This window comes from Hyunsoonleella sp. 2307UL5-6 (assembly GCF_047345485.1).
GTDB lineage: Bacteria > Bacteroidota > Bacteroidia > Flavobacteriales > Flavobacteriaceae > Jejuia.
This window is the reverse complement of sequence record NZ_JBLFEN010000006.1, coordinates 1-115,343: the sequence shown is the minus strand read 5'-3', so window position 1 is coordinate 115,343 and position 115,343 is coordinate 1. Positions and strand designations below refer to the sequence as shown.

The window sequence follows — 115,343 nt, the reverse complement described above, 5'->3', positions numbered from 1 at the left end:
ATAATACTATTACTGACAAAAAAGAACGTGCTAAAATATTTGGACAATACGACCATGTGCGTATTTACGGTATTGATTATTTTGATATGCTTCGAGACGTAGGTTTTAAGGTTACCGAAGTTGACTATACAGCTATGCTTTCCGCGGATGTGATAAAAAAATATTGTTTGGCAAAAGGTGAAATCATTCCTGTAGTTTATAAATAAAAAAAGTTGCTTTAATATAATATTAGAGCAACTTCTTTATAATTAAATGATCAATAGCTATTTATAAGACACTTTTTTTATCGATAAGTCACAATTATCTTTATCATCTATTCTGGAAAGCCATTTAATGTTAAAGTTTCTAACTCATTATTATCATTTTCAAAAATCAAAAAAGCTTTAAGTTTTATGTTGTTTTCTAAAAAGGGTTTAACGCCATCAAGTCCCATAGCCTGAAAAGCAGTAGCATACCCATCGGCAGTCATACAATCTTCAGCTATTACAGACACACTTAAAATATTTGTCTTTGTAGGATAGCCAGTTTTTGTATTAATAATATGCGCATACTTATTACCATCTTCATCAACTTTAAATTTTCGATAAGTCCCTGATGTTGCCATAGCTTCATCTTTCAAACTTATAGCTTTAAAAACCGATTGATCTCCATCAAATCTTGGCTCATCTAAACCTACGCGCCATGGTTTATCTTTTTCTTTGTTTTTACCCTTAACACGAATTTCACCCCCAATTTCTATTAAATAATTACTAATATTTTTATTCTCTAAAAATTGAGCAATAACATCAACACCGTAGCCTTTAGCTATAGCATTAAATTCTAAATATGCATTTGGTTGTTTTACTATCTTTTTATCTATCAACGTCACTTTATTAAACCCGACTGATGTCATCAAATTTTCAATTGTAACACTATCTGTAATAAATTTATTCTTATTTGCTCCAAAATTCCAAGCATTGACCACATCACCTATAGTGGGATCAAAAAAACCATTTGTCCTTTTAAAAATTTCTTTTGATTTTAAAAATACATTTTCAAAGTGTTTGTCAATTACTACATCTTCATTTCTATTTATTTTTGAAATATCAGAGTCAGAAATATATGTAGATAATGATGTGTTAATTACAGCAAATAAGCTGTCAAATTGATTTGTATAATCTACTTCAGAACTATAAATAGCCTTGTACGATGTACCAAAAACCACCCCTGATAACTTTATATTTTCAAGTTCTTTTGTACTTTGTTTTTGTTCTGTCTTACATGACATAACAAAAGTGAAGATCGAAACGTAATAGAAAAATCTTTTCATTTAATTTAAATTTGAATCTATATATTGGATTCCGTTGTACTCAATTAAATAGTCTTCATTTAAATATAACGGTAAATCCTCTCCATTGGGGTTACCTAAACCAACTCCAGCATACAAGACTTTAGCCTCTTTCTCAAAAGCATGTTTTTTAAAAGATTCCATCCAAACAATATCGTAATTATTAGGGTTTTCTGGTAAAACAACTGCACGAACTACCACAAAAAAATACTGACTGTTTTTATCTATACAAACAAACTGTGGGTGCTTTTTCAACTTACTATTTATAGCAACAAACTCAAAACCGCGTTGCTCTAAATCTTCTCCAACATGGTTCATTGCAAGGTTATGTAATTCTTGTTTAGAAAGTGGTTTACTCATATTGCAAAAATACTATAAATGCTTATAAAACTTTAGTATTACTTTATATTATCAAAAATTTTGATGCTGTAAGATAGGTCTTAAATTTGAGGGATCGTATACATAAACATTGTTATAATATAGAAAACAAAATCTCTTTATTTAAACCTTACAAACTTAGAATCATAAAACGTATAGTTAGACACTGGTATAACAGCATCCTTTTGTAAATGATACCATGGAGAAATATTATGGTCTTCTAAATTTTTAACCAAATGCACACTTTGGGCTGGAGTATTACCTTGGAAGAGTAAAAATAATTTATCGCCTTGGGTATTTACAACTTCATCACAAATCATTACAATGTGTCCTGGTGATCCACCAATAATAAGCATATCTCCAATTTTAAGATTTTTAACGTTATTAATCTTGGGAAGCTCGTGATAAAGAGACAAGGTTCCAGAATAGGTATAAATTAAATTTAAATACTTGTAAAAATTTGCTTTTGAATTGTTTTTAGAAGCCATTTTATGAAATGTAACTTTATTACCTTTAATTTTTGGCCTGTATCCTTCAGCATATTTTGTCCAAGAGCAATAATGACCTGAGGTAAAATTAAAACCTATCTCATGTTTTCTATTACTATCCCACAAGTATTCACTTCGTACCCGTATTAAAGCATCGGCGCATTGTTGCAAGCCATTTTTTGGTACAGGAACATCTAAAATTCCAATATGACCTTGTTGCCAAAAGTACTCGGAGTTATCGTAGTTTATGATTTTGGTGCCAGAAGGTTTTAATTTATAATTTCTTAGATAGTCTTGAAATGAACCTTTTGCATAGGCTACTCTTTTATAGCCTTTAGGAACATTAACTCTAGATTTTATGGTTAAACTATCCCTATTTAAAAGACTAGAGGGTTTTACAACAGATACTATTGCATTTGGTGTGGTTTTAATTGGTTGATATATGTAAACTAGTGCACCAACTATGACGGTAAAAAGAACGAAAAACAAAACTCTCTTCATACTAAAAACAACGATTTAAAAGTTAACTTTCGTATGATACTAGAAAATTTTAAAATTAATTTAATAGCTAAATTTAAAAAAATTAGTAACTTGAAGTAAAAAATTTGTTTTATGAAAACTTCACCACGACTAGAAGCTGCTATACAAAAACTATATACTGCTTTTCATAACAATACACTTTACCCTGAATGTTGCCAGCAGTGTGCAGTAGGTAATATTTTAGACAATACGGATAGCTGGAAACATTTATCCGACAGCCATGGAAGCTTAGTGCTAAATTACGTTGGTAAGGTGCATCAAAACTTAGGTAGAACATTTAACGGATATACACCGTTAGAATTACTTAAAATTGAGCATACATTTTTAAAAGCTTGTGGGTTTCAAGTGCCCTTACATTATGAAAACAGTAAACCAGACAACTCTACTGATAAAAACATCCTTTTTGAGGGTTTAGCGGCAGTTATTGAATTTATCTGTGAATTAGATGGTGTGAAAAATATAATGGATTATACGAGATTATTTGAAGTTGAAAATGAAAAACCTAAATATCAACTCGTATAATTTAAATTAAGTTCAAACATAAAAAAACCAACTCTAATTGAGTTGGTTTTTATTTTATATCATTCTGAAGTTTAACCTCCAAAGTCATCGAATCTAATATGCTCATCTGGGATACCAAAATCTTCACCCATTTTTTGAACAGCCTTATTCATTAACGGTGGCCCACAAAAATATAATTCTATATCTTCTGGCGACTCATGCTTGCTTAAATAATTATCTATTACACAATTATGAATAAACCCTACAAAACCGTCTCCTGACGCATCAATATCCTCTTTTACTTTCCAATTATCTTCTTCCATTGGTTCAGATAACGCCAAATAGAATTTAAAGTTTGGAAACTCTTTTTCTAATTGTTCAAAATGATCCAAATAGAATAACTCACGTTTAGAGCGTCCACCATACCAATATGTTACTTTTCTTCCTGTTTTTAAAGTTTTGAATAAGTGGTATAGGTGAGAACGCATTGGTGCCATTCCTGCACCACCACCTACGTAAAGCATTTCACTTTCAGACTCGTTGATAAAAAATTCACCGTAAGGTCCTGAAATAGTTACTTTATCGCCTGGTTTTTGCGCAAATATATATGATGATGCTACACCTGGGTTTACATCCATCCAACAGTTTTTAGAACGATCCCATGGTGGCGTTGCAATACGAACATTTAGCATGATCTCACGACCCTCTGCTGGATAAGACGCCATAGAATAGGCTCTTTCAACAGTTTCACCGTTCTTCATAATTAATGGCCATAAACCAAATTTATCCCACTCTGCCTGAAATTTATCAGGAGTATCGTGTTCCTCTGGATGTGCTGTAATGTCTATATCTTGATACTTAATTTCACACTCAGGAATTTCGATTTGAATATACCCACCAGCTTTATATCCCATATCTTCTGGGATTTCAACTACAAATTCTTTAATAAAAGAGGCTACGTTATAATTTCTAACAACGGTAGCTTCCCATTTTTTAATACCAAAAACCTCTTCAGGTATGGTAATATTCATATCTTGTTTTACTTTAACTTGGCAAGCTAATCGTGCACCATGTTTCAGCTCTTTTCTTGAGAAATGAGGTGTTTCAGTAGGCAACGCTTCACCACCGCCTTCTAAGACATGACATTCACATTGAATACATGTTCCGCCACCTCCACAAGCAGATGGTAAGAAGATTTTGTTCCCTCCAAGTGTAGACAACAATGTACCACCCGATGCTACTTCAATTTCTTTTTCACCATTAATCGTAATCTTTACTGGACCCGATGGTGATAATTTTTGCTTTACAAATAGAAGTAAAGCCACTAGTAACAACGTAATCACTAAAAAAGCTGTTACTGTTGCTAATACTGTTCCTAACGTTCCTGCTGCTAATATCATGTTACTTATTTATTAATATGTTGTTAGCTACTACTTTATCCTTAGAGGTATTCTCTATCACTTCTGTTTCAACAACCTTATCTTCTTTAGCTGCTTCTTCATCACCGCCTGTTAACATGCCACCAAAACTCATAAAACCAATTGCCATTAAACCTGTAATTATAAAGGTAATACCTAAGCCTCTTAATGCAGGTGGTACACTTGAGTATCTAATTTTTTCTCTAATAGCTGCTATAGCTAAAATTGCTAAAAACCAACCAATACCTGAACCTATTCCATAGGTAGTAGCTAGCCCAAGAGTTGCTATTTCGCGAGATTGCATAAATAACGAACCACCTAAAATTGCACAATTAACAGCAATAAGTGGTAAAAATATACCTAGTGAGTTGTATAATGATGGTGAGAACTTCTCTACTACAATTTCAACTAACTGTACCATGGTTGCAATTGTTGCAATAAACATGATAAAGGATAAAAAGCTTAAATCGAAGTCTATATATTCTGGACCTAACCAAGTTAAGGCTCCAGGTTGTAATAAATATTGATCTAATAGCCAGTTTAAAGGCACTGTTATAGCTAATACAAAAATTACAGCTGCACCTAATCCAACTGCTGTACTTACTTTTTTAGATACTGCTAGGTAAGAACACATACCTAAAAAGGTTGCGAATACCATGTTATCTATAAATATCGATTTAAAAAATAATTCTACGTGTTCCATATCTCTTAATCTTCTACTAATGATTTATTTCTTGTACGTTGTACCCAAATAATAATTCCTACAACAATTAATGCCATTGGTGATAAAAGCATAAATCCGTTATTTTCATAACCTATAGCGTATAATCCTGTTTTTTCTATAGGATCTCCTAATACTGGAATACCTAATAAGGTTCCAGAACCTAGAAGCTCTCTAAAGAAGCCTACCATAATCAATATTACTGCATATCCTAAAGCGTTTCCTATACCATCTAAAAACGATCGCCATGGGCCATTACCTAATGCAAATGCCTCGAAGCGCCCCATAATTATACAATTAGTAATAATAAGTCCAACGAATACTGATAAAGTTTTACTCAATTCGTAGGCAAAAGCTTTTAGTACTAAATCTACAATAATTACTAAGGTTGCTACAACAATAAGTTGTGCTATAATTCTAATTTTTGAAGGAATAATGTTTCTCATTAAAGAGATAACAACATTACCTACGCCCATTACAAATAATACTGAAACTGACATTACAATAGATGCTTCTAACTCTGCAGTAATTGCCAATGCTGAACATATACCTAAAACCTGAATAGTGATAGGGTTATTATCAGCTAATGGATCAGTAATTAACTTCGTGTCTTTTTTTGAAAGTAATCCCATAGTTTTTAGTTACCTTTTAAATTATCAAAATAGGGCTTATATAGTTTCAAGTCGCTTTTAATCATGGCTGAAACTCCGTCGCCTGTAATTGTAGCTCCCGCTATGGCATCTACTTCATTATCCATTTTATCATTATTCTTTGGATCTGCATTTCCTTTTGCAACGGTAATACCTTTAAAAGCTCCATTTTCAGTGAGTAAATGTTCACCATAAAAATCATCCATAAAATAACGTTGCTTAATATTAGCACCAAGTCCAGGCGTTTCACCCTTATGGTCAAAATAAGCACCTTGCACTACCATATTCTCATCCATTGCTATGTAACCCCAAATGGCGTCCCAAAGACCTTTTCCATAAATGGGAGCTACATAAACCATTTTTCCTTTGGCGTTTTTACCAATAAATAACGGTAATTTTCTAGATTCACCACTTTTAGCATTACTTTTTTGCTTTTTAATATCAATCAAATATGGCTCTTGCTTGGTTTCATTAAAATACTCATCGCGAGTTTGATTTTTTATAACCTTGCCATCTGCATCAATTGTTATTACAATTTGATCGTTTATATTATTGGTGAATGCCTCTGGCGCTTTATCTGTTGAAATAAAAACTGCACTCGTTTCGTCATTATCATTAATACCCATAGCATATAGGATATTTTGTTGTTTCTCTAGTCTTTGATTTTCACTAATTTGTGGTTTAAGTGATGACGCTAAATAAGCCAACAAAGACCCAACAACCAATACCATACCTATTGCAAATATGATAGTATATGAATTTTTATCTGTTCTTTTTTCCATAATTAAGCAGTTTTAACTTTTAAACGCTTCATTCGTTTTTTCACATTACCTTGAACCACGTAATGATCAATAGTTGGTGCAAATACATTCATTAATAATATTGCTAAAAACACACCTTCTGGATAAGCTGGATTAAATACGCGAATCATAATAGAGATAAATCCTATTAAAAAACCATAAATCCATTTCCCTTTATTGGTTTGCGATGCCGTAACAGGATCTGTTGCCATATATACAGCGCCAAATAAAATACTACCAATTATTAAATGTTGCCAAAACGGCACACTCATTAATCCATAAAATTTACTTGATTCACCAATCCAACCCGCATCTACAACACCGTTAAATATTAGTCCCATTACTAATGCGCCTATTAGTGTGGATACAATAATTCTCCAGCTTCCAATTTTCGTAAAAATTAAGAATAACGCACCAATTATGATTAGGAATTTTGAAGTTTCTCCTACAGAACCAGGAATAATACCCCAAAACATATCCCAATAATCATAAACTACAGAATTATTTTGAGCGTATGACCCCAATATAGTTTCACCAGAAATAGCATCTAAGTTAGCGCCATCAGCAATCATTTGGTCTCTTTCTACAGCACCATGAACCCAAACTTTATCTCCAGACATCCAAGTTGGATATGCAAAGAATAAAAATGCTCTAATAGTTAATGCTGGATTAAGAATATTCATTCCTGTACCACCAAACACTTCTTTACCAATCACTACTCCAAAAATTACTGCTACTGCAAGCATCCATAATGGAATATCTACAGGTACAATAAGAGGCACTAACATTCCTGTTACTAAGTAACCCTCCTCTACTTCATGACCTTTAATAATAGCAAAAACAAATTCTACCGCTAAACCAACACCATAAGACACGACTACAAGTGGTAACACCTGCCATAATCCTACAATTAAGTTATCTAGTGTCCAGAATGAAGCTCCTAAAAAACCTTCTGCACTTTCTATTTCTCCTAAAGCTAAGTAGTGTTGATATCCTGCATTGTACATACCAAATATTAAACATGGCACTAAAGCCATAATCACAGTATTCATTGTACGTTTTAAATCGTCAGCAACCTTAATGTGTGTACCACCATGAGTGGTTTCATTAGGCAAGTATAAAAATGTATGAATTGCATTAAACGCAGGTATCCATTTTTTATCTTTATTTTTTTCCTTAAACTGATGTAAATTTTCTTTTAAACCCATCTTGTAATATTTTTCATTTCACTTGGTTAAATGAATAAAATGTTATTTTTGATTTCGTTACTCAATGAATAATTATCCAATTTCTTTAAGCATTAAATCTAAACCTTCTCTTATTATTTTTTGATGTGGTTGTTTAGACACACAAACAAATTCTGTTAAGGCAAAATCTTCAGGAGCAACTTCATACATACCTAAAGCTTCCATTTCATCTAAATCTTGATACATACATGCTTTTAAAATTTGCATTGGGTATATATCTAAAGGAAATACTTTCTCAAAAGTTCCCGTAGTTACAAAAGCACGATGTTCTCCATTTGTATTGGTATTTAAATCGTAAGCCTTTTTAGGATTTAGCCATGAAAACGTTAATGCTCTTGATGTAGAAATCTTATTAAATACTGGCTTGTTCCATCCAAAAAATTCATAATCGTCTCCTTCTGGAATAATAGTGATTACATTGCTATAATAATCCAAATACCCATCTGGTTTTATTTCTTTTCCACTTAACACGTTGCCAGAAATAATTCTAGCATTAGCATCTTTTTCAAGACCTTTATCATAAATCATAGTAGCTACTTCACTACCTAATTTAGTTTTAAAATAACGAGGTGCTTTTACTTCAGAACCTGCTAAAGCCACAATACGCTCAGCATTAAAATTACCTGTTAAAAGAAGTTCTCCAATAATTACTAAATCTTGGGCATTAACAGTCCAAACTGTCTCTCCTTTGTTTATTGGGTCTACTTTATTAATTAGAGTTCCAACATTTCCTGCCGGATGAGGACCAGATACTTTATGCACAGAAACACCAGACAAACCGGCTAATGGAGAGTTAGCACTTTCACCAACCGATACATGAACTTGCCCTTCTGTTAATTTACCAAGTGCTAATACTGCCGCTTGTAACTCAGCTTCTTTTCCTTGTAGCACATAATCTAAATCTGCTGCTAATGGTGCACTTGCGTATCCCGAAATAAAAATAGCTTTAGGCGCTTTTTCTGGATTTGCAATAACATCGTAAGGTCTTTGCTTTACAAATGGCCACAGTCCGCTTGCTAATAAATGTGCTTTAACCGCTTCTGGTTTTGCAACATCGACATCAAACTTACCATTGTCTTGGAAAACCTGTGTTTTATCAGCTTGAATTTTTATTTCTAAAATTTTACGTTTGGCACCACGAGCAATCTCTATAATTTCACCAGAAACTGGAGAAACAAATTTGATGTTTTCGTTAGATTTGTCATAAAACACAGGTTCTCCTGCTTTTACTTTTGTGCCAACTTTAGAAATTAATTTAGGAATTACGCCGTGAAAATCTTCAGGTCTTAAAACATAAAAATTGCTCAATACCGCTGTCTCAGTGGTTTTTTCAGCTAAACCTTTAAGTTTTATATCTAGACCTTTCTTAATGCGAATGTCGTTTGACATATTTTCTTTTGTTGAAATTAGTTGTCTAAAAAATCGGTGCAAAAATACGAACTAAAAAACAGTTACCACAAAAAATTAATAGAAATTTACAAGTATTAACGCTTGTAAAGCTTTCGGCATCAATTTTGTTTATCTTTACAAAAATGATTTATATGCACTATAAGTTTTCTTTTTTTATCGGGATATTTTGTATTTGTTTACATCTGCAAGCTCAGGTAAACGAAGTTAATCCTCCAGAATATATCAAATCCATTACATTTAAAAGTACAAACAGTAATTTAGGCGAATTACCTATTTTAAAACTAGGAGAAACATTTTATCTAGAATTTGATGCTTTAGTGGCTAACGAACCTGACTTTTATTATAAGATAGAACACTATGATTACGATTGGACAGAATCTGTTTTAGTTCGAACAGAATTCCTGTTAGGTGTTGATAATTTTAGAATACAAGACTATCGTAACTCTTTTAATACTTTTGAGATGTATTCTCACTATAAACTAACGGTGCCCAATGCGCAAACTCGAGCATTAACAGTTTCTGGCAATTACCTTATTTCTATATTTGACAGAGATGACGAATTGGTGTTTTCAAGAAAACTTATGGTTTATGAAGATATTGTAACTCCTGGTATTAGCATTAAACGCTCTCGCGATGTTCAAACCATCGATTATATGCAAACTGTAGATATTGAGATATCCACAAATTCCCAAATTAATAATCCGCTTCAAACTATAAAAACACTTATCATTCAAAATAGAAATTTAAATACAGCCATAACAGATGTAAAACCCCAATACACTATTGGTAATAAGCTAATATATCGTTATGTAAACGAAACTGCTTTCCCTGGCGGAAACGAGTATTTATTTTTTGAAACCAAAGATGTAAGAGCAGCCTCTATGGGTGTGCAGTATATAGAATTAAAAGATATTTATCATAGTTATTTATTTACCAATATATCTAGAGCAGAACTACCATACACCTACAACCCTGATATTAATGGGCAATTTAAAATTACCGCTATAGATCGAGAAGATCTAGATGTAGAAGCCGATTATGTTAATGTTCACTTTTCATTACAATATCCAGAATTATTAAATGGTGAAACTATTTATGTATATGGTAATTTTAATAACTATGCTTTAGAAGATTATAATAGAATGGACTATTATCCCGAAGGCAGAATTTACAAAGGACACTTTAAACTTAAACAAGGGTTTTACAACTATAAATATGTTGTTGCAAATGCTGATGGCACTTTAGATGAAGGACGTATAAGCGGTAACTTCTGGCAAACCGAAAACAACTATAAAGTACTCGTTTATTACCGTGATTTGGGCGCTAGATACGACAGAATTGTAGGCTTCAACGAAATTTCATCGGTAAATATTACCAATTAGTCTGTATTTAACGCTTTTTTAAAGATTCAACATTTAAAAATCCTTATTTTAGCGCTTTAAAAGTATTGTATATCAATCCTTAACATGGTGCAACAAGTAACAAAAGGCATAAAAATTTCGGTAGAAACCACCTTCGAAGGCTCGTTTTATAAAAACTATAAAATACAGTACGCCTTTGGCTATACTATTACTATAGAAAACCAAAGCAAGGACTCTGTACAATTGTATGCACGACACTGGGAAATTTCAGATGCTTTAAACCATGTAGAAACCGTAAATGGTGAAGGCGTTATAGGGCAAAAACCTGTATTAAAACCAGGCGAATCTCACACCTATACATCTGGCTGTTTGCTCACATCCCCGTTTGGCGCAATGCAAGGCCACTACAATATGGTAAATTTTACTACCACCAAAAAATTTCAAGTTACTATCCCCACGTTTAGATTAAGCGCACCTTTTGCTATAAACTAGGGCGCATACTTACCTGCGGTATCTCAGGCAGGTAAAGCTCATAGGATTAAATCGGGCTTTTCAATATATATTTCTGTTTTGCGTAGTAACCTAGAACTTGTTTTAAATCTCATCTTTTAAAGTACTAATAGTTTTTTACATCTTTCGTCTACTAATGCACGTATAGAAGATATCGCTACTATCTCTGACACATAAGAAAATTAAACTTTACTACCAAAATTTCGTATTTTTATGTATAAATATGCTTATCAATGCTACAAACAAAACAAATAAACTTTTATAAAAAATGGAGGTTAGTAAGAAAAAACAAAGTTAAATTTATTGCAAAACACAGTTTACTACTCTGGGCACTTCCGTTTGCTGTAATAATGCGATATTTAAATTTGCAGATAATAGATTTACATTTTCAATAACAATTATTAAAGTTTTTAGTTTATGCTTTATAATTAGTGCAATAATAGGCATAATTGCAGAACGCAATAACTTTAATAAGCACGAAAAAAATTTAAAGAATTAAAACGCAACAAACTTATTTAATTAAGTATTCTATCAAATCTAAAAACTGCGTCATTCTGTTTCACATGAAAAAATTTACAGTTAGAGTAGTGCACAAACTCATAAGGTAAATCGTAATTAAAAGTAACATTATCAACCTTAAAAAGTGCGTTACAGTCAATATTCCCATAAGGAGAAATTCTTCTAAATCGATATTCATCTGCATTTTCAGTAGTATATAACTCAAACCAAGCACCAGCAGCAATGCCGCTTAACCATTGTGCATGTTCAACCTTTACAGTATTATGTTTTGGCTCTAAAGTCCCAACAAAATTAGGTTTGTGGTTTGGTAATTTATCTAAAAAGTAACGTAAATTTTCACTTTTTTGAGACCCTTTAAACTCTGAAATAATACCTGCTTCAGATACTTCATATACATAGTTTTCAGTATCCGCAAGCAATACATTACCCACTGTACTTGGTGTAAACCATTTAGAATTTATTAAATCTTTCTTAACTTTAGCGTCTGTTACCGCAGCAATTAAACTATCAGTTACAAAACGTGCACAATTACAAGCCTGTTTTGCAAAGGCTGCGTACCTTATAAAATGTTTATGCTGCATATCTGTAATGTAAGCCCTAGCTTTTTTATAATCTATAGCATTACAAACTGAAGCTACCAATTTACCTTCACCATGCGTCAATTTAGGGCGGGTTGCTAAAAACTCTAAAATATCGTTAATATTTGTAATAGTATCATGTTTAATTTTGGCTACCAAAGGAAAATCTAATTCGTTATCAGTATCCTTACCACGAACTCTACCATTGGGCTCTGGTGTGATGTAACGTCCAAAATCATGATACTCTAAAACACCAGTAGACTTATCAATTAAAACTAACGCTGCATGACCTGCACGTAAATAGTTTTTTTTACCTATACCTATAAATCGTAATAATGGAGAATACCACTCCTCAGCAACCATAACAGTAGTTGATGGATATGCCAAGGTTAAAATAATACCTGAATTAGCCATTAACGGGTTGCGAAATTTTAAAGGTTTTAGAAGTTTGCTCGCCTTTTAAAATGTTTTCATAGCGCATCTCTGTTACCTCAGCACTTTTTTCTATTTGGGTTACACTTGTAGTTTTCACATAACCTCTATCCATAATAACACCGTAATCTACATTACCACGTCCTGCTGTTTTATGAAATTTTAGTAATGACTCACTATCAAGTGCTTGTTGAGATTTAAAATCTTCAAACCATTGTTTCCTTTCAGTTCTCATAGTAGCATCATACAAGGTTGAAGACGACCAAATTTTTGGCTCTAAAGGTAATTCTGTAAAATGTTTTTGGTGACCATCCCAAACTAATTCGAAAAACTTTAAACCATTATTCCAATCAGCAATAACGATTGTAAATGGCTCAATATCATTAAAATCAAAAGTAGTAATAGTTGCAACAATAGCATCAGCACTCATAAATTGTTTTGCTACCACACCTCTACTTAATCGGTATAATGGTTTACGCTCGTGTTTTTCAAAACCGCCATTTAATACACAAATTACACGCTTTTTCTCACTTATACCTATCCAAGTACCTCCAGACAATTCATCTTTTGGAAACAACACTTGGGTTGCATCTACCGTATAAAACTCTGGAGTTATAGATATCCGATTTGGAGCTTCGTCACGGTTAGATGTTAAAATAAAATCAGTATTCCCTTTAGGAATAATAGTTACAGTACACATAAAATAATAGTCTCTTACGGGAGTGCCAACTTACAAAAAATAAATAAAATCTAAACCAACCTAACCCAGATAAAATCATAATTAAAAGCGCATGCATTTATAAAATTTAACGCGATTTTAAGGGTTATGCGTAACACTTTGTAATTTAATAATTCTTAAATTTGCAGCTAATTCACTGATAATTTTTTAACAAAAACAAGAAAATCATGGGAAAAGGCTTTTTTAATGTTCCAATAGCAGTTAACGAACCTGTTAAATCTTATGCGCCTGGATCTCCAGAACGTGATGCTGTTTTGAATACTTATAAGACAATGTTTAACAGTAAAGTTGAGGTACCTCTATATATTAACGGAGAAAACATAACCACTGGTAACACAAAAACCATGTCGCCACCCCACGATCATAAACATATTGTTGGCACGTACCACTTAGCAGAGCAAAATCATATTGATGATGCCATTACGACAGCGCTAGAAGCAAGAAAAACATGGAGCCAAATGCCATGGGAACAACGTGCAGGAATTTTTTTAAAAGCGGCGGAACTTATTGCTGGCCCATACCGCGCAAAAATTAATGCAGCTACCATGATTGCGCAATCTAAAACTATTCATCAAGCAGAAATTGATGCTGCTTGTGAGTTTATAGATTTCTTACGTTTTAATGTTCAGTTTATGACAGATATTTATATGGAACAACCAGAAAGCACAAGTGATGCCTGGAACCGTATAGAATATAGGCCACTAGAAGGATTTACATATGCTGTAACACCTTTTAATTTTACTGCTATTGCTGGAAACTTACCAGCTTGTATGGCACTTATGGGAAATGTTGTGGTTTGGAAACCTAGTGATAGCCAAGTATATTCTGCAAAAGTAATTATGGATGTATTTGAGGAAGCAGGTGTGCCTCCAGGTGTTATTAACGTTGTTTTTGGAGATCCTGTGATGATTACCAATACGGTATTGGCTAGTCCAGATTTCTCAGGATTACACTTTACAGGTTCTACTCATATTTTTAAAGAACTTTGGAAACAAATAGGAAACAATATACATAACTATAAAACCTATCCTAGAATTGTTGGAGAAACTGGTGGTAAAGATTTTATAGTTGCACATAATTCGGCTAACCCAAAACAAGTAGCTACTGCAATTGCTCGTGGTGCTTTTGAATTTCAAGGTCAGAAATGTAGTGCTGCATCCAGAGCTTATATTGCAAAAAGTATTTGGAGTGATGTAAAAAAATATGTCGTAGAAGATGTTAACTCTTTTAAAATGGGGACTCCAGATGATATGAGTAATTTTATTACTGCTGTAATACATGAAGGCTCGTTTGATAAATTATCAAAATATATTGATAAAGCCAAAGCAGATACAGATGTTGAAGTACTAGTTGGTGGTGGCTACGATAAAGGTAAAGGCTATTTTATAGAACCTACAATTTTAGTAACTACAAATCCAAAATACACAACAATGTGTACTGAGTTATTTGGACCAGTAATCACAATTTATGTTTACGAAGACAATGCCTATACACAAACTTTAAAACTAGTGGATGAAACTAGTGAGTATGCATTAACTGGGGCAATATTGGCAAAAGACAGATATGCCGTTACACAAGCTACGGAAGCATTACAAAATGCTGCTGGAAATTTTTATATAAATGACAAACCTACTGGTGCTGTTGTTGGCCAACAACCTTTTGGTGGTGCAAGAGCATCTGGAACAAATGATAAAGCGGGTAGCGCTCAAAACTTATTACGCTGGGTATCGCCAAGAATGATAAAGGAAACTTTTGTAACACCAACAGATTATCGTTATCCGTTTTTAGGAGAATAATATAGTTAAAAAAAGCAAGGGTGGTTTTGTTATTACAAAACCACCCTTTTTTATTGAGAACTAAAAAATTAAATGCTTTTATAGCATTAAACTTATTTATTTTTTTAGCTCTAATTTTTCGGCAAAATAATCACAAAAATCTTTCATCGTTGCTGTCATTTTTTCGTCTTGAGTAGCGCGGTTAAATGTATTTGCCATGGCTACTAAAGTTTGATGAAAAAATATTTTCATATCATCAACAGGCATGTCTTTAGTCCATAAATCTATACGTAGCATTTCTTTAGTTTTATCATCCCAAACCGAAAGCATCATAGCCTTAGCTTCTGCATTTAATATACCGCCATCATCAGCTGTCCAAAATAATTTTTCAGGTACTCGGTTTTCATCTAATTCAACATTCAACTCAATTTTAGATTGTATTGTATTTGCCATTATCTACGTGGTTTAAACTTAGAGTTATTAAAAATATCTTCTGGTGTTGTTCTTAACATATCCTTTAAAGACACATTATTATTTTTCATGTAAGCGCGCACAATTTGCCATCCCATATATTGCCCTATTCGTCCTGGAGAATCTGTATCTATTTCTTCTAAATAAAATTTACTAAAAGGTGCAGGATTTATAAATCTACTTGGTAATTTGGTATCTGTACTGTATAACAATTCTCTTTCAACAAAATAGCGCCAAATATATTCTTCGTTAGCCAAAGCCCAATCTAATTCTTGGGTACTATACGCTATACGTTGCGCTTCATTTTTATTAGGCAGCATTAGATCTTTAAGATAAAGTTGCTTTCCAAAATAAATCATTTCATCTAAAAGTGTTTTGCGTTGAGGTTGGTAAATAAAATTTTTAGCATATTCTGCAGCCATATCTACAACTATTTGCGCCTCATCAAAATCGTTTCGAATAAATTTTTGAATGCCTTCATAAAAATAATGATCTTTACCTAAATAAGTGTCTATGGCAATTATAGCAATTGTATCTGTAACAATTACTTTATTTCTATAATCAACTGAAGATGTTGTTGTAATTATGCGAGGCGGACTAAACTCAGGAAAATAATATTTTAGATGATTAAATAAAGACTCTATTTCAACTTCAACTGAATTAAAGTTTTGGTATTTCACTCCTACTTCTCGAATTAACTCTCTGTTTAAGGTATCTTTAATTTTAGCTATCCAAAAAGAATCTTTGAAGTGTTGTGGAAACATAAAAGGATAAGCTTTTTTTAATTTTGGTAAGTCGCTTGCTGTTGCACTTCCAAAAAATTGATCGAAACGTTCTACCGAAATATCAATATTGCGCTCAGCTATTGCTTTCTCAAGTGCAGTTTCTTTTTTACATGATATTATAAGAAGCAAACCAAAAAGTGATAACAACAAATTTTTCATGAAAATCTAAACGCTATAAATTTTTATAAATTGGGAGTATGGGTTATTTTTGTATACAAAGGTACTATTCTCTTATTTAATTTAACGTGTTATGCAAACAGAAAAAGTTGTAGATTATATTGTAAAATGGCTAAAGGATTATGCGCTTAATGCTGGTGTAAATGGTTTTGTAGTTGGTGTTTCTGGAGGTATAGACTCTGCCGTAACCTCAACTTTAGTTGCCAAAACTGGCTTAAACGTTTTATGTGTAGAAATGCCAATACATCAAGCTAAAAGCCACGTGTCTCGAGCCTATGAACATATTGCACAACTTAAAAGTCGTTTTAAAAATGTTGAGGATACTCGTGCAGATTTAACTCCAGTTTTTGAAGAATTTAAAACGGAAGTGGATTTAAATGGAGCACAAGCCACAGTTGACATGGCTTTAGCAAATACTAGAGCACGCTTACGCATGACTACTTTGTATTATTATGCAGGCTTGAAAGGATTATTGGTAGCAGGAACTGGTAACAAAGTTGAAGATTTTGGTGTCGGTTTTTATACCAAATACGGAGATGGCGGAGTAGATTTAAGTCCTATTGCAGATTTATTAAAGTCTGAAGTGTATCAAATTGGTAAATTTTTAAAGGTTCCAGAATCTATTATTGACGCAGCACCAAGTGATGGATTATTTGGAGATGCTAGGAGCGATGAAGACCAAATAGGGGCGTCTTACCCTGAGTTAGAATGGGCTATGAAAATGGACGATGAAGGCAAAAATGAAAATGACTTTTCTAATCGAGAAAAAGAAGTATTTATAATCTACAAACGTTATAACAATGCTAACAAGCATAAGATGATTCCTATTCCAATTTGCGAAATTCCTAATAATTTACTGTAAGTGCTGTAATATCAATAATTTTTTTACTACTTTTGAACATCTGGGAATATTCCCTGTGCTATTACTATGATTCTCTCAAAAACAAAATCGTCATAGTAAACAAAACCCTAAGATTATGATTAAATTATTGATAGCGGACCCTCATCCTATTATCAGGAAAGGACTTGAGCATTTATTTTCCGCTTCTTCTGACATTGAAATTGTTGGTAGTGTAAACAACGGTGAAGAAGTTTTAGAATTTCTTAACAAAGAAAATGTTGATGTATTACTTTCTGAAATTGATTTACCAAAACTGAATGGATTAACAGTTTTGAGACACTTAAAATCTGATTTTCCTGATGTTAAGGCATTAATGTTTAGTGCACAACCAGAAAATGTGTATGGCTTTAACTCTATTAAAGCTGGTGCTGCTGGTTACATTTCTAAAAATGAAAATGTAATTACAGTAAACGAGGCTGTTACTAAAGTATACAATGGAGGTATTCATTTAAGTAATGAGTTAACTCAAGAGTTAGCTTTTGGTAGTAGAGTAAACAAAAATGGAACATTCTTTAAGAAACTTTCTACAAGAGAAACTGAAGTTTTAAAACTTCTAGCTATTGGTAAGAAAAATAAAGAAGTTTCTAAAGAATTAAACATTAATGAAAAAACAGTAAGTACTTACAAAGCACGCTTAATGAAAAAACTAAAAGTTGATAATATGGTTGACTTAGTAAATCAAGCAAAATTTTTAGACTTATAGTACTCGGTTTAATTTTCTAGATAATAACATTTTTAAACTAGAATAATCTTTTACCTCTTCGAGCACAGATTTGTTAATTTCAGATTTGTGCTCGATTGTTTTTTGTTGAAACTCTATTACCTTTTGTTCAATTAAAAAACAGCGTAAACTTAAAATAGTTTCTCCTACTAATTGAGCAACAGATTGACTTTTTTCTTTTGGAAAAATGTTCTTTCGCTGCCAATCGCTTAAGCTATACCGCTCATCTTCCATTAAAATATTGGTAATTTCGTTTGCAGTATCTCCATCAACTGTATTAATAAAATTACTAAGTTCAAATTCTGTACTTTGATTTAACTTATCAATAATTGTATAGTATAAATCTTTAAACTGTGGATTAGAGAACTCCATCTCATCTTCTTGAAGATCTAAATAAATTTTCTCAAATACTTTTGCTTGTTGAATAACGGGTTCTAAAATCAACTCGCCTTTTTCGGTCTCTTTTAAAACCAAATCTTCAAAATCTTCTACTTTGTTACCATAAAGTAATAATACTTCAATGATTTTACGTTCTAGAAGGTATTGTACATCAACTTTTTTAACAGGTTGCTGGTGTTTTATAACCTCAAAACTTTTTTGTTCTTGCTTAAATTTTTTAGTATCCTCCTTGAGTTCTTTTTGATTTATTTGTGCTAAGGTTGAAAATAAAACCTCTTCACTTATATCCATAATGCGAGCACATTCCTGAATGTAGATTTCCTTTTTTATAGTATCAGGAATTTTAGAAATACTATTTACAATATCCCTAATGGTCTCCGCTTTTTTTATAGGATCATTCTTAGAATCTTCATATAACATGGAAGCTTTAAACTGAATAAAATCTTTTGCATTTTCTTCAAGATACAATGTTAGCTCTTCTAGTGTATTTTGTTTAGCAAAACTATCAGGATCTTCGCCTTCTGGGAATGTACAGACTTTAACATTCATACCCTGTTCCAAAATTAAATCTATACCACGAACCGATGCACGCATTCCTGCTGCATCACCATCAAAAAGTACCGTAATATTTTTTGTAAGACGATTGATTAATCGTATTTGATCTGAAGTTAGCGCTGTTCCAGAAGAGGATACTACATTCTTTATTCCTGTTTGATACAACTGTATCACATCGGTATAGCCTTCAACCAAATAGCAATTATCTTGTTTTGCTATACTTTGTTTTGCACTATAAATACCATACAACACTTTACTTTTATGGTAAATATCACTTTCGGGAGAGTTTAAATATTTTGCTGCTTTTTTATCTGTTACCAAAATACGCCCACCGTAACCTAATACACGCCCACTCATACTTCGTATAGGAAACATCACCCTCCCTTTAAAACGATCAAAGTGTTTATCTCCTTTAACAATAGTAAGTCCGGTTTTTTCTAAAAACTCTAATTTATAACCCTTTTTTAGTGCTTCAGTTGTAAAGGCCTGCCATTCGTTTAGAGAGTATCCTAAATCAAACGCCTTAATAGTCTCATCAGTAAATCCACGTTCTTTAAAGTAACTTAATCCTATAGATTTTCCTTGGTCGGTTTTATGCAATATTTTTTTAAAATAGGTATTGGCAAACTCACTCACTAAGTATAAGCTTTCACGCTCATTAGCAGCTTCTTTTTGTTCATTAGTTTGCTCTGTCTCTTCTATTTCAATATTATACTTTTTAGCAAGATATTTTATAGCTTCTGGATAGGTAAAATGTTCATGCTCCATTAAAAAAGCTACAACATTGCCTCCTTTGCCCGTACTAAAATCTTTCCAAATTTGCTTTACGGGTGATACCATAAAACTAGGAGTACGCTCATCACTAAAAGGACTTAACCCTTTATAATTACTTCCTGATTTTTTTAATTGCACAAAATCGCCAATAACCTCCTCTACTCGGGCGGTTTCAAAAACTTGATCAATAGAATGTGCTGCAATCAAAGTGAAAAAAATATTGGAGATGTAAATGTACTATTAAAGTATTGATTTTTGAAATTTGATGCAAAAAGATAAATAAGCGTTTTGACAACTAATAGTTGTAAGTAATTTTTAACTACTACGTATAAGCAATATAAAAAAAAGAGATACTATAAAACGCATAGTATCTCTTTTACAATTATTATAACATAAAATTATTTTTTCCAAATATTTTCCATCTCTTCTAGAGTCTTTGCTTTAGTTTCTGGAACATACTTAAGGATAAACAAGGTTGCTAACACACTCATTATACCGTAAACCCAATATGCAAAACCATGATTAAATTGTTCTGTTAAATACGAATTATCATTCATCATTGGGAATGTTAAAGATACTAAGTAGTTAGATATCCATTGTGCTGCAACAGCTATTGCTAATGCTTTACCTCTAATTTTATTTGGAAAAATTTCTGAAAGTAATACCCAAGTTACAGGTCCCCAACTCATCGCAAAACTCGCTACATATAACATCATTGCAAATAAAGCGGCATAACCAGAACCATCAGCATAAAACACGAATCCTAAAGAAAACATGGCCACTGCCATTCCTAAAGCACCAATAATCATTAAAGGTTTTCTACCGTATTTATCTACAGTTTTAACAGCTATAATTGTAAATAAAAAATTTACAATACCCACAATAATAGTCATTAATAATGCACTATCTGTTCCAGATGAAATTGTTTTAAATATTTCTGGCGCATAATACAACACAACATTTATACCTACAAATTGCTGGAAAATAGATAGTAATACACCTATAACAATAACCAACCATCCAAAAGATAACAAACTACCAGAAGCTGATGTAGCAGTCATAGACGCTTTAATCTCTTCCAATATTTCGGCTGCTCGTGTTTTTCCATTAACTTTTTCTAGCACCTCTAAGGCCTCTTCTGGCTTGTCCTTTAACATTAAAGAACGTGGCGTATCTGGTACAGTAAATAGCAATAAAAGAAATAATCCTGCAGGTATAATTTCTGAAGCAAACATCCATCTCCAACCAATAGCATTTAGCCATTCATCTGATCCACCTCCTTTTGAAATAAAATAATTTACAAAATAAACCACCATAAAACCACCAACAATAGCCAACTGGTTATACGATACCAATTTACCGCGTTTATCAGCGGGTGCAATTTCTGCAATATAAAGTGGTGATAGCATAGATGCCAAACCTACACCTATACCGCCGATAATTCTATATACAATAAATACACTAGAAAGTGTATGATCGCCTTCACCGATAGTAGTGATTAACATTTCTGGCATTGCAGAACCCAAAGCAGAAATTAAAAACAGAATAGCTGCTAGAACTAAACCTTTTTTTCTACCTAACTTCTTACTTACCAAACCACCAAATGCACCACCAATAATACACCCAATTAAAGCACTGGCAACTAAAAAACCTTTAAACGCATTTGCTGCATTTTCAGATAACTGTTTTGGTATAACAAAAAACGAATCTAGAGATCCAACGGTTCCAGATATTACGCCTGTATCGTACCCAAACAACAGTCCGCCTAAAGTAGCTACTAAAGTGAGTTTTAAAAGGTATTTTGAATGTGATGCTTCCATGAGTCTTATTTATTAGTTGTTCTCAAATGTAGAGAATATTAATTTAGAGTTTAAATATACTGGTTTATTATATTTTCAAATAATTCTTGTTTACCGCTTTTTAATGGTAATTCCCCATTCTCTTGAGCTATTTTATAAAGGTCATTAAAATCTAATTTACCGTTTTCAAAAGCCTTACCGTTTCCAGCATCAAATGAAGCATAACGCTCAGTTCTTAGTTTGTCATAAGCTGAAGATGTTATAATTTTATCCGCTGTGAGTAATGCTCTAGCAAATGTATCTGCACCACCAATGTGTGCTAAAAAGATATCTTCTAAATCTGTTGAGTTTCTTCTTATTTTTGCATCAAAATTAACACCACCACCTTGTAAGCCTCCTGCTTTTAGGAACACCAACATAGCCTCTGTAGTTTCTTGAATATTATTTGGAAACTGGTCTGTATCCCAACCGTTTTGGTAATCGCCACGATTAGCATCTATACTTCCTAACATACCTGCTTTTGCAGAAACTTCTAACTCGTGCTGGAAAGTGTGTTGTGCTAAAGTAGCGTGGTTTACCTCAATATTCATTTTAAAATCTTTATCTAAACCATAGTTTTGAAGAAAACCAATAGCAGTTGCAGCATCAAAATCGTATTGGTGCTTCATAGGCTCCATAGGCTTAGGCTCTATAAAAAACGTACCTTTAAACCCTTGACCTCTAGCATAATCTCTAGCCATGGTTAACAATTGTGCCATATGGTCTAACTCACGCCCCATATCTGTGTTTAATAAAGACATATAACCTTCGCGACCACCCCAGAATACATAATTTTCGCCGTCTAGTGCTATGGTAGCATCTAGAGCTAATTTTATTTGTGCACCTGCTCTTGCTACTACATCAAACTCTGGGTTTGTAGAAGCACCATTCATATATCTTGGGTTAGAAAAACAGTTAGCTGTTCCCCAAAGTAATTTAACACCAGACTCTGCTTTTTTACCTTTTAAATACTCGGTAATACCTGCAAGTCTTTTTTCAGATTCTGCTAGAGTAGCACCTTCTGCTACTAAATCGTAATCATGAAAACAGAAATAATCAAAGCCCATTTTTGTGATAAATTCAAATGCTGCATCTGCTTTATCTTTTGCGGCTTGCATAGGGTCGTTAGCTTGGTCCCACTCAAAATTTTGTGTTCCTGGGCCAAACGGATCTGCACCTTGTCCGCAGAATGTATGCCAATACGCTACCGCAAATCTAAAATGCTCGCGCATGGTTTTTCCAGCTACCACTTGCTCTGGGTTGTAGTATTTAAACGCTAAAGGATTGTCTGATGCCGCACCTTCAAATTTAATATCGCCTATACCTTTAAAATATTCTTTGTTTCCTAAAATTGCCATTTTTTTATTGTTTATGTGTTGATTTGTTTATTTGTATTTCTTGTATTTAATTTTTCGTTCTAAGGTTTCTTAAGCGTTAGGGATCGAACGGCATGTGGAGCTCCCGACCAACTTAGGGGTAACCTGCCTGCAATACTGCAGGTAGGCAGGCGCCCAAATTTTATGTATTTAAAATAGTACCTAAAGCGGCTTTCCAGTTTTCGTAGGCCTTTAAATACGGTGCTTTATTACCTAAAGGTTTATACGTCATAACGTGGTCATTTGCCGTAATGTTGTCTCCAAATTTCTTAAAATCGCCATCGGTTAATCCTGCGGCACGCGCTGCACCTATAGCACCTGTTGTGTTGTAAATTTCTATTTCGTGGCCAATTAATGTAGCAACGGTGTTTGAGAAAATCTCTGATCTAAACAAATTATCGTTACCGGCACGTATCACATTTATTTCGGCATTATCTGCCTTTAAAATATCCATACCATACACAAATGAGAACGCAATACCTTCTAGCGCAGCGCGACATAAATGCCCCTCGCTATGTGTATTTAAATTTAAATTTGAAATGTGTGTACCCACAACTTTGTTATTAAACATACGCTCTGCACCATTACCAAACGGTATAACACATACGCCTTCTGCACCTACGGGTACAACCTCTGCTTTTTGATTCATAGCTTCGTACGAATTTGAGGCTAGATTGTCTTTTAACCAACGGTACTGTATACCAGCGCCGTTTATGCAAAGTAGTTTTCCTAAAGTTGCATTTTGTTTCGTGTAATTTACATGTGCAAAATGATTGATTCTTGAGGATTCCTTTGATTTTAAAACATTAGTTACCGCATATACTACACCCGATGTACCACCTGTTGCAGCAACTTCGCCATGGTTAAAAACGTTTAAAGACAGAGCGTTATTAGGTTGGTCTCCAGCACGATACGTTACAGGTATACCAAGTGGTAAGGCTGTAGCCTTTGCGCCTGTTTCGTTAACGTTACCTTGTGCGGTAAAATTTTCTACTATATCTGGAGTTAAATCTGTATCTATATCATAATGCTCCAACAACCAATTGGCTACTGTGTCGGCTTTATAATCCCAAAGCATCCCTTCAGACAAACCGTTTTTTGTTGTATTAATTTTACCCGTTAGCTTCATAGCAATAAAGTCTCCCGGAAGCATATATTTATCAATTTTACTATAAATCTCAGGTTCGTTATCGCGCACCCATTTTAATTTAGAGGCTGTAAAATTCCCCGGAGAATTAAGCAATTTTTCCATGCATTGGTTTTCTCCTAAAGCATCAAAAGCATCATTACCAATTTGTACCGCGCGACTATCGCACCATATAATTGAATTACGTAATGGTTCGCCTGCTGCATCTACAACTACAAGTCCATGCATTTGGTAAGAGATACCAATAGCTTCAATCTTCGAAGCCTCTATATTTGCTTCTTTTATGGCGCGTTTTGTAGCAATACAAACATAATTCCACCACATATTAGGATCTTGCTCTGCCCAGTTTTGTTGTGGCGCTACAATTTCCATTTCGTTGGTTGGTTCATTAAGCGTTACCACATTTGTTCCTGTGTTTGCATCTACAATTGATACTTTTACAGAGGAACTTCCCAAATCATATCCTATATAATACACGTGTTTGAATTTTAAAAAAAGTTGAATTGTGAAAGTTAAAAAAACACCTATTGTTTTTTCATAAAACAGAAAAATAACAGCTACATTTTTACGAAAAATTTAAGTAGTCAAATTAATTGATTTTTTTGTTAAGTCACACATTTTTTAGCGACAAATTCTTTTAGATGTTTATATTTACATTAAAAATTTATAATGCAAAAAACATACTACGACCCTGCAGACCTAAGAAAGTTTGGAAAAATCACAGAATGGAGTGAGGAATTAGGCAATAAATTCTTTGAATACTACGGTAAAGTTTTTGAGGAAGGCGCTTTAACTGCTCGCGAAAAATCGCTAATAGCTCTAGCTGTAGCACATACCGAACATTGCCCTTATTGTATAGATGCTTACACTAAAGATGGTTTACAACGTGGCGTAACCAAAGAAGAAATGATGGAAGCCATACACGTAGGTGCTGCCATAAAAAGCGGTGCAACCTTAGTGCACGGTGTACAAATGATGAATAAAGTAAATAAATTAGACGGGTAGTTTTTTTTGGGCGTTACCACAAGGGTCGGGCTTTACGTTACAAGTCCTCGCTCCTTCGTCGCTGTGGGCTTTCCACTGCAATCCCTAACGCAGCATAGAACTCAACAATTTAAAATTGGCTTTAAAAGTATATGACGAAAGTAAAAACACAATCTCTACAAAAGCGCGATAGCGACTTAGCAAATAGCAATAGACAGTTAGAGATTTTATCAAATGGCATCTTTAAAAATGGTGAATTACCAACGTTTAAAGATAAAATATCAGAAACCAGTCAGTTTCCCCTAAAAGCTAAAAAGCTAGAAATCTTACAAATTAATGTAGGCTACATGTGTAACCAAGTATGCGAACATTGCCATGTAGATGCTGGTCCAGACCGTAAGGAAATTATGACTACAGAGACTATGCAGCAATGTATAGAGGTTATAAAAAACACAGGCGCACATACGTTAGATTTAACAGGTGGTGCACCAGAAATGAACCCCAATTTTAGATGGTTTGTTGAAGAAGCATCAAAAGCAGGTATTAAAGATTTTATTGTACGCTCTAATCTTACTATTATTCGCGCCAATAAAAAATACTACGATTTACCAGAGTTTTTTAAAAAACACAACGTACATGTTATTAGCTCAATGCCACATTGGACTCGTGGCAAAACTGATAAACAACGTGGCGAAGGGGTTTTTGATATGTCTATAAAAGCCTTACAAGAACTTAATGCTGTGGGTTACGGTATGCCTGATAGTAGTTTGCGTTTAGATTTAGTGTATAATCCATCGGGCGCATTTTTACCAGGCGACCAAATGGCGATGGAAAAAGACTTTAAAAAAGCATTAATGGAAGATTTTAGCATACAGTTTCATAACTTATTTGCTATAACTAACTTACCCATTGCACGTTTTTTAGACTATTTAATCGCCTCAGAAAATTATGAAGATTATATGTATCAATTGGTAGAAGCCTACAATCCATCAGCTGTTGCAAACGTTATGTGTACCAACACGCTTTCTGTTAGTTGGGATGGTTATTTATACGATTGCGATTTTAACCAAATGCTACAATTACCCGTAAATAGTAAAGTAAAACATATTTCAGAATACAATGAGGATTTGTTAGAAGGTAGAAACATTGTTATTTCTCAACATTGCTATGGTTGTACAGCTGGTGCAGGTAGTAGTTGCCAAGGCACCGTGGCTTAAAATATAAAGATTAGTTTTTTTAATATTGAAACAACATAAAACTGCCATATTAATATTTGCAAATTCTGCTGAAAAAGAAGCGGCTACAAAACCGTTTTCTTCTTCAAAAGAAATTTTTGAGGCACTAAATACTCAAGCAATTGGTATTGCAAAAAAATCAGGGCTACCTTATTTCTTGTATTCAGAAAAACAACAGGTTGGTCGTACATTTGGAGCCCGTTTTACAAATGCCATTCAATCAGTTTATAATAAAGGATTTGATGCTGTAATTACTCTTGGTAATGATACGCCTCACCTTACCACACATCATATTTTAAAAACTGTTGAAAAACTAAATACGCACGATATAGTTTTAGGACCATCAACCGATGGTGGTTTTTACATTATGGGACTTAAAAAATCGCATTTCAATGTTGAAGCGTTTTTAAAATTACCTTGGCAAACTTCAAAATTAAATCGTAGCATATCAAGAGTAGAAGCTAAAGGTAAAACCCATATAACTTATCTAGAGGTTTTAACCGATATTGATACAATTTCTGATATCCGTAAAATTATCCACAGTTTTACAAAACCCTCAACATCTATAATCAAGCTTTTAATAAAACTAGTTCAATTAGTAACATCTTACGTTTCTAACAAACACATTACAATACCAGCAATTTATCAAAACTATCATTTCAACAAAGGATCTCCAATTTGTTTATCATAGTTATTTCACCTTAAGAGTTTAACATCAAACTCAGAAATTCGATTTTCACAACATTAAAGTATCAAGAATTTTTATTCTTAATACAACATCTTTTAACGTTTTTAAAAGTGGTAGGTGCCTTAAAAACGTAAATCATATTATATTTCAATGCTAAAAAAAATATTTATATTTATTATAGTACTATCCTTAAACTCTATATATGCCCAAGAAACTACGGGTAAGTTAGAAGGTAAAATAATACTAAACGGTAATACGCCTGTAGAACTTGCTAATATTGTTGTAATTGATACTGAGACCAACTTTAAGTTTGGCGCTGTGTCTCAAGAATCTGGATATTACATCGTGAATGACCTACCGCCAGGTACAGCTTATAAAATTGAAGTGAGCTATATAGGATATAGAACTGAGGTTATTGAAAACATCCACATTAATTTAGGAAGTATCACCAAAAAGGACATTATTTTAAAAGAAGATACTGATGCGCTAGATGAAGTTGTAATTACCACACAAAACAAATCGAGAAGTAATGAAAAAATTATTAATTCTAGTCTTATAAAAAGTACACCAACGATTACTAGAAGTATACAGGATTTAACTAGAAATCTTCCAGAAGCTAATTTAAATTCTTTTGCTGGAGCCAGTAATAGGTTTAATAATTTAAACATAGATGGTGTAGCAAATAATGATGTTATTGGTTTTCAAGAACCCTCTAGTGGCGCTGCAGGATCCTCTGCAAATGGTAGCCCAGGAAGTTTAGCCAGAACACAACCCATAGCTTTTGGTAGTATCAAGCAACTCTCTATTAAAACAACACCTTTTGATGTAAGTATTGGAAACTTTACCGGTGCAAATATTGATGTAGTTACAAAAAATGGTACAAATACTTCTAAATTTGAGGTGTATGCCTTTGGTAATAACCAACTACTAGTGGGGCGTTATTCTGATAATAAAAGACAAAATATTGCTGATTTTTATGATTTTCAAATAGGTGCTGCTGCAGGAGGCGCACTTAAAAAAGATAAGTTATTCTATTTTATAAATTTTGAGCAAGCAAGCTCCAATAACCCTGTTTTAAATGCTCCAGGGTCGGCATCTTCAAATATTTCTTTAGAAACTGTTACTGCTATTTCAAATAAATTAATAACAGATTATAATTATAACCCTGGAAGTTTTACTAGTGGCACATTAAAAACTAATAGTACAAAATTATTTTTTAGGTTAGACTACAATATATCTGATAACACAAAACTATCACTAAGGAATAATTTCGTCAGTAGTTATGCTGATAATTTAGAGTGGAACGAATCTATATTCAATTTTGGAAATCAAGGTTTTAGGCATAACAGTATTGCCAATAGTTTTACCGCAGAATTAAATTCTAAATTCAACAATAACGCTTCCAATTTATTGAGTATTGGTTACAATTTAGGAAAAGAGGACAGAACTTTTGATGGTGAGGTGTTTCCACATATTCAAATATCTGATGCGTCTAACAGAATATTTGCGGGTACATATAGAGAAGCCTCTGTGTACAATACCGATTTGTCTACACTACAAATTACTAACAAGTATAGTTTCACAAAAAACAGACACGCGTTTACCTTAGGTGGTATTGCACAATATAATGATATAGATTATGGGTTTTTATCTGCATGGAATGGACGGTGGGAATACAGTTCTTTAGATAATTTTTTGGCAGACCGCCCTTCTAGAATTCGCGGTGTATATCGTCTTGAAAATAATACATTTAATTTTGTTCAAAATACACCATCTGCTACGGTTGATGTTTTAGTGGCAGGATTATATGCGCAAGACCGCTATCGCGCTAACGATAACCTTACCCTTACATTTGGACTTCGATTAGACTCTCAATTTCTTTTAGACGAATTACCTATTAGTAATGAAGTAGTTAATACACCAGAGTTTTCAAATTTTACAAATGAAATAAAAACAGCACCTCACCTAAACCCAAGGTTAGGGTTTGAGTACAACCTCCCAAACAATAATAATATAAAACTAAAAGGTGGTACCGGATTATTTACAGGGCGCTTGCCTTATTTATGGTTTGCGTATGCAGAGTATATTTCGGGAACTCAATACTTTAATGTAGATGTTAGACCAGAAGGCGAACAACCGTTGGTAAATAATGTTAGAGATTTATCTAACCAACCTATTGCAGAAATAAATTTAGTAGATACTGATTTTCAGCTACCAAGAGAGTGGAAATCTAATATTGGTATTAGCGTAAAACTACCCAATAATTTCAATTTTAAGTTTGATGCATCTTACACCAAAGTATTAAAGGGTATATTTTTTAAGTCTATTAATAGAAGAAACGACGTAGGGCAATTTGATGGTGCAGATAACAGAAGTTATTTTCTCTCTACGGGAGACGCTATTAAAATTAATCCAAACTTTACAAATGTGTTTTTATTAAGTAACTCTGATAAAGGATTTCGATATAATTTAACTTTAGGCTTATCAAAATCTGACAAAAATTATAACGGTTATTTAGGATATACTTACGGCAAAAGTAAAGATGTATCTAGTACCGTTAGAAGTTCGCCTGCTGCTAATTTTGAATGGAATCAAGCATTGAATCCAAACAATCCCACCTTATCATTCTCAAATTTTGATTTAAGACATAAAATAGTAAATACACAATCTTACAATTTTGCTGTTACTCCTAAAAGTAATATCGATCTTTCTGTCTTATATAATGGCACCTCTGGAAGTCCGTTTTCTTTTGTATACCAAGGTGATTTAAATAGAGATGGCTCGTCAAGAAACGATATAATCTATATTCCTAGAAACGCTTCAGAAATTAACCTTATAGATATTGTAGATGCAAATGGTATTATATTACAAACTGCTAATGACCAATGGAACAGACTAAATAACTTTATTGAAAATAACGATTATTTGAGAAAAAATCGAGGAAATTATGCGGAGAGAAATGGCCCAAAAACACCGTGGAATCATCGTGTTGACGGGAAAATTCAGTACAATAAAAAATTAGGTGGTAAAAAAAGCGTTTCTTTTTCTACAGATATTTTTAATATCCCTAATTTTATAAATCGAAGTTGGGGACGTTTGGTATTTGTTCCTAATGTTGTAAATTCTAATTTTAGTCTATTACGCTTTAGGGGTATAGAAAATAATCAACCACAATTTCAATATACAAACACTGATGATACACCTTGGGTAGTTGATAATGAAAATTCCAGATGGCGTATGCAATTTGGTGTAAACTTTAAGTTTTAAAAACGTCTTATTATATTATGAAACATATACTTGTAGCCTTATTATTGCTAATATCTACATTAGGGTTTGCTCAAAAATCTATTGAAAAGTTATTAAACAAACATAATGATAATAGTATCCCTTACATAACGCCACAACAACTAAACACAGCAGGGAAAGATGTTATTGTATTAGATTCTAGAGAACTTAAAGAATACAATACTAGTCATCTAAAAAATGCTATTCACGTTGGTTATAATAATTTTAAAATAAATAACATCAAGAAAAAAATACCTAATAAAAATGCCGAAATTATTGTATACTGCTCTGTTGGCATTCGCTCAGAATCTATAGGAGATAGCTTGAAAGCAGCGGGATACAATAACATAAAAAACTTATATGGTGGTATTTTTGAATGGAAAAACAATGATCTTCCTGTTTATAATACTGTTGAAAAGGAAACAGATAGCATACATACATTTTCCAAACACTGGAGTAAATGGTTAATAAAAGGCATAAAAATATATGAATAAAGAACTTGTTATAGTATTTGTAAAAAACATAAAACTTGGAAAAGTAAAAACACGATTAGCTAAAACAATTGGTAATCAAGGTGCTTTTGAGGTTTATAGTGAATTGGTAAAAGTTACCGAAAAAGCTATAAAACCTTTACAAGTGGATAAACGTGTTTGTTTTTCAGAAAATATACTTGAAGATTCTTGGCATGGTTTTAAAAAATATGTGCAACAAGGTGAAGACTTAGGCGCAAGAATGAAAAATGCCTTTGCTGAAGCCTTTGCCGATGGTTATGAGCGTATTGTTTTGATAGGCTCTGATTTGCCTGATATAACTTCAAACCCTATAAATAAAGGCTTAGAAAGATTAAAAAAAGATGATATTGTTTTTGGACCAGCGGAAGATGGCGGTTATTATTTAATTGGATTATCAAAAATGCAACCAAATGTATTTGATAATAAACCTTGGAGTGCGTCAAATTTATTACAAGACACCAAAAACGAACTAGACACTTTAAATATTAGTTACAGTATTTTAGATACTTTAAATGACATTGATACTTTTGAAGATTTAGTAGCATCAGATTTTTATAAATCGAATGTAGCACTTCAACAAAAAATAAAACAATTACAAAATTAAAATTATCATCTCAAAAGTGATGTATATTTGTTCTAAAAGAACAATTTGGCGGTTACTATACAATACAAACCGTTTTAATAAAGCAATATTTTAAATGACTAAATTTATAAAAGAAACTGTAGATTATTTAATAGATAAAGGTTTCCAAAATCCAGAAATTGGCATTATTCTTGGCACTGGTTTGGGGCAACTTATTAATGATGTAGAGGTTATTCAGGAGGTAAGTTATAACCACATTCCAAATTTTCCAACTGCAACTGTAGAGTTTCATAAAGGCAAACTTGTTTTTGGTACTCTTGTAGGAAAAAAAGTAATAGTTATGCAAGGGCGCTTCCACCTTTACGAAGGCTACACCTTACAAGATGTTACCTACCCTGTGCGTATCATGGAGCAATTAGGCATTCATACATTATTAGTTTCTAACGCAGCTGGCGCTATTAATTTAAAGTTCAAAAAAGGGGAATTAATGTTGATTGATGACCATATTAATCTTCAAGGTAGTTCGCCATTAGCTATTAAGGGCATTGAACAAATGGGAGAACGCTTTGTAGATATGAGTGCACCCTACGACACAAAAATCAATGAAACTTTTACGCGTATTGCAAAAGAAAATAATATTACATTGCATAAAGGCGTTTATGCTAGTGTTGTTGGTCCGCAATTAGAAACACGCGCAGAATATAGAATGCTAAAAATAATAGGATCTGATGCTGTAGGGATGAGCACTGTTCCAGAAATCATTGTAGCTAATCATTTAAAATTAAAAGTAGCTGCTGTGTCAGTTTTAACAGATGAATGCGACCCAGATAACCTAAAACCTGTAGATATTAGCGAAATTATAGCAATGGCAGGAAAAGCAGAGCCAGATATGGTACTATTATTTAAAGAATTAATTAAAACACTATAAACTAATAAACAGTCTTAACCGCAGTTTGTAAATAATAACCGCGTGCTAAGTTAAACACATAATATATGGACACTTATTTAGACACCACACACGATGTATATAAAGAAGCAGCATTAACTCCAGATGTAGGTCTTTGCTGTACGACAAACCCTATTTGGGAATTACCTGGATTAAAAATTCCTAAAATTATGCAAGAGATGAACTATGGTTGTGGTTCAACAGTTCATGCAAGAGATTTAAGTAATAATCCTAAAATGTTATATGTTGGTGTAGGTGGTGGTATGGAGTTATTACAATTCGCTTATTTTAATCGTCAAAAAAATGGTGTTGTTGGTGTTGATGTTGTAGATGAAATGCTCGAAGCTTCACGTAAAAACTTTATTGAAGCAGAACAACAGAACGACTGGTTTAAAAACGATTTTGTAGATTTAAAAAAAGGAGATGCTTTAAACTTACCCGTGGCCGATAATACTATTGATGTTGCAGCTCAAAATTGTTTATTCAATATTTTTAAAGCCGAAGATTTAAAAAAAGCTATTGAAGAAATGTACCGCGTGTTAAAACCTCATGGTAAATTGGTAATGAGTGATCCTACGTGTGAGCAACCTATGAATGACACATTACGAAATGATGAACGTTTACGTGCACTTTGCCTAAGCGGTAGTTTACCAATAGCAGAATACATTAAGGCTTTAACAGATGTTGGTTTTGGTACTATCGAAATTAGAGCCAGAAAACCATACAGAATTTTAGACCCTAACCATTATCCAACAGATGAATTGATTTACATAGAATCTATAGAGGTTGCTGCCATAAAAGACCCAATGCCAGAAGACGGCCCTTGTATTTTTACAGGAAAAGCTGCTATTTATTATGGTGAAGATGATTATTTTGATGATAAAAAAGGTCATGTTTTACTTAAAAACCAACCCTTAGCTATTTGTGACAAAACTGCTGGTGCGCTTGCAGATTTAAACAGAAACGATATTTTTATTAGTGAATCTACATACCACTATGACGGCGGTGGCTGTTGTTAACAAACATTTTAGTTATGAAATCCTTATACCTATTTTTTTTATTTTGTGTAATAGTAGCTTGTTCTAGCACTAAAAAAGTGGTGACAGCTACAGAAAAACCAATAGCAAAAGCAAACACTGAAACTATTGACACTATGGCAACACAAACTACTGAAGTCATAAAAATGACAGATGAGCTTATTGTACCTGAAGATGATACAAATACTAAAATAACAGAAACACCTCGTGTAGAGGTTAATAAGCCTGTTGAGATAGAAAAAGATGAGACACCTAAAACCATAAGCTTTAATCATAGTACATTCAATAACTTGTTACAAAAGCATGTTTCAGAAAAAGGGAATGTTGATTATCCAGGTTTTAAAGCAGATTATAAAATTTTGAAACGTTATTTTTCTGAATTGAAACAAAATTTACCAGAAGACAGTTGGCCCAAAAACCAAAAATTAGCCTATTGGATAAATGCTTATAATGCGTTTACAATAGATCTTATTTTAAAAAATTATCCTGTAAAAAGTATAAAAGATATTAAAGATCCTTGGGATCAACGCCTATGGAAATTAGGAGAAAAATGGTATAACCTAAATGATATAGAACATCAAATTTTGCGTAAAATGGATGAACCTCGTATACATTTCGCTATTGTATGCGCCTCATTTTCATGCCCTAAACTCCAGAATATAACTTTTGAAGCGTCTACTATGGAGAAACAACTTACAAAAGCTACGAAAGAGTTTTTAAGTGATCCTGAGAGAAACTCTATTTCTGCAAATGATTTAGAAATTTCAAAAATATTTCAATGGTTTAGTAAAGATTTTAAGCAAGATGGTTCGCTAATCGATTTTATAAACAAATACACTAACGTTGAGATTTCTAAAAGTGCAAAAAAGCGTTTTAAAGATTATAATTGGGATTTAAATGACTAATGTTATCCTTTAATTTGGCATAAAACCAAAAAAGCCATTTTTTCGTAATTATTTTTATGATAAGTATTGTTATTCCAACGTTAAACGAAGAAGCTTGTATTGGCAAAGTATTAGAACATGTGATTGCTAATTCATCATCTCAACATGTTTTAGAAATTATAGTGGTGGATGGTGGTAGTTTAGATAACACTAGAACTATAGTAGAAGAGTTTTGTAATTTTCCTAAAAGCGATGCTATTAAAGCCTACAATTATATAGATGATACTAGTTTAGAAGCTAACACAAACCCAAGAACACCATCTAAAACTAAAATTAAACTTTTACCATCTAAAAAAGGACGAGCTAAACAAATGAATGTTGGCGCTAAATATGCCACAGGAGAAATTCTTTATTTTTTACATGCCGATTCTTTTCCTCCTAAAAACTTTGACCAATTAATTATTAATGAGGTTACTAAAAATAATAAAGCTGGTTGCTTTAGGATGCAGTTTGATAGTACTCATTGGTGGCTGCGTTTAGCAAGTTGGTTAACAAAATTTAATTGGCGTGCGTGTCGCGGTGGAGATCAAAGTCAATTTATAACTACATCACTTTTTAATGAAATTGGTGGGTTTGATGAAAGTTATATTATTTATGAGGATAATATTTTAATTAACGAATTATATTCACGAAAGCAATTTGTGGTGATTAATAAAAAATTAAAATCTTCTGCAAGAATGTATAGAAAACATGGGGTTTGGAAACTACAGTATTTCTTTTGGTCTATTTATTTAAAGAAATGGTTTGGAGCAACTCCAGATGAATTACATGCGTATTACAAGAAAAATATTAGCTAAAGCTTACTTATTTCTTCCTTTTTCGTTAGGATACAATTCTGGTAAATTATCACTTTGAAATACCGCTTTAGTAGTAATATCCATTCCTGATAGTTTACCTGTAAACGCTGCTCCTGTATCTACATTCCATACGTTAATGGCATTCATTGGTACATCGCATTTAAAATTGGTAGTCGGGGTATGCCCGATATAAATCTCTTTGTAATGTGTTAATCGTTTAGGGTATAACTCAGAGTTTTTCTTGATACGCTTATCCATAGTCAGTGCCATTTCCCAAAGTGTTCTATCAAAATACAAAGTAGTTTTAAACACTTCTTTTTCTACGCCGTGCATCGATGTAAACCCTGCATGTAAAAACAAACGATTTTCAGTATCAATATGATACATTTTTAAATTCTCAAAAAAGTGTAGGTGTTCTTTTTTTTCTTTTGAAGAAAACACCTCATAACTCTCCATGGTTTCTTTTCCACCGTGCATGTACCATGTTGGGTTCACCTCTTGAGTTCTTAACCAATCTTCGCACCATACATCGTGATTTCCTTTTATAAAAACACAATTAATTTTTTCTGAAAGTTCTATTAAAAACTGAATAACTTGTGCAGATTCGCTCCAACCGTCTACATAATCGCCCATAAAAATTAGGATATCATAATCCTTAACTTCTAGTTTATTTAATAGTTGAATTAAAGCTTTTAATCCACCATGTATATCCCCTATTGCAAATGTGCGCATGTTAATTTCGTTTGTTGCAAAATTAATTTATCTCATATTAAATATATGAATTTAAAGTAAAAATTATAGTAAACAAATAATTACTATTTAAGTGCTATATCGTACGCTAGCGGATTATTGCGTTAGGCATTGTAGTGGAAAGCCCACAGCCCGACGCAGGAGGAGCGAGGACTTGAAGCGTAAAGCCCGACCCCTTTTGGGTAACCTGCCTGCTATATCGCAGGTAGGCAGGCGCCCATATAGAGCGTTTAAAAATACTGCCCAATACCAAAAACGAAACCTTGTGTAGAATCTTCAGTTATACCGTACCCATAGTCTATTCTAAAAATAGCATTATATATTTTTTTGTGCATAAACCTGAAACCAATTCCCGGATAAATTCTAATATTTTGAGAATTACCAAAATCGCCAAAATCGCCTCCAGGGTTTCTCCAAGAACCAGCATCAATAAAGGCATTACCTTGGATAGAAAACCCACTTTTTTCAATTAGAGTTTGTCTGTACTCTGTATTTAATACTATTACACCAGTTCCTCTATCTATAACATTACCTACACCTCTTATATTCAAGTTATTTTCTACTGAAAATGGTGCAAAAGGTGTATCGTCGTTTGAAGATAAACCTAACCTAATCCTATTAGCCCAATTACCGTTTTTACCAACACGTTTAAAATAGAAAAAATCGCCCCAACCAATAAAAAAATCTGGTAATATTTCATCTGTAGAAGTTACGTATTGAAAATTAAATAACGTTCTAAAACCTGATACATACTGAAAGTAATAATCCAATCCGTTATATTCGTAAATAGCTTTGGCTAACCATTTTTTTACATTTGGTGCTAAGGGCACATCTGGACTCGTGGCTCCAGATTGATATTCGTAATCTTCGGTAAAGTAATTTACTCCTAATTCTAACCTATGGTAAAAATTAAACTGATAAAGGCTCAATAACTCATAAGATATATTGTTATACTTATAATCTGAGGAAGAATTATCAAAAAATACAGGCTCTAATGTTGTTAAGTCTTGATAATTTATAGCTAAACCAAGATGTTTAGAAAATAAAAAAGGTGCTCTTAAATTTATGGCATAACTATCAAAAATATCTTTTTGGTAAAACCCTCCAAACGATATGTTTCTACCTAATAAATTAAATTCATTTAAGCCCAAACGATAAGCAAACTCATCATCATTGGTGGTGAAAATATTTGCTGAAGGTATTAGGGTGAAGTTTTCTTCTACATTATAAAAAACGTTGTATGCATTATCTTCTGAATGGAATACTTGATAGTAGGCATGAGCAACAGAAGGTAAGCGTTTTAACCTGATAATATCTTGTTCAATTACAGCAGAATCTAGGACAGCCCCTGCCTTTACATCAGAGATTTTTTTTATAAATGATGTTTTTAATCTTTTATTACCTTTTACCTTTAAGTCGAATACGATATTGTCTTGACAAAAGGATAAAAGACTGGAGCAAAAGAAGAAAAAAGCAATTATTTTTTTTAGCATTTAAAAGCATGCATTAAGATGATATAAAAATAATGCAATATTTTTAAAAATATTGTCCAATTCCAAATACTATTCCGTTAGTTGCTTCATTTCCTATACCAAAACCGTAATCTAGCCTAAATACTGCGTTAAAAATACGTTTATGTATAAATCTAATACCTAAACCTGGATATACACGTAACGTACTACCGTCTACTAATTCTCCTAAATTACCTCCTGGATTTCGCCAAGTTCCAGCATCTATAAACGCATTACTTTGTATTACAAACCATCCTTTTTCGTATAATGTTTGTCTATATTCTGTATTTATAACAACAGCTGCTGTACCTCTATCTATGGTATTACCAACCCCTCGAATGTTTAATTGATTATCTAAAGCAAAAGGCGCAAATGGCGTATTATCATTAGAGGCAAATGCCAAACGTAATCGGTTTGCCCAATTCCCACGATCTCCAACACGTTTAAAATATTCAAAATCGTTTCTGCCTATAAAAAAATTGGTAAGCAAGTCGTTTTCCCCCTCAGAACCTGTAACAAATCTATAATTAAAAATACTTCTAAAGCCTTCCTGATATTGGTAAAAAATATTAATATTATTGTATTCGTATTCGCCAACAACAGCTACTTTATCAGCTCCTAATTGTGTTGGGATACCATCCGGCACATCGCCTTCTATAAAATCGTAATTTTCTCTAGATAGGTTAATGCCTAACTCTAAGCGGTTATTAAAATTTGGTTCATACATTACACTTATTTGAAATGCCTTAGTATCAAATTTATAATTTACATCTTGATTATTATCAAAAAAAACAGGTTCTTGAGATACTATATTTTGATAATTAATACCAATACCTAGCTTACGTGTAAACAGGTTGGGTGCTTCCCAAAACGCGCCATAGGAATCAAAAACATCTTTACTATAAAAACCACCTATTAGTTGATTTCGTCCTAAAAAATTAAAGTCGAATAAGGATACACGGTATGCAAATTCGTCATTATTATCTGTAAAAATATTGAGTCCTGGAATTATTGCGAAATTCTCTTCTATGGTATACGTTAATTTGTAATTACCATCTTGTGTAGCTTCTAGATTTGAGGTTGCATTGGCTACAGATGGTAATAGCTTTAATCGTCTAATATCTGATGCTATTCTTGCTGTATCTAAAACAGTACCTTCTTTAACAAAAGCAAATCTTTTAACAAAAGACGTTCGTGTTCTTTTATTACCTTCTATGGTAATGGTATTAATAACATCTTGCTGTGCATTAACTACTATATAACCTACTAAAAATATTAAGGTGATGATCTTTTTCATTCTGCTATGAAGCTTTTATTAAGCGTTACTACATTTACCCAATTATCTAAACTTACATCCATTAATGTGATGTTGTAAGCAACTCCTGTGTCTAAAATTGGAGGCGTATTTGGGGTAATGTTAAGTACTACATTATTTAATTTATAATATTGAAATTGATTTTGATTGGTATACGTACCTGACAGTAAATTATCCTGACTATCTGATACCACTTGAAAATATATCGCATTATCGCCCGCAACATTATCTTGCCATGAAAAAAGTGGCATTTGCGATTGTGTTTGGTCTATTGTTATAATATCTTCCCATAATGTGGGTTTTGTTGCTATTTTAGTTCTAATAGGGTTTGATATTTTTATTTCTCCATCTAACTCAAACGTAATAATAATCCAAGAATCTGTATCTGTTATTTGCGAAAAACGCCTTAAAGCACCATTAAATATCGGATCACTATCTATAAATTTTTGAGTGTAGTTTGAAAAATCTGCTTCATCCACATCAATAGTTTCTGTTTGATAAAATCTTGTATTTGTAGCACCAGGTTCTGGATAAAAAAAAGTTAAAACAGCTTCATTTGAAATATCACTAGCTGCACAAGCAATAACAGCGCCTGTTTCAAAACTAGTGGTTGCCACATACTGTTGAAGTGTAATATCTAAATTATCATCGGCATCTTCACTGCATGAAAAAACTAACAATAAGCACCAAATTATGTGTCTGAAATTTTTCAATTTAAACTATATTGTTTTTTAATTAATTGTTCTACAGGTTTATTTTGTGGTGTAAACATTGTATTTTCTTCGCCACCTACCTCTTCATGTTTAATAAACCATTTCCAAATAAATCCGCCAGCAAACCAGTCTTCATGCCAAAAGGTTTCAAACAATGCTTGGGTTGTATTTATTTGAGCTTGCATGTTAACATTTCCCATACTTCTGTCGCTCTTCCATGGCGCTTTCCCTGTATAATCCACACTCCTATATCCAAATTCTGTAAATAAAATAGGTTTACTAAACGTGTTTGAAACTTCTAGTAGTGCTGCTTTATGAGATTTCCAACCTGTTAAACATGCTGCAACACTAGGTGTTTTACTATTACTTACAGGAAAATAAGCATCTACACCAATATAATCTAACTTATTCCAAAACGGTGTTCGCTTAAACTCATCCCAATTTGCAGCATAGGTTAACTTTCCTTTATAAACAGATTTTATATTTTTAATTAAATCTAACCAATATGGAGTTCTATTTACAATGAATTTTTCTAACTCTGTTCCTATACAAAATATGTCGACATTTAGTTGATTAGCTAACACTGCATATTCTAAAATAAATTTTGAATAACTATCTTCTAAAAGTTTCCAGTTTTTCTCATTTTCCATTTCTATATAGCCTGTAAATTCACCGCGCCACACCCATATTTGAGGCTTAATCATTATTTTAATATCCTTTTTATGGAGTGCTTTAATGTATTGTTTAGCCCCTGCAACGGTTTCTCCAAACCATTGTCTTTCGGTATTATAAACAATTTCAGGATGCTTTAAATCTTTTATAAAACCAAAAGGCATTATAGCTGCATAATTTGCATTTACTGATACAACGGGGTTAACGTGTTTGTTGTTTACTTGAGTATTTGCAGCAACAAAACTTACACCGTTTATTTTTTGAGATTGCGCTTTACACCCTAACAAGTGCAATAGTAACACAAAAAAAAGGAGCTTAAAAGTTTTCATATATAGCTTTTAAACTCCTAATTTAACTATTAATCTTAAGTTTATATTAAAACAAGGCTCTTAAACCAATGTTAAATGTTTGTCCTAATCCTGAATTTTTACCGAATAGGAAATTAGAGTATAAAAACTCTGCATTTAATGCTTTTGTTAATTGATATTTTGCGCCACCACCAAGAATTGTTACACTTTGGCTAAAATCGTTTGCTCCCGCATCATTAGCTCCAAAAGAAATTAACTCTATATGTTGTGCTAATCCTAAAACTGTAAATTTAGAACTTGGGAAATAACTTAAAAATACACCTGGTGTTAAACGTAAACTGTTGTATGCAAAACTTTCTTGTTCTCCAAAGTTATACTCAGAGTTAAGCTCTGTAAATAATTGCCAATCGCCACCTGCAAAACTATAATCGTAGAAAAATCTGTTTTGGAATATAAACCCGTCTTGATCTAGAAATACACCATTTTCAGTTTCATTATCAATTAAAGGAATATGAAATGCTGTTTGAATTGTAAAGTTACCTACACTTTTAATGGGGTTAAACTTAACTGCTGGTGCAAATGATGTTAAGCCAGATCGCGCTGTCCCTCTTTCTCCATCAAATGAAAATACATCTAGTGTATTTCTGCCACCAATAGCATTTGATCTTACTTCGAACAAAAGCCCTATATTAAAACTATTATTATCAGAAATACCAGTAAATATATCTACAGAAGATGTAAAAAATGTATTTCTAGGTATATCCCGTTTCTGTGTACCTTCCTGATTGCCAAATAAATCTGAGGTTTCGGTGTAAATATTATTAAACCATTTTATATCCCATTGTCCTTTTTCTAATAATTTAGATGGTGTATAAGTTTGAATTACACTACGTTCTTCTTCTTCTTGAGAAAACCCGTTGAACGATATGGCTACTAAAGCTACTGCTATTGCTATTATTTTTTTCATTACTTTGATTTTTGGTTATTTGGTATCACTCTTAATTAATTAAAAGCGTGATGTATTAATTGTTTGTAGTTATTTATTGTTTATTAATTGCCCAGTCGTATGGAAAATAGCTTAATTTCCATTTACCTTCTAGTTTTTCTGTTCTATAAGTATTAATGAAGTCTATTTCAGATTTACCATTCATAGTAAAATCTTCTTTATACCATTCCATAATTTGCGAAGCTTGTACGCGGTTTTTCTTTGCATTTACTGTAATAAAACTACCATTTATGGCTTTTTTAGTTTGGGCTTCTAGTTGCGCGTTTAATGTATTTGGTAAATATGCTTTATTAATAAGTGGAGGACAACCCACAGCGCCACATACTAATACAAAGTGAAAGCGCGCATCATTAAATTGACCTCTTAATAATTTATGTTCTATATCGTTTAATGTGATGTTTTTACCACCTAAACTATGAGTAGTTTTATCAAAAAAACCTGCATTATCTAAAGGTGATTTTGTGGGATATTTATCATTTAATCCTTTTATAACCGATAAGTTGTAAGCATTAATCCAAAATGCTTGATAATTTTTAGCATCACTTTTAGCAACTGAAATGCCTTCGGCTATTTTTAGTAATTCATTAAGTTGTGAAGGATTTTTGTGTATACTACTGTATGCCACTTTACCGTTTGCTACGTTTGCTTTAAAAAAGGCATCTGCCTTATTAAAAAATGTATTTAAGTCTTGTGCTTGTGTTGAAACACTTCCTATTATTACTGTTATTAATATTATTAATTTTTTCATTTTACTAATTGTTTGATTTTTGATTTACTCTCTACTAAGTCTGTATAATTTCAACAAACTTTCAAAAAAAACAACAAATTTTTCCTGTCATGTGTTATTACTTTTCCTTACAAAGCAGTATCAATTTAAAACAATTCTAAATTAAAACAATGTGTTAAGTTATTACCTTTAGACACGACCTAATAGCATGTTATTAAGGAATAGTGTGTAGTAACTGTACTTATTATTCAGAAGCCGTTTACGCCCTTAGTAGCTAACCTTGCTTAGGGATTGCAACGGCATTCTTATAAGTCGGTTTAAATATTTTGTAAAGCAAGAGCAAAATGTTTAATAACATATTAAAGATATAGTGGAAAGCCCAATCCGATTTTAAAAGGGTAACCTAATTGAGATAACTCTGGTAGTAGGCGTCCACTTAAATAATAAACTAACAACCAAATTATGGAAGAACATATCGTTATAATTGGCAATGGTATTTCTGGCGTAACTGCTGCGAGACACATTCGAAAACTTTCTGACAAAAAAATTACTATTGTTTCTGCGGAAACAGACTATTTCTTTTCACGTACAGCATTAATGTACGTTTACATGGGCCACATGAAGTTTGAACACACACAGCCTTACGAAGCTTATTTTTGGAAAAAGAATAGGATAGAACTTAAAAAAGGGTTTGTAAAACAGGTTGAAACCACATCTAAAACTTTACATTTTGCTAGTGGTGATACATTGCAATATGATAAATTAATTATTGCTACTGGTAGTAAACCCAACAAGTTTGGATGGCCAGGGCAAGATCTAGATGGTGTTATGGGCATGTACCATAAGCAAGATTTAGAAAACTTAGAAAAGTACGCACCTGATAACAACGTATGTAAACGTGCTGTAATTGTTGGTGGCGGTTTAATAGGTATAGAACTGGCAGAAATGTTACATTCTAGACATATTCCAGTAACATTTTTAGTAAGAGAAGATAGTTTTTGGAATGGCGTTTTACCTGAAGGTGAAAGTGCGATGATTAATCGTGAAATTTTAGCTAATGGTATCGATTTAAGATTATCATCTAATTTAAAAGAGATTGTTGCTGATGAAAACGGACAGGTAAAATCTATAATCATACAAGAAACTGGTGAAGAAATCACTTGTAATGTAGTAGGTTTAACCGCTGGTGTGTCACCCAACATAGATTTTATAAAAGATTCTGAAATTGAATTAGGTCGCGGTGTTAAAGTAAATCGGTTTTTAGAAACAAATGTTCCTGATGTTTATGCTATTGGCGATTGTGCAGAACAACACGAAGGCATAGACCAACGCAGACCAATTGAAGCCGTATGGTATACAGGGCGTATGATGGGTGAAACCTTAGCGCAAACTATTTGTGGCAATCGCATACAATACAAACCTGGGCATTGGTTTAATTCTGCTAAATTTATTGATATTGAATACCAAACCTACGGTTGGGTTTGGGCACAACCTAAAGCTAACGAAGCACGCTTTTATTGGGAGCATGCCGATGGCAATAAATGTATACACATAAATTATGATAAAGCATCTAGACAATTTATAGGTATAAATACTTTTGGTATTAGAATGCGCCATGAGTTTTTTGATAAAGTATTAACAGAAAAACAATCTGTAGATTACGTTATAGAGTATCTAGCCGATGCTAATTTCGATCCAGAATTCTATAAGCTGCATGAGCCAGCAATTGTATCAAAATTTAATAAAGAAAATAACATAAATATTCAGCTTAAAACTAAAAGCTGGAAACGCATATTTGCTTAAAATAATAGAGAGATGAATATTATAAAACAATTAGGACTAGCTCTATTTTTAATAGGCTTAGGCATTTTTACCGCAACACTTTTTACAGGCAACTTTAGCCTAACAGAAGCAGAATTGAACGACTTTGTAGCCTCTAAAGGTTATAAAAGCGAGATAATAAAAGAGGAATTAAAAAAAGCAACAGTAACAGAAGAAGATCTTAATATATTTGAGTTTTCTAGTCGCGTTAGAGGTGCTTACGAAGCCTCTAACAACCATTATGATGCGTTAATTGCAAAATATGATGCTGAAAAAAATTGGGATAAAAAAGGAGAACAATTTCAATATAAAATTTACGGTAAACCGCATACCTTGAGTTACCAAATAGCAAAACAAGCAGGTTCTGGATTTGTTAAAGATAACCCAGGATTATTATGGTGGCTTACGTTTGGACTAGCTATTATTGGCGCACTTTTATTTATACTCCCAAATTTCACCTTACTTGGTAGAGCGGGTATAAAAAATAATGGAATTTATCTAAAAGCTAGTACAAACCGTGGGTGGATTGCATGGTTAGTATTGGTATACTTAGTAAGTTTTTATTTGCTATTGTATTTTATGGCAGATTATGTGGTGAATTGGACGTACATATTAGATCCTATAAGTGAGTTTTTAAATGGCGGAAAAGCCAGTCAATGGTTTGTGTATGGGTTTTTGTATTGTGTGATTATGATTGTTATGGCAACACGTATGTACATTAAATACAGACATAACAAATACCAAATTATAAGAACTACTTCGGTATTGTTTTTCCAAATTGTATTTGCATTTCTTATTCCAGAAATCATGACAAGTTTAAACATGCCTGGATACGATTTTAAAAATGCATTTCCATTAGATTATGATTTCTTTTTTGAGTGGAACTTAGATAGTTTAAGAGATAGTGGTGCCGTTGGCCTTTTTATATTGGTTTGGGGTGTTGTATTAACCATAGTTATTGTACCTGTAATGGTGTATTTCTTTGGCAAACGCTGGTACTGTTCTTGGGTTTGTGGTTGTGGTGGTTTAGCCGAAACATTAGGAGATCCTTACCGCCAACATTCAAACAAAAGTATGAATGCGTGGAAACTAGAGCGTTGGTTAATCCATTCTGTTTTAGTCTTTTCTTTAGTTATGACCATAGTAACGCTTTATTGTTATTTTTCAGGAGCAGAGGCCTTTTTGGGCATAAAATCTCAATGGATAAAAGATACCTATAGTTTTTTAATAGGTGCTTGGTTTGCAGGTGTTATTGGTACAGGGTTTTACCCAATTTTTGGTAATCGTGTATGGTGTCGTTTTGGCTGTCCTTTAGCCGCATACTTAGGTTTAGTGCAACGTTTTAAGTCTAGATTTAGAATTACAACTAATGGCGGGCAATGTATCTCTTGTGGAAACTGTTCTACATATTGCGAACAAGGTATCGATGTACGTGCTTATGCCCAAAAAGGAGAAAACATTGTACGGGCCAGTTGTGTAGGCTGTGGTGTATGTTCTGCAGTTTGTCCTAGAGGTGTTTTAAAACTAGAAAACGGACCAGAAGATGGACGAATTAATCCTACTGAAATATTACTAGGAAATGATGTAAATTTGATGGATTTAGTAAATCAAAATAAGTAATATTTAAAATGAAACTTTTTAAATTTTTTCTAATACTACTCGTATCCTCTACATTTAGTTGTACAGGGCAGCAACGTTACGAAAAAAGCTATACCGATTCTGGTAAAATAGAAGCAGAAGGTTGGAAAAAAGGTAATGAAAAATCTGGATTTTGGAAGTTTTATTTTGAAGATAGTAATACATTAAAATCAGAAGGTTATTTTGAGAAAAACCAAAAAAATAACTTCTGGAAATTTTATTACAGCAATACCTTTCTTAACTCCGAAGGTTATTTTAAAGATGGTATTAAAGACAACTATTGGAAAACCTATCATACAAATGGAAAATTAGAATCTGAGGGATTTTATAAAAACGGAAAAAAAGTTGAATATTGGAAAACATATTATAGCAATGGTAAGTTAAAAAGCGAGGGGCTATATACAAACGACTTGAAGACCGGATACTGGAGACATTACCATGATAATGGGAAGTTAAAAGGTATTGGAAATTACAAATCAGGTAAAAAGGATGGTTTTTGGAAGTTTTTTTATAATAATGAAATGCTTCAAAAAGAAGGCGAATTTAGAGATGGTAATCCTATTAACTACTGGACATTTTTCAAAAAAAATGGCGCTAAAGATAAAGAAGGACATTTTGTTGATGGTAAACAAAACAACTGGTGGTTATTTTATGATGATATGGAAAAAATAAACCATAAATGCCAGCTAAAAGACGGTGTTAAAAACGGGTATTGTTTAATGTATGCGAACGAAAAATTAGTTTCGGCAAAAAAATTTAATCTTGGCAAAGAAATTAAAGAATGGACAGATTTAGAATCCTTCAAAAAAGATAATAAACTTAGCGATCTTAGATGACTAAAATAAACGTTATTATTCCTGCCTATAACGAGGCCGACTCTATCGCTAAGGTCATCAACGATATTCCAAAACAGGTTGAAGAGGTTATTGTAGTTAGCAACAACTCTACAGACGACACAGAGAAAAACGCTTCTAATGCTGGTGCTACAGTACTAATAGAGACTCATAAAGGCTACGGATACGCCTGTTTAAAGGGTATGGATTATATATCAAAAAAAACTAATAAACCAGATATTATTGTTTTTCTTGATGGAGATTATAGTGATTACCCAGAAGAACTCACAAAAATAGTGGCGCCTATTATTGAAAACAATACTGATTTTGTAATTGGTGCTCGTGTAAAACGACTACGTGAAGAAGGCGCTATGACAGTACCACAAATTTTCGGAAATTGGTTAGCAACCTCTTTAATGACGCTATTTTTTAGAGCAAAATTTACAGATTTAGGGCCTTTTAGAGCCATAAAATATAATAAGTTATTAGCACTTAAAATGGAAGACAAAACCTATGGCTGGACTGTAGAAATGCAACTAAAAGCTATAAAACAAAAATTAAGTTATACCGAAGTGCCTGTAAATTATAGAAACAGAATTGGTGTCTCAAAAGTTTCAGGAACGGTAAAAGGTGCTATATTTGCGGGCATAAAAATCTTAGGTTGGATTTTTAAATACAGTATAAAATAATGTATATAGAAGCTGTTATCATTGTAATTTACACCATTGCGTTACTGCTCATTTTTATGTATGCTTTAGCACAACTCAATCTACTATTTAACTATCTATCAGCTAAAAAAAACGATAGTGACCCTAAGTTCGATCTATCAAACACTAACGATGTACCACATGTAACCATACAACTTCCCGTATATAACGAGATGTATGTTATGGAACGTCTATTAGATAATATTGCAAAGATAGATTACCCTAAAAACAAGTTAGAAATTCAAGTACTAGACGATTCTACAGACGAAACTGTTTCAAGTACTAAAGCGCATATTGATGCATTAAAAACATCAGGCCTAGATATAAAACATATTACCAGAACAATTAGAACGGGATTTAAAGCAGGCGCATTAAAAGAAGGCTTAGAAGTAGCAAAAGGTGAGTTTATTGCTATTTTTGATTCAGATTTTTTACCACAAAAAGACTGGTTAAAATCTACTGTACCTTATTTTAAAGATAAAAATATTGGAGTAGTACAAACACGCTGGGGGCATATTAACCGCAACTACTCTGTATTAACAAGAATACAAGCATTTGCCTTAGATGCACACTTTACATTAGAGCAAGTGGGCAGAAACAGCAAAGGACATTTTATAAATTTTAATGGTACAGCTGGTATATGGAGAAAAACATGTATTATAGATGCAGGTAATTGGGAAGGCGATACACTTACAGAAGATTTAGATTTAAGCTACCGAGCACAACTTAAAAACTGGAAGTTTAAATATTTAGAAGATGTAGAAACACCAGCAGAATTACCCATCGTAATAAGTGCAGCACGTTCGCAACAATTTCGTTGGAATAAAGGCGGAGCAGAAAATTTTAAAAAAATGCTATGGCGTGTTTTAAAAAGTGATAATATTTCGGCTAAAACTAAAGTTCACGGCTTACTTCATTTATTAAACAGCACCATGTTTTTAAGTATTTTGGTAGTTGCCATTTTAAGTATCCCCATGCTTTATATAAAAAACGAATATGACCATTTAAGGCCCTATTTTTACGTTATGAGCTTTTTTGTGATAAGCACCGTTATTTTCTTTATTTGCTATTGGATCATGTATCGCAAAATTTATGGTGGCGGCATTAAAAACTTTATGGGCTATATCGGTATGTTTTTTGTATTTTTCTCAATAGCCATGGGCTTTTCATTACACAATTCTATAGCCGTATTAGAAGGGCATTTAGGCAAAAAAAGTGAATTTATTCGCACGCCAAAATTCAACATCAGTAAGTATAAAGACAATTTAAAAAACAACAAATACATTAAAAAAACCATATCTGCACACGTTATTATAGAAGGTTTATTAATGTCCTATTTTGGTTTTGGTATGTACAGTGCATTTGTTGTTGGCGATCAAGGAGGCGATTTTGGTCTTTTCCCCTTTCATCTTATGCTGTTTGTAGGGTTTGGTTATGTGTTTTTTAAATCTTTGGCCTCAAAAGTCTAGTATTTTATATATAATGCTTTTAGTAGTAGTATAAATTCTTAGTTCATTTTTTTTTAGTTTGAAGATAATATGTCGTAGAATAAACATCCGTTTTAATACCAAAACATATTTAGCACAAACAGCTTGTTTCTAAATTTAAACAAAATAATCTTTTTTCTCACAAACCAAGTAAGGTATCTGCATGTATTAGGACTACCAAATAATCATATATTTACCACATGCTTTTAAATCCGTCACTTTTAAAACTTTATAAAACACAATTACTGTTAACACTAGTAAGCGTAATTATGTATTGGTGTTTTGCTTACGATTTGATAAGGACTGAGTACATAAAACTTATAGTGTTTTACAGCATTTTGTTTGTATTGTTTTATCAATTAGTAAACCTGCTAAAGCATCAACCTAAACTATTAGAGTATTTAGCTTTTGGGTGTCGTGCTGTTTTTATTTTAGCTATCCCCAACTTGTCACAAGATTTTTATCGCTTTATTTGGGATGGCAGACTTATTTTAGAAGGTATAAACCCCTATTTATTCACGGTTGATCATTTTATAACCGGAAACAACTTACCAGTAACTAAGGCTTTAGAATTAAGAGCAGGCATGGGCGATTTAAACGCCAGCCATTACACCAATTACCCACCTATCAATCAACTTTGTTTTACTGTTGCTGCGCTTTTTTCGAGTAAAAGTATTTTGGGGGCAGTTGTTACAATGCGCCTATTGATCATAGCAGCAGATTTTGGCACCTTATACTTTGGGAAAAAACTTTTAGAAAAACTTAAACTGCCATCATACCATATATTTTGGTATAATTTAAATCCGTTTATCATCATAGAATTAACAGGAAATTTACATTTTGAGGGTGTTATGATTTTCTTTTTAGTGTGGAGTTTGTATTTACTTTACGTTGGTAAATGGCAGTGGGCAGCTGTAGTTTTAGCTCTTTCTATTTCGGTAAAACTAATTCCGCTTATATTTTTACCACTATTTTTTCAATGGTTTTTGAAGCATAACAGCAGCACTTCACCCAAAACAGATAAAGAAATAGCTAATTTTAAACTTTTAAAAGAAACATCTGTTTTTACTAGAATAATGAGGTTATCTAGTTTTTATGGTATAGTTATCATAACCACACTCCTACTCTTTGCACCTTTTTACTCTTCAGAATTTATAAACAATTACTCTAAAACCGTAGCGCTATGGTTTCAAAATTTTGAATTTAATGCAAGTATCTATTACATCGCAAGAGCTATTGGATATTGGCTTACAGGTTATAACGAAATTGCTATTATTGGTAAAATTACACCTGTAGTTGTGATACTAGTAACGCTTATCATCACTTTTTTTAAACAAAACAAAACTATGGTACAGCTTATTACAGCATTATTATTTGTACTATCCTTTTACTACTTTAGCACAACAACAGTACACCCTTGGTACGTTGCTACACTTTTAATTTTATCTGTATTTACAAGATATAAATTTCCTTTGGTTTGGAGCTTTGTTATCATTCTTAGTTATTTGGCTTATGTAAACCTAAACAAGGCTGATAAATCAGAAAACCTTTGGGTAATTGCATTGGAGTATGTTATAGTGTATGGCGTATTTATATGGGAAGTTTTCATAAAAAAAGCCCCAAAAAAATTGGAAGCCTAATTTTTTTTTACGGTATTATACTCATGAGATTAAAAACAAATTTAACGTAGTGTGTTTGTTAAATTTTTTCTAGCTTAGTAATGGTGTTTACTTCGTCTTCATCATCATTTCCATCTTCATTTTTAAAACGCTTAAAGTCTCTATTAAACGTTATTTTAAACATTGTCCCAATATATGTTTTAGTATTTAAATCAAAAGTCTTTAATACTGCATCTTCTACGTTTTGAAATGTAAGTGTATGCGCCTCACCATCTTTACCTTTAGCCACAAAATTATAACCGTAATCCTCTTTTTCATCAAACGTTGCATAAACTATTAAACCTTCTTGAGCTTCAAACGCACTACTTTGGTTATTCAATTTAGATTTAAAACTCGATAACGAGATAAACATCAATAGTATTCCACTAATCACTATTATTTTTTTTGAATTCATCTTAATAAAACTTTTATTTAACTGTTTCTTATTTAAAAAATCAGTATAATATTATACTGAAAATCAACGTATTAAATATACGTTATTTTTTTAGAAGTTAAACAGCATACAAGTTGAGAAATAGTAATTCTCAACAAAATTATATCGTAATCAATTATAATTTTTGCTTTAAAGCGGTTTTAAGCTTTCCACTCTATATATAGGATCATCATCAGTACCATCTTCTATAAAAGTAATTCTAAAATCTTTATCTATTAAACTCTTATCATTCTTTAAATCGTACTGTTTCAAAACACGAGGATGCACTTCTTCAAAAGCTAATTCTTCTCCATTTTCAAACCAAAAGTTGTAGTAACCGTTTTTGTAAGATTTAAAAGCGGCTGTTCTCATAATATTAAAATTTAAGCGTTATCTTCTAAGTTGTCGTTTGTTATTTCTGGGGCTTGCACTGCTTCTGGATCGTCACTATCAAAATTTTCATAATCGTCTTCGTCATAGTTTTCCATTGTTACTTCTAGCTTAGTACTAACTTTAACCAAGTATTTTGTATCTTCAGTAATTACCTCAACAGCTTCTATAGTTTCGTTATGTTGATTTTTAAATGATATAACATGGTCATCATCATAACCATCAGGATATTTCTCTACCAATAAAGCTAGGATTTCTGGGGTGAGTTTTTTAAAATCTACGATAACTCGTTTTAAATTATCATTTTTGGGTTTCATGGTTACATGTATTTGATTGGGTTAATTCAATAAAGTAAAGTAAAAATAAAATCTGAACAATAACAAACTAAATTTGACATAAATTTTTAATATATATCGCTATAATTTTACTTATAAACACATAGCAGTTAGTTATTTACTTGACATTTTAAAATTACTAATTACACTTAAAATAAAGAGTAATATGGCTGCACTAAAGGCAGTATATGTAGTAATACTATCCAAATTACTTTTATTCGCGTTAGCAATACCCACCAACGCCCAAACACCTACTATTACAAAGGCTCTCATCTTTCTTTTGTGTAATACTAAAATATTAATACTAGTTGCAATAGCAATAAGAAGTAACGCCCAAACTAGTTGAGAAATTCCAAAACCATTCCATTTAATTTTTATCAAATATGTAGATATATTTGCAATACTAGCTACGGTAACCCAACCGCTATAAATTGCAAAAGGCCAATAGAACAAAGCGGTTTTAACCCAAGTTGCTTCTTCTAATTGCATTCTATTATTCACAACTATCTTAAGTAGAGAAAAAAGTAGTACCAAAATTATTATACAAGACAGGCCGGTATATTCGTAAATCCACGCAAGAACCCAACATGCATTACTTATACAAGATATTATAAACCACCAACCTGTATGCATGATAAAATCATCATTCTTTACAGATTTAGACCATAAACTTCTACCTTGATACACAACAAAACCAAAAAGAAATAGATAAATAATACCCCAAATAGCAAACGTATATCCTGCTGGTGTAAAAAGAGATTTATAATTATCGGAAACTTTACCAATAGTGGTATTATTCATTAAACCTGTGTTGGATAAATAATTAATTATCACAACAGATATAAAAGCAAAACCATTACCAATTTGAAAAAATTTTTTCATAATTCTCTTATTTCAAACACAAGATATAATGGTTTAATAGAATATGTGACTTTAGACGAATTATTTTTTACCTCTGATGTTTTTTAAAAACAAAAAAGCCATCCAAAAGGTGGCTTAAGTATATACTTAATATTACTACTACAATTTTTCTAATTTAGTAATGGTAGTAATAGCATCACCATTATCGTCAATTTCTGTGGTGTAGGATACTTTAAAAATTACATCGATAAATGTTTTAGAATGCAAATCGAAAACGCTTAACACAGGCTCCTCTATTTGCTGAAAAACCATGGTAAACGCTTCACCATTATCTTCAACTTTAAAGCTATAACCCTCATCACTACTGCCTTTATAAATAGCATTTACTTCTTCGATATCTTGAATTATAAATAATAATTCGTCAGAAGCTGTCTCAATTGAAAAACTTGATAATGTAAAAAACACTAACAAACTACATAACATAAACAACAATTTTGCTTTCATTTTGATAAAATTTATAGATTAAAATAATTTACAGGAATTCTCCTGTTAGGCTAAGTTCACATTGCACGGTGTATAACGTCAAAAAAAAACATGCAATCACTATAAATACGCAGTATATTAAATTTTAGATGATGAAAAATAATTATTCGAAACTTTAACACAAAGACAATTTGAGACTTAAAGCATTTTTAAAGTATTCAACTCCTGCTCTGTTAGATGTTTCCAATGCCCTCGAGGAATATCTTTTTTAGTTAGATGCCCAATGGCTACACAATCTAAACTTAAAATATCATAACTAAAATACTCAAAAATAGTCCGGATAATGGTATTACCAGTATTCTTAATTTTTAAACCAATTTCTTTTTTACTAGCGCCATCAATATAACTTATCTCTTCTACTTCAATCAATTTACCTTCAACCTTAAATCCATTTTGAATCTTTTTTAAATCTTCTAGTTTTAAGTTTTTATCCAATTCAATATGAAATAAACGCGCTACACCATTTTTAGAATTAGTAAATTTATTATGAATCGTATCATCATTAGTAAAAAATAATAACCCTTTAGAGTTTCGCCCTAAACGCCCAATGGGTTTAATTCTAGAACTTGTTGCGTTAGCTACTAAATCCATAACTGTTCTACCTTTACCTTCGCTTGTAGTAGTAGCAAACCCTTTTGGTTTATTTAAAAGTACGTAAGCTTTTTGCTCTGGGTTTATTCTTGCACCATCATATCTTACTTCATCACCAGGTTTTACTTTATACCCCATTTCTGTGATGATTTTTCCATTAACCGAAACTAAACCTGTTGCAATATGCACATCGGCTTCACGACGCGAACATACGCCAGCATTAGCTACATATTTGTTTAATCGAATTTCGATCGAAGTATTGGGTATATTTTTCTTTGTATTCGATTTTTTAACTGGTGTATTCCCTTTTGCATAACCTCTAGAGCGATTGTCTTTATTCCCTCTACCTGCTGGTTTTCCTTTTCCTTTGCCGCCTTGTTGTCTATTCATCACTTATAATTTTTTGCAAAGATAGATTTAAAATCAACTAATTAACTTATTTATTGCTTAAACTTAACTGTAGATTGTCTTTCAGTATTTACGTGTAATTGCGTAACGTCTGGTCTAGAATAATGCCCCACAGCATCAAAATTTTGACGCTCTTCGTAAACCCGATTAAAATCTATGGTTTCTATTATAAGGCCAGACTTATGTAACACAGGTTCAACAATCCACTCACCATCAGGACCAGCAATACAGCTCCCTCCATTAGCTAATACATTCGGCGCATTTTTAAGTATTTTATCTAGATGTGGTGCGCTTTCAGGAAAATCGCTTTTGTGCATTAAACTAGACACAGAGATCACAAAGGATCGAGATTCTCGTGCAATAAAACGTGTAATGTCTTTTGTATTATGGTCACTACCAGGCCAAACGGCAATGTGTAAATTTTCACCCAATCCATATAATGCAGCTCTTGGTAATGGCATCCAGTTTTCCCAACAATTTAAACCACCAACTGTAAATTCTTTTAGTGTGTGCACTTGTAAACCATTACCATCTCCAGGTGCCCACGTTAAGCGCTCATCATAGGTTGGTTGTAATTTTCTATGTACTGATTTAATTATTCCTGCTTCATTTATATATACCAAAGACGCATAAATACTATGTCCGCCTCTATCTAATGGGCGCTCAATTACTCCTAAATAAATGGCTATTTTGTGTGCTTTTGCGAGTTTGCAAATTGTATCTAAATCACCATTTTCTATAGTTATTGAATTTTTAACGTAGTGTGCATGCAACGCTTTGTTTACATCTGTATTCCATTCTGCTCCTCCTGTAAGTGCTAACCAAAACGGATACCCTGGCAGTAAGCCTTCACCAAACACTATAAGTTCGCAATCTGCCTTAGAGGCCTCAATGATAGCCTGCTCTACTTTGTTTAGTGTTTCAACTTTATTCAACCATACTGGTGAAATTTGAGCTAGAGCAACTTTTAATAAATTCTGCATTTAAATTCGATTTAAAATAACACTTACATCAATTAGTAATATACTAAAAACACCTGCAAGAATTATAAATTTTAAGATATTATGTAATATTAAATATTGGATTTTAGTCGAAGATTTCCATAATAATATCAAAAAAACTATAATTAAAAATAAGCTGAGATAGAAAAAGAGATACATGTAACCCACCTCAAAATAAAATAGTAATAAATACATGGGAACTAAAGTGATACCAGCTAAAACACTTAACATTATTTTTGATAAATTTTCGCCATAAGCCACGGGAATCGTTACATAATTTTGAGCAACATCTCCTTTTATATTTTCTAAATCTTTGGTAAGTTCTCGCATAGAAATCATTAAAAACAAAAATACAGCATGTACAAAAATTACAGTCTCAAAATTTTTATAGTACATAAAAATGGCGAAAAAAGGAATTATGGTTAATACTGCAGAGGTTAAGTTGCCTACAAATGGTAATTTCTTTAGCTTATGAGAGTAAAACCAAATACCAAAAATATATATTGAAAAAAATAGTACAGCCTTAAACGACACATAGCTCGCTAAAATAACTGCTATAAAATTTAACACGAAGTAAAATGATAATTTTGTGTTTTGACTAACCAACCTATCTAATGTTGATTTAATTGGGCGATTTATCAAATCTTTTTCTGAATCGTAAAAACTATTTATAATGTAGCCGCCCGCTATTGTTGCTGCAGAAGCTAATACTAAAGCCAGTAAATTTAAATCACAAATAACAGACTTTACTGTTATATTATATGCTAATATATAAATAGACGTGAGATATTGCGCTAAAACTACAACAAGTATATTATAACCTCTAATAACAGAAAACATACTAAAAAACTTGAGTAAGATATGTTTTTGCCTTCTACTTAGCATAAGCGCGTTTTATAGAAATCTAAAAAAATTAGAATACAAATAAAGATACTATAATGAAGTTTAGAAGTTGTATACTACTTCTAATTTATAATCTGAAAGTGATTGTTTTGCTTTTTCGATATCCTCAGTAAAACCAAGAATATAGCCACCGCCTCCAGAGCCACATAACTTTAAGTAATATTCATTAGTTTCAATTCCTTTTTTCCAAAGCTCATGAAACTGTTGTGGAATCATTGGTTTAAAATGATTTAAAACAACTTTAGATAGTTGTTTGGTGTTACTAAATAAAGACTTTATATCACCTTTTAAAAAATCATCAACACAAGCATCGGTATGCTTTATAAATTGATTTTTTAGCATACTGCGAAAACCTTCTTGCTTCATTTTTTCCATAAATAGGCTTACCATTGGTGCTGTTTCTCCAATAATACCACTGTCTAATAAAAATACACCGCCTTTACCTTCACTTTGTTGTGCCGGAATTCCCGTAGCTTCAATATTATCTTTTGAATTGATAAGGATTGGGATACTTAAATAACTATTTAAAGGATCGAGCCCTGAAGAGTTTCCGTGGAAAAAAGATTCCATTTCAGAAAAAATAGTTTTTAATTTTAAAAGCTTTTCTCGTGTTAAATTCTCTAGAACTGTTATCTTGTCAAAGGCATATTTATCATAAAGCGCAGCAACTAGAGCACCACTGCTTCCCACACCATAACCTTGAGGAATTGAGGAGTCAAAGTACATTCCTGCATTTATATCTTCTTGCAAACGCTTATTATCAAAACGAACAATAATATCGTCTATATTTTGAATATGGTCTGCAAATCGCTTTAAACTTTTATTAGATGTAATAGCTTCTTCAGAAGGGTTTTCATCTTTCTTCAATGCACCATTAAAAAAATTATAAGGAATTGATAGCCCTTTAGAATCTTTAATGATTCCATATTCACCAAAGAGTAAAATTTTAGAGTAAAAGAGAGGTCCTTTCATAAAAGTGTTGGTTTAACTTACAGCTAAATGTTTAACAAATATATTAAATATTTAAACAAAAATTATTGATAATTCTATAATTTATTAGCCCCCAAACCAATAACATCACAAATATACTGTCCATTTTGGCAATATGCAACTAATTCATTTTTAATGAATTCCAAAACCCGCATGCTTTCACTCTCAGGATATAATACATGTACGTTTGCGCCTGCATCTAAAGTAAAACATACTTTAGAGTTTGTTTTATTTCTGAACGCCCAAATTTTATTAATTATTTCTAAAGTATTAGGTTTCATTAAGATAAAATAAGGCATACTTGTCATCATCATCGCATGTAGCGTTAATGCTTCACTTTCAACTAATGCTGTAAATTTATCTAAATCGCCATCTTTTAATATAGTAATGCAATCTGAAAGATTTTTATCAGCTTGCTTAAAACGTTCTTGAGCAAATGGATGACCATGCATTAAATTATGACCAACAGTGCTACTTACCTGCTTTTCGCCTTTATCTACTAATAAAATAGTGTCTTGATAGTTTTTAAAATTTTGATGAACTGTATAAGGGTATTTAACCCCGAATAAGTTTGAGCTTCCGTTTATCTTGTCATGGCTTCCCCACACAACTATATCGCCCTCTAAACTTCTGCATGCGCTTCCAGAGCCCAAACGAGCCAAAAATGATGCTTTTTTAATAAAATCGACTTCTAAAATATCACCTTTTAACTCTTTTTCAATACTCATTAAACATAAGGCTAGTGCACTCATACCCGAAGCAGAAGATGCAATGCCTGAGCTATGCGGGAATGTATTGGAGGTTTCTATCTTAAAATGATAGTTTCTCAAAAAAGGCACATATAGTTCTACACGATTAAAAAACGTTTCAATTTTAGGTTTAAAATCGTCTTTTTTTTCACCATCCAAATACACTTCAAAAGAAAACTTACCTTCCTTCTCTTTTGTTGTAAAACTTAGATTAGTAATTGTCTTACAATTATTTAGAGTAAAACTTATAGATGGATTTTCAGGTATTTGATGTGCTTTCTTTCCCCAATATTTTACCAATGCGATATTACTTGGCGACGACCAAGTTACACTTCCATTTTCAATAGAATTCGTATAAGGTTTGGGTATAAAATCTTTTTCTATCATAGTTATTATTCTGCGCACAAAGATAACAAAAGGTATTCATTGTTAGCACTAGAGTTAAGTACAACAAATGCAATATATAGACGTTTTAGATATTAGGATCCCGCAATTCTACCATCAGGATTTTAATTTTACCACTTTCATTTATATCTCTTAAAAGTGCAATGTAAGTTTTCAATTAAAAATTTTGCTTTTGATTAAGTAGTCGGTAAACCAATATACCATAAGGCTTAATGACATAATGAAGTGTATAATTAAACCTTTCTAACACAACAATACGAATATTTTTATAACGAACTTGAAAGGCTTCTGGATAATTTACAATTAAATTCAATTGTTTTTCTAAGTCATTCCAAAACTCTTCTTCTTTTCCTATAAATGCCATGTAGCATTTTAATTTATGGAATTCAATCCTAGCTTCTTCAGTAAACTTAATGGCTTTATCTGCCATAATATACTTTAATATCTTCCCACGAATGGGTTTTCAAATTACCAGAACCATCTCTTTGAATCATATCATCCATCATTTTTTTATACGCTTCAGAGGGTTCACTATATCGTAATGCAATATCTTCTAAAGTATATTCTATGTAGTTTTTCAATGATCGCTTTTGAAGTTTAGCTTGTCTTTCTAAAATTTCAATAGCTCTATTATCTAACTCTATTAATTTTTTTGTTTTACCCATTATATATATTATTTATATATCAAATATATAACACTTAACTGTATTCAAAAAAATATATAGTTTTATTTCTGTATAATAACATAACTAAATACTTAATCTTGCTTTTATACTTTAATAATATTTTGAGCAACAATATAAGCACCTGTCCAAGCATTTTGAAAGTTAAAACCACCTGTTACAGCATCAATATTAAGTACTTCACCAGCAAAAAATAAATTCTCAATCCTTTTACTTTCAAAGGTTTTAAAGTTAACCTCCCTAAGGTTTACACCTCCTGCCGTAACAAATTCTTCTTTAAATATGCTTTTACCATTAACATTAAAAATGGCTTGTGTTAATTGGCTTGCTAGCTGTTCTAATTGAAATTTATTTATATCAGCCCAACGTGTGTCCTCCATAATACAAGAAGCCAACACAAGCTTATGCCATAAACGTTTTGGCAAATCAAACTGCGTGGTTTTAAACACTGCTTTTTTTGCTAAATCTTGTTTTAAAACTTTTAAAGTATTTAAACACCCTTTAAAAGATTGTTTTATAAAATTTACTTCTATTTGAAATTTATAATCTCTTTTAGATAACTCTAAGGCACCAAACGCAGAAAGTTTTAAAATAGATGGTGCACTCATACCCCAATGGGTTATCAACAAAGGGCCTTCGCTCCATAAGTTAGTATCTAAAACTGCAACTTCAACATCTTTGGCTACAACTCCTGGGATATCTTTTATGCGTTCGTCTTCAATATTAAAGGTAAATAAAGATGGTACTGGTTGCGAAATAGTATGCCCTAAGTGCTCTAATAAATTCCAAATTTTTGGATTACTTCCTGTGGCAATTACTACTTTTTCTGTAGAAAATAAACCATGTGTTGTTTCAATTTCAAAAATGCTATTTTTCTTTGAAATCCCTTTTACTGAATGGTTGTATAATACATCAACATTATACTTTCTAGCTTCATTCAAAAAACAATCAATAATAGTTTGAGATGAATTACTAACAGGAAACATTCTGCCATCATTTTCAATTTTTAAAGCCACACCCCGTTTTTCAAACCAAGTAATAGTATCACCTGTCATAAATTGATGAAAAGGGCCTAATAATTCCTTCTCACCTCGTGGATAGTTCAAAATTAAATCTTGCGGTATAAATTCAGCATGTGTTACATTACAACGACCACCACCTGACACCTTTACTTTGGTTAAACCTTCCTTACCGCGTTCTAATATTATTACTTTTAAATGTGGATGTTGTTCTGCAATATTAATAGCCGCAAAAAAACCTGCTGCACCGCCACCTATTATTATGACGTTTTTTTGAATCATAGTCTATCTGGAAAATCGGTAATCATACCGTCCACACCATAAGACTTAATGCGCTCTATAGGGTTTAAATTATTTACAGTAAAGGCTAATACTTTGTAGTTTTCCTTTAATTCTGCTACAATCTCTTCGGTAAGCATTGTATAGTTTGCATGAATAGACACTGCATTTACAGATTTGGCAGTTTCTATAGCTTCTTCTAAATTAGTTTCGGTAATGACACCCAAGGGGATTTTATTATTGATTTGACAAACAGTTTCTAGTAGGTTTTTTTGGAAACTAGATACTATTATATTTTTGTATTCCCAACCCTTTTTATCTACAAAAAACGTAATTAATCGTGCTGCTTCTTTTGCTGTATCTTGACCTTTTAACTCTATGTTGAGCAACATTTTATTATCTACAAAAGTTAGTACTTCTGACAAGGTTGGTATTTGGCAGTACCCTTTAACCACAGCTCTTTTAAGTTCTTTAAGTGGTTGCTTTGATACTTCACCAGTAGCATCAGTCATTCTATCTAAGGTAAAATCATGAAATACTACTAGCTGTCCTGTAGCACACCTATGTACATCTATTTCTACACCATCAACACCTAAATCTATTGCTTTTTTTATAGATTCAATAGTGTTTTCTGCAAAATGTCCTTTTGCTCCTCTATGTCCTATTTTTAACATATTTTTATTTTTTTACGGGGCGTACCAATCCTTCTTGAGCCACCGAAGCTATTAATTTTCCTTTTCGAGTAAAAATATTTCCTCTAGCAAATCCTCTTGCTTTTGACGCACTTGGAGATTCCATACTGTAAAGTAACCAATCTGAAAAATCGAAATCTCTGTAGTACCACATGGAATGATCTAAACTTGCTGTTTGGGTATTTTCCCAATTAGCAACACTTGCATGAGGGTTTAAAACTGGCACTAAGATATTATAATCTGAAATATAAGTCAAAATTTGTTGATTAGTAGCCAAATCTAACCCCTTAACGTCACCTTTAAGTCTAAACCACACACTATGATTAGGCGGTAAATCTTTTGGCTCTAACGGATTTGTAATTCTGGTTGGCTTAAATTCTACAGGTCGCTTTACTTCTAAAAACGCTTTAAGGCCTTTAGGTAATGCCTCACCAAATTCGTTTCGCATATCAGTCCAACTCAACAAGTCTTCAGGTTGTTTAACATCAGTTTTCATTTCAATTTGATGTTCATAACCCTCTTCTTTTTTATGGAATGATGCCGACAAAATAAATATAGTTCGTTCTTTTTGATGAGCTGTAACACGTCTCACAGAAAAGCTACCACCATCTCTAACTTTATTTACGTTGTAAGTTATAGATTGGTTTAAATCCCCAGCTTCTAAAAAATAAGAATGCATTGAATGTAACACTCTACCATTACCAATAGTTCTAGCAGCAGCATTTATTGCCTGGGCTAAAACTTGACCTCCAAAAACAATGGGACTGCCAATTGTTTTACTTACGCCATTAAATGTACTGTCATCTATTTTATCTAAAATTAAAAGATTCAGCAAGTCATCAACCGTCGTCATAATTCGTTTCAATTTTGGGTATAAAATTATTAAATATAATATGGCTTTTGCTCATCTTTTATAAATAGTTTAAGAATTTTAATTTTTATATACTTTTCAAAGTTGTTATTTTATGCAAAAAGCAACACATATATGCTCCAATTAAAAAACATACTTTTATTATCAATTACTCTAATATCCTGTAATACTGGCAAATTAGAGGTTATTGCTGACTTACCAAACAACCTAAAAGAAGCCTCGGCAATAGAAAAAGTAGCACACTCTGATTTGCTATGGACTATTGAAGACGCTGGTAATAAAAATAATATTTATGGTTTAGATTTAAAAGGAAACATTGTAAAAGATATAGATATTGAAAACGCTAGTAATATAGATTGGGAAGATTTAACTTCTGATAAACAGGGTAATCTTTACGTTGGTGATTTTGGTAACAATAGTAAAAACCGAGATGATTTTACGATTTATAAAATCTCTAATTTAAAGTATGATGAAACAGATGCAGAACGCATTAATTTTATGCTTCCTAAAAAAGCAAAACCAGAAGATTTTGAAGCCTTTTTTCTATTTAATAACTATTTCTACATTTTGAGTAAAGACAATAAATCTACAAAATTATTTAAAGTACCTAATGAAATTGGAAAACACACAGCAGAGTTTATAACTAAGTTTAAATTAAAAGGTAAAAACACTAAAATAACATCAGCAGCTATTAGCGAAGATGAAAATACCATTGTTTTATTAAACCATAATAAACTGTGGAAAATTTCTAATTTTAAAACTGATAATTTTTTTGAAGGCAGTATTGAAATACTAGATTTCGACCATGATTCACAAAAGGAGGGTATTTGCTTTAAAACCAATACATCAGTTTACATCACAGATGAAAAAAATAAAAGTGAAGGTGGAAATTTATATGAATTTAAAACTGAATAGTTTTTCAACTATGTGTGTTTACAACGTTAATAATATCTTTTTTCTGTAATACTCCCGATTGTCTCCATTTGGGTTCGCCATCTTTAAATAAAATCATAGTTGGCACGCTACGCACTTGGTATTTAGTGGCCAATTCTTTATTTTTATCAATATCAATTTTTACAATTTTTATAGCATCGCCTAAATCTTCTTTTACATCTTTAAGTATAGGCATTAGAGCTTGACATGGACCACACCACGTACCAAAAAAGTCAACTAAAACAACTTCCTCAGAATTTACAATGTCTTTAAAACTACTTTTCATAATTAAATTTTAATAATAAAGTAGACGTAAAATCTTGTTTAAAATTACAGGATCTTACCTTAAAAATTTAAACCAAACCCGAAAGAAAAACGCAGGCCTTCTTCACTATTAAAAAAGTTAAATGTTCCTGATAAGCTTTCGGCTGCAGTAACCCAAAATCCACCACCATAATCATTATGCCATATTTTAGAGGTATCATTATTAATCCAGACGCGTCCAACATCCGCACCTCCAAAAACACCTATTTGTAGAGGTAGAGTTCTCGTTTTAAATGATGGAAAACTATAACGTAAATCTGCACTTCCAACAAAAGAGTTTTGCCCAGTAAAACGCTCGGTTCTAAAACCTCTTAAACCGTTTCTTCCACCAATATTTGCTGCTTGGTAAAATAGTAAATCATCACCTATTCTAAATTGTGCTCGTGCATCGGTTTTTAAAACCAATGTCTCGCTTTTATTCAAACTATTATAAAACCCAAGATTGGTGTTTATATAACCATATGTGTTTTTTGTTTCCTCAAACTCTGTTTTACCACCAACTTGCAACATAAAGGTCATCGCCTTTTTAGGATTTATTTTATCATCAAAACTCGCGTAATTAAATTGTGCTTCTAAGCCTCCAAAAAAGCGACGTTCATAAAAATCGGTATTGGTAAATGAAACATGCTCATCAGTAATAAATCTATTTTCAGTATCATCTAATTCAATACCTTCTAAAATCATTCTAAATCCATAATCGCTTCCAAAATTACCTTTCTTCAAAACACCAGCTTTTACCGCCATGATACTTGTTTTTACGCGATTATAATCAAGTTCTAAATCATCATCATTATTTACAGTTTCATTACCAAAACCAAAAAAGTTATTCGTAAAATTTGCTGATGTAAATTGACTACCAATATGCAAATTCCAATCATTCATAATATTAGCAAACTCACCGTCATAATTTAAAGAGAACCCTTCTGTTGCAAAATAATAACCGCCTTTAAATCGGTGTTGGTTAGAATAAGGGTTGCGTTGAAATCCCTTTTTTGTTCTTACATATTGCACCCCTAGTAAAAATCCATCATCAGGATTAAAGCCTATAGCTGGTGTAATAACACCTGTTCTAGTTATGTTTTTATTAAAATCAAACAAATTCAACTTATAAACATCTGTCAGCCTTATTTTAGCACCTTTATTTTCTTGAATTGTATTTTTCTTGCTTTCATGGTCGTACACTTTAACCCGCCTTCCATTCTTAATAATATACGTATCGTTTTCTTGTCCCCCAATTAAACGTGTGAAAATAGGATTATTTGCTTTTCCAGTAACCTCAAAAATATCTTTATCGTCTAGCCCGTAAATCCACATTTCCTTAGTGATAGCTCTATTAAAGGTTTTATCAACAATTACATCGGCTTTTTTACCATCTTTAATTCTAGATATTGTTACTCGTGTTTCATTGTTTCCTGTCCGTTTTACTTCAATATAATCATCCTTATCGGTGCCTGTTAAAATCACCAATTCGTTTAAATAATCGTGATAACGCATGGCAATGTCTTGGAGATTAGAGCGTCTTCCTTTAAGCTTGTCTTTTATCTCACTAAGCGTTTTATCTTGAACTTCATTAGGTACTTTAGTAAATGCTTTATCAATAACAGCATCGGTTATGTTTTCTTGAAGAAATTTAGCATGTTTTAACCAAGTCTTTTTATCAGCTTGTTGAATTAAAACACGGTCTAGTTTAATACCTGCAGCATTCATCCACCCTATATCCTCTAGGGTTTCATCGTAAACCTGCAGCTGTTTTGTTGATCCTGAAATGATACGCATTACATCAAGTAAAGCGCCATCAAAATTAGAGAATACTTGGTCTCTATCTCTTGGTATTGGCCTGTAATAATGGTCGCCATTTTCCTTATCAAATTGTGCCCAACGCCATTGGTCTTGGTGTCTGTCCCAATCGCCAATTAGCATATCAAACAATCTAGCTCTCACCAATGCATTTTCGTCAATTTTATGTTCTTCATCTTCTCTTATTTTTTCAATAATATCATGGGTGCTTTCTAAATCATCAGCGTAACCAAAGTTTTTGTCTTCTGCATAATTTTCTTCAGGGCGTTCTTCTATCATGTATAATTCACCACCATATTCCTCATTAAAATCACCCAAATGTTTATGCTTAGGAATAAAGTATAACTTGGGGTTGGTATGATAAATTTCGGCTGCATCTGATAAGTCTGGCACAACAGCAAATGCATAAGGATGTGCAGCCGTATAGAAATCTAAAATTAACTCCTCAACCTCGGTTTTTTCAAATTCATCTTGAATATAAGTATCTTTAAATAATACAGTTTGTAAATATTGCGTTGCGCTTTTTCTAAGCGCTCTCATATTTAACTCGCGACCATCTTTAGTTTTTAACCTTAAAGAACGTGTTTGATGACCACCACCTTTACGCACAATCTCCAAACCGCCATATAGTGTATCTAAGGTTGCTACTTTAGCATTTATCTTTGTACTATAAATATCACGATAATGGTTTCCCCAAACCGTTTCGAAAAATCCAGATACATCTGTTTCATCTTTTGAGTAAATAGACACCTCTACATTTTGAGGAAAACTTTGTGGTAAATTTGATACATCAAAAGCTTTTTCTGGTTTTATAATCTCTTTAGTAAATAATAATTTTGGTGCTCCATTATCTTCTCCATAATAACGTACCCAAGAACTTTTATCCTTAAAAATAGTGAGTTCTACAAATCCTTGTTCGCCCGTTGAAAACAACCCATTATTACTCAATTCTGCATAAGATTTTTTGGCTCCCGAACCTGAAACTATCTGTTTAACACCTTCTTCTTCTATATATTGTAGTGTATGTTCATGACCAGAGACAAACACTAAGTTGTCGTTACCAATAGCTAAAGTTTCTAAACGATTCATCAACTCATTATAACGCTCATTGTATCTGTCTTGTATAGAAACTCCTCCTTGGGTTCTTAATTGCGTAATAAACGAACCAATTATAGGAAGCGGGATTTTTTGTTGAAGTGGATACAAATGTTTTATAGCTGCATATTTACCACCATGAGACCCATTAGTATACATAGGATGATGCATTGCAAAAACAATAGTTTTGTTCTGTGCCTTTTTAATTTCCCCTTCTACTTCAGTAAAGAAACGCTCTCGGGTTTTTATCTCACATTCATCATTTATTGTTGGATGATCGTTCCAATTTTCTAGATACCATTCGCTATCAATAATTATCAACTGAATAGTTTCACTAACATCGATACTTTCTAACGGACATCCATTTTCTGGTTGAAATGTATTTTTACCAAGCCCATCTTCTATATATTTTTCTTGTCGCTTTAGTGTTTTTAAACCACCTCCATACCAATCGTGATTTCCTGGAATAAAAACAACATCACCTTTAAAATCACTCAAAGACTTGATCTGTGCATTTAAAGCATTTTCTGCACTCTCACGTCCTTTCTCACCCTTTTTTGGAAGACCTACAGGGTAGATATTATCACCTAAAAAAACAGAATAATCACCTTTGGTTTCTTTATCCTTTATATAGCTATTAAATGCCGTTAGAGCTTTAGACATCCCGCCCATAGGCGACTTACCAGCATCTCCAACTAAATAAAATGTTTTGTCTATTTCCTTATTAGGAAACTGTACTTCTGCATGTTTCTCATTAGCGTATTGAGGCGTGTAGGTTGCACATGCATTGTACAAAAAAATTAGTAAAATTATTAAAATGTACTTTATGGACTTCATAATTATATATTCAATTTGTAAAAGTAGAACTAATACTAATCCTAAAGGTATTGCATTTACATCAAAAATTAATGCAAACACTTATTTTAGTTAGTTCCAAGATAAAACACTGCGTTCGTTCCAATACGAATTAGAGGACATTTTTTGTGCTTTAAGTAATGCTATATCTTCTTTGGATAGTTTAATTGTAGATGCTTTTAAATTTTCTTTGAGTTGAAAAACGGTTGATACACCACTTAAAACGTAGGTGGGTTGTAGTGCATCCATTATAAAACGTAGTGCAATAGCATCGATACCTACTTGATATTTTTTTGCCAAATCGTGTAAAACATGATATGATTTTGAATAGTGATTAAAGGTTTTATTTGGAAAAACGCGCCCATTGGCCAACCCTTCTTTTATGATAATATCTTTACCATTTGATAAGGCTGATTTTAAAACCTGAAACGTATCTTGCTCAAATACATTATAAGTGACTTGAAAACTATCAAATAAGTCTTTATTTTTAATTTGAATTTTTAATGCTGAAGTAATCACGTCTTTTTGATTTGCACCACTGGTGGTAATGCCAATTTTTAAACCTGTTTCTTTTTTTATTTTATAAAGTTGATTTAAAACAGCTTCATTTTGTAAAACTCCACTTTCAAAAGTTGCAGAATGTACTTGATAATATTTTAGATTGGATACCATTGCTTTTGAAACCTTCCATTGTTGTTGTAATTTTTCAATAGAATGCTCTTTAATTTCATGCTTACCAGCATAACCCAATTCCCAATTGGCCACATACGTGTAGCCCCATTTTGTGCCTAAAATAGTATCTTCATACTTCCTAGAATCATTCCACTCTTGCAAAAACGCCTCGCCTTTTCCATAGGACGGTGCCGTATCAAAATAACGCACACCTAAATTGTAAGCTTCATCTAAAACCGAGAAGGTATTTTGTTTAAAAGCTATTTCAGATTTATCAATTGATGCATTATCCCTTATGTTTATATATTCTGGTCGCCCTAAGGCAGCAAGCCCTAAGCCTATTTTCGTTTTGCTTTCACGCATTAATCTATAACTTCGGTTTCAATAATTGTTTCAGACAACAAGGTACGATGTACAGGACATTTAGAAGCTATTTCTTTTAATTTTGTTTTTTGCGCCTCATCTAAATTGCCTATAAATTTTAAACGTTTTTGCAAATGATCGATGCGTTTTGGCTTATCTAAATCTAACATTAAATCATCACTATGTTTTTTTGAATAAGTAATATACGCATACACTTCTTGCAAATCCCATTGTTTACGTTCTGCATACATTTTTAAAGTCATTACCGTACAAGCTGCTAATCCTGCGCTTAAAAAATCATAGGGTGATGGCCCAAAATCATCGCCACCAATACTTCCAGGTTCATCGGCAATAAAAGTATGTTTTTTAGTTTGAATAGATGTTGTGAAATTATCATCCACTATATTTAAATGCGCCACCAGTTGTTCTCCTTGCGTATTAAGTATCTTATGTTCTTGAGGTTCAAAATAACGATCTGCCCAAGTACCAATAATGTTACCTACATATTTGCTGTCTTTTGAATTAGACAATAAATGATCTGCGTCATCTAAACTCACAAAACTTTTAGGGTGATGTGCATTATGGTATAATTCATGCGCATTTTTTATTCCTACGATACCATCAAAAGGAGCGTGCATAATTAGCAATGGTTTTCTTAGGTTTTCAGTAATTTCTGGTAGGTTTACTTTATCAAAATCTTCTACAAAATCGTTATCAATTTTAAAAGGGCGACCGCCAATATTAATTTCAACTTCACCTTTTTGTTTTACTTCTTCAATACCATGAGAAAACAAGTGTTTTACATGACTTACCGTAGATGGCGCACCAACCGTGGCAACTGCTTTTATATTTTCTAATTTTGAAGCCGCAACAATTACCGCAGCGCCACCAAGTGAATGCCCAACAAGCAGCCCAGGCGCTACATAATGTTGAGTTATATAATTGTTTACAGCAATTAAGTCGTCTACGTTTGCAGAGAAATAACTGTCTGCAAACTCGCCTTCACTTCGTCCCAATCCCGTAAAATCAAAACGTACCACACCAAAACCGTGAGAGGTTAACGCTCTACTTATATTTTTTACTGCCGATAAATTACTATTACACGTAAAACAATGCGCAAAAATGGCAAAGTAATGTGGCTTTTGGTCTGCTGGCAACTCTAAATAGGCTTGCAGTTTATGACCCTTGGTGTTCTGGATACTTAGTCTCTCGCGATTCATTATGTAAGTGCTTTAATTTGTTCTGATTAGTATATTTTGAAAACTTTTCCAGTAAGGTTTGTAGCTTTGGATTGATAAACCTTTCACAAAACGGTTTTTTAGGGTTATTGTAATAGTAATTTTGAATTTGCACTCTTGATGCTTTAAAACTTTCAAATGGCAATACTTGTGTGATTATTTTGTTCTTAAATTGAAATTGCAGTAACTCTAATTGAGATTTTACTGTATTAGTTTGTGCTTCTGAAAACGTATATATCGCAGAACGGTATTTATGTCGCATAGAATGGTTTACTGTACTTTTATGCGTATGTAAATGAATCTCAATAAGCACAGCTATTGAAATTTTTGATGCATCAAAATGCACAATAACAGCTTCTGAAAACGTATCATTTTCATCTGTAGATGCTACAAAACCTTGTTCTACCTTTAAAACACCAAGCAAAGATTGAAATACCGCTTCGGTACACCAATGACATCCTCCTCCAAATGCTATTTTAGTTAGTATTTTCAATATATAATAATCCGTCTATAAAAAAGAGTCTTCAAACCGTAAAAAATGACAAGTATATCCATTGGGATTTTTCACCAAATAATCTTGATGATACGCTTCTGCTACCCAAAACGTAGTCCAAGGCTCTAAAGTAGTCACCACCTTTCCCTGCCATTTCCCAGAAGCATTTACTACAGCTATCACCTCTTCGGCTATTTGTTTTTCCTCTTCATTTTGATAAAAAATAGCCGAACGATAACTAGAACCTCTATCGTTTCCTTGCTGATCTACTGTGGTTGGGTTATGCATTCTAAAAAAATAATCTAGTAATGCTTTAAATGAAGTTTCCTCTGGATTATATGTAATTTCAATACCCTCAGCATGCCCTGGATGATTTTTATAGGTTGGATTATCATTTTCTCCACCTTGATACCCCACTTCTGTATCCACAACACCAGGACGTGTTCTAAACAAATCTTCCATTCCCCAAAAGCAGCCGCCTGCTATATATGCTTTTTTATAATTGCTCATTGTTTTATATTTTAAATTCTGGTTTATCTATTTAAGTTTTATGTGCTTTAAAAAATCAATTACTTTTTCCTCCGGCATTTCACAAGGTTTTAAAAATTGGTTACTACTGGTGATGTAATAATTTAAGCTTATAAAATTAGTACCTTGTAATTCTTCGGCATATATTTTAAAGGATTTGCCGTTATTAAAAATCGTTTTGGTAATACCGTATTTTGCATCTTGATATATTCCTTCTGAATACCCTTCTGGTATATTTTTAATAGAATCTGACAACCCCATTACGAACTACAAGACAGCATTGAACACCCCACCTTATCTCTCGCCCAATCTGGTCGTTTTGTAAACCATTTTTGATATTCTTGTTGTTCATCATAAGGTTTTTTAAGCATTTGAAACAACTCATCTATTAGTCTATAATTACCTTTATCAGCGTCATCAATAGCTAATTGCGCCATATAATTTCGTAAAACGTATTTGGGATTTACCGCATTCATTTTTGCTTTTCTTTCTTGATGGGTTGTAAACTCCTGTTGCAATCTCACTTGATAATTTAAAAACCATAACTCCCATTTCTCCTTAATATCACTAGACATATTATCAAAATCATAGAAGGCATTTTTTAAAACTTCAAAACCTGTATCTTCATCTTTAAAATCGCTTAAATTCCTGAAAAATATAGTCATATCAGTTTCAACTAATTGTAGATTTTCTTCTAAATCTTTAATCAAATACTCATCATTATCAACCGTTTCAAATAATCCTAGTTTAGATTTCATCATCTCAAAAGATTTACTTTCAAAATCGGTTTTATATTGATTTAAAATAGCTTCTAAAGGTGCCGCATCTTCAATTAATGGATACAATGCGTTGGCTAATTGCAATAAATTCCATAACCCAATGTTGGGTTGATTGCCGTAACGGTAACGCTTGTGTTGCCTATCGGTGGTATTTGGTGTCCAGCCAAAATCGAAACCTTCTAACCAGCCGTAAGGCCCATAATCTATGGTTAAACCGAGAATAGACATGTTATCGGTATTCATCACACCATGCACAAAACCAACTCTCTGCCAATGCACAATCATTTCTAAAGTACGGTTAGTAACTTCTTTAAAAAATTCAATATATGTTGCTTTTGAAGGTTTACCTAAATGCGAAAAGTGATGCTTTATGGTATAATCTACCAAGTGTTTTAAATTGACATCATCTTGTCTTGCCGCAAAAATTTGATAGTTGCCAAACCGCAAAAACGATTCGGCTGTTCTACACACAATAGCACCTTTTTCATAAGCTGAATTCCCATCATACATTACATCTCTTAGTACTTGATCTCCTGATAAAGCTAAAGACAATGCTCTAGTAGTTGGCACACCTAAATGAAACATAGCTTCGCTACACAAATATTCTCTAATAGAAGAGCGTAAAACTGCTAAACCGTCGGCATTTCTTGAGTATGGCGTTTCACCAGCACCTTTTAATTGTAATGCCCAGTTTTTCCCGTTATGCTCTACTTCGCATAAATTAATGGCACGACCATCACCTAATTGTCCTGCCCAATTCCCAAATTGATGTCCGCCGTAACACATCGCATACGGTGTTGTATTTTCTAGAACTTTATTGCCTGTAAATATATTTAAGAATTCTTCGCTTGTCGTATCAGTTTTTGACAAACCTAAATTTTCTAGCATTTCATGAGACACATGCAATAACTCTGGTTTAGCTGTAATTTTTGGTGTTACGAACGAAAAACATGCCTCAGACACCTGCCGTCTAGAGTTTTCTAGAATTGGGTCTGCGGGTAGCTCCTTATTAAATTTGTCTTTTATGTTGAGTTTCATTAGCGCTTTCTTATTTAAAACTATCACTTTTTAAAAATTTGAAGATTTCATAAAAAAACCTAGAAGATTGGTAGTTCAATTATTTGAAATTTTAAACTGCAGTTTCCAATTGCATAGATTCAGAATTAATGCAGTATCGTAATCCGCTAGGTTCTGGTCCGTCAGGAAATACATGTCCTAAATGCGCATCGCAGGTATTACACATTACCTCAACACGCACCATACCAAAGGCTGTATCTCTTTCATATTTTATAGCGTTTTCTGTTATGGGTTGCGTAAAACTAGGCCATCCTGTACCCGATTCAAACTTAATAGTAGAATCAAATAATGGCGTATTGCAACATACACAATTGTATTTTCCAGCTTCGTGGATACTACAAAGTGCACCACTATGTGGACGTTCTGTACCCTTAAGTCTTGTAATTCTAAATTGTTCTGGGGTTAATTGCGTTTCCCAATCTTTTTCAGTTTTCTCTACTCTTCTATCTGGAGTAGGATTTCCTTTTACGGAAAAGCTAATGACGTCTTTCCAAGTTAGCATAATATAGCTGTCTTTCTTTTTTGAGTTAATAATATATGCTTTTCAACATAAAGGTAGTCGTTATTTTTGTATTTTCCTCGCATCATAATAAATACTATCTATTGCTCTATTTTTATTGTATTTTAGTAGTTATAAAATTCTTTTTATGTCGAAATTGATTGAAAATACTGAAACGTTCGTATTTGATTTATTTAAAAACGAACTAGACCAAACCTTTATATATCACAATCAAACTCATACTGATCGTGTTTTAAGAAGTATACGAGAAATTATTGAAAACACAGAAGTGAATCAAAAAGATGCTGAAATATTAGAGTTAGCAGCGTTACTACACGATACTGGTTATATTAAAACACGAGAAAGACATGAAGAGGAAAGCGTAAAAATAGCTACTGCTTTTTTAGAAGAACAAGGTGCAGATAATGCTACTATAAAAGCGGTAAACACCTGTATTATGGCTACTAAGTTTAAGGATTCGCCTAAGACTGAATTGGGTAAAATAATAAGAGATGCTGATGCGTCTCATTTTGGAAAGAAGTATTTTGCCGAAGCTAGCGAGTTTTTAAGAAAAGAATTAGAAGTACAAGGTATTGCTAGTTACACCCCTGCTGAATGGAGAAACGAAAACATAAAAGTACTCACTAAAAAACACGAGTTTTATACTGATTATGCCTTGAAAAATTGGCAGCCAAGGAAAGAAAAAAATCTATCTAAGCTATTAAAAACTAAAAAGAAAAGAAAAAGCAAACTAAACACTGAGGAATTAAAAGCTAAGTATAAAGCGCAATACAAAAACGAAAGCCCCGAACGTGGTATTCAAACTTTCTATAGAGTAGCTTTAAGAAATCATATAAAGCTTAGTGATATTGCTGATACTAAAGCAAATATTTTGTTATCTGTTAATGCCATTATTATATCGTTAGTATTGGCAAATTTAATTTCTAAATTAGACACAAATCCTTATCTTATTTATCCAACAGCTATTTTTACCATATCATGTGTTATATCTATGATTTTGTCTATAATAGCTACGCGCCCTAATATTACTAGTGGTGAGTTTACTAAGGAAGATGTAGCAAATAAAGACGTAAATCTCACCTTTTTTGGAAACTTCCACAAAATGAGTTTAGATGAATACGATTGGGCAGTAAAAGAACTTTTAAAAGATAAAGATTACGTTTACAGTTCCTTAACTAAAGATCTTTATTTTTTAGGAATAGTATTAGAGCGTAAATACAGAATATTAAGAGTTACTTATACCGTTTTTATGATTGGTATTATAATATCAGTATTTTCTTTTGGATATGCTCTAAAAAGCAACGGTGCTGAATTGGAGGATGTACTACCTGAAGAATCGCCAATATCACTTATTACATCAAAAACAACAAAAACTAAAACTAGTTTTAGCGTGATTTAAGATTTAATCTCTTTCATTAAATCATCGTATGTATAAAAAGTTCTATCATCCTCATTACCATGATATAAAATATCAGCGCGAAGTGCTTTTAAACCTGTAACACCTTGAAGATCTTCTAATTCTACAACCTCAATAGTTTTATCTAAAACATTTTTACTCTGTAAAAATTTAATATAACCAAGATATTCTTCCTCATCTTCTTTTTGAGAATACACTACCGTTATTTTACCATTTTGGGTAATGCGCTCATTAGTTCCTTTAATTAAAGCTTTATCTACACGTTTTTTAACAACCTCATATCTTGCGTTATAGGTGCCGTCTACATCAAATTGCTTTTCATCCATTCTAAACCGAATAGATAATGGTTGATTAAATACTAAAATCATTGAAGCAACATCTAAAGCTATAGGATATAAGTGCTGATTATTGTAGTACTCGTTTTCCATTTCACACATTACCTGCAGTTGCCACAGCCTTAAGTTGTAAAGATAAACCGGATTAAAATTATCTTCTTTAGTAATAGATTCTCCAATATACATGTTGTGCTCTACACCATCTGTTTTGTAACGCTCAAAATAATGTGGATACATAGCCTGTGCGTCCTTTTGCTTTTCATCCAGAAGCGCTGCCATATTTTTATTAATCAACATTATGGTATCGTCATAATTTTTTCGGTAGTAGTAAATTAGGTTTAAATCATCATCTACTTTACTAAAATAATCGTCTATACTAGGTTTAAGTTTTAAATTATTCTTCTGTTGAAACTTTAATAACGGCTCAATTTCTTTCTTTAAAAACAACCCAATACTATGTTCGCTATCTACTTTAAAATTTGTTTTTAACTGCGAAACATATGTGTTTATTTGAAATTGTAACTGTTCGTAAATTGGTAGCTTTTCTAATTCTACAACCTGAGATATTATTTTATCCAGAAGTGATAACTGTAATAACAAATCTTTTTGTGTAGCTAAATTTCTAGCATCAGAAGACCCTTTTACATCTATTTGCCCAAACAAGGGGTAAATATTTTCAAAAACAATCTTTTCAAACGTTGCTTTGTTGCCTATTCTTGTTTTTTCTTTTAAAAATTTACGTGCGGCTTCTCCAAATTTCCAGTATACACTAGGGTGAATAGATGTACATTCTTGTTGTATTACTGCTTCAATTAAATTTTCTTCTACGTTTTTAGATTGTTCAACTGCAGATACTATAAAGGGCATCACATCAATCAATTTATTAGCATTGATACTATTTAGCACCTTTGGTTTTTCTGAAATTATTTCTAAAATACCCATTAGGCCTTTTTCATTAGCAATAGGCGCAAAAATAGCACTACCTATACCTTGCTTATATAGCGATGTAACATGAGGCGCTTTACCTTTAGCTATTTTATGAGCCTCTTTTACATCAGAAATTGTAAAGTATTTTTGCTCATTTAAAAGCCTGTTGTAGGACCAATCACAAAGTGCATCACTACACTCTACCAGTTCTTCATTATTTAATAAATAACTATTGATACCTATACCATGTACTTTTTCAAAAACTTTATCACTTTCATGAAATACTGAAAACCCAACATTTAAATCATTAAGCCCAAAAAGTGAACGAAACACTTCTTGAAACTCATTCATAAAATTCTCATTTTGCCGTTTATCTTCACCTATTAAGCTAGATTTTAATTGAGAAATAGATTGATCGTCAGTAACGTCAAAAATATTAGAGATTACGAAACCTTTGAAAATATAACTCTCTGGCGGAAATTTTTCTTTCCAAAGTTCTATATTTTCAAAATTATCAAGTAATTGGTTATAATCTTCTTGGGTTATTTTTTTAGCTTTAGCTGTTGGTACTATTTCACAAAAATCTGCATTGTAAAGAATTTTATAATATCTATTAATACCCTTAGCATCAGGTATTTCGTAATAAAACGGTCGTTTAAAATTAAGATTATATCCGTAGCAAAAGTTAAGAATAATTGTGCAAGCAATAATATACCTATCATCTTCAGGCATATTTTTAATATTAAGTGTAAAGTCTTCACCTGCAGTACCTATAATTTGTTTAAACCTTTCAGAGGCATTAAAAATCATATCATGAAATGGTACAGATGCTGTTTTTATTTCATTTTTTGTTAAAACAGGCGCAAAGGAATCTTGTAGTATTATACTAATTTCGTGTTGTCGAGTTTTTAAAACTTCTGTATTACTAAAACCCAACCGCAATTCTGGATATGGTGCTGCCGTTTTTAATACACGTTTCGCTTTAGCTGATAGAAATTCGTCTTCATGATCAGCTAATTTTTCATAATGCCCAAGTAGCTTATTAAAACTAACTTTGAGCACCATTGGCGATTCGATATTATCGTTAATATCCATATTGTGATTTATATTGTATAACAAAATTACGAAATATTACATTAGTCGTTATCTGGAAGACTTGCTAACGCTAAATATGTTACAAAGTTTTGTGTTAATTTTAAGAATAAAAAAACGCTTCTCTAAAAAGAGAAACGTTTTTTGTGCGGGCGGGGAGACTCGAACTCCCACACCTCGCGGCACTAGATCCTAAGTCTAGCGTGTCTACCAATTCCACCACGCCCGCAAAAGGATTGCAAATATAATCAAGATTTTTAAATTCCAAACTCATTACCCTAAAAAGTATTCTTTTTTATATTTTTGAATATTACCTTTCTTAATAAACTATGGAAAACATAAAACCTTATATAAAAGAACATCAAAATCGATTTATTGACGAGCTTATCAATTTGCTTAAAATCCCATCTATAAGCGCCGATTCTGCCTACAGAAATAATGTTTTAAAAACTGCAGAAGCCATAAAGACAAGTCTTGAAAATGCAGGTTGCGACAGTGTTGAAATTTGTAAAACCGATGGCTACCCTATAGTTTATGGCGAAAAGATAATAAACAGTAATTTACCAACCATTTTAGTATACGGACATTACGACGTACAACCACCAGACCCTATAGATTTATGGGACTCGCCACCATTTGAGCCTATAATAAAAAACACAGAAAAACATCCAGAAGGCGCTATTTTTGCGCGTGGTGCTTGTGACGACAAAGGCCAAATGTATATGCATGTGAAGGCAATGGAATTTATGACAGCTACTAACCAACTGCCCTGTAATGTGAAATTCATGATTGAAGGTGAAGAAGAAGTTGGCAGTAAAAACCTATCTACTTTCGTAAAAAATAATCAAGAGAAATTAAAGAATGATGTTATTCTTATTTCTGATACTGGCATGATTGCCAAAGATGTCCCATCTATTACCACAGGACTTCGTGGGTTAAGTTATGTTGAAGTTGAAGTTACAGGACCAAATCGAGATTTACACTCTGGTTTATATGGCGGTGCTGTTGCAAACCCCATAAATATACTTACCAAAATGATTGCGGCACTTCATGATGAGAACAACCACATTACCATCCCAGGATTTTACGATAAGGTAGAAGAACTCTCTAAAGAAGAGCGTGCTGAAATGGCAAAAGCACCCTTTAATCTAGACAACTACAAAAAAGCTTTAGATATAGATGCTGTTTACGGAGAAGCTGGTTACACCACTAACGAACGCAACTCTATTCGCCCAACATTAGATATAAACGGTATTTGGGGTGGCTATACTGGCGAAGGCGCAAAAACAGTAATAGCTAGTAAAGCATACGCAAAAATTTCTATGCGCTTGGTACCACATCAGGATTGGGAAGAGATCACCCAACTATTCAAAACACATTTTGAAAGTATCGCACCTAAAGGCGTAAAATTAAAAGTAACACCACATCATGGCGGCCAAGGTTACGTAACACCAATAGATAATATCGGCTACAAAGCAGCAAGTATGGCCTATCAAAACACATTTAATAAAACGCCAATTCCACAACGTAGTGGTGGCAGCATCCCCATTGTTTCTCTTTTCGAAAAAGAACTTAAAAGTAAAACCATTTTAATGGGCTTTGGTCTCGATAGTGATGCTATACATTCGCCAAACGAACATTTTGGTATTTGGAATTACTTAAAAGGCATAGAAACCATACCTTATTTTTATAAGTATTTTACCAAGCTTTCAAAAAAATAATTCGGGCGCCTGCCTACCTGCGGTATCGCAGGCAGGTCACCCACAAGGGGTCGGGCTTTCCGCTATATCTTTTTTGAGAAAAACAAAAAAGGATGCCGCTGCAATCCCTAACGCAAATTCGGCTGCTAAATCAAACAAATGAAAAACCAACATACCAATCACCTTTTATTGCTAGGTTTAGCAACACTTTTTATCAGTACATCCGGTGTTTTAGGAAAGTACATCAATCTGCCAACACCTTTAATTATATGGTTTAGAAGTGTTTTAGCAGCAATTTTCCTGTTTCTGTTTTGTAAATACAGAAAGTTAAACATTACACTACATTCAAAAAAGGATGCGCCAACCATTATAATTGGTGGTATTTTATTAGGCACACATTGGGTTACCTACTTTTTAGCCTTAAAACTATCAAACGTAGCTGTTGGTATGCTGGCAATGTTTACATTTCCAGTAATTACAGCCCTGTTAGAACCCCTTTTTACAAAAACTAAACTCAACCCCATACATATTTTACTAGGGTTTATGGTATTGCTAGGTATTTATATTCTAGCACCAGAAATTAACTTTGAGAGTTCTTATCTCAAAGGTATACTTTTAGGAGTGTTTTCCGCATTTTGTTACGCACTTAGAAACCTTATTTTAAAACGACACGTTACCACCTATGATGGCACAGTACTTATGATGCAACAATGCATTATAGTAAGTGTTTTGTTAATACCTGTATTATTCAATGTAGATGTAGTACAGGTACAAACACAATTGCCCTATCTATTAATTTTAGGTTTAGTTACAACAGCTATTGGCCATTCCTTATTTATTAGTAGTCTAAAAAACTTTTCAGTAAGTACTGCAAGTATTATTGGTAGCGCACAACCTATTTTTGGTATTATTATGGCATATTTCTTCTTAAACGAAATACCTACAACAAACACTTTTATTGGTGGCGCTTTAATTCTGGCTACTGTTGTTATTGAGAGTGTACGGTCTAAAAAAGGGTAGTCTTTTAGTTTTTTCTCCTCTAAACTTGTAGAATCAATATTTTTATTCTACATTTGTAGAGAACATTCTAATCTTGTAGAACAATGCAATTATCAAAAACGGAAGAAGAGTTAATGAATCACCTCTGGAAGCTTAAAAAAGCATTTATGAAAGATTTGCTAGATGCTTATACTGAACCCAAACCAGCAAACACTACAGTAGCGACCCTATTAAAACGCATGACTGGTAAAGGTTTTATTGCATACAAACTTTATGGAAAATCTAGAGAATACTATCCTTTGGTAAAAAAGAAAGACTATTTCTCAAAACATGTAAATGGGTTGATAAAGAACTTTTTTAACGATAGTGCTTCACAGTTTGCATCATTCTTTACCAAAGAAACTAACCTATCTAAAGAAGAGTTAGAAGACTTAAAAACCTTAATTGATAGTGAAATTAAAAAGAAATAGTTATGCTTTTACTCCTATTAAAATCTAGTGCTTGTTTAGCTATTTTTATGCTGTTTTATAAACTACTTTTAGAACAAACTAGCGCACATACTTTTAAGCGATTTTACTTAATTGGTATTCTTATAATTTCAATCGTAATACCATTTATAACTTTTACAGAATATGTAGAAGTAGTCACTCCAGAGCCACAAAATTTTACTGTTTCCCCACTTCATAACTACTCAATACCTCAAAATGTTGAAATAATTGAGACTAGAACATTAGAAGACTATTTACCAAATATTTTATGGACTATTTATGTGTTTGGGGTTATATTATACGCATTCAGATTCTTTAAAAACTTACACCAACTTTTTACAAGAATTAAAGCCAATGAAAAAATTAAAAACAAAAATTTTATAATTGTTTTACTGCAAAATTTAGTGACACCACATACCTTTTTCAATTATATTTTTCTCAACAAAACCTATTACAAACAGAACAAAATACCTAATGAAATAATTCTTCACGAACAAACCCATGCTAAACAAAAACATGCCTTAGATATTCTATGTATTGAACTGCTTCAAATACTTTTTTGGTTTAACCCATTGCTATATTTTATAAAAAAAGACGTCAAATTAAATCATGAATTTTTAGCAGACCAAAGTGTTATAAACAAAGGCGCTAACACAAAACATTATCAACAATTATTATTAGCATTCTCATCAAATGCTCCGCAAAATCAATTAGCAAATGCCATTAACTATTCATTAATCAAAAAACGATTAACCGTTATGAAAATAAAAACATCAAAATTAAGTATTTGTCTTAGAAGCTTTATTTTTTTACCAATACTTGCGATATTAATATATGGGTTTAGTCAAAAAGTTTCGATTGAAAAAAATAATAATTTAGACACAAATCATCTTACAGAAATTCCATTACTAAAGGAAGGTAATGGCGTAACTGAAGCTACCCTTAAAGAATATAATGATTTTACAAACGAATTTAATAAAACCCGAAGAATTGGCTATGATGAACATTTAAGGTTTACTGCCATTTATAAAATGATGACAAAAGCACAACGTAAGGTTGTTAACAAACCTCATTTTCAATGGTTTAATCTGAACAAAATAAATGCTATACCACGCCATCCAACACAAAAAGAATTTAATCGTTGGAAAAGTTCAAAAAACCTCACATTTTCTATTGATGGAGAAACTATAAAAACCAAAGAATTAAATAATTACACACCACAAGATATTTATAGCTATTCAAATAAATTTTATAATTCTGAAAAAGGCTCTTATGAGTCTGGACACTATATATTGAAAACAAAAAAAGGGTTCCAACAACAAAATCAGGATTATAGAATTAAAACATATAACAAAATGTTTTTAAAATATTCAAATGAAATAACGTACTATTTAAATTCTGACACTCAAAATGATTCAGAATTAAAAATTTTAAAAACTCAACTTGATGATTTATATAAAGTCTTAACTTTAGAAGACATAATAAAATTCAAGCTTTTAAGAGCACCTAAAATCCCAAACAAACTTCAACAAGAAAAAACTCAGAAAAAAGCCACTCTAAAACAAATTATAGAATATAATAAATTGGCTAAGCATTGTATTTCTCAACTTGAAAGCGAGTTTCCAATCATAAAACTCAAGGATGTAAAAAGAATAAAATACTTATATGGTATAATGTCTAAAGACCAAAAAAAGAATGCAGAATCGTATCCCGATTTTTCAAAAATACCTCCACCTATACCTCCACCAGTTACACCTGAAACAAAAAAAGAAACAAAAGAAAAACCTTCAGATATTCTTGCACCCGCAACAAATAAAGAAACAGCCCATACAAAAAAACTAAAAGAAAGCCTCTATTTATATTTTGCAGAAAAAATAAAACAATATGATGAACAATTAAAATCGGCAAAAACAGAAAAAGAAAAAGTAGAAATAATAAAACAAAAAAAGTTTTTAAGTGAACGACTTGACCTTATCTCAAAAAATTTAGAAAAAAAAATAGAGTCTATAAATAAACTACTAAAAGTAGCGAAAAATGATATTATGAGAGCCACTTTAAAAGAACAACTTAACAGTCTTAATAATAGCGTCTTGTTGCTAAAAAATTTAGATGATTCTATCAAATCTGTAGAAAATAAATAAAAGATTTAGTTTTTTTTAAGCTAAAACATAATGTAGGTTTCAAATTATATATGCCATTTTTCAATATAATTATGTAACAAATCCAACGCTTTAACGTTCTAATAGTCAATCATCAATCTGCCTTAGGCAGTCAATCAAAAAACTATCAATCATGTTAAAGCGTTTTTTCATCATCTGCTCAGGGGCAGACACCCAAATTTTAGAGAATTGTTCTACAGGAGAACAAAATAAATATGCTGGTATTGGCGCTACTGTTTTCTTTACGGCCGTTATGGCTTTTATTGCTGCTGGTTATGCACTATACACCGTGTTCGACACTATATTTACAGCCATCTTTTTCGGGTTAATCTGGGGGCTGCTTATTTTTAATTTAGACAGATATATTGTTTCTACTATTAAGAAGACAGGAAGCACTTTTGACGAATTTATCCAAGCTACACCAAGAATCATTTTAGCAGTAATTATTGCCATTGTAATTGCAAAACCGTTAGAATTAAAAATCTTCGAAAAAGAAATAAACCAAGTGTTGTTGGAAGAGAAAAACGCTATGACAATGGCAAATCAAAATCAAATAGCGGAACAATTCACTCCTGAAATTGAAACCTTAAATACTGAAATAGCTGGTTTACAAAACGACATTAAACTAAAAGAAAACGAAGTAAACAGTTTATATAATACCTATATCGCCGAGGCAGAAGGCACTGCAGGAACCGAGTTATTAGGAAAAGGACCCGTATATAAAGAAAAGCGCGAAAAACATGATGCAGCATTAGCAAATTTGCAAACACTAAAAGCAGAAAACGAGGCTAAAATTAAAGCTGCAGAAACTAAAATTACCGAACTGAAAGGAGATTATAACGATAAGGTGTTAAGCACTCAACCTATTATCTCTAACTTTGACGGTTTAATGGCACGTATTAATGCTCTAGATAAATTACCTTGGCTACCCTCATTTTTTATATTCTTGTTGTTCTTAGCCATAGAAACATCTCCAATTTTTGCTAAACTTATCTCGCCAAGAGGTGCTTACGACTATAAATTGCAAGATGAGGAAGAAACGCTTAAACATGTAATACTGCAAAATAAACACCAAAGAGCCGCATTGTTACATACAGAGAATGCTTTGAATGATAGTGTATATTCTGATATCACAGAAGATCAGGAACTATATGCCTATAAAAACAAAAAGGCTCGCGAATTATTACAATTGCAAGCCGATACTTTTTATAAAAAACAGAAATCTATTTTATAACTTAGATTTATGCAGCAGCTATTTCTTGTGATTTGAAATGATCATAAAGTTCTTTACAACCTAGCCCAACTATATATAGTTGTTTATTATCTTTTATAGATTTTACATGTAAATCTGCTAGAGCATTAACCCCAAAACGATCAACAGTTTTTAAACCTTCAATACTGATGGTTAATTCACTAAATTTTTTGAGTGCATTTTGTAGGTTAGTTTGAAATATCTCAACATTATTCTTGTTGATTTCGCCTCTTAATTTAATAAAATTATTACAAGTAACTATTTCTAAATCCATATCATTTTGTGTTTTATATCGGTAAATTTGGAGTTTAATCGATTATTTTCGTTGTAAATATAACAAAAAAATAAAAAATCGTACAAAAAATACAATAAAACACAATTACCTATAAATACGTAAATAGATAATTAAATATAAATTTAAAAAATTATGCAGCTTCAAAGGCTTTAAAATGATCGTAAAGTTCTTTACAACCTAAACCAACAATTGAAAGTTGAATGTTATTTTTTATGGACTGATTGTGTAAATCTGTTAATGCATCAACGCCATAACGGTCTACACTTTCTAAACCTTCTACGCTAATAGTTAGTTTATTAAACTTTTGAAAAGCGTCTTTAAATTCTGATTGGAATTCGTTAACGTTTTTTTTGTTAAGTATTCCTTTTAATTTGAAGAAATTATTACAACTAGTAATTCTTAAATCCATAAGTATTTATATTTTTTAATTCAACAATAAATTTGGGCTATTAATCGTCTGATTATGATGTAAATATAGAAGGTAAAGTTTAATTACATTTTAGTTTTCGATAAATTGAGCCATCTTTTAGTTAAAATCAAAATGCATGCCAATTTTATCGACAAGAAACACTTTTGGCATGGTTTTTTATTTACATTTACCTAGTTTAATTATTGAAAACCTACAGTTATGAAAAATATATTTTTACTTTTTTGTGTTTTAACCTTTGGCACTACTCATGCCCAAATTAATAAAGGTGCTGATGTAAAAGCAATAAACAAGGTGTTAAAAAAAGCACGTATAGCATGGTCTAACAACGACATAGAAGGCTTTATGGATAGTTATTGGAAAAGCGACTCTTTAGCGTTTTATGGTAACAAGGGCGTTACTTATGGATGGGAAAACACACTAGACCATTATTTAACCTATTACCCTACTGCCGCTTACACTGGCAAACTAAGCTTTAAAATAAACGCTGTTAATAACATATCTCCAGATTCCTATTATGTTTTAGGCGAATATCATATTAAACGAGAAGTTGGTAATGCCGATGGTTTTTTTATGCTAGTGTTTAAGAAGATAGATGGTAAATGGAAGATAATTGCTGATACTTCGGCTTAATTATTGATTTTTGGTTGTCATTAATCTTTATAGTTTACTCACTTAATTATAATAGTATCTGTTACTGAAATAAAAAGTAAGTTAGTATCGCTTCTTTGAAAGAAGTAGCTAATAGTCATTATAATTTTTTACATATTGGTTTAAATTTTAGTATGGTCTTCTGCATAAGAAATAGTAGCTGCAACCTTTATGTTAGCTTTAATAGACGAAAAAATTAATATTTAAAACTAATGGTTCTTTTAAAATAAGATTCTGAAATAAGTTTGAGACTGCTACGCATAAAGATATACCGGATAGCCCGACCCGATTTATGGAGGGCAACCTACCTGCTATACAGCTGATAAACAGGTGACCAAATATTAAATTTTCTTCACATAATCTGTTATAATAACGATGTGTTGCGCACCTACTTTCCCTTCTATATATTTGTCATTATCACGGTCTAAACGAATGTTACGAACCGCTGTACCTTGTTTTGCAACCATACTGGTGCCTTTTACTTTTAGGTCCTTAATTAAAACTACAGCATCACCTTGCTCTAGTATAACACCGTTAACATCGCGATGTATAATTTTCTCGCTATCGTCTTTGTCTTCGCCTGTGGCACGTGCTAATGCCATTGCATCATCATCTAAATACATCATGTCTAGCAAATCTTTAGGCCAACCTTCGTTACGCAACCTCTGCAACAGTCGCCACGCCATAATTTGTACTGCTACATGCTCGCTCCACATACTATCATTTAAACAACGCCAATGGTTTACATCCATCTCAGCATCAGCATTTATTTGATTTAAACAGGTATTGCACGTTAAAATGGTATTTGCAACGTTCTCATTTAGCGCAGGTGGTATGGTATATTGTTTTAAATCAGTTGTAGAACCACACAACTCACAGGTGTTATTACTTCTATCTTTTAAGGTTTGTAATACGCTCATTAAACTATATTTAATGTTGCAATAATACGTGTTTTAACGCTAAGAATCGGGCAAACTGTGTAATTGTTCTCGTAGCTTTTTAGTCATACCTTTTACAACCATATCGTAAGAATGGTCTATAAGTGCTTTTATAAATTGTGGTTTTAACTCGCCTTTATAAATGCTAATGGTATTCCAGTGTTTATTGCTTACATAAGGACCAGCATAAACGCTTTTGTAGGTTTCTCTAAGTTCTATGGTATATTCTGGGTCGCATTTTAAGGTAATGGTAGCCTCTCCTTTATCCCATAATTTTAATGGTGCTAGCACAAACATTTTAGTTAATACTTTAAAGACTAGCGTACTTTCATCAAAAGGAAAACTCTCAGACACACCTTTTTTACTTAAACAATAGATTCTTAGTTGTTCTATATTCATGTTACATATTCAAACTAATATATTATAGCCTTACCCACAAGAGGTCGGGCTTTCACTAGTCGCTCTCTGCGAGGAGCTACAACATGCCGTTAAATACTTAATACGGATTTATTTTTATCTGCTAAAAAAAAGCATCTATTCCAAGAGCTTATTATCTGTAGCATCTATCTTTAACGCTGTATAGTCTAACTTCCAACCAATAGTTTCAACAATAGTTTCAATCAATAAAATAGTCTCTAAAGCTTCTTTTTGGGCTATTTCAATTAATCCACTTTCGGGGATTTTTGCATTTATATGTACCTTAGCTTTATTGCTTAAATCTGTTAAATCATTGGCTTCAAACTTATTAAAATATCCATCGGACTTGTCGTAATAATTTAAATTAGTTTCGATAGATAACACTTCGGGTTGCGGAAAATGCTCTAAAATAATTTTCTTTTTATCAGTATCAGATTTCAATTGTATTTTAGATAAATCGTACCCTACGTGTGCTTTAGCATTAATAACCACGAGTGCTTTCTTTTTACTAGTAATTAGTTTTAAAAACTTTTGCTTTACATCTTCGTAATGATAAATCTCGGCAAAATCGCCTTCAACGGTAATAAACTTACACACCTTTTTTATCTTATTTAAAAGAATAGTAGACTGTGCATTGACTAACTGTTTTTTCTTAAAAGATTTAAAAACTGTAACCACACCTAGCGTTACTAAGGCGGCTAAAATTATTGTTATAAAAATTTCCATTTATTTCATTACTTTATACAAAATAGGTTTACTTGGTGAAGCATCATTTTCAAAAGGTGCTATCTGTAAATTTAAAAAATACTCGCCATCATCGACTCGATTTGACACGTAAATTAATTCAGTAATTGTAGCATCTATTCGTAATTTGCCTTTAGTATTCCAAAACGCATTATGCCCTAACAGTTGGCATTCATCTTTTTCTTTATCTATACTTGGTGTATCAATTAGTAAGTGCTTTACTCCTTTTTTTACCAAAAACTCCACAGCATCTTTAAGCAAATAAGGCCAATTAGTGTTGGAGTATTGTCGTATTAGTTTTTCTTTAGTATTGGGTATTGTTCTTATTACAACAGCATCTCGTTTTTTATTGCCCAGAGCAAACTGCAATTGTTTTTTAGATACAACTTTATCTTTTTTATAATTTTCTGGAGCTACCGTAATAACTTCGGCTAAAAAAAAGAACTGTTTTAAATGTTGATTTACAGAATGCATTTTTTCTGTAATATGTCCAACACATTCTGTATGCGTACCGTGAGCATGCGGGTTAAAGGTTATGGTGTTAAAATTTACACAGGCTTCCTCTTTTACTGAAGCTACCCACTCTCCATCGGTTACTGGTTCAATCTTTGGCGAGTCTACATACCACGCATTTACGTTATCCTCTGAGGCCCTAATTGGCATTGAAATATCTAACGGTTTTGATAAATCAATTTGTAATTTTCTAGAGTTATATTGAATTGTTGTAATCAAAATCAATTAATTTTAAAAAGGCTAGAGGCGATACCATCACATAGAAATTTGCCCTTTTTGGTGGTTAATAATTTGTTATCATCAATATACAATAAATGTTTATTTATAAAAACTTCAGCTTGCTCTAATAGATATGTTTTGTATGAGACACCAAAATCTTGGTTTACCTTTTGCAAAGAAACACCCCAAATGGTTCTTAAACCCGTCATGATATACTCATTAAACTTATCGGTTGTAGATAACGTTTCTATCTCTAAAGGTAATTTATCTTGTTGTATATGCTTAATGTACTTTGTATTATTAGACACATTCCAACTACGTTGGTCACCATTAAAAGAATGTGCTGAAGGCCCAATACCCAAATACGGTTTCCCTTGCCAATATGCCGAATTATTTTTACTAAAATACTCGGGTTTACCAAAATTAGACAACTCATAATTTATAAAACCGCTAGTTTCTAATTTTTCAACCAATATATTAAATTGTTGTTGCGCCAAATGGTCGTCTACGTTTTTAATAACCCCTTTTTTAATCAAAGATGCTAAAGCAGTTTTTGGCTCTACAGTTAAGGCATAACATGAAATGTGAGGTACGCCATAAGACAACGCCATCTCAATATTTTCAATCCATTCTGCGTTACTCAAACCAGGAATACCATAAATTAAATCGACTGAAATATTATCAAAATATTTTGTGGCTTCATTTAAACATAGTTTCGCCTCCTCTGAATTATGAGCGCGATTCATCAATTTTAAATCCCGCTCAAAAAAAGATTGAATACCTACACTTAATCGATTAATAGGACTTTCTGCTAATGCTTCTATTTTCTCTTTCGATAAATCATCTGGATTTGCCTCTAGCGTAATTTCAGGATTATCTGATATTTTATAATGTTTGTATACTTCAGAAATCAGCAATTCTAATTCGTTATTTGCTAATAAACTTGGCGTGCCACCACCAAAATAAATGGTTTCTACACTTTGATTTTTTAGTTCGTCTTTTCTAAGTTTAATTTCTTTAGATAGGCAACCAATAAGTTGATCTTTCTTTTTTAATGAAGTTGAAAAATGAAAATCGCAATAATGACAGGCTTGTTTACAGAATGGTATGTGGATGTACAGAGCCCCTCCTAGCCTCCCCGAAGGGAAGGAAATCTCACTCTTACTCTTGAAATTTTGACTCATGTAATTGATCTCTATTGAAATTGGGGTTGAACTTTCTTTTTACTACTAGTTTTCTCTTAAAGGCTATATAGAATGAGTATCCCACAACACCAAATACTATAATAATTGAAAGCCAAATGTATTTATTCGATTTCTTTTTGAATTTGGTCTTGTAGAGTTCCAAGATTAGAAGACATAAAAAACCTATATAAATCACCCGAGTTTATCTGGATTATTTTTTACAAAACTAGCCCATCCAGAATAATTTTTTCCCACCTCAATTCTACCAGAATTATAAAAGTGACAAACCGCTGCAGCTAAACCATCAGTCGCATCTAAATTTTTAGGAAGCGTTTTTAAACCTAATAAACTTTGCAGCATTTTAGCCACTTGCTCTTTACTAGCATTTCCGCTACCTGTAATGGCCATTTTTATTTTTTTTGGTAAATATTCTGTTATAGGTATTTCTCTACTTAAGCCAGCTGCCATAGCTACACCTTGAGCTCTACCTAACTTTAACATACTTTGTACGTTCTTACCAAAAAATGGCGCTTCAATAGCAATTTCATCGGGATTGTGTGTTTCTATAAGCTCTATGGTACGCTCAAAAATTAGTTTTAATTTTAAGTAATGATCACTATACTTTTTTAAATCAAGTTCATTCATTTGTATAAATGTCATTGTTTTTCCTACCACTTTAATAAGCCCGAATCCCATGATAGTTGTCCCAGGATCTATACCTAAAATAATACGTTCTTTCTTCATTAATCTCCACAAAAATAGCAACCGCTTAACGATATAGATGCGCCAAAAGTTACTGTTAAAATATTACCATTAAATGCTCCAAAACCAGATGATATTGGATCAAAATCTTTTCCCATTCCTAAAATATAAGACGTATCTAAAAATACGGTTAAACTATCTGAAACACCATAATGAAACTCTACACCGCCCATAACATTTAAAAACGACACGTCGTTATTTATAAAATTACCTAATGGTTTAACGAAACTATATCCAGGTCCTGCATGTAAAAATGTACCCATACGGTTAGAAAACGAAATAATTTGAGATGCATCATAAACCAGTTGTAAATTAACACGAGAGTAGTTTAATTTAAATGCTGCTGTGTGTTTTTTATTTGAAATTCTGCTAAAACCATAATCTAACTTCCCACCAAAATTCTTTGTAAACATATATTGTAATCCTAAGTTTACCGTTGGAAAATTTAAAGATTTACCTTCAAAATTACCTACAAACCCATTACTTGACGGACTATTTACACCCAAAGCTATCTGCCCTTTAAATGTACTTGCATCTACTTGTGCAAATACTGAAATACAAACAAATAATGAGCATATCCAAAAAGCTATCAATTTATGTATCCTTAATTTTGGGTTCATAAGTAGTTTAATGTTTATTTTGCAACTTTAAAATTATGCACTACGCGCTTCCATACAAAACTAAACAATTCTTTTTTGTACTCATTAAACTAAGTATTGTTATTGGAGCTGGATATTTTATATATCAAAAATTAATAACTAATCCTGATTTAGATTTCAATACATTCATTCAACTTACATCAAAAAACGGTATTTTATCACTCAAAAACAGTATCATATTAGTCGTTTTGTCATTTTTAAATTGGTTTTTAGAAATTATTAAATGGCAATATTTAGCTAGTGTTGTTAAAAAAATTAGCTTTAAAGATGCTTTACATCAAAGCTTAGGTGCTTTAACCGCATCATTATTTACGCCCAATAGAATAGGTGAATATGGTGCAAAAGCTATATTTTACAATAAGCCATATCGAAAAAAAATATTACTTGTAAACTTACTAAGTAATATAATGCAAATGAGCATCACTTTGGCTCTAGGCATAATAGGTTTTAGCATATATAGTAACAGTTATGATATTGCAGTAAATTATTATAAAATAGCACGCTTTTTAACACTACTACTAACCATTATTGTTTTAATTATTTTAGGTATTACTCAAAAACGTTATAAGATAAAAGGTATTTCAATACAACGTATTAGAGACTTTGTCATGCGTTTTCCTAAATCAAAATTACATTTAGGAATATTGTTATCACTTGGGCGATACTTAATTTTCTCATTTCAATTCTTTGTAATATTATATTTTTTTAAAGTAAATATTACATATTTAGAAGCAATACCTGTTATTACATCTATGTATTTAATCACATCTATATTACCCTCTATTTTTATTTTTGATGTAGTAATTAAAGGCAGTGTAGCAGTGTATTTATTTTCGCTTTTAGGAATTAATGATCTTATTATTTTAAGTACAATTACAATTATGTGGCTATTAAATTTTGTAATTCCCAGTATCTTTGGAAGCTTTTATGTATTAAATTTTAAATTCTCGGCACAAAACTAATATGACTATCATAAGCATTTGTATTGCAATTTTATATTTAATTTTGATACTTTCATTCTGTTTTGGTTTTGATAAAGTAAAAGACTTTTTATTAAGTGATATAAAGGCAGAAACAAAATTTTCTATAGTTATTCCTTTTAGAAATGAGGCTGAAAATTTACCACGATTATTAAAATCATTAAGCGCTTTAAATTATCCAAAACAGCTTTTTGAGATTATTTTAGTTGATGATAACTCTAATGATGATTCGGTAAATAGTATCAACATATTTATTAAAACTTCAGCACTAAATATTAGTGTTCTAAAAAATGAAAGCATCACTAAATCTCCAAAAAAAGATGCCATTACAACTGCAATACAACATGCACAACATGAATGGATTATCACCACAGATGCCGATTGCATATTACCACAATATTGGTTAGATAGTTTTGATACATTTATTCAACATAAAACACCCGTTTGTATAGTTGCACCTGTTACATATTTTGGAGGCAATTCGTTTTTAAACAGGTTTCAAACATTAGATATGTATAGCTTACAAGGTGCTACTATTGGAGGTTTTGGAATACACAAACCATTTTTATGCAATGGCGCTAATTTTGGCTATACCAAATCTGTTTTTAACGCTATTGAAGGCTTTAAAGGCAACACTGATATCTCTAGTGGTGATGATGTTTTTTTATTAGAAAAAATAGTGCAAAAATATTCTAAAGCAGTGCATTATGTAAAGTGTGAAAAAGCTATTGTTACTACAAAACCACAAACAAGTTGGAACGCTTTAATACAACAACGCCTACGATGGGCAGCCAAAACTAGCGCGTATAACAGTTGGTTTGCCAAATTAGTTGGTGTGTCTATTTTTTTGATGAATCTAACATTTTTAATATTACCAATATTATCATTATCAGGCACATTTAATATTAAAATTTGGGTATATGTATTGGTTATTAAATTGAATGTAGATTTTTTATTGCTTTATAAAACCTCTGCGTTTTTTAATCAACGCGGTGCATTTAAAAGCTTTTTAACTAGTTTTTTTGTGTATCCCTTTTTTAGTGTATATGTTGCTATAGCATCACTATTTAGTGGTTATACTTGGAAAGGGCGCTCTTTTAAAAGATAATCTAGTATATTTAATAGAATGAAAATTTTTGATAAAACCACCAATCCTGCTTTCAATAGTTATTTTTTTAATAACGATGTACCCTCATCAAAAAAAATGACGGTAACAGGTATTTTTATTAAGTCATTGCTCTCCATTCTTATCATGATAATTATTTCTATTGGTATGTGGCGATTATATAGCGAAGGCGCCACCATAAAATGGTATTCTATGGGAGGCATGCTAGCTGCTGTAATAATTAGTATAGTTATTTCAATACGGCAACATTGGGCACATTTTTTAGTACCGCTTTACGCCATAGCCAAAGGCTTTTTTCTGGGTGCTACCACCGCTTATGCGCATGCACATTTTCCAAACCTGCCTTATCAGGCTATTGGTATAACTATGGTTACATTTTTTGTAATGCTCATACTGTATCAAACACGAATTATAATTGTTACTAAAAAGCTAAGAAGTGTTATTATAACAGCTGTTACCAGTATTTTTGTTATTTATATTATTTCTTGGATATTAGGTTTTTTTGGAATAAACGTTTTTATTTGGGGTACTTCTTGGGCAGCAATATTATTTAATATAGTTGCAGCTATTTTTGCGTCGTTATCATTGCTTTTGGACTTTGATTATATTGAACGCCACAAAAATAAATCGTCAAAATATAAAGAGTGGCTTGCCACTTGGGGTTTGTTAGTAACATTAGTGTGGTTATATATTGAAGTGCTTAGATTGATGCGAAAATTAGCTATCCGATTTTAATTTACCTTAACTATTAATGGCATTTCAAACTCTGTAGTAACTGGCTGGCTTCTTTTAATTGCAGGATTTATTTTAGGTAAGGCATTTAAGCTTTTAAGAATTAAATGTTCTAGGTCTGGAATTTCAGTTCTTGTAAGCGCATCCATTTGAGTATCTAATAATACTATTTTACCGGTATTCGAAACACTAAATTTTAACATTAGTGTATCATTAACATCTTGGGTAACAACAATAATCTGCTTTTTAAGAAAAATGCTTATTTTGTTATTTAATGTCCTTTCAAAACAAGCTTTTTTTTCTTGTTTTAGTTGTAAGCTATCACATGGCGCAAAACTTGGATAAGTGTCCACATTATCCCAATCAAAAGCCTGTAATTCTTCTTTCAAAATAGCTTCAGATGTTGTTTTTTTTACGTTGAAATAGTCGCAAGAATTTACTATTAAAACTAAAAGAATAACGTAAAATTGTTTCATAAATTTTTTCTGAAACTGAAAAGTACAATTTTTTTAGATTTCAGTTTTGAAAAAACAAAAAAAACCGAAGTTTACACCTCGGTTTAACTTTAAATAATTTGAAACCATTTATTCGCTAATATCAAAATCAATTGGCAGCGAATAAGTCACAGTTACCTCTTTACCTTTTTGTTTTCCTGGATTAAATCTTGGTAAGGTATTAATAACGCGAACTGTTTCTTCTTCTAATTTTTGATGAGAAGCTCTTGCGCGTACTCCGATTATATTCCCATCTGTATCTATTTTAAAGATAGCATGCATGCGTTGTCTACCCGAAAGATTATATTCTCTGATAATTTTTGTATTGAATTCCCTTTTTACAAATTGAGTGATACTATCTGATGTACATTTTTTTCGTTCACTAATAGTTGATAAATCTTTACACTCTGGAAAAACTGGAGCGCTGTCAACATGTGTAAAAGGAACATCTTTTGAAATATCAAGAGAAACTTTCTTTTTCTTAAACTCTTCATTTGCATCAACTTCTATTCTTTTACCTGCGATTTCAAAATTAAACCTTAATTTGACTATTTCACCATCATTCATCTTTTCAGTATACTTAGACGTGAATCTTTCTGGTACTTTCTCCTTCAAGCCATGTATTGAGAAACTTTTAGTTTTTGGAGTATTCGTAAAATCAACCCAACCAACGTAATCTGGGTTTGACATCAGAAACTCTATAAACTTCACATGCTTATTTTTAAAATCTTCCAATTGTGTTTTATTCATGTCTTTTTCTTGAAGATTTTGAGAAAATGCATACTCATTCAAGTTTTCTATTGAAGGTTCTTTTTCACAGGAGGTGTAAATAAGCATTCCGAAAACTAGCGGAAATAACAACGCGTATTTTAATAATTTAACTTGTTTCGATTTTGACTTTTGTAACATAGTGATTCGTTTTTTGATTAATGATTGTTTAAAAAATGGATTAATGAAAGACATACTTTTTGTCTCAAAAACTTGTGACAATAAGTTTTGATAATACTGTGTTTTATTATTATATTTAAAGGCTTCGGCATCAGCTATAAACTCATGTAAAATTTGAACGTTACGTTGATAAATATAGATTAGTGGATTAAACCAAAATACAATTTTAAGTCCTTCAAAAAACAACAAGTCTAAACTGTGTTTTTGATTTACATGAACCAATTCATGCTTTAAGATGACCTCTTTTTCTTTGGTTTGTATCTCTTCACCTAAGAAGATATAGTTAAAAAAAGAAAAAGCAGATGCACTATTTAGAAGTCTTACTATTATAAATTTATCTTTATTAAGTTTAGGGTTTTTAAGTATTAATTTAACGAGCACAACAACCTTAAACGCAAAAACTACTGCAACTACTGCCATTCCAGTAAAAAAAAGAACATTCCACCAAGAAACATTACTTGCTTCAACCATAACGGGAGATAAATCTGTTACTGGAATAGCAACAGGTGCTGCATCACCAATAAATACTTCTGGTAGATTTATGACATAATCCTCCGGTATAACTTTACGAAACAGAGAAATCTTAACTAACGGAATTATAAATGATAACATAGGCGTTAATAGCAGATAAGTTCTATTCCAGTTAAAAAACGTTTCTCGTTTTAAAAACAGGTCATAAATAATTAAAAACAATAATTGAAACGCTATAGTTTGTATAATGTAGTGAAACATAATTAGGTGTCTTTTTTATTAATCTCTTTTAAAACAGCTTCTAGGTCTGTTATGTCCATATCATTTTTCTTTACAAAAAACGATACCATACTTTTAAAAGACCCTTGAAAATAATTATCTACCAACTTATTTATAGATTGATTGCTGTAATCGTATTTTGCCACTAAAGGAAAATACACATGGCCTTTTCCTTGCTTTTCATAATCTACAAAACCTTTGTTTTCTAAAATTCTAACAATTGTAGATACTGTGTTATACGCAGGTTTTGGTTCGGGCAGCTCTTTAATTATAGCTTTAACATTTGCCTTTTTTAATAGCCATAAAATTTGCATTATATCCTCTTCTGCTTTAGTAAGTTGTTTCATTTGTATCTTCAATTATTTTATTCAACTAAAAAGTTAGTTCAACAAATATAACTAAAAAATTAGTTTAAACTAATTTTTTAGTTTAAAATGTAACAAAGCATATCTAAATACGTCTAAATAATATAAACAAGAACATTTATGGACATAGTTTTATTAATTATTGCAGCACTTTTTATGTTGCTTGGTATTATTGGTAGTTTTTTACCAGTATTACCTGGACCTATTATGGGTTGGATTGGTCTCCTTATTATTCATTTTACTGATGCTATACCGATGAATACCATATTTTTAGTGGTTACATTTATTATTGCTGCCGTTATTCTTATTCTGGATTATATTATTCCTGCCATTGGCACAAAACGCTTTGGTGGCTCTAAATATGGGGTGATTGGCACAACCATTGGCTTAGTTATAGGCTTAGTATCGCCAATTCCAGGTGGTATTATTATTGGCCCGTTTGTTGGGGCTTTGGTTGGCGAATTAATTAATAAAAACGACACTAAAACGGCTGTTAAAGCAGCTTTCGGGTCATTTATCGGATTTTTAACCTCAACATTTTTAAAATTTATCGTAGCTGTTGTTTTTCTTGGTCTCTTTATTGGCAAGTTGTTTGAATATAGCGACGCATTATTCAAAATATAATAAAATGATATAATGAAGAAGCCCTATGGGTCTCTCACCTCCATAGGGCTTGTAAATTGCTATTATCAACAAAATAATCGAGGGATTAATTAATCTGATATGTTGATGTAACAAATTTAACTATAACTTTTGTATTAAAGCTGTGGAAAAACCGTAATTTACATAGAGTTAACATTAAAAATGTAATAAAATTAGGGTATTTTAACGTAAATTTGGTATTTATGAGTTAACAACCAAGAATTTATTATATAAAACCCTTGTCTCTAGCAGCGTCTAATAATGACTCATCTTGTCCGTTGTCTATCTCAAAAATTTCTTTTAATTGTTTTTTTCTTTTTTCAACAGCACTCAATGATATATCTAAATGTGAAGCCAAATTTTTTGTTTTGATACCTTGGGAGAGTAAGTATAAAATCTTTCTATTTTTGTCATCAATAACGATATCGCTTGTAATAGATTTTCTTATAAAACTATTAACCGTTCCACTATAAAAGGGGGGGTTATTTAAAACTGCTTGAAAAGCACTTGCCAATTCACTTGATGTTAAATCACTTTTTATCAAAAACCCTTCCGGATCTATATTTTTTATAATATTATGAATTCTAAAAGATTCATTAAACATAGTTAAAATAATAATTTTGGCTTTGGGTAATACTTTTCTAGCATATTCTGCTAAATCTTCACCTGAACTCATGCTACCATCTTCAGATGGAGGCAAACTTATATCTACAAACAACAAATCATAAGGCAAACTGTTTTTAACAGATTTATTCATATAATTTAATGCCTCGTCACAATTATTTGCAATATCAATGCTAAGTTCTTGATGTTCCTTTTTTGTAAACTGCAATGTATTTTGATAACCTTCTATAATAATAGGGTGGTCATCAATCATTAAAATTTTTATTTTTTCTGGTTGCATCATAAGTTACAGGTATTGGGTTGGAATCTCTATACTTACTGTTGTTCCTTTATGTATTTCAGATGTGATTTTTAAATTACCATTTACTTCCTTAATTCTAGAATTCATGTTTTTAAGACCAATTCCTGATTTTGATTTATTAGTATCAAAACCAGAACCATCATCTTTTACCAACAAGCAAATTACAGTATTTTCAAGTCTTATACTAATATTTACACGAGAAGCATTGGCGTGTTTATAAATATTATGAAGGGATTCCTGTAATATTCTGTAAATATGAATTTTAGATTTGTTGGAAACGCTATCCCAATTTATAGCATCATCTTGATAGAAGTTATATGTTAAATTATAAATAGCCGTTTGTGTTTCTACCATTGTTTTTATAATATCAATAAATCCAGATCCAGATATAAAATCTGTATTCAGCTTATGAGATACTTTTCTAATATCATCTTCAATAGTTTTAAGTTCACTAATATATTGACCACGAGTTTTTATAGCCTCATCACTACTATTTATATTTAAGCTATCCAAACTCAGTCTTGTGCCAAATAGTCTACCTAGGACACCGTCGTGTAATTCTTGAGAAATACGTTGTTTTTCAGTAGCCCTAGCTTCTTCTATTTTTTCATGCTCTCCAAGCATTAAATTATATATTTCTTCATTAGCTTCTTGTTGTTGCTTTGTAAATTGGAGTTCTTTATTTTTAGCGCGTTGAGAAATAACAACATAAATAAGTACTGCAGCAACTAGCAAAATACTAGATATTATAAAAAGCCACATTCGTTCTCTACCTATACGTATATTTTCTTGTTCAATTTGTGTGGTTTCAAAACGTATTCTAGCAAATTTATTTCTAATTTTTCGTTCTGCTTTTTGAAGGCTGTCACTCAATCGCACATATGCCTTCAAGTGATTAACAGCTTTTTCTCCTTCTTCTATTTCTGAGAGTAGTAAGAGTGATTTTAACAAGTCATCATTTGCATAATCTTTAGACATTTTTTGGGCTCGATATGCATAATATTTTGCTGATTCAATTTTGCTTTTGCTCTTATAATATTCTGCAAGATGCTGATTAATAATGATTGAATTATATCTATCATCTATACTGTCGCAAATTTTTAAAGCTTTAAGATATAAATCGGGTAATTGTTCATGATTTCCAGAAAGAAATAAAGTATTAGCATAATTACCGAGTGCTAATACATAGACATCTTTATAATTATTTATCAATTCTTTATTTTGGTATATATCTTCATAGATTTTAAAAGCCAAATCATAATTTCCTGAACGGCGGTAAACCTTTAGTAAATTATTAAGCGTTAAACCAATACTCCTTACAAAATTACCTTCTAAGTTTTTTTTTATTGAGAGTGATTCTTGGAGGTATATAATAGCATCATCATACAAATCTAGTTCATCGAAAACTATACCTAAATTATTGTATACATAAGCTTTATATTTTCGCACTTTATTAGTTTGAGGTAGTTCATCAAGAATACGAATGGCCTCGAAAGAAGTCACCTCGCTTCCTGTGTAATCTTTATCATTTGTTTGTAATATGGCTTTCCCAAACAAAGTCAAAGCAAGTTCAAAACCTAAATTGTATTGTCTAAAAATTTTTTCTGCCTTATTATAGTAAAAATATGAACTATCATTATTAGTTAAGGTTTTTCTATACAAATCCCCTATATAGTAATATTCTCTTGAAATGGATAAAGAATCTGATTGATTTATTTCTAGTAGTTTAGTTTTAACTGAATCAATCTTTCGATTAAGAACATCATTTTGCGCATTTAAATAACTAAAAATTATAAAAAAAACCCAAAAAAAAAGTCTAGTTTTCAAAATATAAATAGGCATACATGAAATCAAATGTATTTATATTTATTAAATAAAAAAAACCTCATTACAAAAGTAATGAGGTTTTAATTCAAAATTATTTTTCCTAGCCATCTTGACCGCTTCCACCAGTCGGAGGCATTTGTGTTTCTGTTTCTGTATCAATCAATAAATCATCTTCGTTTAAATCTTGTTTTACACAAGATGTTAAAGATGCAAATAATACTGCTAATAATAAAGTAATTTTTAGGGTTCTCATAAATATTCAATTTTAAGGTTAATTCATATTTGTAAATAATATACTATACTAATTAAAAAATTTAGCTACAAATATACTCGTAAAATGGAATAATTAATTAAAATCGAATTGCTATTTCTGCAAACAGATTTATTTATTTTTTGAGGAATTTATTGACCAAAGGTCGAAAAGGATTAATTAAGCTTTTGTATTAAGCGGGAGGGATGTTGTGCTCAAAAGCATCGCTAAACTACACTTAAGGATTTATTAAATACAATATATTAGATGAAATGCGTATTTAATCGTTTAAGTGTTGATTATTTTAAAATATTAGTATATTAAAGCAAACTTTAAACATATGTTAATAACAATTTGAATACCAACACTATAAGGTAGATTTGCTTTTGACTAAAGTTGTTTTGACAATTTTGGTTGTATAATCTTCTGTAGAAGAAACCTGATTTTGTAGTCTATTTATTAATAAATTTGCAGCTTTTGATCCTATTTTTTTTGCATGTTGCCGTATAATTGTCAATCTAGGAACAGAATGATTGGAAACAGACTTACTAGAAAAACCTATTACTGAGATATCCTTAGGTACTTTTTTCTTAAAATTTCTTGCCATATTAATTGCAATTACTCCAGATGCACTATCTGCAGCTATAACACCATCTATTGATTGATTCTTTTTATAGAGTTGCTTTATCTTTTGTTGAGAATCATCACTCTTTTTTAGAATTAACACTTTAGGTAATAAACCTTCTTCTAATATAGATTTATTATAACCTCGTTCCCTAAGCTTACCAACACTAATGGTATCAATATTACTTATAAAAACTATATTTTTTCTTCCTTCTGCAATTAATCGTTTTGTTGCGCTGTAGGTTGACTCAAAGTCATCTACTATTACTTTATCACACTTAACATCATGAGCCACTCTATCAAACATAACTATAGGTAAACCTTGAGTAATAGTCTCTTTAAAATGGTTTATTTCGTTTTTAGTTTGAGTTTCTTCTGCAATACTTAAAATAAAACCATCAACGCTTCCATTAGCCAAAAGTTCTAAACTTTCTTTTTCCTTTTGCAAAGATTCATTTGAAATACATGTAATAATATTGTAACCATGCTTATTAGCTTCTCTTTCTATACCAAAAAGCACCTTTGATAAAAAATGATTAAGAATATCTGGAATAATTACACCTATGGTTTTTGTTTTATTTTGTTTTAAACTTAATGCTACTTTGTTGGGTTTATAATTATACAACGCTGCCAATTTTTTAACACGTTTTCTAGTTCCTTCACCAATTTCCTCACTATCATTAAGTGCTTTAGAAACGGTAGAAATAGAAACGTTTAACTCTTTTGCAAGTTGTTTTAGGGTTACCATAGATTGTAAATTGTTTATATCACAAATGCAATTTACGAAAATAGCTAACTAAAAAATGATGTTTTAACGATTTGAAAGTTAAATTATATTAACAGGTAAATTTGTTTTTGAAGATTTATACACGGCTTCTTGAACTTCTAGCGTTTTTAAATAACTAGCACCGTCGGTTTCAAATGCTGTGTTAGCTATCAAATTATCAATAAAATCGCGTTGAAAAATATAACAGCAATCTCCTGCAAAACCTATATTATTATGAATGTATTGGTGTTCCTTTTCTGGTTTACCTAAATGCTGAATTGTTATTTTACCATTATTATATAATCGAATTGATCCTTTTGAACCTTCAACTAGATACTCTCCAAAGGTATATCTAAAATTTTCTATATTACTTTCGTTATATCTATTAGCATCCCAAAGCGCAGTGGCATTAGATTCAAAATTTAAAAGCATTAAACCAGAATCTTCACCTTTAATCACCGGATTTAAACGCTTCAAAATAGCAAATACATTTTTCACCTCACCTGCATGATATCTAAATGTATCTATAAAGTGTACTCCGGTTTCGTATATTAACAGTTTTTTATAATCTCTAAAATAGGGCTGTCTAGATAAGTACGCATCTTCGCCCCAGCCATCGCCCATTCTAGATTTTATATTTAAGTTAAATAAGTCACCAACCTCATCATTATCTATCAACTTTTTAATTTCTCTATGCCAAGGTTGAAATCTAAAATTTTCATGCACTACGAACCTAACATTTTTGGTAGACACATAATCTACGATACGCTTAGATTCTTCAAAAGTAGGTGCTAAAGGTTTTTGACATATAATATGAACACCGTTATCTGCCGCAAACTTGCACATTTCAAAATGGGTTTCGGGCGGTGTAATAATATCTACAAAATCAGGTTTTTCAGCAAGAATCATTTCTTTATAATCGGTATAATGCTTTTTTACACCATAGTTATCCATAATTCCTTTTGCACGTTCTTTATTAGAGTTACATAATGCTGTTATCTCTACTTCTGGAATTCGCGTCCACGCTTCATATTGAAATTTACTAAAATATCCTGCACCTATGGCAACTCCTTTTAATTTAAGCATCGTTTAATTTTTGATTTGGATTCATAAAATACCAGCAAAATATGGCTACAAAACCAAGGGCCGCAGCTATATAAAAATAGGTTTGATCTGTTCCTGTCCATTCACGTAAATAAGGAAATGCTAACGATGTTATAAATGCACCTATATTACCCGCCATATTCATCATTCCAGAAACTTTTCCAGAGTTTTCTTCTCCTATATCCATACAAAAAGACCATGAGGGACTTAACGTCATATCTGCACCAAAAATAGCTACTGATAAACACAAAACCGCCCCTAAAGGTGTATCCATAAATAGACTTGATAACACGCCTAATACAACAAGAATAAATCCTATTGTTGCAGGTAATTGCCTTGATAATTTCCAGTTTCCTTTTTTATAAATAGCATCTACCATAAAACCAGATACCCAATTACCTACCGCCCCTGCTAAAAGTGGCAACATAGCATATAAGCCTGTATCTATACTATTTAAACCGTATTTAACCTTTACGTAAGTAAATAACCATGTTAGTGTAAAATAGAAAATAAAATTACTGCCTATGTATTGAATCATAGCAAGTATTACATTTTTAGAACCTAAAATTTTACGCAAAGGCAAGTCTCCGCCTTTTTTCTCAACTTCTTGCTGTCTGTTTTTTACTATAAACGCTTTTTCTGTGGTATTTAATCCAGAATGATTTTCTGGTTTATTTCTAAAGAACACATAAAACAATACCGCAAACAAAACACCTACAACTCCAAAAAAGTAAAATATATTACGCCAACCCCAATCTTCTATTAAAAATGCAACTAGTGGTAGTGCAAATGCAGCACCTAATCTTGATCCTGAAAAATTAATACCTTGAAATGCACCACGTTCTTTAGTAGGTACCCATGAAAATGCTGCTCTGGATATATTGGGAAATGCGCCAGCTTCTCCAGCACCAAAAAAGAATCGGAAGAATAAAATGGAAACATAATTCCATGCCATACCAGTTAGAGAAGTAAAGGCAGACCATAAAATCATAATCCAAGTCATTACTTTTCTAACGCCATATTTATCGCCTAAGGAACCTCCAGGAACCTGAAATAATGCATAACCTAACGCAAATGAACCTAATACCCAACCCATTTCCTTGTCTGTTAAGCTTAAATCATTAGAGATAGCATCTTTAGCCGAAGAAATACAAACTCTATCTACATAAAGCAGTAGTGTTATTAAAAAAGAGCCGAGGAAAAAACGGTAACGTTTAGCATTTTTAATCATGGTGGTTTAGTTTAGTTATTATGGTTTTTAGAGATGTAGGATCGCCTACATTTCCTGGAAAAACTATATATGGTAATCTTGGAAATCGGGTATCTGGACCCATTTTCCAAAGTGGAATTCCTGCTTGTACTTGCCCTAAAACTTTAGAACGTTTCATACCAAGCCCCTTTATTGCTATATCGTGCGACGTGATACCACCTTTAGAAATAATATATTTTGGACGTTCTGAAATGCCTTGTACTAGAGCAACTAAAGCACTGGAAATTTTACTTGCAATATCTATAGTTTCATTAGTATCTGCTCCTGTTACTATTTTTCTGCTTGTATAAATAATAACATCTTCACCTTTAGAAATAATAGTATCAATTTTTTTAATGACACTTTTAATATAACTATCTCTTTCTTCTTGGAGCACTTTGGTAACATCTACTTCTATACTTGTGTCTGAGTTAAAAAGTGACAACGCATTATGTAATTGATCTGATGATTTTTTTACGTATGATCCTACTATAATCAATCCGCCATTTTTATTAGTTTTATTAAAAATTTCGTTTGGTGTTAGTAGATCTCTAGGTTTTAAACCTATATATGAAGGTATAAACGAACTGGATGTTCTATACAATATTTGCTTACCTAATTTTTCAGCGTGTAATAAAGCCTGAGACACCCTATCTAAATCGTTATAATTCAAACTATCAAAAATACAGTAGGATTGAGACGGGATTTCTAAAATATTCTCTGTAAGTACCGCAATATCTAAGGTTCTAATCTGCTCTAATGAAAATGAAAACACCTCCGACGCTTCCACAGCACCTTCGGTTTTTTCTTCAATATATTGTTTTAAATCTGCGTTTGCATATTTAAATGAATGGTCTTGCGCAAAAGGAGTTTCATTAACAGGTAGTAATTCATCTTCATTTTTAATGTAATGCACACCATTTAAAGTAACCCGTTGTCCTTCAAACATTACAGGAAGAAATACTGTAATAGTATTATCAAGCTTCAAGTTAGTTTGAAGTGTTTTTGGTTCTAACGGAAAATGACCTCTTAATGTTGAATCACTTCTACTAATAATTGTAAAATCGCGTTTTGTGACAGCTGCAGCTTTTAAAATGTTTTTTGCAATTGTTTTATATATGTTTGATGTTGCTTCTGGACTTAAACTTCTAGAGTTTGTTAAAATGTAAAACACCGGAGTACCTTCTAAAAATTCTTTTACAAATACGTCCATACTCCAACTCGTAAGCAATGGAATGCCATAAACCGTTTGATTCCCTGTAGGATCATCATCAACTACAATACATGTTTTATTCAATTTAGAAAACAATGCATTATTTTCTGAACGGTAATCATATTTATCTTCCTTAGGAAAATTTTGTATAATATACTTTAAAGATTCTGTCATTATTAACGTTCTATAGCGATAACTCGTGCAGGAGCACCATCGCCTTTTTCTATTTTAAGAGGTAATGCTATAAGCTCTACGCAATCAGTTTTTATAGCAGCTATGTTGGTTAAACCTTCAATAATAACAACCCCTGCTAACAAGATTTCATGAATTTTAGTAACCTCAACCAAATTGTTTACATCAGCTACAGAAGGTGGTTCTACAGCAATCATCTTTACGTTATGTGCAACACACCAATGCGCTAACTCTTCGCTAATTCTAGGTAATTCATCTCTGTATTTTTGTGTACCTGCGTATTGAGACCATTCCGTCCAGATAATTAAACTATCACCTGGTGTAAACGCCTCTATTACTGTTTTAGGAATATGGTGTACTGTTATTAATCCTTTTGCGCCAACGTCACGAGCATCTATTACCCAAGCACGCCCAACGAAATCTGAAACTGGAATTTCATTAATAGTTTGAGGACTAACATTAAAATGAAAAGGCGCATCCATATGTGTACCAACATGAGAATAAAATGTAAGTGTACTTGCATTCCACCCATCAACATCCTTAGTTTTTGCAATTTCTTTTGAAAAACCATTGATGCCATTAGAGTATGGCATTGTGAGGTCTACAACCCTTTTCATTTTAAAAGTTTTTTAAAGATTAGCAATTACAGCATCTGCAACATCTGATGTACTGGCTTTACCACCTAAATCTACAGTTAATACACCTTGAGTTGTAGATGCATCTATAGCTGCCATGATACTGTTTGCAGCTTCTGTTTCACCTAAATGCTCTAACATTAAAGCGGCAGACCAAATTTGTCCATAAGGGTTTGCTATGTTTTGCCCTGCAATATCTGGTGCAGAACCATGTATAGGTTCAAACATAGATGGAAATTCTTTTTCTGGATTAATGTTTCCACTTCCACCTAAACCAAGGCTTCCCATAATGGCACCACCTAAATCACTTAAAATATCACCAAATAAGTTTGTAGTTAATACTACATCAAACTGCTCTGGTTTTAAAACAAACATTGCTGTAGAATTATCAATATACATTTGTTGGTGCTCTACATCAGGATACTGTGCAGCAACTTCACCTATAACTCTATCCCAATACGACAAACTATTTATTAGTGTATTAGATTTTGTGATATGCGTTACTTTATTACGGCGTGTTCTAGCTAATTTAAATGCATAGTGTGCAACACGTTCAATACCTTTTCTTGTAAAAACACTGGTATCTATACCCATTCCGTTTTCAAAATCTGGTAAAAACTGTCCACCCATTTGCACAAATTCACCTTCATTATTCTCTCTCACAATCACAAAATCAATATGTTTTTCAGAACGAATAGGTCTTGTAACGCCAGGATATGTTCTTACTGGCCTGTGGTTTACATATTGATTAAAATGTGTACGCACTTTAAATGTATAATCTTTAGCAGGTAAGGTATCATCTACTGCTGGAAGCCCCACAGATCCAAAATAAACAGCATCAAATGCTTTTAGTGTTTCTATACCGTTATCTGGTAAGAATTGATTGTTTTTTAAATAGTAACCTGCACCCCAACCAAACTCTTCTGTTTCAATAGAAAAATTATGTTTTTTTGCTACAGCTTCTATAACTCTTAAACCTTCTGGTACTATTTCGTTTCCTATACCATCTCCAGGTACTACTGCAATTTTGTAATTACTCACTTTTTTGATTTTTTATGTTGATTTATTAATAATTCTTTTGATGTATTGATATGCTCACGCACAAGTGCTTCAGCCTTATCGGGGTTTCCGTTTTCAATAGCATTTATAATTTTAAAGTGTTCCTCTAATGTTTCCTCTGGTGGTCTTACCAAACCATGCCCAACTACTTTATCATGAATATTGCTAAAAAAGTATATATTATCTAAAGGTGCATTATCAGTCAATTTTATTAATAAGGAATGAAAATTCTCATCAGCCTCAGCATAAGCATTTGTATCTATACTTTTTTCATTACCAAAAGGTGTAAAACAAGCTCTTAATTCTTTTGAAATCTCCATATCCTTTCTTGTTGCAAGTATTCTGGCTGCCATTCCTTCTAACGCTTCTCTACAGGTATAAATATCTATAATTTCTTTATAATCTAACACTCGCAAATACATACCTCTTCTAGGAATACTTTGCACCAAATACTCATTTTCTAGTGCAAGTAATGCTTTCATCAACGGTGTTCTACTTACACCTAATGCTTCAGCTATTTTTTCCTGAATAATTTTTTCACCCTGCTTTAACTCGCCATTGCGAATCATCTCTTTTAAGCGTTTATAGATAGGCTGACTTAAATCAGTATGTTGTATCATAAATCTACTTTTGTATTTTGTATACAAAATACAATACTACAATAAATTGTTCATATTCAAAATACAGATTTTAAAAATTAACTAATTAATCATTTTTATATTTTGATGAATCTCTAACAATTAACTCTGATTCTAGCACTACTGACAGCCTAGTAGTTCTATTATTTTTTATCTGTTCTATCAATATCATGGTTGCTTTTTTTCCCATATTAAAATCTGCTTGATTAATAGTGGTTAATGAAGGTTCAATTACTGCAGAAATTGGGTCGTTATTAAACCCAACAACGGCAATATCTTTTGGTATATGTTTACCAACACTTTTTAAATAACGCATGGCACTAATTGCTGCGGTATCATTGGCAGACACAATACCATCAACAGTACTAAATTTTACTATTTTTTTTGCCATAGCAACTCCATCTTCTTCACTTAATTTTGTGGAAAAAAAATAGTCTGGATTGTAACCTAATCCATGTTTTACCAAAGCAGCTTTGTAGCCTTCCTTTCTATTTTGATATAACGTGATATCCTGAGGGCCTCCAAAATGCACAATATGATTACATCCTTGCAAGATAAGATGTTCGGTAGCTTTAAAACTCGCTTCAAAATCATCTATACTTACGCTACTAGAGTTTTTAAAATTACATGGCCTATCGTAAAAAACTATAGGAGCACCATAACCCTCAAAAGCCTCTAAATGCTCAAAAGACGTAGTTTGCATAGAGATAGAAATTAAAAGTCCGTCTACTCTATTAGACACTAATGTTTCTGTAATTATTTGTTCGCGCTTTAACTGCTCTAAAGATTGACAAATAACTACGTTATAGCCATTATCATAAGCAGTTTCCTCAATACCTGCAATAACTGTAGAAAAAAAGTGTCTCGAAATTCTAGGTACTACTACACCTATTGTATTGGTTTTATTTGTTCTTAAGTTAGACGCTAAACTATTACGTTGATACCCTAATTCCTTCGCTTTTGCTAAAATTTTTTCTTTTGTAGTTTTTGAAACTCTTACACTATTATTTAGCGCTCTTGACACTGTAGAACTATCAATGTTTAAAGCTTTAGAGATATCATGAATTGTAACTTTTCCTGTGTTCATTATAAAAATTAATCTTGAAAAGAAACCATTTTAGGTTTTTGATGATAGTAATAGTTATGATTTTTAGTATACAGACTTCAAATATATCAAAAAATCTAAAAATACAATCGATTGTATTTTGAAATAAAATTGTTATTTTTACTGAAATTTTTCAATTAAAAACCAATAAAATAATCATGGCAAATAATTTTGAAGTAAGATACGCAGCTTCACCCAGAGAAGTTAAAACAATGGACACCCAAGAACTAAGGGATGAATTTTTAATTCAAAATCTATTCAAAAAAGATACACTTAGTTACGTATACTCGCATTACGATAGGTTTATAACAGCTGGTGTATCTCCTGTAACACAACAAGTTTCTTTAGAGACCATTGATCCTTTAAAATCTTCTTACTTTTTAGAAAGACGAGAACTAGGAATTATCAATATAGGTGGTAGTGGTACTGTTTCTGTAGATGGTACTTTTTTTAATTTAGACCATAAAGAAGGACTTTATTTGGGTAAAGGTAATAAAGATGTTGTTTTTTCAAGCGACTCAAAAGATAGTCCTGCTAAGTTTTACCTAAATTCTACTCCAGCACATAAAGCGTATCCAAACAAAAAAATAGGCACTGAAGATTTAGAAGTTATAGAGCTTGGTGCTGCTGAAACAGCTAATGCAAGAACATTAAGAAAATATATTGTGAATAGCGTTGTAGATGTTTGCCAATTACAAATGGGAATGACTACCATTAAACCTGGTAGCTCTTGGAATACAATGCCTGCACATGTACATGACAGACGTATGGAAGTGTATTTTTATTTTGAAGTTCCTGAAGATCAAGGTGTATGTCATTTTATGGGAGAAACTAACGAAACAAGACACATTTGGATGGGTAATGATGAGGCTGTAATTTCGCCACCTTGGTCTATCCACTCTGGTTCTGGCACTAGTAGCTATAGCTTTATTTGGGGAATGGCTGGAGAAAATTTAGATTATGGAGATATGGATGTTTGTCCTACTAACGAATTAAGATAAACTTATGAGTACTCAATTATTTGATTTAAAAGGAAAAGTAGCTCTTATTACTGGAGGTACACACGGTTTGGGGCAAGCCATGGCAACAGGTCTTGGTAATGCAGGTGCAACGTTGATTATAAATGGCGCCTCATCACAAGAAAAACTAGATAAAGCAGTAAAGCACTACCAATCGTTAGGTATAGCAGCACATGGCTATCTTTTTGATGTTACTAACGAAGCTTTAGTTATTGAAAATATTACTAAAATTGAAAGTGAAGTTGGCGCTATAGATATTCTAGTAAATAATGCAGGTATTATTAAAAGAACACCGCTTGAGGACATGGAAGTTGCCGATTTTGAACAAGTATTAAAGGTAGATTTAGTCAGTCCTTTTATCATGTCTAAACATGTAGTAAAAGGCATGATTGCTAGAAAATCTGGTAAAATAATCAACATTTGTTCTATGATGAGCGAGTTAGGTAGAAACACCGTTGCTGCCTATGCCGCAGCAAAAGGTGGACTTAAAATGCTTACCAGAAATATGGCTACTGAATGGGCAAAACACAACATACAAATTAACGGTATTGGTCCAGGATATTTTGCAACTACGCAAACTGCACCAATTCGCGTGGATGGTCACCCGTTTAATGATTTTATTGTTGGTAGAACACCTGCCGGACGATGGGGAGATCCTGACGATTTACAAGGTGCTGCAATATTTTTAGCTTCTGAAGCTAGTAAATTTGTTAACGGACAAATAGTATATGTTGACGGAGGTATTTTGGCAACTATAGGTAAACCAGCAAACGAAAACTAAACACATCACTATAATTATGAAAACACCACATCGTATTATTGGAATAATGGTAGCATTATGTCTGTTCGCTTGCGATAAAAAAGAGACTTTACCAACCATCAAAATAACAAACACTTTAAATTTAGATAGGCAATTTGAAACTGTTGAACTTTCAACAACATCTCTTAATCTTGAGAATTTGAATAATTTTGGCATTAAAGATAGTGCCAGTGATACGATGTTAACCTCTCAGTTAGTGGATACTGATGGAGATAGTGTTATGGACGTATTGTTGTTTCAACCAGATATAAAAGCAAATTCTCAAAGCATCTTTCAGTTAGTTAAACTTCAAGAAGATACTACATCTAACGAAAAAATATGTTACTCTAGGTTTGTACCAGAACGTACCGATGATTATGCATGGGAGAATAATAAAGTAGCGTTTAGAACCTATGGCCCAAATGCACAATATAGGTTTGAAAACGGCCTAAAACAAGGTACACTGTCTAGTGGTATTGATGCGTGGTTAAAACGTGTAGAATATTCTATTATTGATCCTTGGTATAAAAAATATACTGAAAAAACAGGTTCGTATCATAAAGACTCAGGTGAAGGTCTTGATAATTTTCATGTAGGTACTAGCCGTGGTGTTGGTGGTATTGCTTATAAGAAAGACAGCACCTATTATATTTCTAAAAACTTTATAAGCTATAAAACACTTACAAACGGCCCAATTAGAACTAGTTTTATTTTAGATTATGGCACTTGGGAAGCTGATGGCACATTAATTAAAGAATCTAAAACAATTAATTTAGATTATGGCAATAACCTTTCTAAATTCGAAATTACTATTGATGGTGTAGATACTATTTCGGCAGGTTTAACATTGCATGAAAACGATGGTGTTGTTACCTCAAAAGAAAACGAAACGTGGTTAAACTATTGGCAACCCCATGACGGTTCGGAATTAGGTACTGCAATAGTAGCTTCAAAAACCTATTATACAGGTTCAGAAACCTATGAAACCGAAGCAAAAGATTTAAGTAATGCTTTCGCGCACTTAAAGGTTGTAGATGGTAAATCTATTTATTATGCCGGTTTTACCTGGAAAAAAAGTGATCAATTTAAAAATCAAGCTGCTTGGGAACAATATTTGAGTGCTTTCGCCACTAAGCTAGATAATCCATTAAAAATTGAGATTATTAAATAGAGATAGGTATCATTTCTGAGGATATCAAAACGTATAAAACGCCTTTTTCAATAATTGAAAAAAGGCGTTTTTATTGAATGTGATTTAAAATATAAATTACTCAGCCTTGGATTTTTTTAGTTTTTTCCCTTTTTTAACCTTCATCTCTAAAGTATCGACTTCTCTTTCTATATCCTCAACTTTCTTTATTCTATTATTATACTCTTCTTCTGTTAGCCTACCTTGGCTTTTTTGAACTTTAAGTCTTTCTTTTACTTTTTTTACTTTTTCCCTTGCCTCATTAGCTTTAGACTCACCCTGATCTAATTTAGTTTCCAGTTCTTTTACCTTTTCTACTTTATTTAATTTAGCTTGTCTCGCACGCTCAGACCCATAAGCTTTTCCTTCTAAACCATATTTATCCTTGCCGTAGGAGTTGCTGTTACCCTCTATTTTTTCAACCTTTTCTTTTTTCTCCTTTTTCTCCTTTTTTACTTTCTTTTCAGCTTTGTCTTTTTTTTGTTTTATTTCTTCTACAGCTTCCTCGACACCCTCTTCTTTAGCTTCTTTTACTTTTTTGGCTTTTTTATTTTCTTTATTTAATTTTTTCTCGATTTTATCTTTTTTACCTGCATGTTCAGGTTTTTGTGCAAAACCCGTAGTAACAAAACTAAATAGTAATGCGATTACCAGTGTGGCTTTAATTGAATTTATCATAATATTAATTATCTATTTCATTTAACATATCATCTAATTTCTTTATTGAGACTTCTATACTTTCTTCAGTACTCTTAATTTCCTTTGTTACTAGTTCTAAAGAATCAATTTCTTGTTTTAACTCACTACTCGCCTCTATCTTATCTTTTTTTTTCTGTTTTTTTCCACAACTCAAAAAAAAGATTGATAATGAAAGAATTAAAATATATTTGCTCATAATTCTAGGATTTTGGTTAATATTATATAGGACACACAACCTAAATTTAAGTCACATAATCAACAAGTTACTAATATAAGTTCAAATTTATCTTAAAACAAAAAAGCTTCACAATTTCGAATAATCGAAAAAGGAAAGCTTTCCATTGGAATACCAAATCGCTTCGGTATAACTACATCCTAGACACCTCTAGGACAACACAACATTTTATACTAAAAAAGCTCTAATTTCTCAGAGCTTCTTTTGCAATAGTTGCGGTCTGGACGGGACTCGAACCCGCGACCTTCGCCGTGACAGGGCGACATTCTAACCAACTGAACTACCAGACCGTTGCTTTATTGCGGTTGCAAATATACACGGCTTTTTTTATATCTCAAATGTTTTTTTAAGTTTTTTAAAATTATTTCTCCTTAAATTTTTTATAGTCCGTAATCCAAGCTATTACTGTATGCAAAACAACTATTTTACTACCAGTTTTTAGAATAGCACCTCTATTCAGGGTTAAGTGTACCTTTAACCAAACTTCTGGCGTTCTACCATGTACGTCGTTAAAATGCTATTAAAATCTTTATTCACATCAGCCTCAACATATTTAATTTTGTACTGCGCACATTTTAAACGTAATGCCTCAAAATAAGTTGTTACAGCATCGTTATAATTAGCTTTTATAGTATCTGCGTATAAATTAATATGTTCACCCGTTTCAACATCGATAAAACGTTTCGGTTTATTATCAAAATCAAATTGCAACTCTTTTTCCTTGTCAAACACATGAAATAATATCACTTCATGCTTATTATACTTTAAATGCCGCAACGCTTCAAATAACTTCACCTCATCTTCTGTAGTTTGAAACATATCTGTAAACAAAAAAATCATAGATCGTTTATGAATCTTTTCTGCAATTTCATGTAAATACTTGTACGTATCCGTTTGCTTGTTTACAGGTTTAGAAAGAATAGCATCACTTAAATGATTTAAAAGCATTTGATGGTGACGCTCGCTCCCCTTTTCAGGTGCGTAATAATCGTAGTTATCACTGTAAATGCTTAAACCCACAGCGTCGCGTTGCTTCTTTAAAATTTGCATTAAAGAAGCTGCAGCCAATACCGAAAACCCTACTTTATTTAAATTATCAAAAGAAAACGACTCTAACTTTGGGTAGTGCATAGAGCTACTATTATCCAAAATAATGTGACATCGCAAATTGGTTTCATCATCATAGCGCTTTGTGTAGAGTTTATCGGTTTTTGCAAATAATTTCCAATCTATATGGCGTGTACTCTCCCCACGATTGTAAATTTTATGCTCTGCAAATTCTGCCGAAAACCCATGAAACGGACTTTTATGCATGCCAGCAATAAACCCTTCAACCACTTGTTTTGCAAGTAATTCAAGATTTTTAAAACCTTCTGCTTTATTAAGTTCGTTTTGTAAATTCATACGCCCCTCTTAATCTCCCCTAAGGGGAGAAACACTATTGTGGCAAAAGTGTATTAATAAAATAAAAAGATTTATTCAAAGTATAATCAGTAACTTTCTTTCCATCAGGCTAGAATTCCTCCCTTCGGGGAGGTTAGAAGGGGCTTATATCACCCCATCAACAATACCATAAGCTACAGATTCTTCCGCACCCATCCAATGGTCGCGATTAAAGTCTTTCATTACTTTATCAAAATCTTGTCCGCAGTTATCCGCTAAAATTTTTGCACTTAACTCTTTCGTTTTCAAAATCTCTTGCGCCGTAATTTCAATATCACTAGCCTGCCCACGAGCACCACCGCTTGGTTGGTGAATCATTACACGTGCATGTGGTTGTATAAAACGCTTACCTTTAGTACCAACACTTAATAGAATAGACCCCATAGAGGCTGCCAAACCAGTACAAATGGTAGACACATCACTATTTAAAGATTTAATACAATCATACATTGCAAAACCAGAGGTTACATAACCACCAGGACTATTAATATACAACTGTATATCAGCATTTCCCAAAGCATCCAAATACAACAAACGATCTATCACGTGTTTAGCCGATTTATCCTCAACCATACCCCATAAAAACACCTTACGTTGCTCTAGTAATTTATTATCTATCGCGTCTTGAACTTTATTTTTATTCATCTTACATCAAATTTATTAAGCATCTAAAATAAAAAAAGGTTCACCATAAGGCAAACCTTTTTAACTTTCTTTTATTGAAATACTACAAAAGCGCGTCTATTGCATCTGTGTAAGCATTCTTTGGTGCAACACCTACTTGTCTTCCAACAACTTCTCCGTTTTGAAACACCAAAACAGTTGGTATATTTCTAACACCATATTTAGCAGCAAACTCTTGATTAGCATCAACATCCACCTTACCTACAACAGCTTTACCATCATACTCATCACTAATTTGCTCAATCACCGGCCCAACCATTCTACAAGGTCCGCACCAAGCAGCCCAAAAATCAACCAATACTGGCTTTTCACTCTTTAGTACTGTTTCTTCAAAACTTGCGTCTGTTATTTCTAATGCCATAATATATATTTTTAAATTTTTATTTCATTTTAATTACACAAACTTAGTCAAAAAATAACCCAAAACTTACAAGCTGCCAATTTGTTTTAACTATAACGGCATTGGTTAGGTTTATCTGTAATTTTATTTTTGGCGCAACCACAAGGGTCGGGCTTTCACTACTCAATCCCTCCTACGTCGGGGATTTCAAACACGCCGTTCAATCCCTTGCGCGGGTGTAGCCGCTAATATTTGTTTTAAAACTAAAATAGTATCTCAGTTGTGTAAATCATTTCATAAAAATCATAACATTTTATAAAACAAAATATTTTGTAATTGAAGTCTGCTACTCTTAAGTGCTATATAAAAACCCACCCCTAGCCCCTCCAAGGAGGGGAACTCTGCTGGTTTTAATAAAGATGATATAACATTAAATAAGTTTTAAATTGAATAATGTATAATAGCAAATGAACACTTATAATTTAATTAGTGAAATTGCTACCACTAAGCTTGAGCTTAGCGGTAGCAGATTTTTTTAGTCAGCATACCATTCAAGTATTTCAGTAAAGGAAATAATAATTGGTATGGTTTGACAGATAATCGATATTAATATTAATTTATAATTTAACTTTTTTCGTAATTTATAACTAAATGTTATAATTAGAATCAGCCAAATTAAAAATGAGTATATCCAAATATTTCCAGTGAAATTAATAATTGGGTGATATATTCCATAGATTTCCAGTTTTTTTGGGTCTGGTTGATTATATCTTGGTAAATGTCCGATGATTTTCGCAGCGTGAAAATAAAAAGTCAATATTAAAATTGAGAAAATTAAAGGTAACGTTGAAAAAAAGTAAATCATTATTTTAATCCATTTTACCATATCTCTATTTTTATTTACACAAACCTTTTGTTTAAGAGTTTTATTGTTTCTCAAATGAGCTATAACTATCTTTAAATATCTCGTAGTGTGTAAATTAGAAAATTAATTTCGTATTAAGCACAAGCCAAATTTTTAAATTTGACGATTTTTAAAAAAATACAAAAAACTTAGTATCAGCAATGACTTACGCTATTTTTCATATACATTGTGCCTGTTGCACAAATCCTTTATAAATATAAAGAAATTTCGTATTTTTATATATGCAAGGTAAGAAAAATTATCAAGAGAAGTTATTTGCTCAATTTCAGTTAAGTGATCGAATTCCAGAGTCTAATTTTTACAGACGCTTAAAAGCCGTTTTAGATTTAGATTTTCTTTATGTACAAACCAAGAGCTATTATGGATCTAGAGGACAAAAAAGCATCGATCCCATAGTATTCTTCAAGCTATGTTTGGTAGGCTATTTAGAGAATATTATCAGTGACCGTCAATTGATACAGCATAGCGGTATGCGATTGGATATACTATATTTTTTAGGCTATGACATCGATGAAGAATTACCCTGGCATTCTACTATAAGTCGTACACGTCAACTGTATCCGGAAACTGTATTTGAAGATGTTTTTACCAAGGTATTAGGGATGTGTGTTAATCAGGGTATGGTAACAGGTCATACCCAAGCGATAGATTCAGCACCCGTCAAGGCGAATGCATCTATGGACAGT

General features: G+C 32.2%; 116 protein-coding genes and 2 tRNA genes (1 of these 118 running past the window's edge). 39 read left to right on the top strand and 79 right to left on the bottom strand.

Features of this window, described 5'->3' with window-relative positions:
- Nucleotides 1-206: the 3' portion of a class I SAM-dependent methyltransferase gene (locus ACKGJY_RS12200; RefSeq protein ID WP_413974178.1), read on the top strand. The gene continues 559 nt to the left of window position 1, outside the view; 206 of the gene's 765 nt are visible here — the last part of the coding sequence; its start codon lies off the left edge, out of view; the stop codon is at nucleotides 204-206.
- A gap of 107 nt (nucleotides 207-313) precedes the next feature.
- Here ACKGJY_RS12200 and ACKGJY_RS12195 read toward each other — a convergent pair whose 3' ends face one another.
- The 3 genes from ACKGJY_RS12195 to ACKGJY_RS12185 all read right to left on the bottom strand — a co-directional run bounded on the left by ACKGJY_RS12195 (nucleotide 314) and on the right by ACKGJY_RS12185 (nucleotide 2,694).
- Nucleotides 314-1,267, bottom strand: coding sequence for an FAD:protein FMN transferase (locus tag ACKGJY_RS12195; protein WP_413974177.1), 954 nt, complete (start codon nucleotides 1,265-1,267; stop codon nucleotides 314-316).
- A 42-nt stretch (nucleotides 1,268-1,309) separates the two neighbouring features.
- Complete coding sequence (locus tag ACKGJY_RS12190) at nucleotides 1,310-1,687, bottom strand: Na(+)-translocating NADH-quinone reductase subunit F (RefSeq protein ID WP_413974176.1); 378 nt, start codon at nucleotides 1,685-1,687, stop codon at nucleotides 1,310-1,312.
- Nucleotides 1,688-1,824: 137 nt separating this feature from the next.
- On the bottom strand, nucleotides 1,825-2,694 hold the full coding sequence (locus ACKGJY_RS12185; RefSeq protein ID WP_413974175.1) for a DUF4846 domain-containing protein: 870 nt from the start codon (nucleotides 2,692-2,694) through the stop codon (nucleotides 1,825-1,827).
- A gap of 111 nt (nucleotides 2,695-2,805) precedes the next feature.
- Between ACKGJY_RS12185 and ACKGJY_RS12180 the strand changes: the two genes are divergently transcribed.
- Nucleotides 2,806-3,255, top strand: a complete 450-nt coding sequence (locus tag ACKGJY_RS12180) for a Na(+)-translocating NADH-quinone reductase subunit F (RefSeq protein ID WP_413974174.1) — start codon at nucleotides 2,806-2,808, stop codon at nucleotides 3,253-3,255.
- Nucleotides 3,256-3,326: 71 nt separating this feature from the next.
- Here the strand turns inward: ACKGJY_RS12180 and nqrF are convergent, their stop codons facing one another.
- The 6 genes from nqrF to ACKGJY_RS12150 all read right to left on the bottom strand — a co-directional run bounded on the left by nqrF (nucleotide 3,327) and on the right by ACKGJY_RS12150 (nucleotide 9,459).
- A complete protein-coding gene (nqrF, locus tag ACKGJY_RS12175; protein WP_413974173.1) occupies nucleotides 3,327-4,634 on the bottom strand; it encodes an NADH:ubiquinone reductase (Na(+)-transporting) subunit F in 1,308 nt (435 codons plus the stop codon).
- 1 nt (nucleotide 4,635) lies between these two features.
- Nucleotides 4,636-5,355 carry an NADH:ubiquinone reductase (Na(+)-transporting) subunit E gene (nqrE, locus tag ACKGJY_RS12170; RefSeq protein ID WP_413974172.1) on the bottom strand — a complete coding sequence of 240 codons (720 nt, stop codon included), beginning with the start codon at nucleotides 5,353-5,355 and terminating at the stop codon, nucleotides 4,636-4,638.
- 5 nt (nucleotides 5,356-5,360) lie between these two features.
- Complete coding sequence (locus tag ACKGJY_RS12165; RefSeq protein ID WP_413974171.1) at nucleotides 5,361-6,005, bottom strand: NADH:ubiquinone reductase (Na(+)-transporting) subunit D; 645 nt, start codon at nucleotides 6,003-6,005, stop codon at nucleotides 5,361-5,363.
- Nucleotides 6,006-6,010: 5 nt separating this feature from the next.
- Nucleotides 6,011-6,805, bottom strand: a complete 795-nt coding sequence (locus tag ACKGJY_RS12160) for a Na(+)-translocating NADH-quinone reductase subunit C (protein ID WP_413974170.1) — start codon at nucleotides 6,803-6,805, stop codon at nucleotides 6,011-6,013.
- 2 nt (nucleotides 6,806-6,807) lie between these two features.
- Entirely contained in the window at nucleotides 6,808-8,031 is a 1,224-nt protein-coding gene (locus tag ACKGJY_RS12155) for an NADH:ubiquinone reductase (Na(+)-transporting) subunit B (protein WP_413974169.1), read from the bottom strand.
- A 72-nt stretch (nucleotides 8,032-8,103) separates the two neighbouring features.
- Nucleotides 8,104-9,459: a Na(+)-translocating NADH-quinone reductase subunit A gene (locus tag ACKGJY_RS12150; RefSeq protein ID WP_413974168.1), complete on the bottom strand. Its 1,356-nt coding sequence runs from the start codon at nucleotides 9,457-9,459 to the stop codon at nucleotides 8,104-8,106.
- A gap of 152 nt (nucleotides 9,460-9,611) precedes the next feature.
- Here ACKGJY_RS12150 and ACKGJY_RS12145 point away from each other — a divergent pair, with 152 nt between their 5' ends.
- Both ACKGJY_RS12145 and apaG read left to right on the top strand, forming a co-directional pair.
- The gene (locus ACKGJY_RS12145; RefSeq protein WP_413974167.1) at nucleotides 9,612-10,862 is read left to right on the top strand and encodes a type IX secretion system plug protein domain-containing protein; all 1,251 of its coding nucleotides are present in this window, start codon (nucleotides 9,612-9,614) and stop codon (nucleotides 10,860-10,862) included.
- A gap of 84 nt (nucleotides 10,863-10,946) precedes the next feature.
- A complete protein-coding gene (gene apaG / locus ACKGJY_RS12140; protein WP_413974166.1) occupies nucleotides 10,947-11,333 on the top strand; it encodes a Co2+/Mg2+ efflux protein ApaG in 387 nt (128 codons plus the stop codon).
- 533 nt (nucleotides 11,334-11,866) lie between these two features.
- Here the strand turns inward: apaG and ACKGJY_RS12135 are convergent.
- Together ACKGJY_RS12135 and ACKGJY_RS12130 are read right to left on the bottom strand one after the other, a co-directional pair.
- On the bottom strand, nucleotides 11,867-12,862 hold the full coding sequence (locus tag ACKGJY_RS12135; protein ID WP_413974165.1) for a DUF6695 family protein: 996 nt from the start codon (nucleotides 12,860-12,862) through the stop codon (nucleotides 11,867-11,869).
- On the bottom strand, nucleotides 12,855-13,580 hold the full coding sequence (locus ACKGJY_RS12130) for an NRDE family protein (protein ID WP_413974164.1): 726 nt from the start codon (nucleotides 13,578-13,580) through the stop codon (nucleotides 12,855-12,857). Before ACKGJY_RS12130 ends, ACKGJY_RS12135 begins: the two co-directional genes overlap by 8 nt.
- A gap of 206 nt (nucleotides 13,581-13,786) precedes the next feature.
- Here ACKGJY_RS12130 and pruA point away from each other — a divergent pair, with 206 nt between their 5' ends.
- The gene (gene pruA, locus ACKGJY_RS12125) at nucleotides 13,787-15,415 is read left to right on the top strand and encodes an L-glutamate gamma-semialdehyde dehydrogenase (RefSeq protein ID WP_413974163.1); all 1,629 of its coding nucleotides are present in this window, start codon (nucleotides 13,787-13,789) and stop codon (nucleotides 15,413-15,415) included.
- 96 nt (nucleotides 15,416-15,511) lie between these two features.
- Here pruA and gldC read toward each other — a convergent pair whose 3' ends face one another.
- Nucleotides 15,512-15,847 (bottom strand): gliding motility protein GldC, encoded by a 336-nt coding sequence (gene gldC, locus ACKGJY_RS12120; protein ID WP_413974162.1) that lies wholly within the window; start codon nucleotides 15,845-15,847, stop codon nucleotides 15,512-15,514.
- A complete protein-coding gene (gene gldB / locus ACKGJY_RS12115; RefSeq protein WP_413974161.1) occupies nucleotides 15,847-16,809 on the bottom strand; it encodes a gliding motility lipoprotein GldB in 963 nt (320 codons plus the stop codon). Before gldB ends, gldC begins: the two co-directional genes overlap by 1 nt.
- A gap of 91 nt (nucleotides 16,810-16,900) precedes the next feature.
- Between gldB and nadE the strand changes: the two genes are divergently transcribed.
- The gene (gene nadE / locus ACKGJY_RS12110; protein WP_413974160.1) at nucleotides 16,901-17,689 is read left to right on the top strand and encodes an NAD(+) synthase; all 789 of its coding nucleotides are present in this window, start codon (nucleotides 16,901-16,903) and stop codon (nucleotides 17,687-17,689) included.
- Between the two features lie 115 nt (nucleotides 17,690-17,804).
- The gene (locus ACKGJY_RS12105; protein ID WP_413974159.1) at nucleotides 17,805-18,431 is read left to right on the top strand and encodes a response regulator; all 627 of its coding nucleotides are present in this window, start codon (nucleotides 17,805-17,807) and stop codon (nucleotides 18,429-18,431) included.
- Here the strand turns inward: ACKGJY_RS12105 and dnaG are convergent.
- The 4 genes from dnaG to ACKGJY_RS12085 all read right to left on the bottom strand — a co-directional run bounded on the left by dnaG (nucleotide 18,426) and on the right by ACKGJY_RS12085 (nucleotide 25,015).
- Entirely contained in the window at nucleotides 18,426-20,384 is a 1,959-nt protein-coding gene (gene dnaG / locus ACKGJY_RS12100; protein ID WP_413974158.1) for a DNA primase, read from the bottom strand. The two genes, ACKGJY_RS12105 and dnaG, sit on opposite strands and share 6 nt — an antisense overlap.
- A gap of 191 nt (nucleotides 20,385-20,575) precedes the next feature.
- Nucleotides 20,576-21,997, bottom strand: a complete 1,422-nt coding sequence (gene xylE / locus ACKGJY_RS12095; protein WP_413974157.1) for a D-xylose transporter XylE — start codon at nucleotides 21,995-21,997, stop codon at nucleotides 20,576-20,578.
- Between the two features lie 50 nt (nucleotides 21,998-22,047).
- Nucleotides 22,048-23,373, bottom strand: a complete 1,326-nt coding sequence (gene xylA, locus ACKGJY_RS12090; RefSeq protein ID WP_413974156.1) for a xylose isomerase — start codon at nucleotides 23,371-23,373, stop codon at nucleotides 22,048-22,050.
- A gap of 160 nt (nucleotides 23,374-23,533) precedes the next feature.
- Nucleotides 23,534-25,015: a xylulokinase gene (locus tag ACKGJY_RS12085; RefSeq protein WP_413974155.1), complete on the bottom strand. Its 1,482-nt coding sequence runs from the start codon at nucleotides 25,013-25,015 to the stop codon at nucleotides 23,534-23,536.
- Nucleotides 25,016-25,207: 192 nt separating this feature from the next.
- On the opposite strand from ACKGJY_RS12085, the gene ACKGJY_RS12080 reads away from it, so the two are divergent.
- The 10 genes from ACKGJY_RS12080 (at nucleotide 25,208) to ACKGJY_RS12035 (ending at nucleotide 35,549) form a co-directional block, all read left to right on the top strand.
- The gene (locus ACKGJY_RS12080) at nucleotides 25,208-25,543 is read left to right on the top strand and encodes an arsenosugar biosynthesis-associated peroxidase-like protein (RefSeq protein ID WP_413974154.1); all 336 of its coding nucleotides are present in this window, start codon (nucleotides 25,208-25,210) and stop codon (nucleotides 25,541-25,543) included.
- A gap of 131 nt (nucleotides 25,544-25,674) precedes the next feature.
- A complete protein-coding gene (arsS, locus tag ACKGJY_RS12075) occupies nucleotides 25,675-26,739 on the top strand; it encodes an arsenosugar biosynthesis radical SAM (seleno)protein ArsS (protein ID WP_413974153.1) in 1,065 nt (354 codons plus the stop codon).
- A 25-nt stretch (nucleotides 26,740-26,764) separates the two neighbouring features.
- Nucleotides 26,765-27,448 (top strand): TIGR04282 family arsenosugar biosynthesis glycosyltransferase, encoded by a 684-nt coding sequence (locus ACKGJY_RS12070; RefSeq protein ID WP_413974152.1) that lies wholly within the window; start codon nucleotides 26,765-26,767, stop codon nucleotides 27,446-27,448.
- Between the two features lie 147 nt (nucleotides 27,449-27,595).
- On the top strand, nucleotides 27,596-30,712 hold the full coding sequence (locus ACKGJY_RS12065; RefSeq protein WP_413974151.1) for a carboxypeptidase regulatory-like domain-containing protein: 3,117 nt from the start codon (nucleotides 27,596-27,598) through the stop codon (nucleotides 30,710-30,712).
- A 17-nt stretch (nucleotides 30,713-30,729) separates the two neighbouring features.
- Nucleotides 30,730-31,224, top strand: coding sequence for a rhodanese-like domain-containing protein (locus tag ACKGJY_RS12060; RefSeq protein WP_413974150.1), 495 nt, complete (start codon nucleotides 30,730-30,732; stop codon nucleotides 31,222-31,224).
- Complete coding sequence (locus ACKGJY_RS12055) at nucleotides 31,217-31,846, top strand: TIGR04282 family arsenosugar biosynthesis glycosyltransferase (RefSeq protein WP_413974149.1); 630 nt, start codon at nucleotides 31,217-31,219, stop codon at nucleotides 31,844-31,846. The genes ACKGJY_RS12060 and ACKGJY_RS12055 overlap by 8 nt, the downstream gene beginning before the upstream one ends.
- A gap of 94 nt (nucleotides 31,847-31,940) precedes the next feature.
- Nucleotides 31,941-32,753 carry a purine-nucleoside phosphorylase gene (locus ACKGJY_RS12050; protein WP_413974148.1) on the top strand — a complete coding sequence of 271 codons (813 nt, stop codon included), beginning with the start codon at nucleotides 31,941-31,943 and terminating at the stop codon, nucleotides 32,751-32,753.
- Between the two features lie 65 nt (nucleotides 32,754-32,818).
- Nucleotides 32,819-33,790 (top strand): arsenosugar biosynthesis arsenite methyltransferase ArsM, encoded by a 972-nt coding sequence (gene arsM, locus ACKGJY_RS12045; RefSeq protein ID WP_413974147.1) that lies wholly within the window; start codon nucleotides 32,819-32,821, stop codon nucleotides 33,788-33,790.
- A 14-nt stretch (nucleotides 33,791-33,804) separates the two neighbouring features.
- The gene (locus ACKGJY_RS12040) at nucleotides 33,805-34,713 is read left to right on the top strand and encodes a DUF547 domain-containing protein (protein WP_413974146.1); all 909 of its coding nucleotides are present in this window, start codon (nucleotides 33,805-33,807) and stop codon (nucleotides 34,711-34,713) included.
- Between the two features lie 56 nt (nucleotides 34,714-34,769).
- Nucleotides 34,770-35,549 (top strand): TIGR04283 family arsenosugar biosynthesis glycosyltransferase, encoded by a 780-nt coding sequence (locus tag ACKGJY_RS12035; protein WP_413974145.1) that lies wholly within the window; start codon nucleotides 34,770-34,772, stop codon nucleotides 35,547-35,549.
- Nucleotides 35,550-35,552: 3 nt separating this feature from the next.
- Here ACKGJY_RS12035 and ACKGJY_RS12030 read toward each other — a convergent pair whose 3' ends face one another.
- The 7 genes from ACKGJY_RS12030 to ACKGJY_RS12000 all read right to left on the bottom strand — a co-directional run bounded on the left by ACKGJY_RS12030 (nucleotide 35,553) and on the right by ACKGJY_RS12000 (nucleotide 42,572).
- On the bottom strand, nucleotides 35,553-36,281 hold the full coding sequence (locus ACKGJY_RS12030; protein ID WP_413974144.1) for a metallophosphoesterase family protein: 729 nt from the start codon (nucleotides 36,279-36,281) through the stop codon (nucleotides 35,553-35,555).
- Nucleotides 36,282-36,529: 248 nt separating this feature from the next.
- On the bottom strand, nucleotides 36,530-37,792 hold the full coding sequence (locus tag ACKGJY_RS12025; RefSeq protein ID WP_413974143.1) for an outer membrane protein assembly factor: 1,263 nt from the start codon (nucleotides 37,790-37,792) through the stop codon (nucleotides 36,530-36,532).
- Nucleotides 37,793-37,835: 43 nt separating this feature from the next.
- Nucleotides 37,836-39,107, bottom strand: a complete 1,272-nt coding sequence (locus tag ACKGJY_RS12020; RefSeq protein ID WP_413974142.1) for a POTRA domain-containing protein — start codon at nucleotides 39,105-39,107, stop codon at nucleotides 37,836-37,838.
- Complete coding sequence (locus ACKGJY_RS12015; RefSeq protein WP_413974141.1) at nucleotides 39,104-39,805, bottom strand: hypothetical protein; 702 nt, start codon at nucleotides 39,803-39,805, stop codon at nucleotides 39,104-39,106. The genes ACKGJY_RS12020 and ACKGJY_RS12015 overlap by 4 nt, the downstream gene beginning before the upstream one ends.
- A gap of 29 nt (nucleotides 39,806-39,834) precedes the next feature.
- On the bottom strand, nucleotides 39,835-40,839 hold the full coding sequence (locus tag ACKGJY_RS12010; RefSeq protein WP_413974140.1) for a glycoside hydrolase family 113: 1,005 nt from the start codon (nucleotides 40,837-40,839) through the stop codon (nucleotides 39,835-39,837).
- 46 nt (nucleotides 40,840-40,885) lie between these two features.
- A complete protein-coding gene (locus ACKGJY_RS12005; protein WP_413974139.1) occupies nucleotides 40,886-41,785 on the bottom strand; it encodes a hypothetical protein in 900 nt (299 codons plus the stop codon).
- A gap of 73 nt (nucleotides 41,786-41,858) precedes the next feature.
- Nucleotides 41,859-42,572, bottom strand: a complete 714-nt coding sequence (locus tag ACKGJY_RS12000) for a DUF547 domain-containing protein (protein ID WP_413974138.1) — start codon at nucleotides 42,570-42,572, stop codon at nucleotides 41,859-41,861.
- 441 nt (nucleotides 42,573-43,013) lie between these two features.
- On the opposite strand from ACKGJY_RS12000, the gene ACKGJY_RS11995 reads away from it, so the two are divergent.
- The 6 genes from ACKGJY_RS11995 to ACKGJY_RS11970 all read left to right on the top strand — a co-directional run bounded on the left by ACKGJY_RS11995 (nucleotide 43,014) and on the right by ACKGJY_RS11970 (nucleotide 50,677).
- Entirely contained in the window at nucleotides 43,014-44,354 is a 1,341-nt protein-coding gene (locus ACKGJY_RS11995; RefSeq protein ID WP_413974137.1) for an NAD(P)/FAD-dependent oxidoreductase, read from the top strand.
- A gap of 12 nt (nucleotides 44,355-44,366) precedes the next feature.
- Nucleotides 44,367-45,992, top strand: coding sequence for a 4Fe-4S binding protein (locus ACKGJY_RS11990; RefSeq protein ID WP_413974136.1), 1,626 nt, complete (start codon nucleotides 44,367-44,369; stop codon nucleotides 45,990-45,992).
- An 8-nt stretch (nucleotides 45,993-46,000) separates the two neighbouring features.
- Entirely contained in the window at nucleotides 46,001-46,846 is an 846-nt protein-coding gene (locus tag ACKGJY_RS11985; protein ID WP_413974135.1) for a toxin-antitoxin system YwqK family antitoxin, read from the top strand.
- On the top strand, nucleotides 46,843-47,532 hold the full coding sequence (locus tag ACKGJY_RS11980) for a glycosyltransferase family 2 protein (RefSeq protein WP_413974134.1): 690 nt from the start codon (nucleotides 46,843-46,845) through the stop codon (nucleotides 47,530-47,532). Before ACKGJY_RS11985 ends, ACKGJY_RS11980 begins: the two co-directional genes overlap by 4 nt.
- On the top strand, nucleotides 47,532-49,019 hold the full coding sequence (locus ACKGJY_RS11975) for a cellulose synthase family protein (RefSeq protein ID WP_413974133.1): 1,488 nt from the start codon (nucleotides 47,532-47,534) through the stop codon (nucleotides 49,017-49,019). The genes ACKGJY_RS11980 and ACKGJY_RS11975 overlap by 1 nt, the downstream gene beginning before the upstream one ends.
- Nucleotides 49,020-49,237: 218 nt before the next feature.
- Nucleotides 49,238-50,677: a mannosyltransferase gene (locus ACKGJY_RS11970; protein ID WP_413974132.1), complete on the top strand. Its 1,440-nt coding sequence runs from the start codon at nucleotides 49,238-49,240 to the stop codon at nucleotides 50,675-50,677.
- Between the two features lie 58 nt (nucleotides 50,678-50,735).
- Here the strand turns inward: ACKGJY_RS11970 and ACKGJY_RS11965 are convergent, their stop codons facing one another.
- The 15 genes from ACKGJY_RS11965 to ACKGJY_RS11895 form a co-directional block, all read right to left on the bottom strand.
- Entirely contained in the window at nucleotides 50,736-51,110 is a 375-nt protein-coding gene (locus ACKGJY_RS11965; protein WP_413974131.1) for a hypothetical protein, read from the bottom strand.
- A gap of 168 nt (nucleotides 51,111-51,278) precedes the next feature.
- Nucleotides 51,279-51,500 (bottom strand): hypothetical protein, encoded by a 222-nt coding sequence (locus tag ACKGJY_RS11960; RefSeq protein ID WP_413974130.1) that lies wholly within the window; start codon nucleotides 51,498-51,500, stop codon nucleotides 51,279-51,281.
- Between the two features lie 11 nt (nucleotides 51,501-51,511).
- On the bottom strand, nucleotides 51,512-51,835 hold the full coding sequence (locus ACKGJY_RS11955; RefSeq protein ID WP_413974129.1) for a hypothetical protein: 324 nt from the start codon (nucleotides 51,833-51,835) through the stop codon (nucleotides 51,512-51,514).
- Nucleotides 51,836-51,967: 132 nt separating this feature from the next.
- Nucleotides 51,968-52,735 (bottom strand): tryptophan-rich sensory protein, encoded by a 768-nt coding sequence (locus tag ACKGJY_RS11950; protein WP_413974128.1) that lies wholly within the window; start codon nucleotides 52,733-52,735, stop codon nucleotides 51,968-51,970.
- A 138-nt stretch (nucleotides 52,736-52,873) separates the two neighbouring features.
- Nucleotides 52,874-53,218, bottom strand: coding sequence for a hypothetical protein (locus tag ACKGJY_RS11945; RefSeq protein ID WP_413974127.1), 345 nt, complete (start codon nucleotides 53,216-53,218; stop codon nucleotides 52,874-52,876).
- A gap of 177 nt (nucleotides 53,219-53,395) precedes the next feature.
- Entirely contained in the window at nucleotides 53,396-54,238 is an 843-nt protein-coding gene (locus ACKGJY_RS11940; RefSeq protein ID WP_413974126.1) for a pseudouridine synthase, read from the bottom strand.
- 50 nt (nucleotides 54,239-54,288) lie between these two features.
- Nucleotides 54,289-55,239 (bottom strand): carbon-nitrogen hydrolase family protein, encoded by a 951-nt coding sequence (locus tag ACKGJY_RS11935; RefSeq protein WP_413974125.1) that lies wholly within the window; start codon nucleotides 55,237-55,239, stop codon nucleotides 54,289-54,291.
- Nucleotides 55,240-56,142 carry a geranylgeranylglycerol-phosphate geranylgeranyltransferase gene (locus ACKGJY_RS11930; protein WP_413974124.1) on the bottom strand — a complete coding sequence of 301 codons (903 nt, stop codon included), beginning with the start codon at nucleotides 56,140-56,142 and terminating at the stop codon, nucleotides 55,240-55,242.
- Between the two features lie 60 nt (nucleotides 56,143-56,202).
- Nucleotides 56,203-57,132, bottom strand: a complete 930-nt coding sequence (locus ACKGJY_RS11925) for a mevalonate kinase (RefSeq protein ID WP_413974123.1) — start codon at nucleotides 57,130-57,132, stop codon at nucleotides 56,203-56,205.
- 74 nt (nucleotides 57,133-57,206) lie between these two features.
- Nucleotides 57,207-58,286 (bottom strand): diphosphomevalonate/mevalonate 3,5-bisphosphate decarboxylase family protein, encoded by a 1,080-nt coding sequence (locus tag ACKGJY_RS11920; protein WP_413974122.1) that lies wholly within the window; start codon nucleotides 58,284-58,286, stop codon nucleotides 57,207-57,209.
- Nucleotides 58,287-58,461: 175 nt separating this feature from the next.
- Nucleotides 58,462-58,734 carry a hypothetical protein gene (locus tag ACKGJY_RS11915; RefSeq protein WP_413974121.1) on the bottom strand — a complete coding sequence of 91 codons (273 nt, stop codon included), beginning with the start codon at nucleotides 58,732-58,734 and terminating at the stop codon, nucleotides 58,462-58,464.
- Nucleotides 58,724-58,969 carry a hypothetical protein gene (locus ACKGJY_RS11910; RefSeq protein ID WP_413974120.1) on the bottom strand — a complete coding sequence of 82 codons (246 nt, stop codon included), beginning with the start codon at nucleotides 58,967-58,969 and terminating at the stop codon, nucleotides 58,724-58,726. Before ACKGJY_RS11910 ends, ACKGJY_RS11915 begins: the two co-directional genes overlap by 11 nt.
- A gap of 104 nt (nucleotides 58,970-59,073) precedes the next feature.
- Nucleotides 59,074-60,288 (bottom strand): NAD(P)/FAD-dependent oxidoreductase, encoded by a 1,215-nt coding sequence (locus ACKGJY_RS11905; RefSeq protein ID WP_413974119.1) that lies wholly within the window; start codon nucleotides 60,286-60,288, stop codon nucleotides 59,074-59,076.
- On the bottom strand, nucleotides 60,285-60,959 hold the full coding sequence (locus ACKGJY_RS11900) for a glycerophosphodiester phosphodiesterase (protein WP_413974118.1): 675 nt from the start codon (nucleotides 60,957-60,959) through the stop codon (nucleotides 60,285-60,287). The genes ACKGJY_RS11905 and ACKGJY_RS11900 overlap by 4 nt, the downstream gene beginning before the upstream one ends.
- A 4-nt stretch (nucleotides 60,960-60,963) precedes the next feature.
- Nucleotides 60,964-61,830 (bottom strand): acyl-CoA thioesterase, encoded by an 867-nt coding sequence (locus ACKGJY_RS11895; RefSeq protein ID WP_413974117.1) that lies wholly within the window; start codon nucleotides 61,828-61,830, stop codon nucleotides 60,964-60,966.
- Between the two features lie 132 nt (nucleotides 61,831-61,962).
- Here ACKGJY_RS11895 and ACKGJY_RS11890 point away from each other — a divergent pair, with 132 nt between their 5' ends.
- Entirely contained in the window at nucleotides 61,963-62,763 is an 801-nt protein-coding gene (locus ACKGJY_RS11890) for a hypothetical protein (RefSeq protein WP_413974116.1), read from the top strand.
- 4 nt (nucleotides 62,764-62,767) lie between these two features.
- Here the strand turns inward: ACKGJY_RS11890 and trxA (ACKGJY_RS11885) are convergent, their stop codons facing one another.
- The 9 genes from trxA (ACKGJY_RS11885) to msrB form a co-directional block, all read right to left on the bottom strand.
- On the bottom strand, nucleotides 62,768-63,067 hold the full coding sequence (gene trxA, locus ACKGJY_RS11885; protein ID WP_413974115.1) for a thioredoxin: 300 nt from the start codon (nucleotides 63,065-63,067) through the stop codon (nucleotides 62,768-62,770).
- Nucleotides 63,068-63,126: 59 nt separating this feature from the next.
- Nucleotides 63,127-66,915, bottom strand: coding sequence for a metallophosphoesterase (locus ACKGJY_RS11880; RefSeq protein WP_413974114.1), 3,789 nt, complete (start codon nucleotides 66,913-66,915; stop codon nucleotides 63,127-63,129).
- A gap of 9 nt (nucleotides 66,916-66,924) precedes the next feature.
- Entirely contained in the window at nucleotides 66,925-67,887 is a 963-nt protein-coding gene (locus ACKGJY_RS11875) for an aldo/keto reductase (RefSeq protein ID WP_413974113.1), read from the bottom strand.
- Entirely contained in the window at nucleotides 67,887-69,107 is a 1,221-nt protein-coding gene (locus tag ACKGJY_RS11870; RefSeq protein ID WP_413974112.1) for an alpha/beta fold hydrolase, read from the bottom strand. The genes ACKGJY_RS11875 and ACKGJY_RS11870 overlap by 1 nt, the downstream gene beginning before the upstream one ends.
- On the bottom strand, nucleotides 69,064-69,618 hold the full coding sequence (locus tag ACKGJY_RS11865) for a peptide-methionine (S)-S-oxide reductase (protein WP_413974111.1): 555 nt from the start codon (nucleotides 69,616-69,618) through the stop codon (nucleotides 69,064-69,066). Before ACKGJY_RS11865 ends, ACKGJY_RS11870 begins: the two co-directional genes overlap by 44 nt.
- 15 nt (nucleotides 69,619-69,633) lie before the next feature.
- Nucleotides 69,634-70,128, bottom strand: a complete 495-nt coding sequence (gene msrA, locus ACKGJY_RS11860; protein ID WP_413974110.1) for a peptide-methionine (S)-S-oxide reductase MsrA — start codon at nucleotides 70,126-70,128, stop codon at nucleotides 69,634-69,636.
- Between the two features lie 27 nt (nucleotides 70,129-70,155).
- On the bottom strand, nucleotides 70,156-70,407 hold the full coding sequence (locus tag ACKGJY_RS11855) for a peptide methionine sulfoxide reductase (protein ID WP_413974109.1): 252 nt from the start codon (nucleotides 70,405-70,407) through the stop codon (nucleotides 70,156-70,158).
- A complete protein-coding gene (locus tag ACKGJY_RS11850) occupies nucleotides 70,407-71,963 on the bottom strand; it encodes a protein adenylyltransferase SelO (protein WP_413974108.1) in 1,557 nt (518 codons plus the stop codon). The genes ACKGJY_RS11855 and ACKGJY_RS11850 overlap by 1 nt, the downstream gene beginning before the upstream one ends.
- Nucleotides 71,964-72,054: 91 nt before the next feature.
- Nucleotides 72,055-72,504, bottom strand: a complete 450-nt coding sequence (gene msrB / locus ACKGJY_RS11845; RefSeq protein WP_413974107.1) for a peptide-methionine (R)-S-oxide reductase MsrB — start codon at nucleotides 72,502-72,504, stop codon at nucleotides 72,055-72,057.
- 145 nt (nucleotides 72,505-72,649) lie between these two features.
- Here msrB and ACKGJY_RS11840 point away from each other — a divergent pair, with 145 nt between their 5' ends.
- Nucleotides 72,650-73,921, top strand: a complete 1,272-nt coding sequence (locus ACKGJY_RS11840; RefSeq protein ID WP_413974106.1) for a Pycsar system effector family protein — start codon at nucleotides 72,650-72,652, stop codon at nucleotides 73,919-73,921.
- Here the strand turns inward: ACKGJY_RS11840 and ACKGJY_RS11835 are convergent.
- Both ACKGJY_RS11835 and ACKGJY_RS11830 read right to left on the bottom strand, forming a co-directional pair.
- Nucleotides 73,918-76,296: a GAF domain-containing protein gene (locus tag ACKGJY_RS11835; protein ID WP_413974105.1), complete on the bottom strand. Its 2,379-nt coding sequence runs from the start codon at nucleotides 76,294-76,296 to the stop codon at nucleotides 73,918-73,920. The genes ACKGJY_RS11840 and ACKGJY_RS11835 overlap by 4 nt on opposite strands.
- A gap of 144 nt (nucleotides 76,297-76,440) precedes the next feature.
- Nucleotides 76,441-76,522: transfer RNA gene (locus ACKGJY_RS11830), tRNA-Leu, on the bottom strand.
- Nucleotides 76,523-76,622: 100 nt separating this feature from the next.
- On the opposite strand from ACKGJY_RS11830, the gene ACKGJY_RS11825 reads away from it, so the two are divergent.
- The 5 genes from ACKGJY_RS11825 to ACKGJY_RS11805 all read left to right on the top strand — a co-directional run bounded on the left by ACKGJY_RS11825 (nucleotide 76,623) and on the right by ACKGJY_RS11805 (nucleotide 82,873).
- The gene (locus tag ACKGJY_RS11825) at nucleotides 76,623-78,014 is read left to right on the top strand and encodes a dipeptidase (protein WP_413974104.1); all 1,392 of its coding nucleotides are present in this window, start codon (nucleotides 76,623-76,625) and stop codon (nucleotides 78,012-78,014) included.
- 138 nt (nucleotides 78,015-78,152) lie between these two features.
- A complete protein-coding gene (locus ACKGJY_RS11820) occupies nucleotides 78,153-79,013 on the top strand; it encodes a DMT family transporter (protein WP_413974103.1) in 861 nt (286 codons plus the stop codon).
- 83 nt (nucleotides 79,014-79,096) lie between these two features.
- Nucleotides 79,097-79,462, top strand: coding sequence for a BlaI/MecI/CopY family transcriptional regulator (locus ACKGJY_RS11815; protein ID WP_413974102.1), 366 nt, complete (start codon nucleotides 79,097-79,099; stop codon nucleotides 79,460-79,462).
- 2 nt (nucleotides 79,463-79,464) lie between these two features.
- A complete protein-coding gene (locus ACKGJY_RS11810) occupies nucleotides 79,465-81,621 on the top strand; it encodes a M56 family metallopeptidase (RefSeq protein ID WP_413974101.1) in 2,157 nt (718 codons plus the stop codon).
- A 151-nt stretch (nucleotides 81,622-81,772) separates the two neighbouring features.
- Nucleotides 81,773-82,873, top strand: a complete 1,101-nt coding sequence (locus tag ACKGJY_RS11805; RefSeq protein WP_413974100.1) for a DUF4407 domain-containing protein — start codon at nucleotides 81,773-81,775, stop codon at nucleotides 82,871-82,873.
- A 7-nt stretch (nucleotides 82,874-82,880) separates the two neighbouring features.
- Here the strand turns inward: ACKGJY_RS11805 and ACKGJY_RS11800 are convergent, their stop codons facing one another.
- Complete coding sequence (locus ACKGJY_RS11800; protein ID WP_413974099.1) at nucleotides 82,881-83,165, bottom strand: STAS domain-containing protein; 285 nt, start codon at nucleotides 83,163-83,165, stop codon at nucleotides 82,881-82,883.
- A 151-nt stretch (nucleotides 83,166-83,316) separates the two neighbouring features.
- Nucleotides 83,317-83,595 carry an STAS domain-containing protein gene (locus ACKGJY_RS11795; protein ID WP_413974098.1) on the bottom strand — a complete coding sequence of 93 codons (279 nt, stop codon included), beginning with the start codon at nucleotides 83,593-83,595 and terminating at the stop codon, nucleotides 83,317-83,319.
- A 219-nt stretch (nucleotides 83,596-83,814) separates the two neighbouring features.
- Here ACKGJY_RS11795 and ACKGJY_RS11790 point away from each other — a divergent pair, with 219 nt between their 5' ends.
- Nucleotides 83,815-84,246, top strand: a complete 432-nt coding sequence (locus tag ACKGJY_RS11790) for a YybH family protein (protein ID WP_413974097.1) — start codon at nucleotides 83,815-83,817, stop codon at nucleotides 84,244-84,246.
- Nucleotides 84,247-84,605: 359 nt separating this feature from the next.
- On the opposite strand, the gene ACKGJY_RS11785 is transcribed toward ACKGJY_RS11790, so the two are convergent.
- The 7 genes from ACKGJY_RS11785 to ACKGJY_RS11755 form a co-directional block, all read right to left on the bottom strand.
- Nucleotides 84,606-85,184: a PhnA domain-containing protein gene (locus ACKGJY_RS11785; RefSeq protein ID WP_413974096.1), complete on the bottom strand. Its 579-nt coding sequence runs from the start codon at nucleotides 85,182-85,184 to the stop codon at nucleotides 84,606-84,608.
- 39 nt (nucleotides 85,185-85,223) lie between these two features.
- The gene (locus ACKGJY_RS11780; protein ID WP_413974095.1) at nucleotides 85,224-85,601 is read right to left on the bottom strand and encodes an MmcQ/YjbR family DNA-binding protein; all 378 of its coding nucleotides are present in this window, start codon (nucleotides 85,599-85,601) and stop codon (nucleotides 85,224-85,226) included.
- 135 nt (nucleotides 85,602-85,736) lie between these two features.
- Nucleotides 85,737-86,345 (bottom strand): DUF4230 domain-containing protein, encoded by a 609-nt coding sequence (locus tag ACKGJY_RS11775; RefSeq protein WP_413974094.1) that lies wholly within the window; start codon nucleotides 86,343-86,345, stop codon nucleotides 85,737-85,739.
- Nucleotides 86,346-87,095 (bottom strand): cyclase family protein, encoded by a 750-nt coding sequence (locus ACKGJY_RS11770; RefSeq protein WP_413974093.1) that lies wholly within the window; start codon nucleotides 87,093-87,095, stop codon nucleotides 86,346-86,348.
- A 2-nt stretch (nucleotides 87,096-87,097) separates the two neighbouring features.
- Entirely contained in the window at nucleotides 87,098-88,279 is a 1,182-nt protein-coding gene (hemW, locus tag ACKGJY_RS11765; RefSeq protein WP_413974092.1) for a radical SAM family heme chaperone HemW, read from the bottom strand.
- 192 nt (nucleotides 88,280-88,471) lie between these two features.
- Nucleotides 88,472-89,023, bottom strand: coding sequence for a crossover junction endodeoxyribonuclease RuvC (gene ruvC, locus ACKGJY_RS11760; protein WP_413974091.1), 552 nt, complete (start codon nucleotides 89,021-89,023; stop codon nucleotides 88,472-88,474).
- Entirely contained in the window at nucleotides 89,023-89,661 is a 639-nt protein-coding gene (locus ACKGJY_RS11755) for an outer membrane beta-barrel protein (RefSeq protein ID WP_413974090.1), read from the bottom strand. Before ACKGJY_RS11755 ends, ruvC begins: the two co-directional genes overlap by 1 nt.
- Nucleotides 89,662-89,696: 35 nt before the next feature.
- On the opposite strand from ACKGJY_RS11755, the gene ACKGJY_RS11750 reads away from it, so the two are divergent.
- From ACKGJY_RS11750 to ACKGJY_RS11740, 3 genes are read left to right on the top strand one after another with little or no spacing between them, the layout of a single operon-like run.
- The gene (locus ACKGJY_RS11750; RefSeq protein ID WP_413974089.1) at nucleotides 89,697-90,662 is read left to right on the top strand and encodes a lysylphosphatidylglycerol synthase domain-containing protein; all 966 of its coding nucleotides are present in this window, start codon (nucleotides 89,697-89,699) and stop codon (nucleotides 90,660-90,662) included.
- 1 nt (nucleotide 90,663) lies between these two features.
- Nucleotides 90,664-91,788 carry a glycosyltransferase family 2 protein gene (locus ACKGJY_RS11745; RefSeq protein ID WP_413974088.1) on the top strand — a complete coding sequence of 375 codons (1,125 nt, stop codon included), beginning with the start codon at nucleotides 90,664-90,666 and terminating at the stop codon, nucleotides 91,786-91,788.
- Nucleotides 91,789-91,806: 18 nt separating this feature from the next.
- Entirely contained in the window at nucleotides 91,807-92,541 is a 735-nt protein-coding gene (locus ACKGJY_RS11740; protein WP_413974087.1) for a Bax inhibitor-1/YccA family membrane protein, read from the top strand.
- On the opposite strand, the gene ACKGJY_RS11735 is transcribed toward ACKGJY_RS11740, so the two are convergent.
- The 3 genes from ACKGJY_RS11735 to ACKGJY_RS11725 form a co-directional block, all read right to left on the bottom strand.
- Nucleotides 92,538-93,014, bottom strand: a complete 477-nt coding sequence (locus ACKGJY_RS11735; protein ID WP_413974086.1) for a hypothetical protein — start codon at nucleotides 93,012-93,014, stop codon at nucleotides 92,538-92,540. The two genes, ACKGJY_RS11740 and ACKGJY_RS11735, sit on opposite strands and share 4 nt — an antisense overlap.
- 108 nt (nucleotides 93,015-93,122) lie before the next feature.
- On the bottom strand, nucleotides 93,123-94,712 hold the full coding sequence (locus ACKGJY_RS11730) for a M56 family metallopeptidase (protein ID WP_413974085.1): 1,590 nt from the start codon (nucleotides 94,710-94,712) through the stop codon (nucleotides 93,123-93,125).
- A gap of 2 nt (nucleotides 94,713-94,714) precedes the next feature.
- Nucleotides 94,715-95,077, bottom strand: coding sequence for a BlaI/MecI/CopY family transcriptional regulator (locus ACKGJY_RS11725; protein ID WP_413974084.1), 363 nt, complete (start codon nucleotides 95,075-95,077; stop codon nucleotides 94,715-94,717).
- Between the two features lie 138 nt (nucleotides 95,078-95,215).
- Here ACKGJY_RS11725 and ACKGJY_RS11720 point away from each other — a divergent pair, with 138 nt between their 5' ends.
- Nucleotides 95,216-95,719 (top strand): DUF456 domain-containing protein, encoded by a 504-nt coding sequence (locus ACKGJY_RS11720; RefSeq protein WP_413974083.1) that lies wholly within the window; start codon nucleotides 95,216-95,218, stop codon nucleotides 95,717-95,719.
- Between the two features lie 244 nt (nucleotides 95,720-95,963).
- Here ACKGJY_RS11720 and ACKGJY_RS11715 read toward each other — a convergent pair whose 3' ends face one another.
- The 11 genes from ACKGJY_RS11715 to ACKGJY_RS11665 form a co-directional block, all read right to left on the bottom strand.
- Entirely contained in the window at nucleotides 95,964-96,644 is a 681-nt protein-coding gene (locus ACKGJY_RS11715) for a response regulator (RefSeq protein ID WP_413974082.1), read from the bottom strand.
- Between the two features lie 3 nt (nucleotides 96,645-96,647).
- Complete coding sequence (locus tag ACKGJY_RS11710) at nucleotides 96,648-98,489, bottom strand: tetratricopeptide repeat protein (RefSeq protein WP_413974081.1); 1,842 nt, start codon at nucleotides 98,487-98,489, stop codon at nucleotides 96,648-96,650.
- Between the two features lie 100 nt (nucleotides 98,490-98,589).
- Complete coding sequence (locus ACKGJY_RS11705) at nucleotides 98,590-98,742, bottom strand: hypothetical protein (protein WP_413974080.1); 153 nt, start codon at nucleotides 98,740-98,742, stop codon at nucleotides 98,590-98,592.
- Nucleotides 98,743-99,106: 364 nt separating this feature from the next.
- A complete protein-coding gene (locus tag ACKGJY_RS11700) occupies nucleotides 99,107-100,111 on the bottom strand; it encodes a LacI family DNA-binding transcriptional regulator (protein WP_413974079.1) in 1,005 nt (334 codons plus the stop codon).
- A 78-nt stretch (nucleotides 100,112-100,189) separates the two neighbouring features.
- On the bottom strand, nucleotides 100,190-101,215 hold the full coding sequence (locus ACKGJY_RS11695) for a Gfo/Idh/MocA family protein (RefSeq protein WP_413974078.1): 1,026 nt from the start codon (nucleotides 101,213-101,215) through the stop codon (nucleotides 100,190-100,192).
- A complete protein-coding gene (locus ACKGJY_RS11690) occupies nucleotides 101,208-102,464 on the bottom strand; it encodes an MFS transporter (RefSeq protein ID WP_413974077.1) in 1,257 nt (418 codons plus the stop codon). Before ACKGJY_RS11690 ends, ACKGJY_RS11695 begins: the two co-directional genes overlap by 8 nt.
- Nucleotides 102,457-103,869 (bottom strand): four-carbon acid sugar kinase family protein, encoded by a 1,413-nt coding sequence (locus ACKGJY_RS11685; RefSeq protein ID WP_413974076.1) that lies wholly within the window; start codon nucleotides 103,867-103,869, stop codon nucleotides 102,457-102,459. The genes ACKGJY_RS11690 and ACKGJY_RS11685 overlap by 8 nt, the downstream gene beginning before the upstream one ends.
- A 2-nt stretch (nucleotides 103,870-103,871) precedes the next feature.
- Nucleotides 103,872-104,504 carry a cyclase family protein gene (locus tag ACKGJY_RS11680; protein ID WP_413974075.1) on the bottom strand — a complete coding sequence of 211 codons (633 nt, stop codon included), beginning with the start codon at nucleotides 104,502-104,504 and terminating at the stop codon, nucleotides 103,872-103,874.
- Nucleotides 104,505-104,516: 12 nt separating this feature from the next.
- The gene (locus tag ACKGJY_RS11675) at nucleotides 104,517-105,563 is read right to left on the bottom strand and encodes an isocitrate/isopropylmalate dehydrogenase family protein (protein WP_413974074.1); all 1,047 of its coding nucleotides are present in this window, start codon (nucleotides 105,561-105,563) and stop codon (nucleotides 104,517-104,519) included.
- The gene (locus tag ACKGJY_RS11670; RefSeq protein WP_413974073.1) at nucleotides 105,560-106,201 is read right to left on the bottom strand and encodes a GntR family transcriptional regulator; all 642 of its coding nucleotides are present in this window, start codon (nucleotides 106,199-106,201) and stop codon (nucleotides 105,560-105,562) included. Before ACKGJY_RS11670 ends, ACKGJY_RS11675 begins: the two co-directional genes overlap by 4 nt.
- Nucleotides 106,202-106,286: 85 nt before the next feature.
- Nucleotides 106,287-107,306 carry a LacI family DNA-binding transcriptional regulator gene (locus ACKGJY_RS11665; RefSeq protein ID WP_413974072.1) on the bottom strand — a complete coding sequence of 340 codons (1,020 nt, stop codon included), beginning with the start codon at nucleotides 107,304-107,306 and terminating at the stop codon, nucleotides 106,287-106,289.
- A gap of 176 nt (nucleotides 107,307-107,482) precedes the next feature.
- Here ACKGJY_RS11665 and kduI point away from each other — a divergent pair, with 176 nt between their 5' ends.
- The 3 genes from kduI to ACKGJY_RS11650 are packed head-to-tail and all read left to right on the top strand — an operon-like array spanning nucleotide 107,483 to nucleotide 110,313.
- The gene (gene kduI, locus ACKGJY_RS11660) at nucleotides 107,483-108,325 is read left to right on the top strand and encodes a 5-dehydro-4-deoxy-D-glucuronate isomerase (protein WP_413974071.1); all 843 of its coding nucleotides are present in this window, start codon (nucleotides 107,483-107,485) and stop codon (nucleotides 108,323-108,325) included.
- A 4-nt stretch (nucleotides 108,326-108,329) separates the two neighbouring features.
- Entirely contained in the window at nucleotides 108,330-109,124 is a 795-nt protein-coding gene (locus ACKGJY_RS11655) for a gluconate 5-dehydrogenase (RefSeq protein WP_413974070.1), read from the top strand.
- Nucleotides 109,125-109,140: 16 nt separating this feature from the next.
- Nucleotides 109,141-110,313, top strand: a complete 1,173-nt coding sequence (locus ACKGJY_RS11650; RefSeq protein ID WP_413974069.1) for a DUF4861 family protein — start codon at nucleotides 109,141-109,143, stop codon at nucleotides 110,311-110,313.
- A 96-nt stretch (nucleotides 110,314-110,409) separates the two neighbouring features.
- On the opposite strand, the gene ACKGJY_RS11645 is transcribed toward ACKGJY_RS11650, so the two are convergent.
- The 6 genes from ACKGJY_RS11645 to trxA (ACKGJY_RS11620) all read right to left on the bottom strand — a co-directional run bounded on the left by ACKGJY_RS11645 (nucleotide 110,410) and on the right by trxA (ACKGJY_RS11620) (nucleotide 113,753).
- Nucleotides 110,410-111,009: a hypothetical protein gene (locus ACKGJY_RS11645; protein ID WP_413974068.1), complete on the bottom strand. Its 600-nt coding sequence runs from the start codon at nucleotides 111,007-111,009 to the stop codon at nucleotides 110,410-110,412.
- Nucleotides 111,010-111,013: 4 nt separating this feature from the next.
- Nucleotides 111,014-111,226, bottom strand: a complete 213-nt coding sequence (locus tag ACKGJY_RS11640) for a hypothetical protein (protein WP_413974067.1) — start codon at nucleotides 111,224-111,226, stop codon at nucleotides 111,014-111,016.
- A 255-nt stretch (nucleotides 111,227-111,481) separates the two neighbouring features.
- Nucleotides 111,482-111,555, bottom strand: a tRNA-Asp gene (locus tag ACKGJY_RS11635).
- A gap of 184 nt (nucleotides 111,556-111,739) precedes the next feature.
- On the bottom strand, nucleotides 111,740-112,669 hold the full coding sequence (locus tag ACKGJY_RS11630) for a DUF58 domain-containing protein (RefSeq protein WP_413974066.1): 930 nt from the start codon (nucleotides 112,667-112,669) through the stop codon (nucleotides 111,740-111,742).
- A 144-nt stretch (nucleotides 112,670-112,813) separates the two neighbouring features.
- Nucleotides 112,814-113,353, bottom strand: coding sequence for a ClpP family protease (locus tag ACKGJY_RS11625; RefSeq protein ID WP_413974065.1), 540 nt, complete (start codon nucleotides 113,351-113,353; stop codon nucleotides 112,814-112,816).
- An 82-nt stretch (nucleotides 113,354-113,435) separates the two neighbouring features.
- Nucleotides 113,436-113,753 (bottom strand): thioredoxin, encoded by a 318-nt coding sequence (gene trxA, locus ACKGJY_RS11620; protein WP_413974064.1) that lies wholly within the window; start codon nucleotides 113,751-113,753, stop codon nucleotides 113,436-113,438.
- 1,125 nt (nucleotides 113,754-114,878) lie between these two features.
- Here trxA (ACKGJY_RS11620) and ACKGJY_RS11615 point away from each other — a divergent pair.
- Nucleotides 114,879-115,343, top strand: a 465-nt coding sequence (locus tag ACKGJY_RS11615) for a transposase (RefSeq protein WP_413974063.1), incomplete at its 3' end; no start/stop codon positions are given.

Excerpts from the sequence above, each read along its gene's own strand:
- ACKGJY_RS12195 (WP_413974177.1), bottom strand. The coding sequence starts at position 1,267 with ATGTCATGTAAGACAGAACAAAAACAAAGTACAAAAGAACTTGAAAAT.
- ACKGJY_RS12190 (WP_413974176.1), bottom strand. The coding sequence starts at position 1,687 with ATGAGTAAACCACTTTCTAAACAAGAATTACATAACCTTGCAATGAAC.
- ACKGJY_RS12185 (WP_413974175.1), bottom strand. The coding sequence starts at position 2,694 with ATGAAGAGAGTTTTGTTTTTCGTTCTTTTTACCGTCATAGTTGGTGCA.
- ACKGJY_RS12180 (WP_413974174.1), top strand. The coding sequence starts at position 2,806 with ATGAAAACTTCACCACGACTAGAAGCTGCTATACAAAAACTATATACT.
- nqrF (WP_413974173.1), bottom strand. The coding sequence starts at position 4,634 with ATGATATTAGCAGCAGGAACGTTAGGAACAGTATTAGCAACAGTAACA.
- nqrE (WP_413974172.1), bottom strand. The coding sequence starts at position 5,355 with ATGGAACACGTAGAATTATTTTTTAAATCGATATTTATAGATAACATG.
- ACKGJY_RS12165 (WP_413974171.1), bottom strand. The coding sequence starts at position 6,005 with ATGGGATTACTTTCAAAAAAAGACACGAAGTTAATTACTGATCCATTA.
- ACKGJY_RS12160 (WP_413974170.1), bottom strand. The coding sequence starts at position 6,805 with ATGGAAAAAAGAACAGATAAAAATTCATATACTATCATATTTGCAATA.
- ACKGJY_RS12155 (WP_413974169.1), bottom strand. The coding sequence starts at position 8,031 with ATGGGTTTAAAAGAAAATTTACATCAGTTTAAGGAAAAAAATAAAGAT.
- ACKGJY_RS12150 (WP_413974168.1), bottom strand. The coding sequence starts at position 9,459 with ATGTCAAACGACATTCGCATTAAGAAAGGTCTAGATATAAAACTTAAA.
- ACKGJY_RS12145 (WP_413974167.1), top strand. The coding sequence starts at position 9,612 with ATGCACTATAAGTTTTCTTTTTTTATCGGGATATTTTGTATTTGTTTA.
- apaG (WP_413974166.1), top strand. The coding sequence starts at position 10,947 with ATGGTGCAACAAGTAACAAAAGGCATAAAAATTTCGGTAGAAACCACC.
- ACKGJY_RS12135 (WP_413974165.1), bottom strand. The coding sequence starts at position 12,862 with ATGGCTAATTCAGGTATTATTTTAACCTTGGCATATCCATCAACTACT.
- ACKGJY_RS12130 (WP_413974164.1), bottom strand. The coding sequence starts at position 13,580 with ATGTGTACTGTAACTATTATTCCTAAAGGGAATACTGATTTTATTTTA.
- pruA (WP_413974163.1), top strand. The coding sequence starts at position 13,787 with ATGGGAAAAGGCTTTTTTAATGTTCCAATAGCAGTTAACGAACCTGTT.
- gldC (WP_413974162.1), bottom strand. The coding sequence starts at position 15,847 with ATGGCAAATACAATACAATCTAAAATTGAGTTGAATGTTGAATTAGAT.
- gldB (WP_413974161.1), bottom strand. The coding sequence starts at position 16,809 with ATGAAAAATTTGTTGTTATCACTTTTTGGTTTGCTTCTTATAATATCA.
- nadE (WP_413974160.1), top strand. The coding sequence starts at position 16,901 with ATGCAAACAGAAAAAGTTGTAGATTATATTGTAAAATGGCTAAAGGAT.
- ACKGJY_RS12105 (WP_413974159.1), top strand. The coding sequence starts at position 17,805 with ATGATTAAATTATTGATAGCGGACCCTCATCCTATTATCAGGAAAGGA.
- xylE (WP_413974157.1), bottom strand. The coding sequence starts at position 21,997 with ATGGAAGCATCACATTCAAAATACCTTTTAAAACTCACTTTAGTAGCT.
- xylA (WP_413974156.1), bottom strand. The coding sequence starts at position 23,373 with ATGGCAATTTTAGGAAACAAAGAATATTTTAAAGGTATAGGCGATATT.
- ACKGJY_RS12080 (WP_413974154.1), top strand. The coding sequence starts at position 25,208 with ATGCAAAAAACATACTACGACCCTGCAGACCTAAGAAAGTTTGGAAAA.
- arsS (WP_413974153.1), top strand. The coding sequence starts at position 25,675 with ATGACGAAAGTAAAAACACAATCTCTACAAAAGCGCGATAGCGACTTA.
- ACKGJY_RS12065 (WP_413974151.1), top strand. The coding sequence starts at position 27,596 with ATGCTAAAAAAAATATTTATATTTATTATAGTACTATCCTTAAACTCT.
- ACKGJY_RS12060 (WP_413974150.1), top strand. The coding sequence starts at position 30,730 with ATGAAACATATACTTGTAGCCTTATTATTGCTAATATCTACATTAGGG.
- ACKGJY_RS12055 (WP_413974149.1), top strand. The coding sequence starts at position 31,217 with ATGAATAAAGAACTTGTTATAGTATTTGTAAAAAACATAAAACTTGGA.
- ACKGJY_RS12050 (WP_413974148.1), top strand. The coding sequence starts at position 31,941 with ATGACTAAATTTATAAAAGAAACTGTAGATTATTTAATAGATAAAGGT.
- arsM (WP_413974147.1), top strand. The coding sequence starts at position 32,819 with ATGGACACTTATTTAGACACCACACACGATGTATATAAAGAAGCAGCA.
- ACKGJY_RS12040 (WP_413974146.1), top strand. The coding sequence starts at position 33,805 with ATGAAATCCTTATACCTATTTTTTTTATTTTGTGTAATAGTAGCTTGT.
- ACKGJY_RS12035 (WP_413974145.1), top strand. The coding sequence starts at position 34,770 with ATGATAAGTATTGTTATTCCAACGTTAAACGAAGAAGCTTGTATTGGC.
- ACKGJY_RS12030 (WP_413974144.1), bottom strand. The coding sequence starts at position 36,281 with ATGCGCACATTTGCAATAGGGGATATACATGGTGGATTAAAAGCTTTA.
- ACKGJY_RS12025 (WP_413974143.1), bottom strand. The coding sequence starts at position 37,792 with ATGCTAAAAAAAATAATTGCTTTTTTCTTCTTTTGCTCCAGTCTTTTA.
- ACKGJY_RS12020 (WP_413974142.1), bottom strand. The coding sequence starts at position 39,107 with ATGAAAAAGATCATCACCTTAATATTTTTAGTAGGTTATATAGTAGTT.
- ACKGJY_RS12010 (WP_413974140.1), bottom strand. The coding sequence starts at position 40,839 with ATGAAAACTTTTAAGCTCCTTTTTTTTGTGTTACTATTGCACTTGTTA.
- ACKGJY_RS12005 (WP_413974139.1), bottom strand. The coding sequence starts at position 41,785 with ATGAAAAAAATAATAGCAATAGCAGTAGCTTTAGTAGCCATATCGTTC.
- ACKGJY_RS12000 (WP_413974138.1), bottom strand. The coding sequence starts at position 42,572 with ATGAAAAAATTAATAATATTAATAACAGTAATAATAGGAAGTGTTTCA.
- ACKGJY_RS11995 (WP_413974137.1), top strand. The coding sequence starts at position 43,014 with ATGGAAGAACATATCGTTATAATTGGCAATGGTATTTCTGGCGTAACT.
- ACKGJY_RS11990 (WP_413974136.1), top strand. The coding sequence starts at position 44,367 with ATGAATATTATAAAACAATTAGGACTAGCTCTATTTTTAATAGGCTTA.
- ACKGJY_RS11985 (WP_413974135.1), top strand. The coding sequence starts at position 46,001 with ATGAAACTTTTTAAATTTTTTCTAATACTACTCGTATCCTCTACATTT.
- ACKGJY_RS11980 (WP_413974134.1), top strand. The coding sequence starts at position 46,843 with ATGACTAAAATAAACGTTATTATTCCTGCCTATAACGAGGCCGACTCT.
- ACKGJY_RS11975 (WP_413974133.1), top strand. The coding sequence starts at position 47,532 with ATGTATATAGAAGCTGTTATCATTGTAATTTACACCATTGCGTTACTG.
- ACKGJY_RS11970 (WP_413974132.1), top strand. The coding sequence starts at position 49,238 with ATGCTTTTAAATCCGTCACTTTTAAAACTTTATAAAACACAATTACTG.
- ACKGJY_RS11965 (WP_413974131.1), bottom strand. The coding sequence starts at position 51,110 with ATGAATTCAAAAAAAATAATAGTGATTAGTGGAATACTATTGATGTTT.
- ACKGJY_RS11960 (WP_413974130.1), bottom strand. The coding sequence starts at position 51,500 with ATGAGAACAGCCGCTTTTAAATCTTACAAAAACGGTTACTACAACTTT.
- ACKGJY_RS11955 (WP_413974129.1), bottom strand. The coding sequence starts at position 51,835 with ATGAAACCCAAAAATGATAATTTAAAACGAGTTATCGTAGATTTTAAA.
- ACKGJY_RS11950 (WP_413974128.1), bottom strand. The coding sequence starts at position 52,735 with ATGAAAAAATTTTTTCAAATTGGTAATGGTTTTGCTTTTATATCTGTT.
- ACKGJY_RS11945 (WP_413974127.1), bottom strand. The coding sequence starts at position 53,218 with ATGAAAGCAAAATTGTTGTTTATGTTATGTAGTTTGTTAGTGTTTTTT.
- ACKGJY_RS11940 (WP_413974126.1), bottom strand. The coding sequence starts at position 54,238 with ATGAATAGACAACAAGGCGGCAAAGGAAAAGGAAAACCAGCAGGTAGA.
- ACKGJY_RS11935 (WP_413974125.1), bottom strand. The coding sequence starts at position 55,239 with ATGCAGAATTTATTAAAAGTTGCTCTAGCTCAAATTTCACCAGTATGG.
- ACKGJY_RS11930 (WP_413974124.1), bottom strand. The coding sequence starts at position 56,142 with ATGCTAAGTAGAAGGCAAAAACATATCTTACTCAAGTTTTTTAGTATG.
- ACKGJY_RS11925 (WP_413974123.1), bottom strand. The coding sequence starts at position 57,132 with ATGAAAGGACCTCTCTTTTACTCTAAAATTTTACTCTTTGGTGAATAT.
- ACKGJY_RS11920 (WP_413974122.1), bottom strand. The coding sequence starts at position 58,286 with ATGATAGAAAAAGATTTTATACCCAAACCTTATACGAATTCTATTGAA.
- ACKGJY_RS11915 (WP_413974121.1), bottom strand. The coding sequence starts at position 58,734 with ATGGCAGATAAAGCCATTAAGTTTACTGAAGAAGCTAGGATTGAATTC.
- ACKGJY_RS11910 (WP_413974120.1), bottom strand. The coding sequence starts at position 58,969 with ATGGGTAAAACAAAAAAATTAATAGAGTTAGATAATAGAGCTATTGAA.
- ACKGJY_RS11905 (WP_413974119.1), bottom strand. The coding sequence starts at position 60,288 with ATGATTCAAAAAAACGTCATAATAATAGGTGGCGGTGCAGCAGGTTTT.
- ACKGJY_RS11900 (WP_413974118.1), bottom strand. The coding sequence starts at position 60,959 with ATGTTAAAAATAGGACATAGAGGAGCAAAAGGACATTTTGCAGAAAAC.
- ACKGJY_RS11895 (WP_413974117.1), bottom strand. The coding sequence starts at position 61,830 with ATGACGACGGTTGATGACTTGCTGAATCTTTTAATTTTAGATAAAATA.
- ACKGJY_RS11890 (WP_413974116.1), top strand. The coding sequence starts at position 61,963 with ATGCTCCAATTAAAAAACATACTTTTATTATCAATTACTCTAATATCC.
- trxA (WP_413974115.1), bottom strand. The coding sequence starts at position 63,067 with ATGAAAAGTAGTTTTAAAGACATTGTAAATTCTGAGGAAGTTGTTTTA.
- ACKGJY_RS11875 (WP_413974113.1), bottom strand. The coding sequence starts at position 67,887 with ATGCGTGAAAGCAAAACGAAAATAGGCTTAGGGCTTGCTGCCTTAGGG.
- ACKGJY_RS11870 (WP_413974112.1), bottom strand. The coding sequence starts at position 69,107 with ATGAATCGCGAGAGACTAAGTATCCAGAACACCAAGGGTCATAAACTG.
- msrA (WP_413974110.1), bottom strand. The coding sequence starts at position 70,128 with ATGAGCAATTATAAAAAAGCATATATAGCAGGCGGCTGCTTTTGGGGA.
- ACKGJY_RS11855 (WP_413974109.1), bottom strand. The coding sequence starts at position 70,407 with ATGGGGTTGTCAGATTCTATTAAAAATATACCAGAAGGGTATTCAGAA.
- ACKGJY_RS11850 (WP_413974108.1), bottom strand. The coding sequence starts at position 71,963 with ATGAAACTCAACATAAAAGACAAATTTAATAAGGAGCTACCCGCAGAC.
- msrB (WP_413974107.1), bottom strand. The coding sequence starts at position 72,504 with ATGCTAACTTGGAAAGACGTCATTAGCTTTTCCGTAAAAGGAAATCCT.
- ACKGJY_RS11840 (WP_413974106.1), top strand. The coding sequence starts at position 72,650 with ATGTCGAAATTGATTGAAAATACTGAAACGTTCGTATTTGATTTATTT.
- ACKGJY_RS11835 (WP_413974105.1), bottom strand. The coding sequence starts at position 76,296 with ATGGATATTAACGATAATATCGAATCGCCAATGGTGCTCAAAGTTAGT.
- ACKGJY_RS11825 (WP_413974104.1), top strand. The coding sequence starts at position 76,623 with ATGGAAAACATAAAACCTTATATAAAAGAACATCAAAATCGATTTATT.
- ACKGJY_RS11820 (WP_413974103.1), top strand. The coding sequence starts at position 78,153 with ATGAAAAACCAACATACCAATCACCTTTTATTGCTAGGTTTAGCAACA.
- ACKGJY_RS11815 (WP_413974102.1), top strand. The coding sequence starts at position 79,097 with ATGCAATTATCAAAAACGGAAGAAGAGTTAATGAATCACCTCTGGAAG.
- ACKGJY_RS11810 (WP_413974101.1), top strand. The coding sequence starts at position 79,465 with ATGCTTTTACTCCTATTAAAATCTAGTGCTTGTTTAGCTATTTTTATG.
- ACKGJY_RS11805 (WP_413974100.1), top strand. The coding sequence starts at position 81,773 with ATGTTAAAGCGTTTTTTCATCATCTGCTCAGGGGCAGACACCCAAATT.
- ACKGJY_RS11800 (WP_413974099.1), bottom strand. The coding sequence starts at position 83,165 with ATGGATTTAGAAATAGTTACTTGTAATAATTTTATTAAATTAAGAGGC.
- ACKGJY_RS11795 (WP_413974098.1), bottom strand. The coding sequence starts at position 83,595 with ATGGATTTAAGAATTACTAGTTGTAATAATTTCTTCAAATTAAAAGGA.
- ACKGJY_RS11790 (WP_413974097.1), top strand. The coding sequence starts at position 83,815 with ATGAAAAATATATTTTTACTTTTTTGTGTTTTAACCTTTGGCACTACT.
- ACKGJY_RS11785 (WP_413974096.1), bottom strand. The coding sequence starts at position 85,184 with ATGAGCGTATTACAAACCTTAAAAGATAGAAGTAATAACACCTGTGAG.
- ACKGJY_RS11780 (WP_413974095.1), bottom strand. The coding sequence starts at position 85,601 with ATGAATATAGAACAACTAAGAATCTATTGTTTAAGTAAAAAAGGTGTG.
- ACKGJY_RS11775 (WP_413974094.1), bottom strand. The coding sequence starts at position 86,345 with ATGGAAATTTTTATAACAATAATTTTAGCCGCCTTAGTAACGCTAGGT.
- hemW (WP_413974092.1), bottom strand. The coding sequence starts at position 88,279 with ATGAGTCAAAATTTCAAGAGTAAGAGTGAGATTTCCTTCCCTTCGGGG.
- ruvC (WP_413974091.1), bottom strand. The coding sequence starts at position 89,023 with ATGAAGAAAGAACGTATTATTTTAGGTATAGATCCTGGGACAACTATC.
- ACKGJY_RS11755 (WP_413974090.1), bottom strand. The coding sequence starts at position 89,661 with ATGAACCCAAAATTAAGGATACATAAATTGATAGCTTTTTGGATATGC.
- ACKGJY_RS11750 (WP_413974089.1), top strand. The coding sequence starts at position 89,697 with ATGCACTACGCGCTTCCATACAAAACTAAACAATTCTTTTTTGTACTC.
- ACKGJY_RS11745 (WP_413974088.1), top strand. The coding sequence starts at position 90,664 with ATGACTATCATAAGCATTTGTATTGCAATTTTATATTTAATTTTGATA.
- ACKGJY_RS11740 (WP_413974087.1), top strand. The coding sequence starts at position 91,807 with ATGAAAATTTTTGATAAAACCACCAATCCTGCTTTCAATAGTTATTTT.
- ACKGJY_RS11735 (WP_413974086.1), bottom strand. The coding sequence starts at position 93,014 with ATGAAACAATTTTACGTTATTCTTTTAGTTTTAATAGTAAATTCTTGC.
- ACKGJY_RS11730 (WP_413974085.1), bottom strand. The coding sequence starts at position 94,712 with ATGTTTCACTACATTATACAAACTATAGCGTTTCAATTATTGTTTTTA.
- ACKGJY_RS11725 (WP_413974084.1), bottom strand. The coding sequence starts at position 95,077 with ATGAAACAACTTACTAAAGCAGAAGAGGATATAATGCAAATTTTATGG.
- ACKGJY_RS11720 (WP_413974083.1), top strand. The coding sequence starts at position 95,216 with ATGGACATAGTTTTATTAATTATTGCAGCACTTTTTATGTTGCTTGGT.
- ACKGJY_RS11715 (WP_413974082.1), bottom strand. The coding sequence starts at position 96,644 with ATGATGCAACCAGAAAAAATAAAAATTTTAATGATTGATGACCACCCT.
- ACKGJY_RS11705 (WP_413974080.1), bottom strand. The coding sequence starts at position 98,742 with ATGAGAACCCTAAAAATTACTTTATTATTAGCAGTATTATTTGCATCT.
- ACKGJY_RS11700 (WP_413974079.1), bottom strand. The coding sequence starts at position 100,111 with ATGGTAACCCTAAAACAACTTGCAAAAGAGTTAAACGTTTCTATTTCT.
- ACKGJY_RS11695 (WP_413974078.1), bottom strand. The coding sequence starts at position 101,215 with ATGCTTAAATTAAAAGGAGTTGCCATAGGTGCAGGATATTTTAGTAAA.
- ACKGJY_RS11690 (WP_413974077.1), bottom strand. The coding sequence starts at position 102,464 with ATGATTAAAAATGCTAAACGTTACCGTTTTTTCCTCGGCTCTTTTTTA.
- ACKGJY_RS11685 (WP_413974076.1), bottom strand. The coding sequence starts at position 103,869 with ATGACAGAATCTTTAAAGTATATTATACAAAATTTTCCTAAGGAAGAT.
- ACKGJY_RS11680 (WP_413974075.1), bottom strand. The coding sequence starts at position 104,504 with ATGAAAAGGGTTGTAGACCTCACAATGCCATACTCTAATGGCATCAAT.
- ACKGJY_RS11670 (WP_413974073.1), bottom strand. The coding sequence starts at position 106,201 with ATGATACAACATACTGATTTAAGTCAGCCTATCTATAAACGCTTAAAA.
- ACKGJY_RS11665 (WP_413974072.1), bottom strand. The coding sequence starts at position 107,306 with ATGAACACAGGAAAAGTTACAATTCATGATATCTCTAAAGCTTTAAAC.
- kduI (WP_413974071.1), top strand. The coding sequence starts at position 107,483 with ATGGCAAATAATTTTGAAGTAAGATACGCAGCTTCACCCAGAGAAGTT.
- ACKGJY_RS11655 (WP_413974070.1), top strand. The coding sequence starts at position 108,330 with ATGAGTACTCAATTATTTGATTTAAAAGGAAAAGTAGCTCTTATTACT.
- ACKGJY_RS11650 (WP_413974069.1), top strand. The coding sequence starts at position 109,141 with ATGAAAACACCACATCGTATTATTGGAATAATGGTAGCATTATGTCTG.
- ACKGJY_RS11645 (WP_413974068.1), bottom strand. The coding sequence starts at position 111,009 with ATGATAAATTCAATTAAAGCCACACTGGTAATCGCATTACTATTTAGT.
- ACKGJY_RS11640 (WP_413974067.1), bottom strand. The coding sequence starts at position 111,226 with ATGAGCAAATATATTTTAATTCTTTCATTATCAATCTTTTTTTTGAGT.
- ACKGJY_RS11630 (WP_413974066.1), bottom strand. The coding sequence starts at position 112,669 with ATGAATTTACAAAACGAACTTAATAAAGCAGAAGGTTTTAAAAATCTT.
- ACKGJY_RS11625 (WP_413974065.1), bottom strand. The coding sequence starts at position 113,353 with ATGAATAAAAATAAAGTTCAAGACGCGATAGATAATAAATTACTAGAG.
- trxA (WP_413974064.1), bottom strand. The coding sequence starts at position 113,753 with ATGGCATTAGAAATAACAGACGCAAGTTTTGAAGAAACAGTACTAAAG.